Annotated in this window: 102 protein-coding genes and 2 tRNA genes (1 of these 104 only partly in view); 68 read left to right on the top strand and 36 right to left on the bottom strand. The window is 64.5% G+C overall.

All coding sequences use genetic code 11. From position 1 onward, the window contains the following. Positions 1–17 precede the first annotated feature (17 nt). Both WIT60_RS07910 and WIT60_RS07905 read left to right on the top strand, forming a co-directional pair. On the top strand, positions 18–482 hold the full coding sequence (locus WIT60_RS07910; RefSeq protein WP_339583390.1) for an ExbD/TolR family protein: 465 nt from the start codon (positions 18–20) through the stop codon (positions 480–482). 106 nt (positions 483–588) lie between these two features. Further along, positions 589–1794 (top strand): CaiB/BaiF CoA transferase family protein, encoded by a 1206-nt coding sequence (locus tag WIT60_RS07905; RefSeq protein ID WP_339583389.1) that lies wholly within the window; start codon positions 589–591, stop codon positions 1792–1794. A 14-nt stretch (positions 1795–1808) separates the two neighbouring features. Here the strand turns inward: WIT60_RS07905 and thpR are convergent, their stop codons facing one another. Beyond that, the gene (thpR, locus tag WIT60_RS07900) at positions 1809–2309 is read right to left on the bottom strand and encodes an RNA 2',3'-cyclic phosphodiesterase (protein ID WP_339583388.1); all 501 of its coding nucleotides are present in this window, start codon (positions 2307–2309) and stop codon (positions 1809–1811) included. Positions 2310–2347: 38 nt separating this feature from the next. Here thpR and WIT60_RS07895 point away from each other — a divergent pair, with 38 nt between their 5' ends. Next, entirely contained in the window at positions 2348–4267 is a 1920-nt protein-coding gene (locus tag WIT60_RS07895) for an MFS transporter (protein ID WP_445207671.1), read from the top strand. Positions 4268–4324: 57 nt separating this feature from the next. Next, complete coding sequence (locus WIT60_RS07890) at positions 4325–5005, top strand: CAAX prenyl protease-related protein (protein WP_339583386.1); 681 nt, start codon at positions 4325–4327, stop codon at positions 5003–5005. A 65-nt stretch (positions 5006–5070) separates the two neighbouring features. On the opposite strand, the gene tgt is transcribed toward WIT60_RS07890, so the two are convergent. The 3 genes from tgt to queA are packed head-to-tail and all read right to left on the bottom strand — an operon-like array spanning position 5071 to position 9647. Next, positions 5071–6210: a tRNA guanosine(34) transglycosylase Tgt gene (gene tgt / locus WIT60_RS07885; protein ID WP_339583385.1), complete on the bottom strand. Its 1140-nt coding sequence runs from the start codon at positions 6208–6210 to the stop codon at positions 5071–5073. A 33-nt stretch (positions 6211–6243) separates the two neighbouring features. Further along, positions 6244–8589, bottom strand: a complete 2346-nt coding sequence (locus WIT60_RS07880) for an ATP-binding response regulator (RefSeq protein ID WP_339583384.1) — start codon at positions 8587–8589, stop codon at positions 6244–6246. Next, entirely contained in the window at positions 8586–9647 is a 1062-nt protein-coding gene (queA, locus tag WIT60_RS07875) for a tRNA preQ1(34) S-adenosylmethionine ribosyltransferase-isomerase QueA (protein WP_339583383.1), read from the bottom strand. The genes WIT60_RS07880 and queA overlap by 4 nt, the downstream gene beginning before the upstream one ends. A gap of 271 nt (positions 9648–9918) precedes the next feature. Here queA and recG point away from each other — a divergent pair, with 271 nt between their 5' ends. Together recG and WIT60_RS07865 are read left to right on the top strand one after the other, a co-directional pair. Continuing rightward, entirely contained in the window at positions 9919–11970 is a 2052-nt protein-coding gene (recG, locus tag WIT60_RS07870; RefSeq protein WP_445207674.1) for an ATP-dependent DNA helicase RecG, read from the top strand. A gap of 88 nt (positions 11971–12058) precedes the next feature. Continuing rightward, entirely contained in the window at positions 12059–12982 is a 924-nt protein-coding gene (locus WIT60_RS07865; protein ID WP_339583381.1) for a LysR substrate-binding domain-containing protein, read from the top strand. A 31-nt stretch (positions 12983–13013) separates the two neighbouring features. On the opposite strand, the gene WIT60_RS07860 is transcribed toward WIT60_RS07865, so the two are convergent. Both WIT60_RS07860 and WIT60_RS07855 read right to left on the bottom strand, forming a co-directional pair. Continuing rightward, complete coding sequence (locus WIT60_RS07860) at positions 13014–13829, bottom strand: BPSS1780 family membrane protein (protein ID WP_339583380.1); 816 nt, start codon at positions 13827–13829, stop codon at positions 13014–13016. Next, positions 13826–14797 (bottom strand): homoserine kinase, encoded by a 972-nt coding sequence (locus tag WIT60_RS07855; protein ID WP_339583379.1) that lies wholly within the window; start codon positions 14795–14797, stop codon positions 13826–13828. Before WIT60_RS07855 ends, WIT60_RS07860 begins: the two co-directional genes overlap by 4 nt. A 248-nt stretch (positions 14798–15045) precedes the next feature. Between WIT60_RS07855 and WIT60_RS07850 the strand changes: the two genes are divergently transcribed. The 12 genes from WIT60_RS07850 (at position 15046) to WIT60_RS07795 (ending at position 31713) form a co-directional block, all read left to right on the top strand. Further along, positions 15046–15666, top strand: coding sequence for a porin family protein (locus tag WIT60_RS07850; protein ID WP_339583378.1), 621 nt, complete (start codon positions 15046–15048; stop codon positions 15664–15666). Between the two features lie 33 nt (positions 15667–15699). After that, positions 15700–18552, top strand: coding sequence for a DNA polymerase I (gene polA / locus WIT60_RS07845; RefSeq protein ID WP_339583377.1), 2853 nt, complete (start codon positions 15700–15702; stop codon positions 18550–18552). Between the two features lie 100 nt (positions 18553–18652). Then, entirely contained in the window at positions 18653–20725 is a 2073-nt protein-coding gene (gene ppk1 / locus WIT60_RS07840; protein WP_339583376.1) for a polyphosphate kinase 1, read from the top strand. A gap of 63 nt (positions 20726–20788) precedes the next feature. Then, positions 20789–21310 (top strand): SixA phosphatase family protein, encoded by a 522-nt coding sequence (locus tag WIT60_RS07835; RefSeq protein WP_339583375.1) that lies wholly within the window; start codon positions 20789–20791, stop codon positions 21308–21310. Positions 21311–21352: 42 nt separating this feature from the next. Continuing rightward, positions 21353–21880, top strand: a complete 528-nt coding sequence (locus WIT60_RS07830) for a YbgC/FadM family acyl-CoA thioesterase (RefSeq protein ID WP_339583374.1) — start codon at positions 21353–21355, stop codon at positions 21878–21880. Positions 21881–21883: 3 nt separating this feature from the next. Further along, the gene (gene tolQ, locus WIT60_RS07825) at positions 21884–22606 is read left to right on the top strand and encodes a protein TolQ (RefSeq protein WP_339583373.1); all 723 of its coding nucleotides are present in this window, start codon (positions 21884–21886) and stop codon (positions 22604–22606) included. Positions 22607–22608: 2 nt separating this feature from the next. Continuing rightward, entirely contained in the window at positions 22609–23049 is a 441-nt protein-coding gene (locus WIT60_RS07820) for a biopolymer transporter ExbD (protein WP_339583372.1), read from the top strand. A gap of 3 nt (positions 23050–23052) precedes the next feature. Continuing rightward, on the top strand, positions 23053–23955 hold the full coding sequence (locus tag WIT60_RS07815; protein WP_339583371.1) for an energy transducer TonB: 903 nt from the start codon (positions 23053–23055) through the stop codon (positions 23953–23955). A gap of 119 nt (positions 23956–24074) precedes the next feature. After that, the gene (locus WIT60_RS07810; protein ID WP_339583370.1) at positions 24075–26645 is read left to right on the top strand and encodes a GspE/PulE family protein; all 2571 of its coding nucleotides are present in this window, start codon (positions 24075–24077) and stop codon (positions 26643–26645) included. Between the two features lie 190 nt (positions 26646–26835). Then, the gene (locus WIT60_RS07805; protein WP_339583369.1) at positions 26836–28758 is read left to right on the top strand and encodes a PrkA family serine protein kinase; all 1923 of its coding nucleotides are present in this window, start codon (positions 26836–26838) and stop codon (positions 28756–28758) included. A gap of 115 nt (positions 28759–28873) precedes the next feature. Then, positions 28874–30172, top strand: coding sequence for a YeaH/YhbH family protein (locus WIT60_RS07800; protein WP_339583368.1), 1299 nt, complete (start codon positions 28874–28876; stop codon positions 30170–30172). Then, positions 30169–31713 carry a SpoVR family protein gene (locus WIT60_RS07795; RefSeq protein WP_339583367.1) on the top strand — a complete coding sequence of 515 codons (1545 nt, stop codon included), beginning with the start codon at positions 30169–30171 and terminating at the stop codon, positions 31711–31713. The genes WIT60_RS07800 and WIT60_RS07795 overlap by 4 nt, the downstream gene beginning before the upstream one ends. Position 31714: 1 nt before the next feature. Here the strand turns inward: WIT60_RS07795 and WIT60_RS07790 are convergent, their stop codons facing one another. Then, a complete protein-coding gene (locus WIT60_RS07790) occupies positions 31715–33754 on the bottom strand; it encodes a DUF1631 family protein (protein WP_339583366.1) in 2040 nt (679 codons plus the stop codon). Positions 33755–34012: 258 nt separating this feature from the next. On the opposite strand from WIT60_RS07790, the gene flhB reads away from it, so the two are divergent. The 6 genes from flhB (at position 34013) to WIT60_RS07760 (ending at position 42230) form a co-directional block, all read left to right on the top strand. Beyond that, complete coding sequence (gene flhB, locus WIT60_RS07785) at positions 34013–35197, top strand: flagellar biosynthesis protein FlhB (protein WP_339583365.1); 1185 nt, start codon at positions 34013–34015, stop codon at positions 35195–35197. 5 nt (positions 35198–35202) lie between these two features. Next, complete coding sequence (gene flhA / locus WIT60_RS07780) at positions 35203–37299, top strand: flagellar biosynthesis protein FlhA (RefSeq protein WP_339583442.1); 2097 nt, start codon at positions 35203–35205, stop codon at positions 37297–37299. Continuing rightward, positions 37296–39014, top strand: coding sequence for a flagellar biosynthesis GTPase FlhF (gene flhF / locus WIT60_RS07775; protein WP_339583364.1), 1719 nt, complete (start codon positions 37296–37298; stop codon positions 39012–39014). Before flhA ends, flhF begins: the two co-directional genes overlap by 4 nt. 47 nt (positions 39015–39061) lie before the next feature. Then, entirely contained in the window at positions 39062–39904 is an 843-nt protein-coding gene (locus WIT60_RS07770) for a P-loop NTPase family protein (RefSeq protein ID WP_339583363.1), read from the top strand. 5 nt (positions 39905–39909) lie between these two features. Beyond that, positions 39910–40635, top strand: coding sequence for an RNA polymerase sigma factor FliA (locus tag WIT60_RS07765; RefSeq protein WP_339583362.1), 726 nt, complete (start codon positions 39910–39912; stop codon positions 40633–40635). A gap of 164 nt (positions 40636–40799) precedes the next feature. Next, positions 40800–42230, top strand: coding sequence for a methyl-accepting chemotaxis protein (locus WIT60_RS07760; RefSeq protein WP_339583361.1), 1431 nt, complete (start codon positions 40800–40802; stop codon positions 42228–42230). A gap of 123 nt (positions 42231–42353) precedes the next feature. Here WIT60_RS07760 and argF read toward each other — a convergent pair whose 3' ends face one another. Beyond that, the gene (gene argF / locus WIT60_RS07755; RefSeq protein ID WP_339583360.1) at positions 42354–43286 is read right to left on the bottom strand and encodes an ornithine carbamoyltransferase; all 933 of its coding nucleotides are present in this window, start codon (positions 43284–43286) and stop codon (positions 42354–42356) included. 2 nt (positions 43287–43288) lie between these two features. Next, entirely contained in the window at positions 43289–44488 is a 1200-nt protein-coding gene (locus WIT60_RS07750; RefSeq protein WP_339583359.1) for an aspartate aminotransferase family protein, read from the bottom strand. Positions 44489–44825: 337 nt separating this feature from the next. On the opposite strand from WIT60_RS07750, the gene WIT60_RS07745 reads away from it, so the two are divergent. After that, positions 44826–45197, top strand: coding sequence for a DUF3579 domain-containing protein (locus WIT60_RS07745; RefSeq protein WP_339583358.1), 372 nt, complete (start codon positions 44826–44828; stop codon positions 45195–45197). A gap of 49 nt (positions 45198–45246) precedes the next feature. Here the strand turns inward: WIT60_RS07745 and WIT60_RS07740 are convergent, their stop codons facing one another. Then, on the bottom strand, positions 45247–47010 hold the full coding sequence (locus WIT60_RS07740) for a methyl-accepting chemotaxis protein (protein ID WP_339583357.1): 1764 nt from the start codon (positions 47008–47010) through the stop codon (positions 45247–45249). 281 nt (positions 47011–47291) lie between these two features. After that, positions 47292–47585 (bottom strand): 30S ribosomal protein S20, encoded by a 294-nt coding sequence (gene rpsT, locus WIT60_RS07735; RefSeq protein ID WP_339583356.1) that lies wholly within the window; start codon positions 47583–47585, stop codon positions 47292–47294. Between the two features lie 188 nt (positions 47586–47773). Between rpsT and murJ the strand changes: the two genes are divergently transcribed. Next, positions 47774–49336: a murein biosynthesis integral membrane protein MurJ gene (gene murJ / locus WIT60_RS07730; protein WP_339583355.1), complete on the top strand. Its 1563-nt coding sequence runs from the start codon at positions 47774–47776 to the stop codon at positions 49334–49336. A gap of 70 nt (positions 49337–49406) precedes the next feature. On the opposite strand, the gene radA is transcribed toward murJ, so the two are convergent. The 3 genes from radA to alr form a co-directional block, all read right to left on the bottom strand. After that, the gene (gene radA / locus WIT60_RS07725) at positions 49407–50780 is read right to left on the bottom strand and encodes a DNA repair protein RadA (protein WP_339583354.1); all 1374 of its coding nucleotides are present in this window, start codon (positions 50778–50780) and stop codon (positions 49407–49409) included. Positions 50781–50805: 25 nt separating this feature from the next. Further along, on the bottom strand, positions 50806–51306 hold the full coding sequence (locus WIT60_RS07720) for an acyl-CoA thioesterase (protein ID WP_339583353.1): 501 nt from the start codon (positions 51304–51306) through the stop codon (positions 50806–50808). 122 nt (positions 51307–51428) lie between these two features. Beyond that, positions 51429–52538, bottom strand: a complete 1110-nt coding sequence (gene alr, locus WIT60_RS07715; protein ID WP_339583352.1) for an alanine racemase — start codon at positions 52536–52538, stop codon at positions 51429–51431. A 200-nt stretch (positions 52539–52738) separates the two neighbouring features. Between alr and lplT the strand changes: the two genes are divergently transcribed. Together lplT and WIT60_RS07705 are read left to right on the top strand one after the other, a co-directional pair. Next, entirely contained in the window at positions 52739–54028 is a 1290-nt protein-coding gene (gene lplT / locus WIT60_RS07710; protein ID WP_339583351.1) for a lysophospholipid transporter LplT, read from the top strand. A gap of 95 nt (positions 54029–54123) precedes the next feature. Next, on the top strand, positions 54124–54564 hold the full coding sequence (locus WIT60_RS07705; RefSeq protein ID WP_339583350.1) for a hypothetical protein: 441 nt from the start codon (positions 54124–54126) through the stop codon (positions 54562–54564). Positions 54565–54599: 35 nt separating this feature from the next. Here WIT60_RS07705 and WIT60_RS07700 read toward each other — a convergent pair whose 3' ends face one another. Then, positions 54600–56162 (bottom strand): helicase HerA-like domain-containing protein, encoded by a 1563-nt coding sequence (locus WIT60_RS07700; protein ID WP_339583349.1) that lies wholly within the window; start codon positions 56160–56162, stop codon positions 54600–54602. Between the two features lie 208 nt (positions 56163–56370). Between WIT60_RS07700 and WIT60_RS07695 the strand changes: the two genes are divergently transcribed. The 14 genes from WIT60_RS07695 (at position 56371) to WIT60_RS07630 (ending at position 67964) form a co-directional block, all read left to right on the top strand. Continuing rightward, on the top strand, positions 56371–57093 hold the full coding sequence (locus tag WIT60_RS07695; protein ID WP_339583348.1) for a YebC/PmpR family DNA-binding transcriptional regulator: 723 nt from the start codon (positions 56371–56373) through the stop codon (positions 57091–57093). A gap of 25 nt (positions 57094–57118) precedes the next feature. Next, positions 57119–58405 carry a phosphoribosylamine--glycine ligase gene (gene purD, locus WIT60_RS07690; protein ID WP_339583347.1) on the top strand — a complete coding sequence of 429 codons (1287 nt, stop codon included), beginning with the start codon at positions 57119–57121 and terminating at the stop codon, positions 58403–58405. A gap of 55 nt (positions 58406–58460) precedes the next feature. Continuing rightward, on the top strand, positions 58461–59369 hold the full coding sequence (hemF, locus tag WIT60_RS07685) for an oxygen-dependent coproporphyrinogen oxidase (protein ID WP_339583441.1): 909 nt from the start codon (positions 58461–58463) through the stop codon (positions 59367–59369). A gap of 4 nt (positions 59370–59373) precedes the next feature. Then, entirely contained in the window at positions 59374–60066 is a 693-nt protein-coding gene (gene nadD, locus WIT60_RS07680; RefSeq protein ID WP_339583346.1) for a nicotinate (nicotinamide) nucleotide adenylyltransferase, read from the top strand. Beyond that, the gene (gene rsfS, locus WIT60_RS07675; RefSeq protein WP_339583345.1) at positions 60053–60898 is read left to right on the top strand and encodes a ribosome silencing factor; all 846 of its coding nucleotides are present in this window, start codon (positions 60053–60055) and stop codon (positions 60896–60898) included. The genes nadD and rsfS overlap by 14 nt, the downstream gene beginning before the upstream one ends. Next, a complete protein-coding gene (gene rlmH / locus WIT60_RS07670; protein ID WP_320364003.1) occupies positions 60898–61365 on the top strand; it encodes a 23S rRNA (pseudouridine(1915)-N(3))-methyltransferase RlmH in 468 nt (155 codons plus the stop codon). The genes rsfS and rlmH overlap by 1 nt, the downstream gene beginning before the upstream one ends. A gap of 1 nt (position 61366) precedes the next feature. Continuing rightward, positions 61367–61990 (top strand): Maf family protein, encoded by a 624-nt coding sequence (locus WIT60_RS07665; RefSeq protein ID WP_339583440.1) that lies wholly within the window; start codon positions 61367–61369, stop codon positions 61988–61990. A 28-nt stretch (positions 61991–62018) separates the two neighbouring features. Beyond that, complete coding sequence (locus WIT60_RS07660; protein ID WP_339583344.1) at positions 62019–62723, top strand: NAD(P)H-binding protein; 705 nt, start codon at positions 62019–62021, stop codon at positions 62721–62723. Positions 62724–62733: 10 nt separating this feature from the next. After that, positions 62734–64236, top strand: a complete 1503-nt coding sequence (rng, locus tag WIT60_RS07655) for a ribonuclease G (RefSeq protein ID WP_339583343.1) — start codon at positions 62734–62736, stop codon at positions 64234–64236. A 65-nt stretch (positions 64237–64301) separates the two neighbouring features. After that, positions 64302–65621 (top strand): Tol-Pal system beta propeller repeat protein TolB, encoded by a 1320-nt coding sequence (tolB, locus tag WIT60_RS07650; protein WP_445207670.1) that lies wholly within the window; start codon positions 64302–64304, stop codon positions 65619–65621. A 59-nt stretch (positions 65622–65680) separates the two neighbouring features. Continuing rightward, positions 65681–66223, top strand: a complete 543-nt coding sequence (gene pal, locus WIT60_RS07645) for a peptidoglycan-associated lipoprotein Pal (protein WP_339583342.1) — start codon at positions 65681–65683, stop codon at positions 66221–66223. A gap of 17 nt (positions 66224–66240) precedes the next feature. Then, positions 66241–67023: a tol-pal system protein YbgF gene (gene ybgF, locus WIT60_RS07640; RefSeq protein ID WP_339583341.1), complete on the top strand. Its 783-nt coding sequence runs from the start codon at positions 66241–66243 to the stop codon at positions 67021–67023. A gap of 19 nt (positions 67024–67042) precedes the next feature. Next, positions 67043–67852, top strand: a complete 810-nt coding sequence (locus WIT60_RS07635) for a tRNA threonylcarbamoyladenosine dehydratase (protein WP_339583438.1) — start codon at positions 67043–67045, stop codon at positions 67850–67852. Between the two features lie 36 nt (positions 67853–67888). Next, positions 67889–67964, top strand: a tRNA-Lys gene (locus WIT60_RS07630). A gap of 492 nt (positions 67965–68456) precedes the next feature. Here WIT60_RS07630 and WIT60_RS07625 read toward each other — a convergent pair. The 9 genes from WIT60_RS07625 to WIT60_RS07585 form a co-directional block, all read right to left on the bottom strand. After that, the gene (locus WIT60_RS07625) at positions 68457–69092 is read right to left on the bottom strand and encodes a hypothetical protein (RefSeq protein WP_339583340.1); all 636 of its coding nucleotides are present in this window, start codon (positions 69090–69092) and stop codon (positions 68457–68459) included. A 13-nt stretch (positions 69093–69105) separates the two neighbouring features. Further along, positions 69106–69363 carry a hypothetical protein gene (locus tag WIT60_RS07620; protein ID WP_339583339.1) on the bottom strand — a complete coding sequence of 86 codons (258 nt, stop codon included), beginning with the start codon at positions 69361–69363 and terminating at the stop codon, positions 69106–69108. A gap of 244 nt (positions 69364–69607) precedes the next feature. Then, a complete protein-coding gene (locus tag WIT60_RS07615) occupies positions 69608–71575 on the bottom strand; it encodes an AAA family ATPase (RefSeq protein WP_339583338.1) in 1968 nt (655 codons plus the stop codon). Continuing rightward, a complete protein-coding gene (locus WIT60_RS07610; RefSeq protein ID WP_339583337.1) occupies positions 71569–71790 on the bottom strand; it encodes a hypothetical protein in 222 nt (73 codons plus the stop codon). The genes WIT60_RS07615 and WIT60_RS07610 overlap by 7 nt, the downstream gene beginning before the upstream one ends. Positions 71791–71930: 140 nt before the next feature. Beyond that, positions 71931–72242, bottom strand: a complete 312-nt coding sequence (locus WIT60_RS07605; protein WP_339583336.1) for a hypothetical protein — start codon at positions 72240–72242, stop codon at positions 71931–71933. Next, complete coding sequence (locus tag WIT60_RS07600; RefSeq protein ID WP_339583335.1) at positions 72239–72445, bottom strand: helix-turn-helix domain-containing protein; 207 nt, start codon at positions 72443–72445, stop codon at positions 72239–72241. Before WIT60_RS07600 ends, WIT60_RS07605 begins: the two co-directional genes overlap by 4 nt. A 383-nt stretch (positions 72446–72828) precedes the next feature. Further along, entirely contained in the window at positions 72829–73467 is a 639-nt protein-coding gene (locus tag WIT60_RS07595; RefSeq protein WP_339583334.1) for a hypothetical protein, read from the bottom strand. Further along, on the bottom strand, positions 73464–74828 hold the full coding sequence (locus WIT60_RS07590; RefSeq protein ID WP_339583333.1) for a tyrosine-type recombinase/integrase: 1365 nt from the start codon (positions 74826–74828) through the stop codon (positions 73464–73466). The genes WIT60_RS07595 and WIT60_RS07590 overlap by 4 nt, the downstream gene beginning before the upstream one ends. 301 nt (positions 74829–75129) lie before the next feature. Then, entirely contained in the window at positions 75130–75366 is a 237-nt protein-coding gene (locus WIT60_RS07585) for a cysteine-rich CWC family protein (protein ID WP_339583332.1), read from the bottom strand. A 172-nt stretch (positions 75367–75538) separates the two neighbouring features. Between WIT60_RS07585 and WIT60_RS07580 the strand changes: the two genes are divergently transcribed. The 5 genes from WIT60_RS07580 (at position 75539) to WIT60_RS07560 (ending at position 80632) form a co-directional block, all read left to right on the top strand. Further along, positions 75539–77257: a leucine-rich repeat domain-containing protein gene (locus WIT60_RS07580; protein WP_339583331.1), complete on the top strand. Its 1719-nt coding sequence runs from the start codon at positions 75539–75541 to the stop codon at positions 77255–77257. A gap of 9 nt (positions 77258–77266) precedes the next feature. After that, entirely contained in the window at positions 77267–78931 is a 1665-nt protein-coding gene (locus tag WIT60_RS07575) for an exonuclease (protein ID WP_339583330.1), read from the top strand. Between the two features lie 205 nt (positions 78932–79136). Then, positions 79137–79212: transfer RNA gene (locus tag WIT60_RS07570), tRNA-Lys, on the top strand. Between the two features lie 127 nt (positions 79213–79339). After that, positions 79340–80161 (top strand): nitroreductase family protein, encoded by an 822-nt coding sequence (locus WIT60_RS07565; protein ID WP_339583329.1) that lies wholly within the window; start codon positions 79340–79342, stop codon positions 80159–80161. A 102-nt stretch (positions 80162–80263) separates the two neighbouring features. Continuing rightward, positions 80264–80632 (top strand): HU family DNA-binding protein, encoded by a 369-nt coding sequence (locus WIT60_RS07560; RefSeq protein ID WP_339583328.1) that lies wholly within the window; start codon positions 80264–80266, stop codon positions 80630–80632. Between the two features lie 99 nt (positions 80633–80731). On the opposite strand, the gene WIT60_RS07555 is transcribed toward WIT60_RS07560, so the two are convergent. Together WIT60_RS07555 and WIT60_RS07550 are read right to left on the bottom strand one after the other, a co-directional pair. Next, complete coding sequence (locus WIT60_RS07555; RefSeq protein WP_339583327.1) at positions 80732–81190, bottom strand: cyanophycin metabolism-associated DUF1854 family protein; 459 nt, start codon at positions 81188–81190, stop codon at positions 80732–80734. 4 nt (positions 81191–81194) lie between these two features. Further along, positions 81195–83480, bottom strand: coding sequence for a cyanophycin metabolism-associated ABC transporter (locus tag WIT60_RS07550; RefSeq protein ID WP_339583326.1), 2286 nt, complete (start codon positions 83478–83480; stop codon positions 81195–81197). Between the two features lie 146 nt (positions 83481–83626). Between WIT60_RS07550 and WIT60_RS07545 the strand changes: the two genes are divergently transcribed. Together WIT60_RS07545 and cphA are read left to right on the top strand one after the other, a co-directional pair. Further along, on the top strand, positions 83627–85846 hold the full coding sequence (locus WIT60_RS07545) for a cyanophycin synthetase (RefSeq protein ID WP_339583325.1): 2220 nt from the start codon (positions 83627–83629) through the stop codon (positions 85844–85846). A 42-nt stretch (positions 85847–85888) separates the two neighbouring features. Then, positions 85889–88474 carry a cyanophycin synthetase gene (cphA, locus tag WIT60_RS07540; RefSeq protein ID WP_339583324.1) on the top strand — a complete coding sequence of 862 codons (2586 nt, stop codon included), beginning with the start codon at positions 85889–85891 and terminating at the stop codon, positions 88472–88474. A gap of 63 nt (positions 88475–88537) precedes the next feature. On the opposite strand, the gene WIT60_RS07535 is transcribed toward cphA, so the two are convergent. Both WIT60_RS07535 and WIT60_RS07530 read right to left on the bottom strand, forming a co-directional pair. Continuing rightward, the gene (locus WIT60_RS07535; RefSeq protein ID WP_339583323.1) at positions 88538–89341 is read right to left on the bottom strand and encodes a general secretion pathway protein GspB; all 804 of its coding nucleotides are present in this window, start codon (positions 89339–89341) and stop codon (positions 88538–88540) included. Next, complete coding sequence (locus WIT60_RS07530) at positions 89325–91010, bottom strand: ExeA family protein (protein ID WP_339583322.1); 1686 nt, start codon at positions 91008–91010, stop codon at positions 89325–89327. The genes WIT60_RS07535 and WIT60_RS07530 overlap by 17 nt, the downstream gene beginning before the upstream one ends. Positions 91011–91151: 141 nt before the next feature. Between WIT60_RS07530 and WIT60_RS07525 the strand changes: the two genes are divergently transcribed. The 3 genes from WIT60_RS07525 to WIT60_RS07515 are packed head-to-tail and all read left to right on the top strand — an operon-like array spanning position 91152 to position 94169. Continuing rightward, positions 91152–91688, top strand: a complete 537-nt coding sequence (locus tag WIT60_RS07525) for a hypothetical protein (protein WP_339583321.1) — start codon at positions 91152–91154, stop codon at positions 91686–91688. 22 nt (positions 91689–91710) lie between these two features. Then, the gene (locus WIT60_RS07520) at positions 91711–92412 is read left to right on the top strand and encodes an RNA ligase family protein (protein ID WP_339583320.1); all 702 of its coding nucleotides are present in this window, start codon (positions 91711–91713) and stop codon (positions 92410–92412) included. 2 nt (positions 92413–92414) lie between these two features. Beyond that, entirely contained in the window at positions 92415–94169 is a 1755-nt protein-coding gene (locus WIT60_RS07515) for a cation:proton antiporter domain-containing protein (protein ID WP_339583319.1), read from the top strand. Between the two features lie 30 nt (positions 94170–94199). Here the strand turns inward: WIT60_RS07515 and WIT60_RS07510 are convergent, their stop codons facing one another. Beyond that, the gene (locus WIT60_RS07510; RefSeq protein WP_445207673.1) at positions 94200–95351 is read right to left on the bottom strand and encodes a M20 aminoacylase family protein; all 1152 of its coding nucleotides are present in this window, start codon (positions 95349–95351) and stop codon (positions 94200–94202) included. 240 nt (positions 95352–95591) lie between these two features. Here WIT60_RS07510 and WIT60_RS07505 point away from each other — a divergent pair, with 240 nt between their 5' ends. The 13 genes from WIT60_RS07505 to hisF all read left to right on the top strand — a co-directional run bounded on the left by WIT60_RS07505 (position 95592) and on the right by hisF (position 106921). Further along, complete coding sequence (locus WIT60_RS07505) at positions 95592–95900, top strand: polyhydroxyalkanoic acid system family protein (protein ID WP_339583317.1); 309 nt, start codon at positions 95592–95594, stop codon at positions 95898–95900. A gap of 61 nt (positions 95901–95961) precedes the next feature. After that, a complete protein-coding gene (locus WIT60_RS07500; RefSeq protein ID WP_339583316.1) occupies positions 95962–96879 on the top strand; it encodes an ABC transporter ATP-binding protein in 918 nt (305 codons plus the stop codon). Next, positions 96876–97649 carry an ABC transporter permease gene (locus WIT60_RS07495; protein ID WP_339583315.1) on the top strand — a complete coding sequence of 258 codons (774 nt, stop codon included), beginning with the start codon at positions 96876–96878 and terminating at the stop codon, positions 97647–97649. The genes WIT60_RS07500 and WIT60_RS07495 overlap by 4 nt, the downstream gene beginning before the upstream one ends. Positions 97650–97680: 31 nt before the next feature. Next, a complete protein-coding gene (locus WIT60_RS07490) occupies positions 97681–97926 on the top strand; it encodes a BolA family protein (protein WP_339583314.1) in 246 nt (81 codons plus the stop codon). 84 nt (positions 97927–98010) lie between these two features. Beyond that, positions 98011–99315: a UDP-N-acetylglucosamine 1-carboxyvinyltransferase gene (gene murA / locus WIT60_RS07485; RefSeq protein WP_339583313.1), complete on the top strand. Its 1305-nt coding sequence runs from the start codon at positions 98011–98013 to the stop codon at positions 99313–99315. A gap of 2 nt (positions 99316–99317) precedes the next feature. Beyond that, the gene (hisG, locus tag WIT60_RS07480; RefSeq protein WP_320364088.1) at positions 99318–99971 is read left to right on the top strand and encodes an ATP phosphoribosyltransferase; all 654 of its coding nucleotides are present in this window, start codon (positions 99318–99320) and stop codon (positions 99969–99971) included. Between the two features lie 109 nt (positions 99972–100080). Continuing rightward, positions 100081–101406 carry a histidinol dehydrogenase gene (gene hisD, locus WIT60_RS07475; protein WP_339583312.1) on the top strand — a complete coding sequence of 442 codons (1326 nt, stop codon included), beginning with the start codon at positions 100081–100083 and terminating at the stop codon, positions 101404–101406. Between the two features lie 193 nt (positions 101407–101599). Continuing rightward, positions 101600–102823, top strand: a complete 1224-nt coding sequence (locus tag WIT60_RS07470) for a diguanylate cyclase (protein WP_339583311.1) — start codon at positions 101600–101602, stop codon at positions 102821–102823. A gap of 65 nt (positions 102824–102888) precedes the next feature. Then, positions 102889–104001 carry a histidinol-phosphate transaminase gene (gene hisC / locus WIT60_RS07465; RefSeq protein WP_339583310.1) on the top strand — a complete coding sequence of 371 codons (1113 nt, stop codon included), beginning with the start codon at positions 102889–102891 and terminating at the stop codon, positions 103999–104001. After that, positions 103998–104624 carry an imidazoleglycerol-phosphate dehydratase HisB gene (gene hisB, locus WIT60_RS07460; protein WP_339583309.1) on the top strand — a complete coding sequence of 209 codons (627 nt, stop codon included), beginning with the start codon at positions 103998–104000 and terminating at the stop codon, positions 104622–104624. Before hisC ends, hisB begins: the two co-directional genes overlap by 4 nt. 34 nt (positions 104625–104658) lie before the next feature. Beyond that, a complete protein-coding gene (gene hisH / locus WIT60_RS07455) occupies positions 104659–105345 on the top strand; it encodes an imidazole glycerol phosphate synthase subunit HisH (RefSeq protein WP_339583308.1) in 687 nt (228 codons plus the stop codon). Between the two features lie 48 nt (positions 105346–105393). Next, positions 105394–106140, top strand: coding sequence for a 1-(5-phosphoribosyl)-5-[(5-phosphoribosylamino)methylideneamino]imidazole-4-carboxamide isomerase (gene hisA / locus WIT60_RS07450; RefSeq protein WP_339583307.1), 747 nt, complete (start codon positions 105394–105396; stop codon positions 106138–106140). 1 nt (position 106141) lies between these two features. Next, the gene (gene hisF, locus WIT60_RS07445; protein WP_290727480.1) at positions 106142–106921 is read left to right on the top strand and encodes an imidazole glycerol phosphate synthase subunit HisF; all 780 of its coding nucleotides are present in this window, start codon (positions 106142–106144) and stop codon (positions 106919–106921) included. A 135-nt stretch (positions 106922–107056) separates the two neighbouring features. Here the strand turns inward: hisF and WIT60_RS07440 are convergent, their stop codons facing one another. After that, positions 107057–107836, bottom strand: coding sequence for a Nif3-like dinuclear metal center hexameric protein (locus WIT60_RS07440; RefSeq protein WP_339583306.1), 780 nt, complete (start codon positions 107834–107836; stop codon positions 107057–107059). Here WIT60_RS07440 and WIT60_RS07435 point away from each other — a divergent pair. Next, positions 107835–109016 (top strand): S1C family serine protease, encoded by a 1182-nt coding sequence (locus WIT60_RS07435; protein WP_339583305.1) that lies wholly within the window; start codon positions 107835–107837, stop codon positions 109014–109016. The genes WIT60_RS07440 and WIT60_RS07435 overlap by 2 nt on opposite strands. Positions 109017–109267: 251 nt before the next feature. After that, the gene (locus tag WIT60_RS07430; RefSeq protein ID WP_339583304.1) at positions 109268–110062 is read left to right on the top strand and encodes a THxN family PEP-CTERM protein; all 795 of its coding nucleotides are present in this window, start codon (positions 109268–109270) and stop codon (positions 110060–110062) included. Positions 110063–110173: 111 nt separating this feature from the next. On the opposite strand, the gene tatC is transcribed toward WIT60_RS07430, so the two are convergent. Genes tatC through hisI form a run of 5 tightly spaced genes read right to left on the bottom strand, consistent with a single transcriptional unit; the run spans position 110174 to position 112528 of the window. Continuing rightward, positions 110174–110965 (bottom strand): twin-arginine translocase subunit TatC, encoded by a 792-nt coding sequence (tatC, locus tag WIT60_RS07425; RefSeq protein WP_339583303.1) that lies wholly within the window; start codon positions 110963–110965, stop codon positions 110174–110176. A 6-nt stretch (positions 110966–110971) separates the two neighbouring features. Next, positions 110972–111448: a Sec-independent protein translocase protein TatB gene (gene tatB, locus WIT60_RS07420; RefSeq protein ID WP_339583302.1), complete on the bottom strand. Its 477-nt coding sequence runs from the start codon at positions 111446–111448 to the stop codon at positions 110972–110974. Positions 111449–111486: 38 nt separating this feature from the next. Continuing rightward, positions 111487–111717, bottom strand: a complete 231-nt coding sequence (tatA, locus tag WIT60_RS07415; RefSeq protein WP_339583301.1) for a Sec-independent protein translocase subunit TatA — start codon at positions 111715–111717, stop codon at positions 111487–111489. A gap of 44 nt (positions 111718–111761) precedes the next feature. Continuing rightward, positions 111762–112142: a phosphoribosyl-ATP diphosphatase gene (locus WIT60_RS07410; protein WP_339583300.1), complete on the bottom strand. Its 381-nt coding sequence runs from the start codon at positions 112140–112142 to the stop codon at positions 111762–111764. Beyond that, the gene (hisI, locus tag WIT60_RS07405; RefSeq protein WP_339583299.1) at positions 112139–112528 is read right to left on the bottom strand and encodes a phosphoribosyl-AMP cyclohydrolase; all 390 of its coding nucleotides are present in this window, start codon (positions 112526–112528) and stop codon (positions 112139–112141) included. The genes WIT60_RS07410 and hisI overlap by 4 nt, the downstream gene beginning before the upstream one ends. A 141-nt stretch (positions 112529–112669) precedes the next feature. Here hisI and pdxA point away from each other — a divergent pair, with 141 nt between their 5' ends. After that, positions 112670–113674, top strand: coding sequence for a 4-hydroxythreonine-4-phosphate dehydrogenase PdxA (gene pdxA / locus WIT60_RS07400; protein ID WP_339583437.1), 1005 nt, complete (start codon positions 112670–112672; stop codon positions 113672–113674). A gap of 51 nt (positions 113675–113725) precedes the next feature. Here pdxA and WIT60_RS07395 read toward each other — a convergent pair whose 3' ends face one another. Beyond that, a protein-coding gene (locus WIT60_RS07395; RefSeq protein WP_339583298.1) for a DUF1631 family protein crosses the window boundary here: on the bottom strand, positions 113726–115343 show its 3' portion. Its footprint extends 809 nt past the window's final position; 1618 of the gene's 2427 nt are visible here — the last part of the coding sequence; the start codon falls outside the window, past its right edge; the stop codon is at positions 113726–113728.

Genomic DNA, 115343 nt, shown 5'->3' with positions numbered 1-115343 from the left:
TTTCAAAGGATTGAGCCATGGCCTTTGCCAGTTTTGACAGCAAGAGCAACAGCGCGCCCGTGTCCGAGATCAACATGGTGCCGCTCATCGACGTGATGTTGGTGTTGCTGGTGATCTTCATCGTGACCGCGCCGCTGTTGAGCCATTCGGTGAAGCTGGACCTGCCCAAGGCCAGTGCGCAGGTGATGTCTGCCAAGGCCGAGAAGATCGACTTGTCGATCGATGCCAACGGCGTGCGTTACTGGAATGGCGCAGCACTCAGCCGTGAAGAGGCTGCCGCCCGGTTCGTGACCGAGGGGCAGAAGGAGACACAGCCTGAGATCCATCTGCGCGCCGACAAGACGGTGCCGTATGGTGCGGTAGCCGAGACCCTGGCCGATGCTTCCAAGGCTGGGTTGAGCAAGATTGGTTTCGTGACGGATCCTGCGCCAGTGCAAGCGCCGGTGCCGACGGCTGCGGTTGAGCTCAAGTCGAAGCCTTGAGTGATGCCTTGTGATGATGGGGCCCCTGCGTGGGGCCCTTGTTGTATCTGGATGGCAGGGGCCTGGGTTTAACATCGTCGCCATGAGCACGCCTGTTTCCCCCTCCATGTCGACTGAGGCACCGCCTCAGATTCCGCCTCAGGCCTTGGCTGGACTGAAGGTCATTGAACTGGGCCAGTTGATTGCGGGTCCATTTGCCGGCAAGACCCTGGCCGACTTTGGTGCCGAGGTCATCAAGGTGGAGCCACCTGCTGCGGAGGGCGGGGCCGGAGGCGATCCGCTGCGACAGTGGCGCATGCTGCACAACGGCACCAGCGTGTGGTGGCAGGTGCAAAGCCGCAACAAGCAAAGCGTGGTGCTGGACCTGCGTACCGAGGCTGGTCGAGACACGGTGCGCCGCCTCATTGACGAGGCCGACGTGCTCATCGAGAACTTCAAACCTGGCACGCTGGAGAAGTGGGGCATGGGCTACGAGGTGCTCAGCCGGAGCAATCCGGGGCTGATCATGTTGCGCGTCAGCGGTTATGGGCAAACGGGTCCTTACCGCGACCGTCCTGGCTTTGCCGTGGTGGCCGAGGCCATGGGCGGCATGCGCTACCTCAATGGAGAGCCCGGTCGCCCGCCCGTCCGTGCGGGGGTGAGCCTGGGCGATACGCTGGCCGCCTTGCATGGCGTCATCGGTGTCTTGCTGGCCTTGCAGGCCCGCCAGCGCAGCGCCAGCCGTGATGCGCCCAAGGGCCTGGGCCAGGTGGTGGACGTCGCTTTGTACGAGTCGGTGTTCAACTGCATGGAAAGCCTGCTGCCCGAGTACAGCGCCTTCGGAGCCGTGCGTCAACCTGCCGGTTCGGCGCTGCCCGGCATTGCGCCCAGCAATGCCTATCCTTGTGCCGACGGCATGGTGGTGATCGGTGGCAACGGAGACTCGATCTTCAAGCGACTGATGATCGCCATCGGACGTGATGACCTGGCCACCGATCCGCAACTGGCCAGCAACCCAGGTCGGGTGGCGCGCGTGACCGAGATCGATGCCGCCATTGGCGCATGGACGGGCACGCGTCAGGTGGCGCAGGTGCTGGAGGTGCTCAACGCCGCCAGCGTGCCGGTGGGGCGCATCTACACGGCGGCCGACATCGCCGCCGATCCCCATTACCAGGCGCGGGAGATGATCGTGCCGGTGACCACACCCGATGGACTCACGGTGCAGGTGCCGGGCATCGTGCCCAAGCTGTCGCGCACACCGGGCGCCATCACGCGCCGGGCGCCCACCTTGGGTGAAGACACCGAGGCCGTGCTGTCGCGCCTGCAGCCGTAGTGTGAGCGCACCGGTCAGCCGTAGTGCTGCAGCAGGTGGTAGCCCCGTGAGGAGTGAACCAGGGCGTAGTGGCGTGTGGTCCAGCGCAGCGCTGGCAAGGCGTGCGGCTGCAGTCCCCGTGCCCGACGCGCCAACGTGACATGCGGCTGATACGGCCGTGACTCGACCGACAGATCACACTGCCTCAGCGCATCGGCCAGTTGTCGATGCATGGCCAGCAGGGCAGGCGGTGTGACCGTCGGGCAGAGCACGGCCACGTCGTTGGGCCACACGTCGAGGTGGTCCAGGCACAGGCTCACCGTCGCCTCGGGTGTTGGCAAGGCATGCTTGAGCTCGGTCAGCGCAGACTGGGGCACGGCCCCCATGAAATGCAGCGTCAGGTGCAGATCGTCAGGGCGGGTGAGGCGGGCCGTGGCGGGCCAGGTCTGCGCCTGCTGCCAGGCCAGCAAGGCGGTGCGGGTGTCGTCATCCGGCCACAGGGCCAGGAAGAGGCGCGGGGTGGGATCAGGGGGCATGACGCTTGCCTTTACAGTGCGCGAAACGAACACAGAGGATGGACATGGTGAAGGACGTGCCAACAGCCCACGAGGGACAGTTTGCCCTGTTGAAGCAGGGGCGGTTCGCACCCTTCTTTTTCACCCAGTTTCTGGGGGCTGCCAACGACAACCTCTTCAAGTTTGCCCTGACGGTGCTCGTGACCTACCAGTTGCAGGTCAGCTGGTTGCCGGCGCAAATGGCCGGCCTGGTCATCGGGGCCCTGTTCATCCTGCCTTTCGTGCTGTTGTCGGCCACGGCCGGCCAGTGGGCCGACAAGTACGACAAGGCGCGCATCATGCGGGCGGTCAAATTGCTGGAGATCGGCATCATGGCCCTGGCCGGACTGGGCTTCTGGTTCCAGCTGGTGCCGCTGCTGCTGGCCTGTGTGCTGCTGATGGGCCTGCACTCGACCTTTTTCGGGCCGGTGAAGTACGCCTACCTTCCGCAGCACCTCAGCGAGCGCGAACTCACTGGGGGTAATGGCCTGGTCGAGATGGGCACGTTTGTCGCCATTTTGCTGGGCAATGTGGGTGGCGGCCTGTTGATGAGCATCCCCCAGACCGGGGCGCACTGGGTCGCGGTGGCCTGTCTGGGCGTGGCCGTGCTGGGCTGGCTGACCTCGGCGCGGATCCCGGTCTCGCCCGCATCCGATCCGGGCTTGAAGCTGAACTGGAATCCCTTCAGCGAGACCTGGCGTAATCTGCAACTGGCACGTCAGTACCCCAGCGTGTTCCGCTCGCTGCTGGGCATCTCGTGGATGTGGTTCTTCGGCGCGGTGTTTCTGGCGCAGTTCCCCTCGTTCGCGCGGGATGTGCTGGGCGGCAATGAGCAGGTGGCATCGTTGCTGCTGGTGGTGTTCTCGGTCGGCATCGCGGTGGGCTCGCTGCTGTGCGAAACCTTCTCGCACCGCCATGTCGAGATTGGTCTGGTACCCATCGGAGCGTTGGGCATGACGGTCTTTGCGTTCGATCTGTACCTGGCGTCACAGGCGGTGGTCCCCCCTGCTGCAGGTGTCTTGCTGACGGTGGGCGAGTTTGTGGCCCAGCCCGCGCACTGGCGCGTCATGGCCGACCTGGCCCTGCTGGCCTTCAGTGCCGGCCTTTACAGCGTGCCGATGTATGCGCTGATCCAGCTGCGCGCCCAGCCCAGCCACCGCGCGCGCATCATCGCCGCCAACAACATCCTCAACGCGCTGTTCATGATCGTGAGCAGCCTGATGGCCGGGGCGATGCTGGGCGCTGGCTTCAGCATCCCGCAGGTGTTCGGCGCCACCGCCTTGCTCAACATCCTGGTGGTGGGCTATGTGTTCTGGCTGATGCCCGAGTACATCGTGCGCCTGGTGATGCTGGTGGTGACGCGGGTGGTGTACCGCCTCAAGGTGCGCGGTGACGAGCACCTGCCCACCGAGGGCGCGGCCATCCTGGTATGCAACCACGTCAGCTTTGTCGATGCCGTGATCTTGGGCGTCTGCAGTCCGCGTCCGATGGTCTTCCTGATGGACCACCGCATCTTCAAGACGCCGGGCATCGGCTGGTTCTTCCGCGCCGTCAAGGCCATCCCGATCGCACCGCAGAAGGAAGACCCGCAGGCCTATGAGCAGGCGTTCGATCGCGCCCGTGAGGTCCTGCGCAATGGCGATCTGCTGTGCCTCTTCCCGGAGGGAGCCATCACCAAGGATGGGCGCATGCAGCCTTTCAAGGCCGGCATCATGAAGATCCTTGCCTCGGACCCGGTGCCGGTGATCCCGGCGGCTTTGCATAACCTCTGGGGGTCAAGCTTCTCGCGCATCGATGGGGCCGCGATGGCACGTCCTTTGCGCCGGGGGCTGTTCAACCGCATTGGCCTGGTGGTGGGCGAGCCCTTGTCACCCGAGGCGGTCACGCCCGAAGCCCTCCAAGTGAGGGTGCAAGCCCTGCTGGATGAGCCCAGTCCTTGAACGAGGTCAGGGTGGGGGTGGCAGAATCCCGGCACTCCGATTGCTCCTGTGGACTTGATGAAATCCTTGCTCTCACCCGCGGCCTGGGCGCGCGTCATCCCTTTCGCCCTGTTCATGGCCCTGCTGGCCTTGCGGGCGAACTGGCCGGTCGCGGAGGGCAGTTGGCTCGATCCGCGCTGGCTCTATGGCGTGTCGGTGTTGGTGGTGGGGGGCAGCCTGGCGTACTTCTGGCGGCGCTACGGCGAGCTGGGCCGGGGTTCCGGCTTGTCGCTTTGGCACGCCTTGCTGTCGGTCGGCGTGGGCGTGGGCGTCTTCATGTTGTGGGTGTGGCTCACGGAGCCCTGGATGTTGCTGGGTGAGCCCAGCGCCAGCTTCCGTCCGGTGGACGACAACGGCGAGTTGTTGTGGGGCCTGGTGATTGTGCGCTGGGTTGGCGCGGCCATGCTGGTGCCCGTGATGGAGGAACTGTTCTGGCGTTCCTACCTGATGCGCTGGGTCGACAAGCCGGACTTCGAGTCGATGGATCCGCGCGCGGTGACGTGGCGGGCCATGCTGTTGTCGTCGCTCGTGTTCATGCTCGCGCACAACCAGTGGCTGGCGGCTCTGGTGGCAGGCTTGATCTATGCGGGGCTATACCGCTACACCCGCACCCTGTGGGCCCCCATTCTGGCGCATGCCGTGACCAATGGGGTGCTGGGTGCCTGGGTGGTGGTGTTCGGGAACTGGCAGTTCTGGTGATGCCGTGCGGGTGAGCCGGCCACGCGGCTGAACCCGGGCGGCTCACCCCTGCTGTGGCGCGTGGCTCAGACGCCGCGAGCGCGGTCGGCTGCGAACTGCTGCTGGAAGGCGGCAAAGCGACCGGCGTCCAGCGCATCGCGCACTTCCTGCATCAGGTTCAGGTAGTAGTGCAGGTTGTGGATGGTGGTCAGCATCGGGCCCAGCATCTCGCCGCAGCGGTCGAGGTGATGCAGGTAGGCGCGGCTGAAGTTCTGGCAGGTGTAGCAGCTGCAGGTCTCGTCCACCGGGCGCTCGTCTGCCTTGTTGCGGCTGTTGCGCAGTCGCAGGTCGCCGAAGCGGGTGAACAGGTGGCCGTTGCGCGCATTGCGGGTGGGCATCACGCAGTCGAACATGTCCACGCCGGTGGCCACGCCAGCCACCAGATCCTCGGGTGTGCCCACGCCCATCAGGTAGCGCGGCTTGTTCGCGGGCAGCTTGGGACTGATGTGGTTCATCACCCGCAGCATCTCGTCCTTGGGCTCGCCCACGCTGACGCCCCCGATGGCATAGCCCGGCAGGTTCATGTCGGCCAGCGCGGCCAGCGACTCTTCGCGCAGGTGCTCGAACATGCCGCCTTGCACGATCCCGAACAGGGCATTGGGGTTCTCCAGCCGATCGAACTCGGCCTGGCAACGCTTGGCCCAACGCAGGCTCAGCTCCATCGAGGCGCGGGCTTCCTTCTCGGTGGTGATGTGGCCCAGCGACTTGTCACCCTTCCAGTACGGCGTGCACTCGTCGAACTGCATGACGATGTCCGAGTTCAGGATGGTCTGGATCTGCATGCTGATCTCGGGCGTGAGGAAGAGCTTGTCGCCGTTGACCGGCGAGGCAAAGCGCACGCCCTCTTCGCTGATCTTGCGCATCTCACCCAGAGACCAGACCTGGAATCCGCCCGAGTCGGTGAGGATGGGCTTGTTCCAGGACTCAAATTTGTGCAGGCCACCGAACTGCTTCATGATGTCCAGCCCCGGGCGCATCCACAGGTGGAAGGTGTTGCCCAGGATGATCTGCGCGCCCATTTCTTCGAGTGAGCGGGGCATCACGCCTTTGACCGTGCCGTAGGTGCCCACCGGCATGAAGATGGGGGTTTGGACAACGCCGTGGTTCAGGGTGAGGCGGCCGCGGCGGGCTTCGCCTTCGGTCTTGAGCAGTTCAAAGTTCAGCATGGGATGGGTCTCAAGGGGGCGTGCGAGGGGCACTCAGGCTTTGACAAGCGCCGGACGACGGGCGTGCAGGTGCTCCAGCAGGCGCTCGCTGCGGAAAGGTTTGGCCAGCACAGCCAGGCCGGACTCGTCGAAGCGGGCCAGTTCGGCCGGGTTGGTGTCGCCGGAAATGATGAGGGTCTGCAAGGGCTTGGTCGGCTCGTCCTGCGCGCGCAGTTGCAGGCTCACGTGCTGAGCCAGCTGAAGTCCGTCGATGCCGGGCAGTCGGTAGTCGGTGATCAGGGTGTCGGGCAGTTGCTCGGGGTCGACATGGGTCAGCAGGTGAGGCAGTTCGTCGAGCAGGGCTTCGCCATCAGACCAGGTGCGTACATGGGCCCCCCAGCTATGGAGCATCTCGCCCAGGGCGCGTCGCAGCAGCACATCGTCTTCCACCAGCCAGATCACCCGGTCGGACAGGGGGTGAGCTTCGGCTTCCTTGACCGGCGCCTGGGCCTTGGGAGCGAGGTTGAGAGGCAGCTCCATGGCAAAGCAGGAGCCCTTGCCCGGAACCGAGCGCAGGGTGATCTGCTCACCCAGGATGGACGCAGTGCGGCGCACGATGGCCAGCCCAAGGCCGATGCCCCGGGTGCGGTCGCGGGCCGCGTTGCCCACCTGATAGAACTCGTCGAAGATGCGCTCTTGCTGTTCAGGGGCGATGCCGATGCCGGTGTCCCACACCTCGATGCGCAGTCGGTGCTTGCCGCGGCGTCGCGCGGCGACCAGCACGCCGCCACGTTCGGTGTAGCGGATGGCGTTGGCGACCAGGTTGCGCAAGACGCTGTGCAGCAGCATGGGGTCTGTCAGCACCATCAACTGCTTGCCGTCGCTGCGCTTGGGCAAGCGGAAGCGCAAGTCCAGCCCCTTGGCGGCTGCGGCGCTTTCCTCGTGCACCTTCACAGCCTGGAAGACATCGCTCATGCTCACCGACTGGAACTCGGGTTTCACCGCGCCTGCATCCAGACGTGAAATGTCCAGCAGGCCCACCAACAGCGACTCCATGGACGTCACCGCTTCGTCGAGCATGTTGGTCAATTCCTTGACCTCGGGCTCGGTGGCCTGCTTGCGCAGCAAGCTCACCAACAGGCCGATGGCGGCAGTGGGCTGGCGCAGGTCGTGGCTTGCGGCGGCCAGGAAGCGGGTCTTCGATTGGTTGGCGACTTCCAGCGCACGGGTCCGGTCGGCCACGCGCTCTTCCAGCGTGATGTTCATGCGCTCGGCCAGGTTCATGGCCTCGATGAACTTGCTCATCAAGGTCAGCGCGAAGCCCAGGAAGATGATGGGGGCAAAGTAGGGGGTCCAGTAGAGGTCGGTGACGTCGAGGTAGGGCGTCAGGAACAGGTAGTCGTGGGCCATGCTGACCAGGGTGCCCAATGGGCCCAGCGTCATGGCCGAGGCTTCCATCCAGTGGCGGGTCCAGGCTGTCTGAATGATTTTGTAGACCACCAGCACGCCGCCGGCCATCATCAGCGGGTAAGCGATGAGGCGGAGCACGTCCAGATACGGGGTGCCCATGGCAAACAGGCCCATCAGTGGCACGCCGAAGCCCACCATGCGCAGCGGGTTGATCAGACTCTTGATGCGGGTGTTGGAATAAGCCAGTCCGAACATGACCTGAAAGTAGGTCGTCACGGAGTGGGTGGCGAAGAACAGCCAGTCCACCACGGGCGTGGGCCAGCTGATGGTTTCGATGAAGTACAGGCCATTGCGACCGCACATGATCAGCATCATCCAGCCGAAGTAGGCAAAGATGACGTCACGAGGGCGCGAGCGCCATGCAAAGAGCACGAAAAGCGCCATGCCGGCCACACTCATGTTGAGCATCTGCGGCAATTCAACCGTCAGCAACACGGTGCGGTCGAAGTCGTCGCGCATCTCACTGAGGATGCCCACCTCCATCGGGGCAATGCCCGGCTTGCGGAAGGGGTTCATGCGCACATCGATGGCGATGTCGTTGTGCCCATCGCGCAGCACGTTGACCGGCAACTCCGTCAGGTAGGGCAGCGGGGCCATGCTGGTGATCTGGTCACCTTGCATGTGGCGCGTGGACAAGGGGTGCCCATTGACGGTGATGCGGTGGTTGCCCGGTAGACGGTCAATGCGCAGGGCCCAGGGCTCTTGCGGTTTGGCGGGCAGGATCAGCTGGGCGCGGTAACAGTACACGGCAGGTGGGTGGATGCCGAGTTGCCGCCAGTCATCGGGCAAGGTCACGCCACGGCCGAGGCGCTGTTCCGCGCAGGTGCCGGGCGCCAACGTGGCCGTGTCGATGACCAGTTTGGGCGCGGCCATCACCGTACCTGCCAGCCACAGCAGGCACCAGCAGGCCAGGCGCAGCAGCGTGTTCATGGTGCGCGACGATCGATCAGCATGGCATCGCCATAGCTGAAGAAACGGTAGCCCTGCGCGATCGCATGCTGGTAGAGCGCACGGATGTGTTCGTAGCCGGCCAGGGCGCTCACCAGCATCATCAAGGTGCTCTTGGGCAGGTGGAAGTTGGTGATCAACAGGTCCACCACCTTGAACTGGAAGCCCGGTGTGATGAAGATGTCGGTGTCGCGGCTGCCGGCTTGCAGTATCTGGCCGGCGGGGGCGTGCAGCGCGGCCGACTCCAGCGCGCGCAGCGTGGTGGTGCCCACCGAGATGACGCGCCCGCCCGCCGCCTTGGTGGCTTCGATGGCGGCCACGGTACTGGCCGGTACCTCGAACCATTCGCTGTGCATCTTGTGCTCGGCCAGGTTGTCGGTGCGCACGGGCTGGAAGGTGCCGGCGCCCACGTGCAGTGTCACCTCGGCGGTGCACACGCCGCGCTCGCGCAGAGCGGCCAGCAAGGCGTCGTCAAAGTGCAGGGCCGCGGTGGGGGCGGCCACGGCGCCGGGGGCCTTGGCGAACACTGTCTGGTAGCGGCGCACGTCGTCGGCATCGTCGGCGTGGGTGATGTAGGGCGGCAGGGGCACATGGCCATGCTGCTCCAGCAACTCGAACGGGTCGCCCGAGAGCTTCAGGTGGAACAGCCCACCGTCGGGGCCCCCCCGGCCCAGCACCTCGGCGTCGAACGCATCCGCAAAACGCACGACGCTGCCCGGCTTGGGCGACTTGCTGGCGCGCATGTGGGCCAGCACCTCGTGGTTGGGCAGCACGCGCTCGACCAGGGCCTCGACCGCACCGCCGGACTGCTTGGCGCCGTAAAGGCGCGCCTTGATGACGCGCGTGTTGTTGAACACCAGCAGATCCCCCGGCTGCAGCAGCGAGGGCAGGTCGCGGAATACGCGGTCCACGGGCGTGGGGCCCCGGCCATCGAGCAGGCGCGAGGCGCTGCGCTCGGCAGCGGGGTGTTGGGCGATCAGTTCGGGCGGCAGCTCGAAGTCGAAATCGCTGAGGGTGTAGCCGGAAGCAGAAGCGGTCATGCCATTGAGGGACGGACGGGTCCCGTGCCAAGGAAACCCGCTATTGTCCTTCATCTGCCCAGCTCTGGGGTGACTCGGCAGGGCGCAGGCCCGCTCAGACGCGGGGGCGCGCGGGCAGTTGCCCGGGCACAATGGCGATTGCTCTCATCCATTCAACGAATTCAGCGTGGCGCACGAGGCAGCAGCCCCCTCTCCGACATCTTCTGCACGTGGCAAGGCGCGCACGGGCCAGCCTGCGGCCGCCGACAAGCGTTCGCCGCCGCAGAAAGCGATGGAGCGCCTGGGTCTGAAGCGCGACATCGACCTGGCCCTGCACCTGCCGCTGCGCTATGAGGACGAGACCCGCCTGACCCTGCTGCGCGACGCCCGCGACGGCCAGACCGTGCAAGTGGAAGGCGTGGTGCGTGACAACCGGATCGAAGCCCGCGGGCGGCGCCAACTCATCGTGCGCCTGCACGATGGCTCGGGCGAGGTGCTGCTGCGCTTCCTGAACTTCTACGGCTCGCAGCAAAAGAGCTGGGGCGCGGGCGTGCGTTTGCGCGTGCGGGGCGAGTTGCGCAGCGGCTTTTTCGGTCGTGAGATGGTGCACCCGCAGGTGCGCATCGTGCAAGAAGGCGCCCCCTTGGCCCAGGCGCTCACCCCCGTTTACCCCACCGCTGCGGGCCTGCCGCAAGCCTACCTGCGCAAGGCGGTGGCAGCGGGTCTGGCGCGGGCACCCTTGGATGAGCTGATCCCGCCGTCCCTGTTGCCGCCACGACTGCCCAGCCTGCGCGAGTCGCTGCACTTCCTGCACCACCCCAGCCCGGACACCTCGCTGGCCGCGTTGGAGGACCATAGTCACCCGGCCTGGCAGCGCCTCAAATTTGAGGAACTTCTAGCGCAACAGGTCTCGCAGATGCAGGCGCGCGCCGAGCGTGCGCACCTGAAGGCGCCTGTGTTGAAAGCCCACGCCCAAGGGCTGCCCGGGCGCCTGCTGGCGGTGCTGCCTTTCCAGCTGACGGGCGCGCAGCAGCGCGTCTGCGCCGAGATCGCGGCCGACCTGGCTCGCCCGGTGCCGATGCACCGCTTGCTGCAAGGCGATGTGGGCTCCGGCAAGACCGTTGTGGCCGCGTTGGCTGCCGCGGTGGCCATGGACGCCGGCTGGCAATGCGCTCTGATGGCGCCCACCGAGATCCTGGCCGAGCAGCACTTTCGCAAGCTGGTCGACTGGCTGGAGCCCCTGGGCATCAAGGTAGCGTGGCTCACGGGCAGCCTCAAGGCCAAGGTCAAGCGTGAGCAACTGGCTGCTGTCGCGTCGGGCGAGGCGCAGCTCGTGGTCGGCACGCACGCGGTCATCCAGGACCAAGTCGAGTTTGCGAAACTGGGGCTGGCCCTGATCGACGAGCAGCACCGTTTCGGCGTCGCCCAGCGCCTGCAGTTGCGCAGCAAGCTGCAAAGCCGTGAGCTGGAGCCGCACCTGCTGATGATGAGCGCCACGCCCATCCCCCGCACGCTGGCGATGACCTACCTGGCCGATCTGGAGGTCAGCACCATCGACGAGCTGCCGCCGGGGCGCACCCCCATCGTCACCCGCGTCTTCGCCGACGGCCGCCGCGAAGAGGTGATTGAGCGCATCCGCGACGAGGTTGCCAAAGGCAGTCAGGTGTACTGGGTCTGCCCCCTGATCGACGAAACCGAAGACAGCGATCAGGCGGCAGACGAGGTGGCCGGGCGCGACAGCGCCAAGCGCCCACCGCTGGACCTGAGCAACGTCACCCAGACCCATCAGGACCTGAGTGAAGCCTTGCCAGGCTTCGGGGTGGGGCTGCTGCATGGTCGCCTGCCGGTGGCCCAGAAGGCCGAGGTGATGGCAAAGTTCTCGTCGGGCGAGTTGTCGGTGCTGGTGGCCACCACCGTGATCGAAGTCGGGGTGGACGTACCCAACGCCAGCCTGATGGTGATCGAGCACGCCGAGCGTTTCGGCTTGAGTCAGCTGCACCAGTTGCGCGGCCGGGTCGGGCGTGGCGCCGTCGCCAGCGTGTGCGTGCTGCTGTACGCCTCACCGCTGTCCGACTCGGGCAAGCAGCGCCTCAAGGCCATGGCCGAAACCACCGATGGCTTCGAGATCGCGCGCCGCGATCTGGAGATCCGCGGTCCGGGCGAGTTCATGGGGGCGCGCCAGTCCGGCGCCGCCATGCTGCGCTTTGCCGACTTGCACGAAGATGAGGCTCTGGTGGCACGGGCGCGGCAGGTGGCCGAGGTCTTGCTGCGCGACCATCCGGGGGCGGCCCAGCGCCATGTCGGGCGTTGGCTGGGGCACAAGTCCGAGTACCTGAAGGCTTGATCTTGGTGGACGATCCCGTCCGTGTGCTGGCGAGAACCGTGATGACCTGTGGTGCGGGGCGTGCGGGATGCCGCACAATGTGCGCACCATGACCCTGACCGAACTCCGCTACATCGTTGCCGTCGCCCGCGAGCGCCATTTCGGGCGCGCTGCCGAAGCATGCTTTGTTTCCCAGCCCACTCTGTCGGTGGCGGTGAAGAAGCTGGAAGACGAGCTCGACGTCAAGCTGTTCGAGCGTGGCAGCGCCGAGATCACAGTCACGCCCTTGGGCGAGGAGATCGTGCGCCAGGCCCAGGCCGTGCTGGAGCAGGCGCAGGCCATCAAGGAAATCGCCAAGCGCGGCAAGGACCCGCTGGCCGGCCCGCTGCGCCTGGGCGTCATCTACACCATCGGGCCCTACCTGTTGCCCGAACTGGTGCGTTCGGCCATCAGCCGGGTGCCGCAGATGCCTTTGATGCTGCAGGAGAACTTCACCGCCAAGTTGCTGGAAATGCTGCGCGCGGGCGAGCTGGACTGCGCCATCCTCGCCGAGCCTTTCCCGGACACCAACCTGGCTGTCGCGCCGCTGTACGACGAGCCTTTCCTCGTGGCCGTGCCGCGCAGCCATCCGCTGGCGCAGCGTGAATCCATCGAGGCCGAAGAGCTCAAGCGCGAGACCATGCTCCTGCTCGGGGCCGGCCACTGCTTCCGCGACCATGTGCTGGAGGTCTGCCCCGAATTCGCCCGCTTTTCCAGCGCCACCGAAGGCATCCGCAAAAGCTTCGAGGGCTCGTCGCTCGAAACCATCAAGCACATGGTGGCCGCGGGCATGGGGGTGACCGTGGTGCCGCGTCTGTCGGTGCCGGTCGAGCCGCATCCGCATGTGGTGTTCGTGCCCTTTGAGGGCGAGCCGCCCACGCGTCGCGTGGTGTTGGCATGGCGCCGCAGCTTCACCCGCTACGAGGCGATTGCCGCCCTGCGCAACGCCATCTATGCCTGTGAGTTGGAGGGCGTGACGCGCCTGACGGATTGATCAGGCATTCACGCGAGCCGGTGGTGACGCGTCAGGCGTCGGTGTGCGGCTCGGCATCAAGAGGGGGCGTGTCCGTGTCTACCGATGACTCGAAGCAGTCCACCACGGTGAAGTACAGCGAGGCGTAGAACGCGGAGGCCACCCACAGCCCGGCCGAAATGGCCAGGATGTTGCCCAGCATGGGGACGGGCAGTTGGCTGAGCAGGAAACGGTCGAGGAGGCCGAGGGCCAGCACCACCGCAAACCATCCCAGGCCATAGACGGCGAAGGCGCCCAGATTGCGCCAGCAGGCCACGATGCTGAAAAACAGCGCCTTGCTCACGGGCAGGCGTGCCCACAGGATCAGCGCGGGCGCATGCCAGAACAGCAGTGAGACCGGCAGTGTCAGCAGCACACGCCACAGGATGTCCTGTTGCACCAATGGGTTGTTCACCAGTTCGGCCGCGGTTTCTGCGGTTTCGAACACGGCGGCCACCTCATCGGCGCCCGGACCCAGCCATTGCGCCAGTTGCATGATCAGCAAGGTGGCCATGACATAGCCCCCGGCCAATTGAGCCAGGATGCGGCGCGGGCTGTGCGCGCCCTTGAAGGCTTCGAACAAAATGCCCGGCGTGAAACGCTCACCTTGCAGCACCTTGCGTGTGGCCAGCATGAAGCCCAGCCACATCAGCGGCATGCAGCCCACCACCAGCAAGGGGCCGACCACTGGCAGGCCGATCAGCAACAGGGCGAAGGACAAGCACAGGCCCAGCAGTCCGACGAAGTGGAAGGGCTGACGGCGGCTGACCAGCAATCCTTGCCTGAGCCAGACATAGCCCTGTGCGGGCTTGACGATGCGGAGCTTCATGCGGACGGGGCCTGGCGCGTGTAAGACCAGGGCTGTTGGCGACGCAGGGTGAGCACACGCTCGAAATGCGTCGGGTCGTGCGGCTTGAGCATGGCCGCATCGCGTGGCAGGTAGAAGTCCCACAGACGCGAGGTCCAGAAACGCAGGGCGGCGGCGCGCAGCATGGCGGGCAGCAGACTCAGCTCGGCGTCGGTCAGGTGGCGTTCGGCGTCATAGGCGGCCACGAAAGCCTGCGCCCGTGCCGGATCCAGCGCGCCCGTGGCCAGGTCAATGCACCAGTCGTTCAGGCACACGGCAATGTCGAAGGCGAAGGTGTCGCAGCCGGCAAAGTAGAAGTCGAAAAAGCCCGACAGCGTGGGGCCGTCGAACATCACGTTGTCCCGGAACAGGTCGGCGTGGATGGGGCCTTGGGGCAGCGACCGGTAGGCCTCGGTGGTGGCCAGGTCCTGCTGGAAGGCCAACTCGGACTCGATCAGCGCCGCTTGCTCGGCATTCAGGTGGGGACGGACCACGGGGATGGTTTCCGTCCACCATGCCAAGCCGCGCAGGTTGGGCTGCTGCCGCGGATAGTCGGTGCCGGCCTGGTGCATGCGCGCCAGCATCGCGCCCACCTGCGCGCAGTCAGCGACCTGCGGATCGAGCTGGTTGCGACCCTTCAGGCGCGTCACCACGGCGGCCGGCTTGCCCTTGAGCGTGTGCAAGATCTCGCCTTGGGCATTGGCCTGCGGCGCGGGCACCGGGATGCCGTGTTCGGCAAGGTGGCGCATCAGGTTCAGGTAGAAGGGGAGTTGCTCGAAGCTCAGGCGTTCGAACAGGGTCAGCACGTACTCGCCCTGATCCGTACTGACGAAGTAATTGGTGTTCTCGATGCCGGAGGGTGTGCCACGCATGGACTGCAAGGTGCCCAGACCCAGGTTGGACAGCAGGCCAGCTGCTTCCGGTGGGGAGACTTCGGTGAAAACGGCCATGAGATGGAAGGAGCAAAAAAGGGGTGAAGTCGCGCCTGGGGCACACGTTTAGGGGAAAGCCCGGGCCGCAGGGGGGCACCTGAGAGCCAAGTTGGCCCGAAACCCCCCGGGCTGCAGGGGTGTCGGAAGCCGTGATTGTAGAAGTCTGCGCATCTCGATCTGGCAGACTTTTCAACATTGTGAAGACATCCCCGCGCTTGAGCGTGAGGGCTGTCCATCCAACCTTCCTGAGGAACCGGTCCCGCATCATGAGCACCATCGCATCGCGCAAGATCTCCCGCACTCTGTCCACCCTCGCTGTGGCCGCCTTGTCGGTGTTTGGCAGTTCGGCCATGGCAGACACGGAGTTGCAGCCTCAGTCACGTCCTTGGGGCATCTATGCCGGTGGCAACCTGGGGGTGGGTGCGGCTCAGTGGGATTGCGATGTCTCCTGCGACCGCGCACGTCTGAGTGGCAAGGTCTTTGGCGGCAAGCGCCTGACGCCGGGTCTCGCGGCTGAGTTGAATTACATGATCTTCGGTGGCATGAACCGTGCCAACGGCACCGCCCAATCCATGGCCACCAACATCGCCACGGAACGCCGCAGCACGCGCGTCCTGACGGCCGGCATCAACTGGGAGGTGGAGTTGCTCGAAGGCTTCACCAACCAGATCCGTGTGGGTTGGGCCCTCAAGCGTGTGGAGAACGAGCAGGTCCTGGTGGGCGGCGCTGAGCGCACGGTGCGCGACTACCGTCAGGCTCCGTATGTGGGCGTGGGTCTGGCCATGAACATCAGCCGCAACATTCGACTGCTGCAGAGTTTCGACTACATCATCGACGGCCAGGAAAGTCTCTACCTGTTCTCGGTGGGTGCTTCCGCCGAATTCTGACCCAGCCAGTCTGAAGGCCCCACAATCCGGGGCATGAACACCCCGGATATGCCTTCCTCTTCTGTCGACGCCGCTGACGCTGCCCGTCCGACCCTGCTGCTGGTCGACGGCTCCAGCTACCTGTACCGCGCTTTCCACGCCATGCCCGACCTGCGCGGGCCGCAAGGGGAGCCCACGGGTGCGATGCACGGCATGGTCAACATGCTGCGTCGCCTGCGCGACGAAGTGCCCTGTGAGCACGCTGCGTGCGTGTTCGACGCCAAGGGCCCGACCTTCCGCGACGAGTGGTACCCCGAGTACAAGGGCCACCGTCCGCCCATGCCCGACGACCTGCGGGCGCAGATCGAGCCCATCCACGAAGTGGTGCGTCTGCTGGGCTGGCCCATCCTGGAAGTCCCTGGCATCGAGGCGGACGACGCCATTGGCACGCTCGCCAAGGTGGGCGCCGAGGCCGGTCACCGTGTGGTGGTCTCCACGGGCGACAAGGACATGGCCCAGTTGGTGACCGAGCATGTCACGCTGGTCAACACCATGACCAACGAGAAGCTCGATGGCGAGGGCGTGCTGGCCAAGTTTGGCGTGCCGCCGCACCTCATCATCGATTACCTTACCCTCATCGGTGACACCGTGGACAACGTGCCTGGTGTGGAAAAGGTGGGGCCGAAGACCGCGGTGAAATGGATCACCGAGCATGGCTCGCTCGATGGCGTGATGGCTGCGGCGGGTTCGATCAAGGGCGTGGCGGGGGAGAACCTGCGCAAGGCGCTGGACTGGCTGCCCCAGGGGCGTCGCCTCATCACCATCAAGACCGATTGTGACCTGAGTGCCCATGTGCCGCAGTGGCCCGAGCTGGAGGCGCTGGCTTTGCGCGAGCCCGACAACACCGCCTTGCTCGATTTCTTCACCCGCTTCGGCTTCCGGACTGAAGCGGCCAAGCTGCGTGGCGGCGCGGCCCCGGCGCCTGCTTCGGCACCGTCGGCCAGGCCCAAGGCCAATTCGAGTCCCACCGGCGACTTGTTCGACCTGGGGGAATCGACCGATGCCGACGTCACCGCGGAGGTCGCCCCGGTCGCGGTCACCGCCACCCAGTACGACACTGTGCTCGACTGGCCCAGTTTCGACCGATGGCTGGCTCGCCTGCAGGCGGCCGATCTGGTGGCCTTCGACACCGAAACCGACTCCCTGGACGCCATGCAGGCGCGCATCGTGGGCCTGTCTTTCAGCGACCGGGTGGGCGAGGCCTGCTACATCCCGCTGCGCCACGAAGGCGTGGATGTGCCGACTCAGCTGCCTTTGGACGAGGTGCTGGCTCGCCTCAAGCCCTGGCTGGAAGACGCCAGCCAGCTCAAGCTGGGGCAGCACATCAAGTACGACACCCACGTGCTGGCCAACCACGGCATCACGGTGCGCGGCTACGCCCACGACACCATGCTGGAGAGCTATGTGCTCGAGGCGCACCGCAAGCACAACCTGGCCGACCTGGCGCAGCGCCATGTGCACCGCAGTGGCCTGAACTATGAAGACGTGGCCGGCAAGGGCGCGCAGCAGATCCCGTTTGCGCAGGTGGCGGTGGACAAGGCGGCGCAGTATTCGTGTGAAGACAGCGACCTGACGCTGCACGTGCACCAGACGCTTTGGCCCCGCCTGCAGGCCGAACCGGCCTTGCGTGACATCTACGAACGCTTCGAGCTGCCCACCTCGCGGGTGCTGCAGCGCATCGAGCGCAATGGCGTGCTGATCGACAAGGCCTTGCTGCAGCAGCAAAGCCATGAGCTGGGCCAGCGCATCATGGAGCTGGAAAAAGAGGCGCACGCGCTGGCCGGTCAACCCTTCAACCTGGGCTCGCCCAAGCAGATTGGCGAGATCCTGTTCAACCAGCTCAAGCTGCCCGTCATCAAGAAGACCGCCACCGGTGCGCCGTCCACCAACGAAGAGGTGCTGGAAAAGCTCGCCGAGGACTACCCGCTGCCTGCCCGCATCCTCGAATACCGTGGCATGGCCAAGCTCAAGTCCACGTACACGGACAAGCTGCCCTTGATGATCAACCCGGCCACCGGCCGTGTGCACACCAACTACGCGCAGGCCGTGGCGGTGACCGGGCGTTTGTCCAGCAACGAGCCGAACCTGCAGAACATCCCCGTGCGCACAGCCGAGGGCCGCCGCATCCGCGAGGCCTTCATCGCGCCGCCGGGTCACGTCATCGTCAGTGCAGACTATTCGCAAATCGAGCTGCGCATCATGGCGCACATCTCGCAAGACGAGAACCTGCTGCGCGCCTTCGCCGAAGGTCTGGACGTGCACCGTGCCACCGCCAGCGAGATTTTCGGCGTGAGCCCGGACGAGGTCAGCAGCGAGCAGCGCCGCTATGCCAAGGTCATCAACTTTGGCCTGATTTATGGCATGAGCGCCTTTGGCTTGGCGTCGAACCTGGGCATCGAGCGCAGCGCGGCGACCGCCTACATCGACCGCTATTTCATGCGCTACCCCGGCGTGAAGCGCTACATGGACGAGACCCGTGCCCAGGCCAAGGCCCAGGGCTATGTCGAGACCGTGTTCGGTCGCCGCCTGTGGCTGCCCGAGATCAACAGCCCCAATGGCCCGAGCCGTGCCGGTGCCGAGCGCGCGGCCATCAACGCACCCATGCAGGGCACGGCAGCCGACCTGATCAAGCTGTCGATGGTGGCCGTGCAGGATGCGCTGGACGCCCAGGGCAAGCAGACCCTGATGATCATGCAGGTGCACGACGAACTGGTGTTCCAGGTGCCCGAGGCCGAGCGCGACTGGGTCAAGACCGAGGTGCCACGCCTCATGGCCTCGGTGGCCGACCTGCGCGTGCCTCTGCTCGCCGAGGTGGGGGAAGGCCCTAACTGGGAAGCGGCGCACTGACACAAATCTGTCATCAAAATCAGTGCATGCTTGTTCTAGACTGAAAGCGCCCGCGCCATTCCTGTATCAGGAGTGGCGCGGTGTCTCTTGGTGAGGGTGAGTGCAGAGAGGTCGGTGTCAGGTGTCAGAGAACACACGTTTGAAGTTGTTGAGTCGAGAGCAAGCCATCCTGGCGTTCAACCGTCGGGTTCTGGCGCAAGCCCAGCGCAGCGATGTGCCCCTGCTGGAGCGCCTGCGCTACATCTGCATCGTCTCGTCCAACCTCGACGAGTTCTTTGAGGTGCGCTACGCCGACGTGCTGGAAGCCTCGCGCGCGGGGGCCGGCGACATCGACCGGCAGTACATCGCCGAGGTGGTCAAACAGTCTCATGCCCTGGTGGACGAGCAGTACCAGATCTTCAATGAGGAGGTCGGGCCGGCCCTGCGTCAGGCCGGCATCCTCATCCTCAACCACGCCGACCGCAATGCCGAGCAGCGTGAGTGGGTGACGGGTTTCTTTCGCAAGCAGGTGCAGCCGCTGCTGGTGCCGATCGGGCTGGACCCGTCGCACCCGTTCCCGCAGGTGGCCAACAAAACGCTGAACTTCATCGTGCGCCTGGGCGGTCGCGATGCCTTCGGGCGCGACAACGACATCGCCATCGTACGCATCCCGCGCGTGCTGCCGCGTGTCATCAAGCTGCCCGCGCACCTGGTGGAGCCGGGCACACAGGGTTTCGTGCTGCTGTCCAGCGTGATCCGGGCGCACCTCGACGAGCTGTTCCCCGGTCGCGAAATCCAGGCCTTCTCGCAGTTCCGTCTCACGCGGGACTCCGATCTCGACGTGGACGAGGACGATGTCACCGACCTGCGCCTGGCCTTGCGCTCGAAGATGAGCACGCGTCAGTTCGGGCAGGCGATTCGCCTGGAGGTGGTGCGCAGCTGTCATGAAGACCTGTCGGACTTCTTGCTGGAGCAGTTCGGGCTGAACCGGCAGGCCTTGTTTCAGGTCAATGGCCCCGTCAACCTGGTGCGCCTGACGCAGCTGATCGATCAGGCCGATGGGGACGAGCTGCGCTTTCCCAATTACCAGCCCGGCTGGCCGGACAGCCTGCCACGCGGTGGCAGCATGTTCGAGCATCTGCGTCACCACGATTGTCTGTTGCACCATCCATTTGAATCGTTCGATGCGGTGGTGCAGTTCCTGCGCGAGGCGGTGTACGACCCGGACGTGCTGGCGATCAAGCAGACCATCTACCGCACCGGCAACGAATCGGTGCTGATGGAGCTGCTGCTGGAGGCGGTGCGCCGTGGCAAGGAAGTGCTGGCCGTGGTGGAGCTCAAGGCCCGTTTTGACGAAGAGGCCAATATCAACTGGGCCGAGCGTCTGGAGGCGCTGGGTGCACAGGTGGTGTACGGCATCGTGGGCCTCAAAACCCACGGCAAGATGATGCTGGTGACACGCCGCGAGGGTGGACGTCTGCGTCGCTACGCCCACCTGTCCACCGGCAACTACAACCCCAAGACCGCGCGGCTGTACACCGACGTGGGCTACCTGACCAGCCAGCCGGATCTGACAGCCGATGTGGACCGTGTGTTCCAGCAGCTGTCGAGCCTGACGCAGATGCGCTCCAGTCGCCAGCTCTTGCTGGCGCCGTCGAGCATGCACAGCCAGATGCTGCGTTGCATCGAGCGCGTGGCCGAGTCGGCCCGTGCGGGTGGACCTGCGCGCATCGTGGTCAAGGTGAACTCGCTGACCGACGAGCCGCTGGTGCGTGCCCTGATCGCGGCGGGACAGGCGGGCGCCCGGATCGACCTGATCGTGCGGGGCGCCTGCATCCTGCCGCCTGGCTTGCCAGGCCAGACGGAGAACATCCGGGTGCGCTCGGTGGTGGGTCGCATGCTCGAGCACACGCGGGTGCTGTACTTCCGCTGGGGCGAGGCCGAGCACGACGAGGTGCTCTACCTGTCGAGCGCCGACTGGATGAACCGCAACATGACGCGGCGCATCGAGGTGGCCTGGCCGGTGCGCGACCCGGCGCTGCGCCAGCGCGTGATCGACGAGTGTCTGGTGCCCTATCTGCTCGATGGCAAGGACGCCTGGATCCAGTTCAGCGACGGCCATTACGAGCGCGTGCCACAGACCGGTCACAGCGCCCAGCAGGCCTTGATGGCCTTGCACGGCGCTGTCATCTGATCGACGCAGGCGGGCGGCATGATGGTCGCCCAGGCTGCACACCATGAAGCCGAAGGAGGGACCATGGATCTGATCTTGTGGCGACACGCGCAGGCCGAAGACCTGCCTTTGGACGATGAGCAGGTGTTGGCCCAGCGCGCCGCGGGTGCCCCCATCGAGGTGCACATCGACTTTCAGGCCGACCTGGCGCGGCGCTTGACCAGCAAGGGCGAGCGTCAGGCCGAGCGCATGGCCGTGTGGCTCAATCAGCGTCTGCCCGAATCGACGCGGGTGCTGGTGAGCCCGGCGCAGCGCACGCAGCAGACGGCGCAGGCCCTGGGACGACCGTTCAAGACCGTGGCCACCATCGACCCGCAGGCTTCGGTGGACGACCTGCTGGCCGCAGCCCGCTGGCCTCATGCCAAGGAGGCGGTGTTGATCGTGGGGCACCAGCCCACGCTGGGCATGCTGGCCGCCCGGCTGCTGACCGGCCACGACCTGGCCTGGTCGGTCAAGAAGGGGGGCGTGTGGTGGCTGCGCTCGCGCGAGCGCCATGGCGAAACCCAGGTGACCTTGCACGCGGTGCAGGCGCCGGACTTCCTGTGAGGCGTCGGTCGGGTTTGGGCTGAGGCGCGATAATGCGCGTCTATGAGCGTTTCTCCTGTCTCGTCTGTGCCCCCCGTGGTGCCTGCTGAAGTGTCCGCGGAGCCGAGCCGCTACCATCACTGCCACCCGGTGCGCGTGTACTGGGAGGACACCGATGCCGGGGGCATCGTGTTTTACGGCAACTACCTCAAGTTCATGGAGCGGGCGCGCACCGAGTGGCTCTCGACCCTGGGCTTCGGGCAAGAAAGCATGCGACGCGCGGGCGAGGGCATGTTCATCGTGGCCGAAACGCAGCTGCGCTACCTCAAGCCTGCCCGCCTGGACGATCGGCTGTCGGTGACCGTGGCCGTGACCGAGGTCGGACGTGCCAGCGTGACCTTCGCGCAAGAGGTCTGGCGTGGCGACTCCCTCTTGACCCAAGGCATGGCGCGCATTGGCTGGGTGCAGCCGGTGGCGTCCCGTGGGGCCCCGACCGATGACCCGGCCAGCGAAGACAGCTTCCGCCCTGGCCGCATTCCCGCACGCATCCTCGCGATCCTGCCCACCCCGATTTCTGCTTCCAAAGGTTGATTCATGAACCAAGACATGTCCATCTTGACCCTCGTGCTGGAAGCCAGCATGGTGGTGCAGATCGTGATGTTGCTGCTCTTGCTGGTGTCCGTCGCAAGCTGGAGCGTGATCTTCAGCAAGGTGAGCAGCCTCAAGCGCGTGCGCCAGGACAACGACGAGTTCGACCGCGAATTCTGGGCCGGACGCACCTTGCAGGAGCTCTACCAGGATGCGACCCGTGACCAGCAAGGCCCCCGTTCCCCGCAGGAGCGCATTTTTGCCTCGGGCATGCGCGAGTTCATGAAGCTGCGCGAGCGCCGGGTGGCCGATGTCGGCACGCTGCTCGACGGTGCACGCCGCGCCATGCGGGCCAGCTTCCAGCGTGAGATGGATGCCATCGAGTCCCGCCTCGACTTCTTGGGTTCTGTGGGCTCGGTGTCGCCCTACATTGGCCTGTTTGGCACGGTCTGGGGGATCATGCACGCCTTCACGGGCTTGTCCAACGTGCAGCAGGTGTCGCTGGCCACGGTGGCACCGGGCATTGCCGAAGCCCTGGTGGCCACGGCCATCGGTCTGTTCGCCGCCATCCCGGCGGTGCTGGCCTACAACCGCTTTGCCCGTGACATCGACCGGGTGGCGATCCAGATGGAGTCCTTCATCGAGGAGTTCTCCAACATCCTGGCGCGCAATGCCGCGCCGGTGACACCGGGCGCCGCCGAGGCCAGCCGCAGCACGATGGGACGCTGACCGTGGCCGAACTCAACGCCCGAGGCGGACGCCGCCGTCGCACCCGCAACGAGATGAACATGGTGCCCTTCATCGATGTGATGTTGGTGCTGCTCATCATCTTCATGGTCAGCGCGCCCCTGATGCCCACGGGTGTGGTCGACCTGCCCAGCATGGGCAAGGCCCGTCAGGCGCCCGAAAAGGTGATCGAGGTGGTGGTGCAGGAAGACGAGCGGGTGCGCCTGCGTGTCAACAGCCAGGATGCGGACACCTTGGCGGTGGACGAGTTGGCCGAGCGCGTCAAGGCGCTGCAGGGCGACGCAGAGGGTGGGGCCAGCGCCGTCCCGGTCATCATCAGCGCCCGCAAGGATGTCCGCTATGAAGAGGTCGTGCGCATCATGGACGTGCTGCAGAAGGCCGGCGTGGCACGCGTGGGCCTGTCCGTGCGCACCACCGGAGGTTGAGGGGTGAGCGCACCGTCGCGCATGGTCATTGGCTCGCCAGTCGGGTGGCGTCCGTACGAGTCGGAGCGCTGGCGCGGTCCGGGCTTGTGGCTGGCGCTCGGGGCGCATGGCTTGCTGCTGCTCGGGCTGGCGCTCAGCGTGAACTGGAAGATGAGCGACCCGGCGCCGGTGGAGGCCGAGGTCTGGTCCGAGATTCCCCGCGTGGCAGGGGGCGCGGTGCCGCCGCCTCCACCGCAGCCGGCTGTGCGCGAGCGTCCCCTGGTTCGCCCCGAGCCGGTCAAGGCTGTGGACCCCGAGCCCGAACCCCAGCGACCGCCTGACCTCGTCATTGCCAAGACACCGCCCAAACCCGTGGCCAAACCCCAGCCCAGGAAGGTGGAGCCGCCGGAGCCCAAGCCTGAGCCGGTGAAGAAGTCCGAGCCCAGGCAGGCGGAGCCCAAGAAGCCTGAGCCGAAAAAAGCGGACACGCCCAAGCCGGAGAAGCCCGTCAAGCCAGCGCCGGTGACCGATCCGAAAAGCCGTAGTCTGAGTGCCGCCGAACTGGAGGCGCAACGCCAGGCCAATCTGCAGCGCATGATGTCGTCGCTGGGGGGGGGCGCAGCCGGCCCCGGCGCGGCGGCCCGTTCAAGCGGCCCCTCGGCGGGCTATGCGGGACGCATCATTGCGCGCATCAAGCCCAACATCGTCTTCACCGAAACCATCCAGGGCAACCCGCAGGCTGTGGTGGAGGTGCGTTGTGCCCCCGACGGGCGCATCATTTCGCGCCGGCTGGTGACGTCATCCGGGGTGACGCCCTGGGATGATGCGGTGTTGCGCGCACTCGACCGCACCGAGGTTTTGCCGGCTGATGTGGATGGCCGGGTGCCATCCCTGATGCAATTGAGCTTCAAACCGCGCGATTTCTGAGTGTGAACCCGCAGGAAGATGCCCCGGTTGCACGATTTGCCGTGTTTTTTTTATAGCATGACGTGGGCCTGTGCATCAGGCTGAGTTGCGGTAACCGCCTGACTGCTGACTGGATTGACATGCCTGATTCCGACCTGAGCTTTTCTCCGACGCAGACGCCCCCTGAGGACGAACTGAGCCTGGCGCCGCTGGAGTTGGCGGGCGAAGAAGGAGATGAAGCCAGCGGGCCGGACAACGGTGTGTTCCGCTGGCCGATGCCGCCTTTCTCGGTGTACCCGGCGGCGATGCCGCAAACCGAGTCGGAGCCCTGCGAGATCGAGGGGCTCAATGGGCGGGTCATGAAGGGCCGGCTGAGCTTCTTCGTGCCACAGGAGGGGGTGGCCCACGTCCAGGTGCCACCTGCGCGCACCACGATGCCCCTGCGCTTCGGCCAGTTTCGCAGCCTGCGCCTGACACGGCCGGTGATGCCGACGGTGACCAAGGCGGCAGAGGGGGGGATGGACCCTCTTGATGCATGCCAGGTGACGCCATACCGGGTGGCGATCCAAGGCGGTGCACACCTGGAAGGTGTGACGGTAGGGCATACCGAGACCGGCTACGGGGTGTTTTTGTTCCCGCCGGATGGCGTGGAAGGCGCGGTCACTCGTCTCTTCGTGCCCCGTGATGTGCTGGCCGATGCCGACTTTGGCCTCCCGCGTGGACCGGGTTTCATCGACACCGAGGTGCTGACCGAAGAGCAGATGGCCCGCGAGGTGCAAGAGCAGGCGATCTTGCGCAAGGAAAAGCTGAGCGAGGTCTTGCAGTCGCAATTGGTGGTCACGCGGGAGCAGCTGCTTGCGGCGATCGACAAGCAGAGCAGCATGCCCATGGTGCGCATCGGCGAGGCGCTGATCGCCATGGGGCTGATCAACGACGATCAGTTGGACAGCGCGCTGGAGCGTCAACGGCAGGACCGTTCGGTGCCGCTGGGTGAATTGCTGGTGCAGATGGGGCTGGTCACCTACGAGCAACTCCTGCTGGCGCTGGCGCGCAAGATGGGCTACCCCCTGGTGGACCTGAGCAAATTCCCGATCGACCCCGGGGCGCTGACCAAGCTGGCCTACAACGTGGCCAATCGTCTGAAGGTCGTCCCCCTGATGCTCAGCAATGGGGCATTGATCGTGGCCATCGATGACCCGAGCAAGCGGCTGGTGTTGTCCGAGATCGAGTTCATCGCCCAGTGCAAGGTGGTGCCGGTGCTGGCCCAGGCCACGCAGTTGGACACCATGATCAAGGAGTCGTATCACCGACTCGGCGCCGATGTCTGGGACCTCCCGTTCACGCCGCCCACCGACTCCGGTGCGATCGAGTTGGACAAGATGAGTTCGGGCAAGCTCATCGAGGATCTGGAGAAAGAGGGCAGCGAGCGCACCCAGCAGGATGAGGACCGCCCCATCGAGCAAAGCGACAACTCGCTGGTGCGTTTGATCAACACCATGATCATCGAAGCCTACAGCCAGGGCGTCTCTGACATCCACATCGAGAGCTACCCAGGCCGCGAGAAGATCAAGATCCGCTTCCGCAAGGATGGGGTGCTGATTCCCTATCTGGAGTTGCCGCACAACTACCGCTCGGCCATGATCGCGCGCGTCAAGATCATGTGTGATCTGGACATTTCCGAGCGGCGGCGTCCCCAGGATGGCAAGATCAATTTCGCCCGCTTCGTGCCGCAGTACCGCATCGAGTTGCGGGTGGCCACGGTGCCCACCAACAACGGGCTGGAAGACGTGGTGATGCGGATCCTGAGTTCGGCGCGGCCTTTGCCCCTTGACCAGATCGGCTTGAGCCCGCACAACCTGGGGCGCCTCACGGAGGCGATGGAGCGTCCTTACGGCATGATCCTGTGCGTGGGGCCCACCGGTTCGGGCAAGACGACCACGCTGCACTCGGCGCTGAGTTTCATCAACGTGCCCGAGCGCAAGATCTGGACGGCCGAGGACCCGGTGGAAATCACCCAGCCGGGCCTGCGTCAGGTGCAGGTCAATCCCAAGATCGACTGGACGTTTGCCAAGGCCTTGCGTGCCTTCTTGCGTGCCGATCCCGACGTGATCATGGTGGGCGAAATGCGCGATGTGGAGACGGCCGGCATGGCGGTGGAAGCCTCGCTGACGGGGCACCTGGTGCTGTCGACCCTGCACACCAACAGCGCCCCTGAAACCGTGACCCGCTTGCTCGACATGGGCATGGACCCGTTCAACTTTGCCGATTCGCTGCTGGTGGTGTTGGCGCAGCGTCTGGTGCGACGCCTGTGCACGCACTGCCGCGTGGCCGAACCGGCCAGCGAGACCTATCTGGACGAACTGGCGCGCGACTACCTCCATGCCTTTGGCAAGGACAGCACCGTGATGACGCTGGAGCAGGTGAGGGCGGACTGGCAGGAGCGCTTTGCCGAGTCGGGGGTGGTTCAGACGTACCACAGCCCTGGCTGTGAGCACTGCAACCAGACGGGCTATCACGGGCGCGCGGGCATCCACGAGTTGATGAGCATCAGTCGGGAGTTGCGTCGCCTGATCCAGACCGGGGCGCGGGCCGAGGAACTTCAGCGGCAGGCCATGATCGAAGGGATGCGGACCCTGCGCCAGGATGGCATTGAAAAGGTGCTTGCCGGCATCACCAGTCTGGAAGAGGTGCGCGCGACCAGCAATGTCTGAGATGTTGTGCACTTTGCCGCACACGGATTTTGAAAAAGGTGCAAGATAGTCAGCAAGTAGTGAGTGGCAAGCCCTGAGGTTTGCGTGATCTTTGGTGTTGAGGCGATGCCTGACATGGCGCGCCGGGTCATCATGGTGGTCCGTCCCGTCTGCAGGCATCGATGGCGTGAGTCGATGTTCGGAGGTCTGCATGGACGTGATCAGTCACTTCGCCGCTCGTTACGAGCGCACCCGCGAGGAAGAGTATTCGCTGGAGGAATACCTCGACCTGTGCAAACGAGATCCGATGGCTTACGCCACGGCGGCCGAGCGCATGCTCAAGGCCATTGGCGAACCCCAGATGCTCGACACGCGGCATGACCCGCGTTTGTCGCGGATCTTCGCCAACAAGGTCATCAAGCTCTATCCGGCTTTCGAAGAGTTCTACGGCATGGAGGAGGCCATCGAGCAGGTGGTGTCCTACTTCCGGCACGCCGCACAGGGCCTGGAGGAAAAGAAACAGATCCTCTACCTGCTGGGCCCGGTAGGGGGGGGCAAGTCGTCGATCGCCGAGCGCCTGAAGCAGTTGGCCGAGCATGTGCCTTTCTTTGCCTTGAAGGGCTCGCCGGTGAACGAGTCGCCGCTGGGGCTGTTCGACCCGGTGGAAGACGGGCCGATCCTGGAGCAGGAGTACGGCATCCCGAGGCGCTACCTGCAACGGGTATTGAGCCCCTGGGCCGTCAAGCGCCTGGAGGAGTTCGGTGGCGACATCCGTCAGTTCCGCGTGGTCAAGCGCTACCCCAGCATCCTCAAGCAGGTGGGCATTGCCAAGACCGAACCCGGTGATGAGAACAACCAGGACATCTCGTCGCTGGTGGGCAAGGTGGACATCCGCAAGCTCGAGACCTACGCACAAGACGACCCGGATGCCTACAGCTACTCCGGTGGGCTGTGCCTGGCCAACCAGGGCCTGCTGGAGTTCGTCGAGATGTTCAAGGCGCCCATCAAGGTGCTGCACCCGCTGCTGACGGCCACGCAAGAAGGCAACTTCAAGGGCACGGAAGGCTTTGGCGCTATCCCGTTTGACGGGGTGGTGCTGGCGCACTCGAACGAGAGCGAGTGGAAGGCGTTTCGCAACAACAAGAACAACGAGGCCTTTCTCGATCGCATCTACATCGTGAAGGTGCCGTACTGTCTGCGCGCCAGCGAGGAGGTCAAGATCTACGAGAAGCTGTTGCGCGGCTCGTCGCTGGCCCATGCACCCTGTGCGCCGGGCACCTTGCACATGTTGTCGAAGTTCGCTGTGCTGACCCGCTTGAAGGAGCCGGAGAACAGCAGCATCTTCAGCAAGATGCTGGTGTATGACGGCGAGAGCCTGAAGGACACCGATCCGAAGGCCAAGTCGATTCAGGAGTACCGCGACTACGCCGGGGTCGATGAGGGCATGAGCGGCATCTCGACGCGCTTTGCCTTCAAGATCCTCTCCAAGGTGTTCAATTTCGACTCTGCCGAGGTGGCGGCCAATCCGGTGCATCTGATGTATGTGCTGGAGCAGCAGATCGAGCGCGAGCAGTTCCCGGCCGAGACAGAGCAGAAGTACATCGGCTACATCAAGGAGATGCTGGCGCCGCGCTATGCGGAGTTCATCGGCAAGGAGATCCAGACGGCCTACCTGGAGAGCTATTCCGAGTACGGCCAGAACATCTTCGACCGCTATGTGACCTACGCGGACTACTGGATCCAGGATCAGGAGTACCGCGACACGGACACGGGCGAAATCTTCGATCGCGGCTCGCTCAATGCCGAGCTGGAGAAGATCGAGAAGCCCGCGGGCATTGCCAACCCGAAGGACTTCCGCAACGAGATCGTCAACTTCGTGCTGCGTGCGCGGGCCAACAACGGCGGCAAGAACCCGTTGTGGACCAGCTACGAGAAGCTGCGTACCGTGATCGAGAAGAAAATGTTCAGCAACACCGAAGAGTTGTTGCCGGTCATCAGCTTCAACGCCAAGGCCAGTGCCGATGAGTTGAAGAAGCACGAGGACTTCGTCAACCGCATGGTGCAGAAGGGCTACACGCCCAAGCAGGTGCGCCTGCTGTGCGAGTGGTATCTGCGCGTCCGGAAATCGTCATGATCTTGATGGACCACCCCCGAGCGCCGGCCGGCGCTCCCCCTCCAGGGGGCGCCACTGACGGCCCGGCGAAGCCGGCTCCGTGGTGGCAGCTTGGTTAAAACGGCGGACTGCCCACATGACACGTCAACACATCATCGACAGGCGGCTGGCGGGCAAGAACAAGTCGGTCGGCAACCGTGAGCGCTTCCTGCGTCGCTACAAGACGCAGGTGCGTGAGGCGGTGCGGCGTGCCATCAATGGGCGCAGCATTCGCGACATGGAAAAGAGCGAGGACATCAGCATCCCGAAGCGTGACCTGTCCGAGCCGGTGTTTGGTCATGGTGAGGGGGGCAACCGTGAGGTCGTGCACCCCGGCAACCGCGAGTATGTGCGCGGCGACCGCATCGAGAAGCCGCAGGGTGGACAGGGGCAGGGCCGTGGGCAAGGCGATGCGAGCGACAGCGGGGAGGGCGAGGACGATTTCGTTTTCACTCTGAGCAAGGAAGAGTTCATGCAAGTCTTCTTCGAGGACTTGGCCCTGCCCAACCTGGTGCGGACCGCGCTGGCCGAGGTGCCGGAGTGGAAGAGCCAGCGGGCCGGCTATTCGAGCGAGGGCACGCCCAACAACCTGCACGTGGTGCGCTCGATGCGCGGCGCGCTGGGACGGCGGATCGCGCTGGGCGCTTCGTCGCGGCGAGAGCTGCATGACCTGGAGGCAGAACTCGCCACCTTGCGCGCCACGGCGCCGCGCGATGCCACTTTGGCGCACGCTTACGAGGCCGAGATCGCCCAGCTGGAAGCCCGGATCGCCCACCTGAAAGGCCGTATTCAGGCCATTCCCTATCTGGACCCCATCGACCTGCGCTACCGCAGCCGCATCAAGGTGCCAGTGCCCACGACCCAGGCGGTGATGTTCTGTGTGATGGACGTGTCGGGCTCGATGGACGAGCAGCGCAAGGAGCTGTCCAAGCGCTTCTTCATCCTGCTCTACCTCTTCCTGACGCGGCATTACGAGAAGATCGACCTGGTCTTCATCCGCCACCACACCCAGGCTCAGGAAGTGAGCGAGCAGGATTTCTTCCACGCGACCGAGACCGGGGGCACTGTGGTGTCGAGCGCGCTGGTGCTGCTGGACCAGATCATCGAGGCCCGCTACCCCAGCAGCGAGTGGAACATCTATGTGGCTCAGGCCAGCGATGGCGACAACTGGCACCACGACTCCAGCCGTTGCAGTGAACTCCTGGCCCAGAAGATCCTGCCCAAGGTGCGCTACTTCGCCTATGTGCAGGTGGCGCAGACCGAACAAAACCTCTGGGATGAGTACCTGGCCCTCAGTGAGACGCACCCTCACTTTGCGATGCGCAAGGTGCTCGAGGCCTCCGAGATTTATCCCGTTTTCCGGGAGCTGTTCAAGAAGGAAGGGGTGGCCGCATGAGTCTGTCGACATTGTCCAAGCCCCTGCCCGGCGTGGCCGACTGGTCGTTCGAACTGATCGAGGATTACCACGAGGTCATCCGGGCCACGGCCGAGCGTTTCCACCTCGATACCTACCCGAATCAGCTGGAGATCATCACCGCTGAGCAGATGATGGACGCCTACGCCAGCGTGGGCATGCCGGTGAACTACCGGCACTGGTCGTACGGCAAGGAGTTCATCGCCACCGAGAAGAACTACCGGCGTGGCTTCATGGGCCTGGCCTATGAGATCGTCATCAACTCGAATCCCTGCATCAGCTACCTGATGGAGGAGAACACGATGGCGATGCAGGCGCTCGTCATCGCGCACGCGGCCTACGGGCACAACAGCTTTTTCAAGGGCAACTATCTGTTCCGCATGTGGACGGATGCGGGCTCGATCATCGACTACCTGGTCTATGCCAAGAACTATGTGGCGCAGTGCGAAGAGCGTCATGGTGTCGATGCGGTCGAGGCCCTGCTGGACTCGTGTCATGCCCTGATGAACCACGGGGTGGACCGCTACCGGCGGCCGGGCAAGCTGTCTCTGGACAAGGAGCTGGCCCGCCGCGAAGAGCGTGAGGCCTATCTGCAGCAGCAGGTCAACGACCTGTGGCGGACCTTGCCGCGTCGTGCCGACAAGGCTGAAGAGGAAGCGGTCAAACGCTTCCCGGCCGAGCCACAGGAGAACCTGCTGTACTTCATCGAGAAGCACGCACCGCTGCTGGAGCCCTGGCAGCGCGAGATCGTGCGCATCGTGCGCAAGGTCGCGCAGTACTTTTACCCGCAGCGCCAGACCCAGGTGATGAACGAGGGCTGGGCCACGTTCTGGCACTACACCTTGCTCAACACCATGTACGACGACGGCTGGCTCAGCGACGGGGTCATGATGGAGTGGCTGCAGTCGCACACCAACGTGGTCTACCAGCCTCCGGTGGGACACCGGGCGTACAGCGGACTCAATCCCTATGCGCTGGGCTTTGCGATGTACACGGATTTGAAGCGCATCTGCGAGCAGCCGACGCCGGAGGACCGTGCCTGGTTTCCGGACTTTGCGGGATCGGCCGAGGGGCAGCCGAAAGAGGTCCACGCCTGGCTCAAGACCCTGGACTACGCCATGCGCAACTTCAAGGACGAGAGCTTCATCGGCCAGTTCCTGAGTCCGAAGGTGATGCGCGATTTTCGCTTGTTTGCCATCCGTGATGAGGAGGCTGCGAGTGAATACGAGGTCAGTGCCATCCACGATGACAGTGGTTATCGTGCCTTGCGAGAGGCGTTGTCACGTCAGTATGACCTCGGTTCGCGCGAGCCCAACATCCAGGTCTGGAGCGTGAACCTGCGCGGCGATCGTGCGCTCACCCTGCGGCATGCCCGGCACAATGACCGGCCCTTGGGTGAGGGCACTCGTGAGGTGCTCAAGCATGTGGCCCGCCTGTGGGGCTTTCCGGTGCACCTGCACAGCCTCAACCCGGCAGGCGATGTGCGTCAGCAGTGGACCGTGGCGCCGGCCGACGCAGCCTGACTCAGTCGCCGAGATCGCCCATCAGGCTGTCGGCGGCGCGCTGCACCAGGCTGCGCTGCTGCACCTCGGTCACCAAGCCCTGCTCGCGCAGGTTGCACAGCACCTGGCGAGGCAGGGTGTGTATGTCGTCGGTCTGACGACCGGTGAACATGAAAAAGCGCTGGTTGCGACTCACCCAGATCAGACGCGAGTTGACCCACTCTCCCTGGATCGACAGTTTGAACCAGGTGCCCGGATGCAGGCCTTCCACCCAGGCCTCAGCGGCCTCAGGCCCGGATGGGGTGTCCTCGGCCGCCGACAGGCCCATGGGCACCGTGGGCAAGGCACCGACATGCACTTTGGGCTCGGGGTCGGGGTTGAGCTGCTCCCACACCGAGTCAATGTGCTCCGAGCGCATCTGCGAGACGATTTCGTGCGGTGTCAGTTCGCGCGGGGGCTCGCTCGGCGTGGCGGGCGCTGGCGGGCTGCGTAGGTAACGTGCGTGAACAACCATCAGCTGTTCCATCAGGTCGCCACGCAGCTTGGGGGGCCAGTTGATGAGGGCCATGCCCTTGCGCAGCCGCTCGGTGAGCGAGGGCAGCATCGCACGCAGGCGGTCGCGCTCGTCCAGTGTCGTCGGACGCTGCAAGCTGGTCACCAACTCTTCCACGACGTTGATCAGGCCATGGCTTTCTTGCTCGTCCATGTCTCCCTGGGTCATCACGTGGACCATGACGTCGACCCAGGGCCCCCGCAGGAAGTCACTGACGACGATCGGGACCGTGTGCCCTTCCAGATGCTGCTCCACTTGCTGGTGGAGCAGGCCTTTGAGGGTTTCCAGATGGTCGGCCTCTTCCAGGGCTTTGAGCGTGGCTTCGCGGCTGGCCAGCAACTCCGCGCTCTGCGCGTCGATCGCTTCCTGGATGGCCTGACGTGCCTGCACGAAGTCGTCAGCCTGGGGGCTGGTGTTGCTCACCAACTGGTCAATGATGGGGCGGATCCGTTCGATGAAGGCGTGCTGCTCAGCCGCCTCATCATGTCGGAACCCACCCACATAGGACACCAGATCGTTGATGAGCTGCCAACTCGGGTGCTGCAGGTTTTCCACCAGCTGTGGCTCTTGCAGGGCCAGACGGATCATGCTGGTCTGCAGGTCCTGCACCACCGGCTGCACGGCGGGGACGGAGCCGCTTTCCTTGACCATGCGTTCCAGCAACTGACTCAGACTCTGGATGGCGTGCGGGTCGTCAACCTGGGCGCCGAGTTGGTTGAGCGGCAGTTGTTGCAGTGCGCGGTCGAGTGCGGCCGTCACCACAGACGGACTCATCTGCAGGGCCGCGGGCAGCCGTTGCAGCAGGGCATCCAGTGCCCCAGGGCGGTTCACGTCCAGTGCCGCGGCCGCCGGTGCGTGCGGGTTGATCACGGCCTTGTACTCAACCGGGATCACACCTTCCTGATGCAGTTGCAGGTTGGCATCGCCATAAAAGCGATGCAGCAGGCGGGCCAGCTCCTTGCCGGCCACGCGCAGCAGCAGCTGTCGCTCGGCGCCAGGCAGCTGCAGCACGGACACCGCGTCACTCAAGGCACGGGCGAAAGCGGCCGGACTGAATGGGTTGGCCTCGGCGTGGATGTCGGGATCGCCACGCAAGGCGGCCGTGTAGGACTGAAACTCGCGCAGCGACCACTCGGTGACCAAGTCAATGAGCTGGACCGTGCGTGCCACCTCGATCGTGGTCTCTGCGGCGGACTCGTCCACAAGACTGAGTTCGTCGAGTTTGAGTCCGGGTGACTTGCGCGCTTCCGAGTGAGTCTGCCGGGACTGCCGCGCCATGGCGATCTCGGATTGAAAACGGTGCGTCAGGGCCTCATGGAAGCGCAACTGGTGCTGCTGCAGGAGGCTGGCAAGCCCGAAGATCAACTGCCGATCCTGCGCCACGGCCAAGTCTCCCTTGGGCGCACGCAAGGCTTCGAGTGTGCGGCGGATCACGCTGTTGGCCAGTTCGGGCAGCAGCCCGATCAGGCGCTCGCAATGGGCTTGGAACTGGGGGGTCTCGGAGGTCATCGACGCGGCAGGATGGGGTTGGCGGGCCTGAGCCTGATTCGGACGGTTGGGGCAGTGTGACGGATTGGGGGCGCCGTCAACTGCCAATGAAGCCTCATTTTGCAGGCAATTGTCACATTTGTGATGTGTCCGGGTGGGCACGTGGTCACCCAACGGGTGTCGGGTGCGGGGAAAAGGGGGTGGGCGGCCCTGCTTATCTCGCTCAAGTTTGGGCGGGGCTGACCAACAATCCTGTCCCAGCAGGAGTGTTTTCTCACCATGTCCGACGACAGCGCACAAGACAAGCAGTTACCCGCCACCGCGCGGAAGCTGCAGAAAGCCAAGGAAGAAGGCCAGGTGGTCCGCTCGAAGGACCTGGGCCACTTTCTGGTCGTGCTCGTCGCCACCGGCGTGCTGATGGGGCTCACGCCGGTGTGGATGAACCACATGCAGAAGCTCTTGAATGCCGGCCTGCGCTTTGACGCGCGCACCGTGGCCGCACCCGAGATGATGGTTCAGCGCCTGAGTGCGTGGGCCTTGGAGGGGTTGATCGTGGTGATTCCCTTTGCGATCGGCATCGCGTTCGCTTCGGTGGCGGCCAGCGTCTTGGCGGGTGGCTGGGTGATGTCCTTCAAGGTGCTGCAACCCAAGTTCAGCACACTCAATCCCATCAGCGGCATTGGCCGGGTGTTCTCCAAGCAGCAGCTCATCGACGCTCTCAAGGCCAGCTTGCTGGGGCTGATCCTCGGTGTGGCGGGAGTCATGTTCCTGTACAAAGCTTGGCCCCGCATGGTCGACCTGCTGGCGATGCCGCTGCCGGCGGCCATCGCGACCTTGGGGTCCACTCTGGCCGAGGTGATGGGTTCGATGTTGCTGGTGATCGCGGCTTTCGCCTTGCTGGACTGGCCGTTGCAGAAGTTCTTGTTTGCCCAGCGCATGCGCATGAGCCATCAGGACGTCAAGGAAGAATTCAAGCAGCAGGAAGGCAACCAGGAGGTCAAGGGCCGCATCAAGCAGCTGATGCGCGAGCAGGCTCGCAAGCGCATGCTGGCCGCTGTGCCCACGGCCGATCTGGTCGTGATGAACCCGACCCACTACGCTGTGGCGCTAAAGTACGACGAGGCCAGCATGGGCGCGCCGCGTGTGGTGGCCAAGGGCCTGGACCTGGTCGCGCTCAAGATCCGTGACATCGCCACCGAGCACCGTGTCCCTGTGCTCGAAGCGCCGCCACTGGCCCGTGCGCTGTATGCCAACACCGAGCTGGAGCAGGAAGTGCCGGTGGCCCTGTACACCGCCGTCGCCCAGGTGATGGCCTATGTGTTCCAGCTGCGTCAGGCCCTGACCGGCCAGGCCCCGATGCCGGGCAACCTGCCCGATCTGGAGGTGCCGCGCGAGCTCGATCCCCAGCAGTCCGACAAGGCGAAGGCCCGCGCCGCCGCCATGCAAGCAGAGGCTGAAGCATGAACCCGATGTTGCTCAAACTCCAGGCCCTGACGGGCGGTGATCCCAAGCGCTTCCAGGCCATGGCCGCCCCCATCGTGGTGGTGGCCGTGCTGGCGCTGATGGTGCTGCCGCTGCCGCCCTTCCTGCTGGATTTGTTCTTCACCTTCAACATCGCCACCGCCCTGATGGTGATGATGGTGGCTGCCACCATGCTGCGGCCGCTGGACTTTGCGGCCTTCCCGGCCGTGCTGCTGCTGACCACCTTGCTGCGCCTGGCACTGAACGTGGCCTCGACCCGGGTCGTGCTGATGGAAGGCCACACCGGCACCGGCGCTGCGGGCGCAGTGATCGAGTCCTTCGGTCACTTCCTGATCGGTGGCAACTTTGCGGTCGGCCTGATCGTGTTCGCCATCCTCGTCGTGATCAACTTCGTCGTGATCACCAAGGGTGCCGAGCGGATCGCCGAAGTCGGCGCACGGTTTGCCCTGGACGCGATGCCCGGCAAGCAAATGGCCATTGACGCCGACATGAATGCCGGCCTCATCGACGAGCCCGAGGCCAAGCGCCGTCGCCGTGAAGTGCAGGAAGAGGCCGAGTTCCATGGCTCCATGGACGGTGCCTCCAAGTTCGTGCGTGGCGACGCCATCGCCGGCATCCTGATCCTGTTCATCAACATCATTGGTGGCTTCATCATCGGCGTCGTGCAGCACGGTCTGTCGGCTTCTGAGGCCGCCAGCTCCTACATCCTGCTGGCCGTGGGTGATGCCCTGGTCGCACAGATCCCGGCCCTGCTGATCTCGGTGGCCGCCGCCATGGTGGTGTCCCGCGTGGGCAAGGAGCAGGACGTTGGCACCCAGATCATGGGTCAGATGCTGGCCAATCCCAAGGTGCTGGGTGTGGCCGCCGGCATCATCTTCCTGCTGGGCGTGATCCCGGGCATGCCATCCATCGTCTTTTTGCCGGTGGCCAGCCTGTTGGGTTACGGCGCCTGGCGCAACCACCAGAAGCAGGAGGCAGAGCGCCTGGCGCCCAAGCCGGTCGAAAAGCCCGCGGCCGCGGTCGCCCCCGGTGGCGAGGCCACCTGGGAAGACCTGCAGCCCGTCGACACCCTGGGCCTGGAAGTCGGCTATCGCCTGATCCAGCTGGTTGACAAGGACCGTGGCGGCGACCTGCTCAACCGGATCAAGGGCGTTCGCCGCAAGTTCGCGCAGGAAGTCGGATTTTTGCCACCGTCCGTCCACATCAAGGACAACCTGGAACTGCGCCCCAGCTTCTACCGCATCACCCTGCGCGGGGCTGTCGTGGGCGAGGGCGAGGTCTTCCCCAACATGCTGATGGCGATCAATCCGGGGCATGTGACGAACCCCATTCAGGGGGCGGCGGCCACCGATCCGGCCTTCGGGTTGCCGGCGGTGTGGGTGGAGGAGCGGCAAAGGGATGCCGCACAAATGGCGGGTTACACGGTCGTTGATCCATCGACCGTCGTGGCCACACATCTCTCACACTTGATGCAACTGCACGCCGCCAAGCTGCTGGGCCGGGTTGAGACCCAACAGCTGGTGGAGCATGTGACAAAACTGGCTCCCAAACTCATCGAAGACGTGGTTCCCAAAATGGTCGGCATCCCCATCCTGCAAAAGGTCCTCCAGCTCCTGCTGGAAGAGGGTGTGCACATCCGCGACATGCGCTCCATCATCGAAACCCTGGCCGAAAGCGCCTCGGCCGGTGGTCAGGTGGCGCAGGATCCGGCCGAGTTGGCCCGCCGCATTCGCATTGGCCTGGCTCCTGCCATCGTGCAGCAGATCTATGGCCCGGTGAAGGAGCTGGACGTCATCGCCATCGAGCCCGACCTCGAACGCCTGCTGACCCAGGCCCTGACCTCGCCCAACGGTCCCATGCTGGATCCGGGCGTGGCCGACCACCTCACGCGCCAGGCGGCCGATGCCACCCAGCGCCAGGAAAACATGGGTCAACCGGCCTGCCTGCTCGTGCCAGACGCCATCCGCCCCTCGGTGGCCCGTCTGCTCAAGCGTGCGGCCCCGCGTCTGAAGGTGCTGGGCCACAGCGAGATCCCTGAGACCCATTCGATTCGCATCGGTACCCTGATCGGAGGCCACGCATGAACGTCAAGCGCTTCATTGGACGCAACAGCCGCGAGGCCATGCAAAAGGTCAAGGCGGCATTCGGCGACGACGCCGTGGTCCTCTCCACCAAGCCCGCGGCCGAAGGCGGCATCGAGATCCTGGCGATGGCCGGCGAGAGCATCCCTGCGATCGACAGCTACGTCAAGGACACCCCCGCCCCCCGTGCGCCCGCCAGCACGGCGCCGGTCGGTGCTCGCAAGGCGGCCGATGCCCCTGCCGCCGCACCCGCCCGCTCGGCCATGGCCAACCTGGCCAGCTCCGTGCAGGACGACGTCAAGCAACTGGCCATGAGCACCTTGTCCTTCCAGGACTACGTGCGCGAGCGCATGCTCAAGCGTCGCCAGGCTGCCCTGCAGTCGCGCGCCGAGCCCGTGGCAGCAGCCAACGCCGAAGAACAACTCAGCCAGCGCTTTGCCGCCCCCAAAGCTGCCCCGATTCCCGAAGCGGCCGCAGCCATCGACCTGGGCGCCGATCTGGTTCACCGCCCCGTGGCCGCTCAGGCCCATGACGAACACCTGGCCGAAGACTGGGCGGCCTACCAGGCCGAAGCCGCGGCCGTGGCCAGCGCCCCGCGCGCGGCCGCACCCGTTCGCGCCGCCCGCGCCACCGCAACGCCTGCCGCGCACGCCGACCTGACGATGGCTCAGATGGTGCCTGCTTCAGCCGTCCGTGCCGAAGCTGCGCGACCCAGTGCCGTCGAAGTGGCCACCGCCGAAGCCCTCAAGGCAGCGCAGGACGCCAACGCCTTCATGATGAGCGAGCTGCGTGCCATGCGCGCCATGATGAAAGAGCGCTTCGACACCATGGCCTTCGTCGAAAAGCTCGGCCGTACGCCGGCCCAGGCCGCCCTGGCGCAAAAGCTGCTCGATGGCGGTTTCTCGGCCGTGCTGATCCGCAAGATGCTCGACGCCATGCCCGCCGAAGTCATCGACGGCACCCACGACGAAGTGCAGTGGGCCACCCAGGTGCTGCAACGCAACCTCAACACGGCCGACCGTGAACGCGCCATCGAAGACCAAGGCGGTGTGTTCGCCCTGATCGGCTCCACCGGTGTGGGCAAAACCACGACAACTGCCAAGCTGGCCGCCACCTTCGCGGCCAAGCACGGTGCTTCCAACCTGGGTCTGATCACCCTGGATGCCTACCGCGTCGGCGCCCATGAACAGCTGCGTGCCTACGGCCGCATCCTGGGCGTGCCCGTGCACATGGCCCACGACCGCGCCGCGCTGGAAGACCTGCTGGAGCTGCTGTCCGGCAAGAAGATGATCCTCATCGACACCGCCGGCATGGCCCAGCGCGATGGCCGCACCAAGGAACTGCTCGACCTGCTGGCCCACCCCAGCATCAAGAAGCTGCTGGTCATCAACACCGCGGCCCAGGGCGACGCCATCGAAGACGTGATGCACGCCTACCAGGCCGATGCCTGTGCCGGCGTCATCCTCTCCAAGCTCGACGAGGCCGTCAAGCTCGGCCCGGCCCTGGACGCCCTGATTCGTCACAAGCTCAAGGTGGTCGGCGTGGCCAACGGCCAGCGCGTGCCCGAAGACTGGCACCGCCTGTCCTCGCAGGCCCTGGTGCACCGCGCCCTGCGCGCCAGCCTGAACCCGGCCTACCGCCTCGACCCCACCGAGGTCAGCCTCGTGTTCTCTGCCCCCAGCCACACGGAAACCCAGGCCGCCGCCCGCGCCATGTGAAGCCTCGTGGCTCCCTGAACGCAAGCCAACGTTCTCAGACAGCGCCGATGACACGCCACGCCCGTTCCCAGGCCGGCTCTGCCGGCACCCGCGCCCACCATCCTGTTGACCAGGCCCAGGGCTTGCGGCAAATGTTCGTCTCACGCGTACTGCGCTTCATTCCGGTGGTGGCCAATGGCCGATCCGGCTGTGGCGGGCTGGTGCTGGAGCGCCTGTGTGCCGCCTACGCCGGCTTTGGCCTTCACACCCTCGTGGTCGATGCCAGCGAACAGGCACGCGCGCCCAGCGAGCTGGTGGCCTTTGATCTGGCCGAGGGCATCGAGCCCCTGTCCGACCAGATCAGCTACATGGCCGCCAGGGGCTTGCCTCTGCGCCATGTGGATGCCCGTGGCTCCTGCGCCAGCCTGCTGCCGGCCCTGGCCGATGCCTCGCCCCGCAGCGATGTGGTCTTGGTACACGCCTCGGCCAGCGAGATCGTGCGCCTGTTCGGCCAACCCGCTCGCGGCATGGCATTGCGCCCCCTGATTTTCACCAATGACATGGCCGAGGGCCTCACGGATGCCTATGCGGCCGTCAAGATCCTCAGCCAGCGCGGCGGCTGGATGAGCTACGACCTGTTGCTGTGCGCCCCCGTCGAGAGTGCCCAGGCCGAGCCTGTCGCTCAGCGCCTGGCCCGTTGCGCCGATGACTTTCTGGGGGTGGCCCAGCGCAGCGCACATCAGCTCGACCCCCAGCAAGCGGCCACCGCCGATCCCGATCCCCACTTCATGGAAATGGCTGCCGCGTTGCTCCACGGTGCCTTGCCCTTGAGCTTGGGCGATAGCGCCTTCGAACACCTCACCTCACCAGGGTCGGCCTTGCCGGCTCGCGTTGCCTCGGCCCATAATTGATGTACATGGAACCCAGCACGTACACCGCCAAAGGGCGTCTCGACGTCAATGGCATGTTGCGCCAGTACAGTCCGCTGGTGCGCCGCTTGGCGCATCAGATGATGGCCAAATTGCCTGCCAACGTCGAGGTCGACGACCTGATCCAGGTGGGCATGATCGGTCTGGCCGACGCGCTCAGCCGCTTCGATCCTGCGCAAGGGGTGCAGATCGAAACCTTTGCCACCCAGCGCATCCGGGGCGCCATGCTCGATGAGTTGCGAGGGGCGGACTGGCTCAGCCGAGGCTCCCGCAAGCAGCAGCGCGACATCGAAGGCGCCGTTCATCGTCTGGAGCAGCGCCTGGGGCGTGCGCCGCACGAAAGCGAGATCGCTGCCGAGATGGGTTTGAGCCTGCCCGATTACCAGGACATGCTCGGCAAGGTGCGTGGCACCCAACTCATCTATCTGGAAGACATGAGTGGCGACGAGGGTGATCAGGATTACCTGGATCGCCATGTCGCCGACAGTGGCAGCGACCCGCTCAGCCTCCTGCAGGACGATCGCATGCGGCATGCCCTGGTGGAAGCGATCAAGAAGTTGCCCGAACGTGAGCAACTTGTCATGAGCCTCTATTACGAAGAGGACATGAACCTCAAGGAAATCGCGGCTGTGCTGGGGGTGACCGAATCCCGCGTCTGCCAACTGCACAGTCAATCCATCGCCCGTCTGCGTGTCAAGTTGCGAGAGTGGTGAGGGGGCCCGGAGCGCTGCGCGTGGTCTGGTGATGTGTTGGCTTTGAAATGATTCAAATCAAGGGCATCGCGTTCGCTCCCCTGATTTTCCGTGGCAGCGTGCTTTTTTGCGCACCCTTTCCGGGGTTGTCCCGATAAGATGCGCCCACGAAAAAGGACATCTTCATGCGCGCTGACTCCTCTCCCGGTTACCTGTTCCACCGTCATGACATTGTGGTGCTGTGGGGCATCGCCGCTGTTTTTCTGGGCACCCTGGCTTACGGCTGGATCTACAACAACCTGACCCTCGGATTGTTGTTGGGCTTGCTGTTCATGGGCCTGTCCCTGGGGGTTGCGGCCATGTCCAAAGGCGGCTTGCTCAGCCGCGTGGGGCTGCCTGTCCTGGGCATGACCATGGTCGGCCTGATGATCCACGTCGCGCGCGGACACAGTGAGGCGCACTTTGCCGTGTTTGCTTTCCTGGCTTGCTTGGTGGTTTATCGCAGCAGCGCGGCCATCATCGCCGGGGCGGTTGCCATCGCCGTTCACCACATCACGTTCAACCAGTTTCAGACCTGGGGTTGGGGCCCGATGTGCTTCACCGAACCCAGTTTCATGCGGGTCATCGAGCATGCGCTCTACGTGGTCGTGGAGTCGATCGTGCTGGTCTTGCTGGCCCTGCGTGCCCGGTCGGACTTTGCCACGGCCGAAGAATTGATGCGCATCGTCGAACAGATCCAAGGCGACGATGGCACGGTCAATTTGCAGGTGTCTCACCTGTCAGCGCGGGGGCGCGTGAGCCGCAAGCTGCTCGATGCCCTTCAGCACATTGAAACAGCGATCCAGCAGGTGAACCGCTCGGCCGACGCCATCCGACAGGCCAGTGCCGACATCGCGCACGGCAACCAGTCTCTGAGCAGCCGTACCGAAGATGCGGCTGCCAGCATCGCGCAAACCGCCGCGTCGGTCGAGGAAATTGCCTCCACCATCCGCGCCAGCGTGGACAACGCACACCAGGCCAACCGCCTGGCAGGGCAGGCCTCCGATGTGGCGTCACGCGGTGGTGACGCTGTGCACCGCGTGGTGGACACCATGGCCGGCATCCAGCAGTCCAGCCGCAAGATCACCGACATCATCGGCGTCATCGACGGCATCGCCTTCCAGACCAACATCCTGGCGCTCAATGCCGCGGTCGAGGCCGCACGGGCCGGCGAACAGGGCCGTGGTTTTGCCGTGGTGGCCAGCGAAGTGCGTAACCTGGCTCAGCGCAGTGCCGAAGCGGCCAAGGAAATCAAGCAACTCATCACCCGCAGTGTCGAGCAGGTGGACAGCGGTAGCAGTCTGGTTGGCAGCACCGGTGAAATCATCGGTGAGGTCGTCGAACAGGTGCGTCGCGTCAGTGCCCTGGTCAGCGAAATCACCGTCTCCAGTTCCGAGCAGAACGATGGGGTTGGCCAGATCAACCTGGCCATCACCCGGCTGGATCAGACCACACAGCAAAATGCCTCCATGGTGGAGCAGACGGCTGCTGCGGCAGAGCGACTGCGCCAGCAATCCGATGAGCTCGTTGCCGCCATGGCGGTGTTCCGGGTGTCTGCCCAGAGTGCGCATCGCTGACATCGCCATGATCCAGGCGCGACATTCTGCGCGCCCATGACAAAGGGACTCCTCGGAGTCCCTTTGGTTTGTGCGCTGGCGCTGAGCCTGTCCCCATGAAGCGCTGCCCCATGGGGAGGGGCATCAGCCGATGCGTCCCAGCAGCAGGTACTCCATGAGCGCCTTCTGCACGTGCATGCGGTTTTCGGCCTCATCCCACACCACCGACTGCGGGCCATCGATCACCTCGGCTTCGACTTCCTCGCCACGGTGGGCGGGCAGACAGTGCATGAACAGGGCATTGGGTTTGGCCACGGCCATCATCTCGCGGTCCACGCACCAGTCGGCAAAAGCCTTCATGCGCGCCTCGTTCTCGGCCTCGTAGCCCATGGATGTCCACACATCGGTGGTCACCAGATCGGCGCCACGGCAGGCGTCCATCGGGTCCTTGAACACCTTGTAGCAGTCGGTGGACTGGATGCCGGCCACGGCCGGGTCGATCTCGTAGCCGCTGGGCGTGCTCACGTGCACCGTGAAGCCCAGAATTTCTGCGGCCTGCAGCCAGGTGTTGGCCATGTTGTTGCCATCACCCACCCACGCCACCACCTTGCCTTCGATCGAGCCACGGTGCTCGATGTAGGTGAAGATGTCAGCCAGGATCTGGCAGGGGTGGTACTCGTTGGTCAGGCCGTTGATGACCGGCACGCGCGAGTTGGCGGCAAACTTCACCAGCTTGGCCTGCTCGTAGGTGCGGATCATCACCAGGTCCACCATGCGCGAAATCACCTTGGCGCTGTCCTCGATGGGCTCGCTGCGGCCCAGCTGGCTGCCATCGGTGGTCAGGTGCACCACCGAGCCGCCCATCTGGTACATGCCCGCCTCGAAACTCACGCGCGTGCGAGTGGACGCTTTTTCGAAGATCATCGCCAGCGTGCGGTCGGCCAGCGGGTTGTACTTCTCGTAGTTCTTGAACCGCTTCTTGATGATCGCGGCGCGGTCAAACAGGTAGGCGTACTCCTGCGCACGCAGGTCCTTGAACTGCAGGTAATGCTTGATCAGACTCAATCCGGGCTTCATGGTCAGGCCACGCTTTCAGACAGGAATTGATGCACGATGGGAGCCAGGATGGCGACCAGGTCGTCGGCTTGTTCGGTCGTGAAGATCAGGGGCGGCAGCAGTCGCACCACGGTGTCGGCGGTCACACTCAGCAGCAGGCCAGCCTCCATCGCGCGCGTCAGGATCACACCGCAGGGGCGGTCCAGCTCGATGCCGATCATCAGGCCTTGGCCACGGATCTCCTTCAGACCCTTCTCGCTGCCCAGGTCGCGTCGCAGCGCCGCCATCAGGTGCTTGCCCACATGGTCGGCCTGCGCCAGCAACTGCTCCTCTTCCATCGCCTCGATGGTGGTGACGCCCGCCCGCATCGCCAGCGGGTTGCCACCGAAGGTGGTGCCGTGGTTGCCCGCTTGCAGCACATTGGCCGCCTTGGGGCCGCACACCACCGCGCCAATCGGCACGCCCGAACCCAGGCCCTTGGCCAAAGGCATCACGTCCGGCTGGATGCCCGCCCACTGGTGGGCGAACCACTTGCCGGTGCGCCCCATGCCGCACTGCACCTCGTCGAGCATCAGCAAGATGCCCTTGTCGTCACAGATGCGGCGAGCAGCTTGCAGGTAGTCCACACGCGCCGGGGTGATGCCACCTTCACCCTGGATGGTTTCCATGAAGATGGCGGTCACGTTGGGGTGGCTGGCCACGGCAGCTTCCAGCGCCGCAATGTCGTTGAAGGGCACGCGCACAAAACCTTCCACCAGCGGCTCGAAGCCGGCGTGGATTTTGGTGTTGCCGGTGGCCGACAGCGTGGCAATCGAGCGGCCATGGAAGGCGCGTTCGCACACGATCACTTCGGCACGGTGAATGCCCTTGTCATGGCCGAACTTGCGCGCGATCTTCAGCGCGGCCTCGTTGGCCTCCAGGCCCGAGTTGCAGAAGAAGGCATTGGTCAGCCCCGAGCGCTCCACCAGCAGGCGCGCCAGCTCTTCCTGCAGCGGCACCTGATAGTAGTTGCAGCTGTGGATCATCTTGGTGACCTGATCCTGCAAGGCCGCGACCAGCTTCGGGTGCTTGTGACCCAAGGTGTTGACGGCGATGCCCGACAGGCCATCCAGATAGCGTCGGCCCTCGGTGTCCCAGACGTAGGCGCCTTCGCCATGCGACAAGGCAATGGGCAGGCGGCCGTAAGTGGGCATCACATGGGGCATCGACACGGGGGCGTTCATGGCTCAGGTCTCACATCAGGAAAGAAAAATGGCGCAGCAGGCACTGCGCCAAGGGACATTCTATGTAAAAGGCGACCGTTTGCGCGCGCGCGCCAGCGCGTGAGCCCCACTCGCCGGGTGCGGATTCTGCGCAGTGGGCTTGCGGTGGGGGCTCGGCTCCACGACAATCACGTCCTGTCATGGACGGAAACACTGGTTTCGGACGTGTCCTGTGACAAGGTGCTGCGCCGGGTTACCCGCCAGGGGGCTCACCTTGTAGGTCGTGACTGCCAGACACAATCTGGGGGTCGCTTTTTTCTGTCAATTCACCCATTGAGCAGCCGTCGGAAGCGCCACCGTGTCGACGTACCCCCCTTCCTCCCCCCCCAAGAAACCGCGTGAATTCTTCATTCAGGGCATCACCCAGAACGGCCGCCCATTCCGTCCCAGCGACTGGGCCGAGCGTCTGGCCGGTGTGATGTCAGGCTTTCGCCCCGGCGGTGCCGCGCAAGGCCCCGGCGCACACATTGGCTACTCCCCGTACTGCGTGCCCACCAGCTTGGGCAACATCAAGTGCGTCGTTGTCAACGAGGCTTTGCGTTCACTGGAGCCCATGGCCTGGGACTTCGTGATGAACTTTGCCAAGGACAACGGCCTGCAAGTGGTCGAGGGTTGCCTGCTCAACCCCGAAACCGGCGCCAGACAGCCACCTGACAAAAAGCCCGCCTAGTGCGGGCTTTTTTGACGGCCGCACCAGGCGGCTCAGGGTTTGGGGATGCTCAGAATGAGGTCCAGTCGTCGTCCGATGCCGCCTGGGTGTGGGTCGGGTTGGCTCGGTTGGGAGCAGGCGTCGCAGGGGACTTGGCGGCGGTGGGCGGCGTGGAGCGCGCGGCAGCCTTGACCGGCGGTTTGATCGCGGGAGCAGCCGCTGGCTTGGGGGGCGTCACGGCGCGCACCGGGGCGACCGAAGATGAAACCGACGGTTGTCCTCCGGCCACCTTGAACGATGCAACCGTTTGCACAAGGTCTTGCGCCTGGCTGCGCAGACTGCTCGCAGCGGCTGCCATCTGCTCCACCATCGCCGCATTCTGTTGCGTGGTCTGATCCAGTTGCATGACCGCTTCGCCCACCTGAGACACGCCGGCACTTTGTTCGCTCGATGCCGCACTGATCTCGGCCACGATGTCGGAGACGCGGCGGATGCTGGTGACGATCTCGTTCATGGTGGCGCCGGCGCGGTCGACCTGTCCGGTCCCTTGTTCCACCCGGGAAACACTGTCCGTGATCAGGGTCTTGATTTCCTTGGCAGCCTCGGAGCTGCGTTGTGCCAGGTTGCGCACTTCACCCGCGACCACGGCAAAACCACGTCCTTGCTCGCCAGCGCGAGCGGCTTCGACGGCTGCGTTCAAGGCCAGGATGTTGGTCTGGAAGGCAATACCGTCGATCACGTTGATGATCTCGGCGATCTGACGGGAGCTTTCGCTGATGCCCTTCATGGTCTCGACGACCTGCCCCACCACCTCCCCGCCCTGGATGGCCACGCTGGACGCATTGTTGGCCAACTGGTTGGCCTGGCGGGCGTTGTCGGCATTTTGTTGCACGGTGGAGCTCAGTTGCTCCATTGAGGCGGCTGTTTCCTCCAGGGCGCTGGCCTGACTTTCGGTGCGGGAGCTCAGGTCCTGGTTGCCCTGTGCGATCTCGGACGAGGCGGTGGACACGGACTCGGCGCCCTGGCGCACACGCATCACCACATCGCTGAGGGATGCCTGCATGGCAATCAACTCTTGCAGCAGTTCGGCAATCTCGTCCTTCCCGAGCACCTGAATGCGGTGGGTCAGGTCACCCGTGGCCACGGCGTGGGCCGCCGCCTTCGCCTCCTTGAGGGAGTTGCGGATGCCTTGCTGCAACAGCCACCCGAGCAAGGCTGCGGCAGACAGGCCCAGCACGATCGAGCCAATGGACAGCGCACGTTGCAGTGCGTAGAAGGCCGTGGCGGCTTGATACTCTTCGTTGGCAATCCGATTCTGCAGTTCCATCAGAGCATTGATGGCCTTCTGAAAGGCTGGGGCTTGAGGGCTGATGCGTCCTTCGTACATGCCGCTGCCGGTGGACAGGTCGCGCGCGGCCAGGATCTTGGCCGTGGGCAAAATGGCCTCTGCGGTGTAGGCGAGCCCCAGCTTTTCCATCTCGGCCGCCAACTTGGCTTCCTCGGGTGTCATCTTGGTGGCCTTGTAGGCCTTCCAGATTGACATGATCTGCTCCTGGTTGGCCTGGATCTCGTTTTGACGCTTGTCCAGGTGCGCTTGATCGCCCTCCCGGCCGAGGGTGAGCATCATGTCCATCACCAGGATGCGGTTACGGTTGGCCAGGTAGTTGATGTCACCCAACTGCTTGAGGGGGACGGCACGGTCTTCGTAGATCGAGCGCATCCGATCGTTCGTCTGGCTCATGCCGTACAGCCCCAACAGGCCGACGAAGACGAGCAAGGTGGCCAGCACACTCAGCATCAGCAGGATGCGGGTGGAGATTTTGAGTTGGTTCATGGAGATCCGAGCAGGTTGATGCGAACAACGTAAGGGGCTGATCGACAGCATCGGTAGAGCGAACAACTGCGTAGCGATGACGGTGACAGATCCACAGGACGCATCAGTTTCCGTGATCCTGAATCGAGGCGTCAATCCGTCATGTGCAATTTGCCCGGCAAGCGGCAACTATTCGGCACAAAGCAAAACGCCCGATGCATGCATCGGGCGTTGCGTGCTGACGTGAGTCAGCAAGTTCAGTGGTGTACGCCAGCCGAGAGGCTGACGTTGTGCTCACCGAATCAGGCGGCCATGGCCTTGACCTTGGCAGACAGACGGCTCTTGTAACGAGCGGCCTTGTTCTTGTGGAAGATGCGCTTGTCGGCGATCGAGTCGATCACGCTTTGGGCGTTCTTGAAGGCTTCGGAAGCCTTGGCCTTGTCGCCGGTGGCCACAGCCTTCAGCACGCTCTTGACGGCGGTGCGGAACTTGGAACGCAGCGAGGTGTTGGCGGCGTTCAGCTTGACGTCTTGGCGAGCGCGCTTGCGGCCCGAGGCGATGCGAACGGTCTTCTTGGCTTTGGATGCAGATGCCATGATATGCAGGCCCTGTAGATGCCTGGCCGTTGCGCTGCGCACAAACCGTCAAGTTTGCAAGCCCGCTTCACGCCAATTCGCACCCCACGAGGGCAAAGTTGGTTGGAAAGCCAAACATCATAACAGAGTCCGTGTGATCCGTCCAATCTCGGGGGCGGGCAAGGCAGGCACCTTTCTATAATGCGGCGATGAGTCTGCTCAAATCCGCATCCATCGTTTCCCTGCTGACCCTGGCGTCACGCATCACAGGTCTGGTTCGGGAGTTGCTCATCGCGGCGGCCTTCGGAGCCAGCGCCACCACCGACGCCTTCAACGTGGCGTTCCGCATCCCCAATCTGCTGCGCCGCCTGTTTGCCGAAGGCGCGTTTTCGCAGGCCTTCGTGCCCATCCTGGCCGAAACGCGGACTCAGAAGGGTGACGAGGCCACGCATGACTTGGTCAATGCCGTGGGCACGGTGCTGTTCGGCGCCTTGTTGATCACCTGTGTGCTGGGTGTGGTGGGCGCGCCGGTGCTGGTCTGGGTCATGGCTTCGGGTCTGCAGGAAAGCGGCGGCTTCGATGCCGCTGTGGTCATGACGCGCTGGATGTTTCCCTACATCGGCTTCATGTCGCTGGTGGCCTTGAGCGCCGGCATCCTCAACACCTGGAGCCGCTTTGCGGTGCCGGCGGCCACGCCGGTGCTGCTCAACCTGTCCACCATCGGGGCTGCCGTCTTCGTTGCGCCGCTGTTCGAGCGCCACGGCATCGAGCCGGTGTACGCGCTGGCGGTGGGGGTGATGCTGGGTGGCCTGCTGCAACTGGGGGTGCAGGTGCCCGCCTTGTTGAAGATTGGCATGGTGCCCCGGATCGGCCTGACCCCGGGGGCGTGGCGACGCGCCTGGTCGCATCCGGGCGTCAAGCGCGTGCTGCGCCAGATGGCGCCGGCCATCCTGGGTGTGTCGGTGGCACAGATCTCGTTGCTGATCAACACCCAGATCGCCTCGCATTTGGGGGCGGGCTCGGTGTCCTGGCTCACCTATGCTGACCGCTTGATGGAGTTCCCCACGGCCATGCTGGGGGTAGCCCTGGGTGTGGTGCTGCTGCCCCAGCTGTCGCGCGCACAGGCGGCGGGCGACGCCGCTCGTTTCTCGGACATGTTGGACTGGGGGCTGCGTCTGGTGGTTTTGCTGGCCCTGCCGGCGGCCGTGGGCTTGCTGCTGTTTGCCGAGCCGCTGGTGGCGGTGCTCTACCACTATGGACGATTCACCCCGCATGACGTGCAGCAGACCGTGCTGGCGCTGTCTTGCTACGGCGTGGGTCTGCTGGGCCTGATCGGTGTGAAGGTGCTGGCGCCCGGTTTCTACGCCACGCAAGACATCAAGACACCGGTGCGCATCGGCATCATCGTGCTGGTGATCACGCAGTGTTTCAACGCGGTGTTCGTGCCTTTCCTGAGTCATGCCGGGCTGGCCTTGTCGATCGGCCTGGGTTCGCTGGTCAACGCCACGTGGTTGCTGATCGGGCTGCGTCGTTCGGGGCGCTACCAGCCCTCGCCGGGCTGGTGGCTGTTTGCGCTGCGGGTGGGCGTGGCCTCGGCCATTTTGGGCGTGGGGCTGTGGCTGGGCGTGCAGCACATTGATTGGGTGGGCTTGCGCGCGCAGCCCATGGTGCGCATCGGCGCGCTGGCCGCCTGTCTGGTGGGCGCCGCGGTGGTGTACTTTGGTGCGCTGGCGCTGTCTGGTTTGAACCTGCGCAAGGCTATACGTCGCTGAACCGACAGGCTGCCACCCCAGGGCGAGGGGGCAGGATTGCCCGGCCCGGCCAGCCCGATAGGGCTGACGCTCACATCAGCGAGCGCACCAGGCTGATGGCCTCTTCCACACGTTCCACCGGGTGAATGGTCAGGCCTTCAATGGGCTTCTTGGGTGCATTGGCCTTGGGCACTACTGCGATGCTGAAACCCAGCTTGGCTGCCTCCTTCAGGCGTTCCTGACCGCGCGGGGCAGGGCGCACCTCACCCGCCAGGCCCACTTCGCCAAACGCGAGGAAGCCTTTGGGCAGTGGCTTGCCGCGCAGGCTGCTCTGGATGGCCAGCAACACGGCCAGGTCGGCGGCCGGTTCGCTGATGCGCACGCCGCCCACCGCGTTGACGAACACATCCTGGTCTGAGCAGGCCATGCCAGCGTGGCGGTGCAGCACGGCCAGCAGCATCGCCAGGCGATCGCGCTCAAGGCCGACGCTCAGGCGGCGCGGGCTGGGGCCGCCCGCGTCGACCAGGGCTTGAATTTCGACCAGCAGCGGCCGTGTGCCTTCCAGCGTCACCAACACGCACGAGCCAGGCACCGGCTCACTGTGCGTGGACAGGAAGATGGCGCTGGGGTTGGTCACACCCTTGAGCCCCTTGTCCGTCATCGCGAACACGCCAATCTCGTTGACCGCGCCAAAGCGGTTCTTGATGGCGCGGATCAGGCGGAAGCTGCTGTGCGTGTCGCCTTCGAAGTACAGCACCGTGTCCACGATGTGCTCCAGCACGCGCGGGCCGGCAATCGCGCCTTCCTTGGTCACGTGGCCCACCAGCACGGTGGCGCAACCGCTGGCCTTGGCCACGCGGGTCAGGTGGGCAGCGCATTCGCGCACCTGCGCCACCGAGCCTGGCGCCGAGGTGAGCTGATCCGAGTAAATGGTTTGGATCGAGTCGATCACGCAGAAGGACGGCTTTTCGGCGTCCATCGTCGCGATGATGTTTTCCAACTGGATCTCGGCCTGCACCCGCACCTGTGAGCCGTCCAGGCCCAGCCGGTGCGCCCGCAGCGCCACCTGGGCACCGCTTTCTTCGCCGGTCACATACAGCACGGGCATCTGGCGTGACAGGGCATCGAGCGCCTGCAGCAGCAAGGTGGATTTGCCGATGCCGGGATCGCCCCCGATCAGCACCACGCCGCCCGAGACGATGCCACCGCCCAACACCCGGTCCAGCTCCTCCAGTCCGGTCGGCGTGCGGGCGACATCGGCGGCCTCGATCTGCGCCAGCGTGGTGACCGGCTGCGCCGCGTTCAGGCCGCGCGAGAGCGCCTGCATCCGGTTCTTGCTGGCGGCGGGCTCTGCGCGTGTCTCTTCGAGGGTGTTCCAGGCGTTGCACTGGGGGCATTTGCCCAGCCACTTGGGGCTGACGCCCCCGCACTCGCTGCAGGTGTAGACGGTTTTCTCTTTGGCCATGCCCCTATTGTCAGGGACGTAGATCTCAGGCCGCGGGTGTCTCGCCCGATTGAATGGCCTTGAAACGCTGCTCCAGCTCCTGGCGCAGTTGGCGACGCAACTTGGCGGCCTTGAAGCGACGCTCTTCTTCCGGTGTGGACGGGGTCAGCGGGGTAACGGGCGTGGGTTTGGCGTGCTCGTCGACCGCCACCATGGTGAAGAAGCAGCTGTTGGCGTGGCGCACGACCTGGGTGCGGATGTTCTCGGCGATCACCTTGATGCCAATCTCCATCGACGAGGTGCCGGTGTAGTTCACCGAGGCCAGGAAGGTCACCAGCTCACCCACGTGGATGGGCTGACGGAAGGTCACCTGGTCCACCGACAGCGTGACCACGTACGAGCCGGCATAGCGGCTGGCGCAGGCATAAGCCACCTGGTCGAGCAGCTTGAGGATGGTGCCGCCATGCACGTTGCCAGAGAAGTTGGCCATGTCGGGCGTCATGAGCACGGTCATGCGCAATTGGTGGCGTTGGTGTTCGATGTCCATGTGGGGTTCCGATTCGGTCTGCGCGTCAACAGGGCTGCGGTGCCGAAAGAGGTGAAGCAAGAAGGGTGCGAGGCTGTTCGCAGTGTGCCAAATCGGCACAAAAGCTGCGCCATCGCCGCCGATCACCCCTGATGGGGTTGGAGGACTTCCACTGGCACTCGGGGTGACAGGGCGCACATCAACTCGTAGCCGATCGTGCCGCAATGCTGCGCCACCTCATCGATCGACAAAAGGCTGTGGTGGGGGCCACGGCCCCACAAGGTGACTTCGGTGCCCAGGTGGGCCTGTGGCACCAGGCTCAGGTCCACGGCCAGCATGTCCATCGAGACGCGGCCAATCAGCGGCACACGCACGCCGTCCACCAGCACAGGTGTCCCCGTCGGGGCGTGTCGAGGGTAGCCGTCCGCGTAACCGCAGGCCACCACGCCGATGCGCATCTCGCGGTCGGCGGTGAAAGTGCTGCCGTAGCCCACCGTGTCACCGGCTTGCAGGTGCTGAATCCCGATGAGCTTGCTGTGCAAGGTCATCGCCGGCTGCAGATTCCAGTGGGTGGCATCGTGCTCAGGGTAGTCGGGGGACGCGCCATAGAGCATCACGCCGGGGCGGATCCAGTCCCCTCGGATGGCCGGGTCGTGTGCGTGGCGCAATGTTGCGGCGCTGTTGCACAAACTGCGTTCGCCACTGAGGTCGGCGGTGTGGGTGAGGAACACCTCGGCCTGCTGCGAGATGCCCTTGGGGCTGTCGGCGTCCGAAAAGTGGGTGATGAAGGACACCTCGTCGACCTGGGGCAGGGCGCTCAGGCGCAGCCAGGCGTTGCGAAAGGCCTGCGGCGTGAAGCCCAGTCTGTTCATGCCGGTGTTCATCTTCAGGAACACGCGGTGAGGCCATTCGCTCTTGTGCTGAGCCAGCCAGTTGATCTGCTCTTCACAGTGCACCACGTGCCACAGGTTCAGGCGCGAACACCATTCCAGATCCCGCGCGTCGAACACGCCTTCGATCAACAAGATGGGACCGCGCCAGTCGAGGTCGCGCAGGCGCTGGGCCTCGGCGATGTCGAGCAAGGCAAAGCCATCGGCACTGCGCAGTCCTTCGAACACGCGCTGCAGGCCATGCCCATAAGCATGAGCTTTGACCACGGCCCACACACGGGCATCCGGGGCACAGTCACGCGCTCGCTGCAGGTTGTGTTGAAGGGCATCGAGGTGGATCAGAGCTTGGAGCGGGCGCGGCATGGGCATGATTTTGCCACCCTGACGCCTGCGCATCCCCGCTCCCCTCTGTTCATGCGTCAGCTTGTCGGGCTCAGGGCGTGCAGAATAGGAGGCCGTGCTATAACCGGCGGCCGTTGATGTGACCAAGGCTTTGCAATGCCGGGACATGTTCGCCGGTCTGGCATGCAACCCACGGAAATGATCTCTCACGACGCTCGCGCATGAAAAAAGGCTTTTACACCATCATGGCGGCGCAGTTCTTCAGCTCGCTGGCCGACAATGCGCTCTTCGTCGCTGCGGTTGAACTGCTCAGAACCGACGGCTCGCCAGAGTGGCAGCGTGCGGCGTTGGTGCCGATGTTTGCGCTCTTTTACGTGGTGTTGGCGCCATTTGTCGGGGCGTTCGCTGATGCGTGGCCCAAAGGCAAGGTCATGTTCATCTCCAACGCCATCAAGGTGGTGGGGTGTCTGATGATGCTCTTCGGCTCCCATCCCTTGCTTGCCTATGCGGTGGTGGGCCTGGGCGCGGCGGCTTACTCGCCGGCCAAGTACGGCATCCTCACCGAACTCCTGCCACCGTCTCAGCTGGTGAAGGCCAATGGCTGGATCGAAGGGCTGACCATCACCTCCATCATTCTGGGCGTGGTCCTCGGCGGTCAGTTGATGGGGCATGCGATCGCGCCCTGGTTGCTGTCCGTCGACCTGCCGATGGTGGACACGGGCATCACCACACCCGCCGAGGCGGCCATTGCCACGCTGATCATCTTCTACGTCATCGCCTCGCTGTTCAACCTGCGCATCCCGCGCACCGACACCCCCTTGCAGCCCTATGCGGCCAATCCGGTGTTCCTGGTGCGTGATTTCGCGTCGTGCAACTCGCGGCTGTGGCGTGACAAGCTGGGTCAGATCTCGCTGGCCACCACCACGCTGTTCTGGGGCGTGTCGGGCAACCTGCGCTACATCGTGCTGGCGTGGGCCGCCGTTGCCCTGGGTTACGACACCACGAAAGCTTCGGCGCTGGTGGGGGTCGTCGCCATTGGCACGGCCGTGGGAGCCGTCGTTGCGTCGGTCAAGATGCGGCTGGATCAGGCCACCTTGGTGATCCCCTTGGGCGTGGCCATGGGCGTGCTGGTCATCGGCATGAATTTCCTGCGTGACATCACCCCCACCGTGCCTTTCATGATTGTGCTGGGGGCTCTGGGTGGCTTCCTGGTGGTGCCCATGAACGCGCTGCTGCAGCATCGCGGCCACAACCTCATGGGTTCGGGTCGCTCGATTGCGGTGCAAAACTTCAATGAGCAAGCCTGCATCCTCTTGTTGGGCTTGATGTATGCCGGCTTGACCCATTCGGGTCTGTCGGCCTATGGGGCGATCACGGCCTTTGGTCTGTTCGTGGCCAGCGTGATGCTGTTGATTGGCCTGTGGCACCGCAGCAATGTCCGCAGGCACCCCGACGAGGTGGCGCGCCTGCTGGAGATCGCGCGCAGCGACGGTCACCACCACCATCACTGAGTCGCCCTCGGACACAAGCCCTTACATCGCTTTACATGCGGTGTGTCTGCGTGCTGTGGATGCGGTGCGTTGAAGTCTCAAAGGAGAGAAACTTCATGCGTACCTCAATGCAAACATGGTTGTCCCGTCTGGTCGTGATCACTGGGCTCGGGTTGGGGGCGATGTCAGCCCAGGCTGGCGGCGGGGTGTACTGGGCCGTCAATGTCGATGCCCCCGTGCAGGGCGTTGGCCGCGTGAGCACGGCGGTCTCCAACACCCGCGGCGGCGTTCACTCCCATCCTGGCGTGGTGGTCTACGCGCCGCCGCCGGTGGTGGTGCACCATCCTCGCCCCCCTGTGGTCTGGGTGCCGGGGCACGGCTACGGACCTGTGCCGGTGGTGTACGCCCCGCCCACGCGCATGTACCGGGAAGATCGGGCGCGTTGGGGTCGTGATCATCGCGGGCATCACCATCACCACCATCATGAACATCGGCACGGTGGCCGAGATGACCGCGGTGGCCGAGACGACGATCGCCACGGTTGGCGTCGCGATTGAGCGGTGGGGCTCAGTGGGGCTGTGCGCTGCAGGCGTCAGCGCCTGCGGCTGCCACCCAGCAGCGAGCCCAACACGCCGCGGATGATTTCCCGGCCCACGGTCGAGCCAATGGTGCGCGCGGCCGACTTGGCCACCGTTTCCAGTACCGAGTCCTTGCGGCCGCTGCCTTGCAGCAGGTCACCCAGCCATCCGCCGCCTGATTCGGCAGGCGCGCTGCGGTCGGTGCCCGACGGCGCCGAGCGGGGCGAACGCACAGCCTCTTGAGCCTCGTCACGCAGGCTGCGCTCATCACTGTCCTGCGGGGCGGCGGGGGCGGCCTGGCCGGCGGCGCGGCCCTTGAGTTTTTCGTGGGCCGATTCCCGGTCCACCACCTGCTCGTACACGCCCGCCACCAGCGACTGGCTGATCAGGGCCTGGCGCTGCGCCGGGGTGATGGGGCCGATCTGGCTGCCCGGTGGCACTACAAACACACGCTGGGTCACGCCGGGGCGCCCCTTTTCGTCCAGCAGGCTCACCAGCGCTTCGCCGACGGCCAGCTCGGTGATGGCCGTGGCGATGTCCAGGCCCGGGTTGGCACGCATCGTGTCGGCTGCCGATTTGACGGCTTTCTGGTCGCGCGGGGTGAAGGCGCGCAGCGCGTGCTGCACGCGGTTGCCCAACTGCCCCAGCACGGTGTCGGGGATGTCCAGCGGGTTCTGGGTCACGAAGTACACGCCCACGCCTTTGGAGCGCACCAGACGCACGACCAGCTCGATGCGCTCAATCAGGGCGGCCGGGGCATCCTTGAACAGCAGGTGGGCCTCGTCGAAGAAGAACACCAGCTTGGGCTTGTCGAGGTCACCCACCTCGGGCAGGGTCTCGAACAGCTCGGACAGCATCCACAGCAGGAAGGTGGCGTACAGGCGGGGCGAGTGCATCAGCTTGTCGGCCGCGAGGATGTTGACCACGCCCTTGCCGTCGACCGTCTGCATGAAGTCGCTGATGTTGAGCATGGGCTCGCCGAAGAAGCGGTCGCCGCCTTGCTCTTCAATTTGCAGCAGGCCGCGCTGGATGGCGCCGATGCTCGCCGGGCTGATGTTGCCGTAGCTGGTGGTGAACTGGCTGGCGTTGTCGCCCACGTGCTGCAGCATGGCGCGCAGGTCTTTGAGGTCGAGCAGCAGCAGGCCGTTGTCATCGGCCACCTTGAAGACCAGTTGCAGCACGCCGGCCTGGGTGTCGTTCAGGTTGAGCATGCGGCCCAGCAGCAGCGGTCCCATGTCCGAGATGGTGGCGCGCACCGGGTGGCCTTGCTCACCAAAGACGTCCCACAGCGTGGTGGGGCAGGATTGGGGTGCAGGTGGTTCGATACCGCGCTCGGTCAGGATGGCGGCCAGCTTGGGCGAGACGCTGCCGGTTTGCGAGATGCCGGTCAGGTCGCCCTTGATGTCAGCCAGGAAGACGGGGACGCCCAGGTTGGACAGGCCCTCGGCCAGCGCCTGCAAGGTGATGGTCTTGCCGGTGCCGGTGGCGCCCGTGATCAGGCCGTGTCGGTTGGCCAGGGCGGGCAGCAGGTGGCATTCGGTGTCGCCGTGACGGGCAATCAGGATCGGGTCGGCCATGGTGCAGGGGCTCCACAACGGTCAAAAGGGTCGGACTTCGGTCAATCCGGCGGGCTGCGTGGGCGACTTGATCCGCGTCAAGCGCGCCGACGGGTAAAATCACAGTATCGCCCAGCTTGTGCTGCGGCCCTTTTCATGCGCGCGCCGGTGTTTCGCCGGGGCGCGTTCTGTTGTTCACATCGCACATTCTCATCCGGAGCAAGACGCCATGGCCGGTCATTCCAAGTGGGCCAACATCCAACACCGCAAAGGTCGCCAAGACGAGAAGCGCGGCCGGGTGTGGACCCGCATCACCCGTGAAATCATTGTGGCGGCCCGTGCCGGTGGCGGCGACATCGCCATGAACCCGCGCCTGCGCCTGGCCATCGAAAAGGCCAAAGCGGCCAACATGCCGGCCGATAACATCAAGCGCAACGTGGACAAGGCCACGGGCAACCTCGACGGGGTCACCTACGAGGAAATCCGCTATGAGGGCTACGGCATTGGCGGCGCGGCCATCATCGTCGACTGCATGACCGACAACCGTGTGCGCACGGTGGCCGAGGTGCGCCATGCGTTCAGCAAGCACGGTGGCAACCTGGGCACCGAAGGCTCGGTGGCCTTCCAGTTCAAGCACGTGGGTCAGTTCCTGTTTGCACCGGGCGTGAGCGAAGACAAGGTCATGGAAGTGGCCCTGGAAGCGGGTGCCGAGGACGTGCTCACCCACGAAGATGGCTCCATCGAGGTGCTGAGTGGCCCGGGCGATTTTGAAACGGTCAAAAATGCCCTGGAGGGCGCCGGTCTGAACGCGGAGATGGCCGAGGTGACCATGCGTGCGGACACCCCCGTCGAACTGTCGGGTGACGATGCCGTGCGCATGCAGAAGCTGCTGGATGTGCTGGAAGACCTGGACGATGTCCAGGAGGTCTATCACAACGCCGAATTGAATTGAGTGAATTGAGAGAACAGGTCCCGGTATGAACATCCTCGTCATTGGCTCTGGTGGCCGCGAACACGCCCTGGCCTGGAAGCTGGCTCAGTCTCCCAAGGCTTCCAAGGTGTACGTGGCCCCCGGCAACGGCGGCACGGCGCGCGATTCGCGCCTGGTCAATGTGCCCATCACCGATGTGAAGGCCCTGGCCGACTTCGCCCAGGCCAACAAGGTCACGTTGACCGTGGTGGGTCCCGAAGCGCCCCTGGCTGCCGGTGTCGTGGACGAGTTCCGTGCCCGCGGCCTGCGCATCTTCGGCCCCACGCAAAAGGCCGCTCAGCTGGAAAGCTCCAAGGCTTTTGCGAAGGACTTCATGAAGCGCCATGGCATCCCCACGGCCTTCTACGAGACCTTCACCGACACCGAAGCGGCCCATGCCTATGTGGACAAGCACGGCGCGCCCATCGTCATCAAGGCCGACGGCCTGGCGGCGGGCAAGGGCGTGGTCGTGGCCATGACGCTGGAAGAGGCGCACCAGGCGGTCGACTGGATGCTGCTCGACAACAAGCTGGGCGTGCAGCACAACGCGGGCGGCGCGCGCGTGGTGATCGAAGAGTTCCTGGCCGGTGAAGAGGCCAGCTTCATCGTCATGTCCGACGGCAAGAATGTGTCGGTGCTGGCCACCAGCCAGGACCACAAGCGCCTGCTCGATGGCGACGAAGGCCCCAACACCGGCGGCATGGGCGCGTACTCGCCGGCCCAGGTGGTCACGCCCAATGTGTATGCCAAGGCCATGCAGGAAATCATCCAGCCGACGCTGGCGGGCATGGCCAAGGATGGCATCCCCTTCACCGGCTTCCTGTATGCCGGCCTGATGATCGACGCACACGGCAACCCCAAGACCTTGGAGTTCAACTGCCGCATGGGCGACCCGGAAACGCAGCCCATCATGATGCGCCTCAAGAGCGATTTGATCGACGTGTTCCTGCACGCCACCGACGGCACGCTGGACCAGGTCGAGCTGGAGTGGGACCGCCGCGTGGCCTTGGGCGTGGTGCTGGCTGCCGCCGACTACCCGCTCAACCCACGCAAGGGCGATGTCATCACCGGCTTGCCGGCCGATGCCGACGACGCCATGGTGTTCCACGCCGGTACCACCATGGGCGAAGATGGCCAGATCCGCACCAGCGGTGGCCGCGTCCTGTGCGTGACGGCCTTGGGCGACTCGGTCAAGCTGGCGCAGCAGCGCGCCTACGACTACCTGCGCGGCATCCAGTTCGACGGCATGCAATTCCGCACCGACATCGGCTGGCGCGCCATCAAGGCTCGCTGACCCCTTGCTGGACCACGCTGACCTGACGCCCACCCCGACGCCCATGAGCACGCCCATGAACACCGACGCCGTTCGCACCTACCTGCTCGGTCTGCAGGACCGCATCGTGGCGGCCTTCGAGGCCGAAGACGGCACGCCCTTCCTGCGCGATGCCTGGACGCGTGCCCCCGGTGAGCGTCTGCAAGGCGACGGCTGTTCGCGCCTGGTCGAAGAAGGCAAGGTGCTCGAGCGTGGTGGCTGCAACTTCTCGCACGTGAAGGGGCCGCAACTGCCGCCTTCGGCCACGCAGCATCGGCCTGAACTGGCCGGCTGCCCGTTCGAGGCGATGGGCGTGTCCCTGGTGTTCCACCCCCGCAACCCTTATGCCCCCACCGTGCACATGAACGTGCGCATGCTGGCGGCCCACAAGCCCGATGGCAGCGTGGTGGCGTGGTTTGGCGGCGGCATGGACCTCACCCCCAGCTATGGCTTTGCCGAAGACGCCGTGCACTTCCATCAGGTGTGCCAGGACGCGCTCGCCCCGTTTGGCGACGACAAGTACCCGCGCTTCAAGGCCTGGTGCGATGAGTACTTCTTTCTCAAGCACCGCAGCGAAGCCCGCGGCATCGGTGGCATCTTCTTTGACGACTTTTCCGAGTTGGGGTTCGATGGCGGCTTTGCCATGATCCGCTCGGTGGGCGATGCCTTCACCGAAGCTTACCTGCCTATCCTGCAGCGCCGCCGCGATACGCCCTATGGCGAGCGCGAGCGCGATTTCCAGGCCTACCGTCGCGGCCGCTATGTCGAGTTCAACCTCGTCTGGGACCGTGGCACCCTGTTTGGCCTGCAATCGGGCGGCCGCACCGAAAGCATCCTGATGTCAATGCCGCCCATCGTGAAGTGGCGCTACGACTGGCACCCCGAGCCGGGCACGCCCGAGGCTGCGCTGTACACCGATTTCCTGCCTGCGCGGGACTGGGTCTGAGCCCTTGACGAACGCCGCACGTGTGACCGAGCCAGATGCCCCTGTCGATGCCCGCCCTGTGGTGCGTCGCATCGGGCTGATGGGGGGAAGCTTCGACCCCGTGCACGTGGCGCACGTCGCGCTGGCCGAGACCGCGCTGGCGCACCTGCAGCTCGACGAGGTGCGCTGGATCCCCGTGGGGCAGGCGTGGCAAAAACAACGTACCTTGGTCGCAGGTGAGCACCGCATCGCCATGGTGCAGGCAGCCATCGCCCACGAGCCCCGCTTCGTGGTCGACCCGATCGAGGTGCAGCGCGCTGGACCCTCCTACACGCTGGACACGGTGCGGGCGCTGCAGCAGGCACACGGCACCGACGATGGCGTCGAATGGTTCCTGATCCTGGGTCAGGACCAATACGCCAACCTGAGCACCTGGCGCGACTGGCCCGAACTCCTGGCCCGCGTCACCGTGGCCGTGGCCTGTCGGGGCGATGAGCCGCCTCGGCCCTCGGCGGAACTGGCAGCCCATCCCCACCGGGTGGTGACCCTGCCTCTGTCGCCGCAGCACGTTTCATCTACCGAAATCCGGGCCCGTCTGGGCCGCGGAGACGATCCTTTCTCTCTCGTGCCCGCTCTGGTGTCCCTGCCAGTGGCGCGCTATATTGCCAACCATCAACTCTATGCCTCCGGGCGCACCCCACTGAATGGACATCCGTAAACTGCAACGCGCCATCGTCGATGGCCTGGAAGATGTCAAAGCCCAAGACATCGCCGTGTTCAACACCGAACACCTGTCGCCGCTCTTCGAGCGCGTGATCATCGCGACGGGCTCTTCCAACCGTCAGACCAAGTCGCTGGCCACCAGCGTGCGCACGTCGGTCAAGGATGCCGGTTTCCCGGTGCCCCGCGTCGAAGGCGAAGAAAACGGCGAATGGATCATCGTCGACTGCGGCGCGGCCGTGGTGCACATCATGCAGCCCGCCATCCGCCAGTACTACCAGCTCGAAGAGATCTGGGGTGAGAAGCCCGTGGCGATCAAGACCAAGGCCAAGGCCGGTCTGGTGAAGGCGTCCGAGCCTGAAGACGAGGCACCGGCCAAGCCCAAGAAGGCCGCTGGCAAGACCACGGCTGCGCGCAAGGCGGCCACCACGGCCCCGGCCGCCAAGAAGGTGGCAGCGAAGAAGGCCGTGGCGAAGACAGCTGCTGCCAAGCCCGTGGCCGCGAAGAAGGTCGCAGCCAAGAAGGCCGCAACCAAGACCAGCACCAAGACCACAAGCAAAGTCGCCGTGAGCAAGACCGCGGCCGCCAAGCCGGTCGCCGCCAAGAAGGTGGCGGTGAAGAAGGTGGCCGCCAAGAAGGCCGCAACCAAGACCGCCGCCACGGTGAAGAAGCTGGTCATCAACGCCCCTGAGAAGAAGCCCGCCGCCAAGAAGGCGCCGGCTCGCAAGGTGGCGGTCAAGAAAGTGGCTGCCAAGAAGGTTGCCGCCAAGCCGGTGGCCGTGAAGAAGGTGGCCGCCAAGAAGGCGCCGGCTAAGAAGACGGCCCGCTGATGAAGCTGACGGTGGTCACCATTGGCCACCGCCTGCCTGACTGGGCGAACGAAGCGTGCGAGGACTACCTCAAGCGCTTCCCGCCCGACTGGAAGGTGGAGGTCAAGGCCCTCAAGGCCGAACCCCGCGAAGGCAAGCCCGTTGCAGCCATCATGCAGGCCGAAGCGGCCCGCATGGAAGCGGCCATCGACCGGGGCGTGCGCCGCGTCATCCTCGATGAGCGTGGCTCGCGTCTGACCAGCGTACAGCTGGCCGAGCGTACCGAAGCCTGGCTGCACGATGGCCGCGATGTCGCCCTCATCATCGGCGGGGCCGACGGCATCGACCCGGCCTTCAAGCAAACCGCCGACGAGGCCATTCGTCTGTCGGACATGACCTTGCCGCATGCACTGGCCCGTGTGCTGCTGCTCGAGCAGCTCTACCGCGCCTGGTCCTTGCGCAACAACCATCCTTATCACCGTGCCTGAGATGCCCGATCACGCCACACCTCCCTGGCTGTATCTGGCCTCGCAAAGCCCGCGTCGCCGCCAGCTGCTCGATCAGCTGGGGGTGAGCCATCGCCTGCTCCTGCCCGACGCGCACGAAGACGCCGAAGCGCTCGAAGCCGAGCGTGCTGGCGAGTCGCCCGAGGACTATGTGCAGCGCGTGACCTTCGCCAAGTGGGAGGCCGCGCGCGAGCGCCGGGTGCGTCGCCAGGCCGAGGTGGGTCACGACTGGGTCGATGCGCCCATCCTGTGTGCCGACACCACAGTGGCCCTGGGCGACCAGATCCTGGCCAAGCCGGTGGACGACGCCGATGCGGCGCGCATGCTGGGCCTGCTGTCAGGACGTACCCACCGCGTGTTGACAGCCGTGGTGGTGCATGGCCAGCTGCGTCTGAGCACCTCGCACGTGACCTGGCGCACGCTGGAGGCCGACGAGATCCGCCGCTATGTGGCCAGCGGTGAGCCCATGGGCAAGGCCGGTGCCTATGCCATCCAGGGCCGCTCCGGCGCGTGGACGCAGCACATCGATGGCAGCTACAGTGGCATCATGGGGTTGCCCTTGTTCGAGACGGCCGAGTTGCTCAAGCCGCTGGGCTGGTCCTTCTAGTTGTCCCCATCAGGGGTACGTTGTCGTCATGTCTGCATCTGCTCCTGCACCACATTCAGCTTCTGCACCGCGGCGGGTTTTGCTGGCTGGCGCCACGGGTTTGGTCGGCCGGGAGTTGCTGCGTCAACTGATGGCCGATCCGACCGTGGGCGAGGTGAGGGCGCTCACGCGACGTCCCATGTCGCGTGGCGAGCTGTTGGGCCGTTCGGGTCACCGTCCTGGGGACGAGCGACTCCAGGTGTGTGAAGTGGATTTCGATCGCCTGGATCGCCATGTGGCGCTGTTCGAAGTCGACTGGGTGTGCTGCGCCATGGGCACCACCATTCGCAAGGCCGGTTCTCAGGCCGCTTTCCGCCAGGTGGACTTTGACTACCCGCTTCACATGGCCCAACTGGCCCGCGCGCAAGGGGCGCATCAGTTGATGCTGGTGAGCGCCCTGGGCGCCGATGCGGACTCTCGCGTGTTCTACAACCGCGTCAAAGGCGAGTTGGAAGACGCCTTGGCCGAGCTGGATTACCGCAGCGTGTGCGTGGCGAGGCCGTCTTTGCTCGCCGGTGAGCGAGGTGAGTTTCGCCTGGCCGAGCGTCTGGGCTTGGCGCTGGGCTGGCTGATGCCCGATCACTACAAACCCGTACATGCCGCACAGGTCGCGGCCGGTTTGCTGTCTGCGGCGCGCGACGAGCGACCGGGCTGGCACGTGCTGAGCAACGTTCACCTGCGTGGCATGCGGTAAATTGCCGCTCATGCCCCATTCACAAGACATCCTCATCAACTGGACCCCCCAGGAGACCCGCGTTGCGATCATCGAGAGCGGGGCCGTGCAGGAGTTGCACGTCGAGCGCACGCTGGAGCGCGGCCTCGTGGGCAACATCTACGCAGGCAAGGTGGTGCGGGTGCTGCCCGGCATGCAGTCGGCCTTCATCGACATTGGCCTGGAGCGTGCTGCCTTCCTGCACGTGGCGGACCTGCATCGTGAAGACGGCGCTGCCCGTTCGCATCCTCGGTCTTCCGAGGTGCAGGTGCCCATCGAAAAGCGCGTGCACGAGGGCCAGACCCTGATGGTTCAGGTCATCAAGGATCCGATCGGCAGCAAGGGGGCGCGCCTGTCCACCCAGATCAGCGTGGCCGGTCGTTTGCTGGTGTTCCTGCCGCAGGACGACCACCTGGGCATCTCGCAGAAAATCGGCTCGCCCGAGTTGCGTGACCAGTTGCGTGAACGCATGCTGCGCCTGTTGGGTGAGGCCGATAGCCGCGAAGGCCGCACCCGCTCGGGCGGCTTCATCCTGCGCACCAATGCCGAAGATGCCAGCGACGACGAGTTGGCTGTGGACATTGCCTATCTGCGCAAGACCTGGGCGACCATCCGCGAGAACGGCCTGAAGGCGCCTGCTGGCACCTTGCTGTACCAGGAGCTGAACCTGGCCCAGCGTGTGCTGCGCGATCTGGTCAACGAGCAGGTGCAGAGCATCCGCATCGACTCACTGATCCAGTTTGATGCGCTCAAAACCTTTGGCGCAGAGTTCACCCCGACGTCGGTTGAAAAGCTGCAGCACTACAAAGGCGAGCGCCCCATCTTCGATCTGTACAACATCGACACGGAGATCGAGCGCGCCCTGGCGCGCCGGGTGGAGCTCAAATCGGGCGGTTACCTCATCATCGATCAGACCGAGGCGCTGACCACGGTCGACGTCAACACGGGTGGCTATGTGGGCGCCCGCAACTTTGACGAAACCATCTTCAAGACCAACTTGGAGGCGGCGCAGGCCATTGCGCGCCAGCTGCGCTTGCGCAACCTGGGCGGCATCATCATCGTCGACTTCATCGACATGCTGCGTGAAGACCACCGTGAGAACGTGCTGGCCGAGTTTCGCAAGCAACTGGCCCGCGATCGAACCAAGCTGACCGTGAGCGGTTTCTCACCGCTGGGCCTGGTCGAGATGACGCGCAAGCGCACCCGTGAGTCGCTGGCGCACATGCTGTGCGAACCCTGTCCGACCTGCGAGGGGCGTGGCCAAGTCAAGACCGCACGCACGGTCTGCTACAACATCCTGCGCGAGATCCTGCGCGAGGCCCGTCAGTTCAGCCCCAAGGAGTTCCGTGTGGTGGCGAGCGCAGCCGTGGTCGAGATGCTGCTGGATGAGGAAAGTCAGCATCTGGCGGGGCTGAGCGACTTCATCGGCAAGCCTGTTTCGCTGCAGACCGAGCCTTCCATGTCCCCCGAGCAGTACGACATTGTGTTGCTGTGAGGGAACTTGGTGCCGTCCCGCGGCACAATGTCGGTCTGTTCTCATTTCTGTCAGGTAACGGACCCATGACGCATTCCCCCTCGCGCCGCGCTGCCGCCCAGCGCATGTTGGGTGGTCTGGCGCTGCTCGGTGGCGGCGCCCTGTGGCCTTGGCAAGCGGCTCAGGCCCAGTTCCGTGTCGAGATCGCTGGCGTTGGCGCCACCCAGATCCCCATTGCCATTGGCGCTTTTCGCGATGAAGGGCGCATCCCGCAACCCATCTCGCGCATCATCAAGGCCGATCTGGAGCGCAGCGGGTTGTTTCGCATCCTCGATGCGACGGCCGACCGGCTCGATGACACCAGTCGCCCGCCGCTGCCCGATTGGCGCAGCAAGGGGGCGGATGCCTTGTTGACGGGCTCGGCCACGCCGCTGGCCGATGGTCGATTTGACGTTCGCTACCAACTGTGGGACGTGCTCAAAGGGCAGGGCAGCGGCATCGTCAGCCTGGTGGTGATGGCGGGGGATCTGCGGCAGGCGGCCCATCGCATTGCCGACGACATCTACCAGCGCCTCACGGGAGATCCCGGGGTGTTCTCCACCCGCATTGCATATGTGAGCAAGGCCGGCGCACGCCATACTTTGGTGGTGGCCGATGCCGATGGGGAAGGGGCTCAGGCCCCCTTGACGATTTCTCAGCCCATCATTTCGCCCGCCTGGTCGCCCGATGGTCAGCGCCTGGCCTATGTCTCCTTCGAGGGAGGCAAGCCTGTGGTCGTTGTGCAGGAAGTGAGTACTGGACGGCGCCGGGTGGTGGCGGGCTTCAAGGGCTCGAACAGCGCGCCTGCTTGGTCGCCCGATGGCCGACAGCTGGCCGTGACCCTCAGCCGCGATGGCGGCTCGCAGCTCTACCTGATCGGTGCAGACGGTCAGGGCCTGCAACGCGTGACGCAGAGCAGCGCCATCGATACCGAGGCCGCATGGTCTCCCGATGGTCGCGCCCTGTATTTCGTCAGCGACCGAGGTGGCGCCCCCCAGATTTACACCGTGCCTGCCTCAGGTGGCCAACCGCGGCGGGTCACGTTCACAGGTGGCTACAACATCAGCCCGGCCATCAGCCCTGACGGTCGTCACATGGCCTACATCAGCCAGGTGGATGCCGGCTATCGCCTCCACCTGATGGAGTTGGCCTCGGGCAAGGTCACACCGCTGACCGACACCCGAGACGATGAAAGCCCGAGCTTTGCCCCCAACAGCAAGCTCATCATTTACGCCACCCGTGCCCAGGGGCGCGACGTGCTGATGACCACTTCCCTTGACGGCCGCATCAAGGCGCGTCTGGCCACCTCTCAGGCCGACGTGCGCGAACCGGTGTGGGGACCTTTCCTGCACCCTGCGCGTCGTTGAGGCAGGTCTTTTTCTCTCCCTTTGTTGCCCTGACCACTTTTCTCACCAGGAGAACCACCATGAACTTTTCTCGCACCCTGTTCGCCTCGGCCTTGAGCGCCGCTGTGCTGACCCTGACTGCTTGCGGTTCGTCCGTCAAGCTCGATGACTCGGCTTCCTCGGGCGCCGCTCCGATCACCAACGCCAGCTCGGGCGCCGATGCCAATGCGGCTTCGTCCAACAAGGTGGCCTCGGTGGTGGTGCCGGATCAGGCTGCTGCCGCAGACGCATCGGGCCTGCCCCGCGTCATCTACTTTGACTTCGACAGCTTCGTCGTCAAGTCCGAGTTCACCGGTGCCATCGACGGCCACGCCAAGCGCCTCAACGCCGCCAAGGGCACCAAGGTCGTCATCGAAGGTCACACCGACGAACGTGGTGGCCGCGAGTACAACCTCGCGCTGGGCCAGAAGCGTGCCGAAGCCGTGCAGAAGTCGTTGGTGCTGCTGGGCGTTTCGGCGGAGCAAATTGAGGCGGTCAGCTTCGGTGAAGAGCGTCCCGCTGCACAAGGTTCGGGTGAGTCCGCCTGGTCGCAGAACCGCCGCGCTGAGATCAAAGACCGCTGATACCCGAAGGACGCGCCATGCCTGCTGTTCAGCCTTTGCTGGGGCGTTTGCGCCCCTGGGTGTTCGTGATGACCGCGGCCCTCGGCTCGATCAGTGCCCATGCGGCACTGTTTGGGGATGACGAGGCCCGTCGCGCCATCCTGGAGCTTCGCCAGTTGCGCACCCAGGACCGTGAGGCCCATGCGGCTTTGTCGGCTCAGGTGGACCAGCTTCGGCGCAGCCTGCTGGAGATGAATGCTCAGGTCGAACAGCTGCGCGCCGATCTCGCGCGTCAGCGAGGGCAGGAAGAGGTGTTGCTGCGTGATGTGGCCGAGTTGCAGCGCCGCTTGAAGGATGCGCAGGCCGCTCAGGAAGAGCGCCTGCGCCAGCTGGAGCCGCAGACCGTGGCCGTGGACGGCAAGACCTTCAAGGTGACGCCTGACGAAAAGCGCGTCTTCGAAGAGGCCTTGGCACACCTGCGTGCGGCCGATTTCGCAGCGGGGGCGGCAGGCTTGAACAAGTTGCTGCAGACCTACCCTCAAACCGGCTACCGCGAATCGGCGTGGTACTGGCTGGGCAATGCCCACTATGGCCTGCGTGCGTACAAGCCAGCCATCCAGGCTTTCAAGCAACTGGCCGATCAGGCGCCCGACCATGCGCGGGCTCCCGAAGCCTTGCTCTCGATGGGCAACTGCCATCTGGAGCTCAAGGACAACGCCAGCGCCCGCAAGGTGCTGGAACAGTTGGTCAAGCAATATCCTCAGACCGAGGCGGCTCAGGCAGCCCGCGATCGGCTGCTGACGATGCCCAAGGGCAAGTGACGTCTTGGATGTGAGCGACGTGACCGTGCTGATCCCGGATGCCGAATTGCTGGCCAAAGCCAGCGCCCCCGATCCCGAACGTCGCTTTGGTGGCTTGCGCCGCCTGCACGGTGTTCGTGCATATGAGTCATTGCGCGCCGCCCGTGTGGCGGTGGTGGGTGTTGGGGGCGTCGGATCTTGGACGGCTGAGGCCTTGGCGCGCAGCGGGGTGGCCCGGCTCGTGCTGATCGACCTCGACAACATCGCCGAGTCCAACATCAACCGCCAGGTCCATGCGCTGGAGAGCACCCTCGGTCAAGCCAAGGTGCTGGCGCTCAAGGCGCGCATCGCTCAGATTCATCCAGAGTGTGAGGTCCAGGCGATCGAAGAGTTTGTGGATGAGGCCAATGTGGGGGACCTGCTGGATGCGCAGGCCCTCGATGGCGTCATCGACTGCTGCGATCAGGTGCGTGCCAAGGCAGCCCTCGCGGCTTGGAGCGTGACCCATGGCAAGCCGATGGTGAGTGTGGGGGCGGCCGGCGGCAAGACCCGTCCGCAACTGGTGGAAGTGGCCGATCTGTCCGAAGTCACGCACGACCCCCTGTTGGCCTCGCTGCGGCAACGTTGGCGGCAGCGTCATGGGGGCGCGCGTCGAGGCAAGATGGGGTTGCGCTGCGTCTTCTCTCGTGAAGCCGTGCTGCCGCCGCAAGACAGTTGTGACGTGGGGCAGGGGGGCGATGGTTCGCTCAACTGCGCGGGCTATGGCTCCAGTGTGACTGTCACGGCGACCTTCGGCATGGTGGCCGCAGCACAGTTGATCGAGCAACTGTTGTTGCGCGACCGCAAGTAAGGTGCAAAAAACACGCTATACTTGCAGGCTCTGCGGGGGTCGGTAGCTCAGTCGGTAGAGCAGCGGACTTTTAATCCGTTGGTCGAGGGTTCGAGTCCCTCCCGACCCACCAATGAAATCAATGACTTAGCCTCGGATGCCCTCCGGGGCTTTGTTGTTTTTGTGCACGATGTAAGGGCGGATGTAAGTCAATTTCCGGAATACATCGGCAACACCAGCAATGAAAAAAGCCCCACGGCGGGGGCTTTGGTTGGTTCGTGTGGCGTTCACTCCATGTCGGGCAGGTAGGGCAGCAGCACCACGGCAGCACGGACACGAACCCGCAGCGGCGCATGGTCTGAGTTCACCAGCCCCAGCAGCCACACCAGCGGGTCAGCGGTCACGGGTAGGCCATCTATCAGGGTTGGCTTGTTGCGGCTCCCTGGGGGCCTTCCAGCGCCTTTGCGGGGGCCTCCTGAGTTTGGGCGGGCTCCACCACTTCGGCCTTTTACGCCTCCCATTTGCTGATTCCTTTGAAAAGGGGGCTTTTTTCCGCGAATGGGAGGGAGCGCGGTTTCCTTGGTCGAAAGGTTGCCGACTTTTGTCCCACCTTCCCCCTCATGCCTTAGTGCGTGAGCCCGTCAGGCTCGGCAGGCAATGCGCCCACGAACATCGCCAGCGGTTGGTAAGCGTCGCGGATGTTGGCAGCCATCGCGGAAAGCTCGCCGGTTACATCGCTAGAACTGATTGCCTCCAGTCGCATCGCCTCGGCGCGCTCTGCGGCGTGCTCACACAGTTCAGCGACAAGGCGGGCCTGCTTCGTCGCCTTGAGTGTCTGCGCTGTGAAGTCGCCCACCACTGCCAGCGGCTCGGCTCGATGTGATGCGAAGGCGGCCATGTTTGCGGCTCGTCGCGCCCACAGGATGAACTGAAACAGGCGGCTATCTGCACCAGCAATGATGCGTTGCCGGGCTTCCTCGTTGTGTCGATGGTGGCGGTTTGCGACGCGCAGCAGTCCCATGCGCGCAAGGTCGCGCTGCTCGGTCAGGCGCTTGAGCTCAGCGGCAAGTGCGTCAGCCTCGGCGCTGAGCTTGCGCTCGGTCGCTTCCAGGCTGGCAATTTCGGCACGGGCTTGGGTGTTCGTCGTCTGCCAGGCTTCGATAAGGGCGGCGCGCTCGTCCAAGCTCTTGCGCTCGGCTTCCTCCATCAGAGCGGCAAAGGCGGGCAGGCGGCGCAGGGTTTCAAGGCTCAAGGTTTGCATGATGTTGGTTCCTTCAGTTGTTGGTCAGTGCTTTGCGTGAGATGAATGCTTTGCTGCCATCACGCAGCCGAATAAGCACACCGTTGTGGGCTGGGTGCATCTCCATGCCTGCGGCCTTCATGAGGCGGTCGGCTTCATCCATTCGCTCGGCACGTGTCGGCAAATCCAGGGCAATGCGCATCACGTCGATGGCGCGGTGTATGTCTTTAAGGGTCATCGTGTTCTTTCGGTTGGTTGGTTGGTTGGGTTGGTGGCTGCCTGGGTCTTTCATGGCCCCTGCGCCACGCCCCATGCACGCGGCAAAGGGCTGCAAGCCATCTCCACAAAGGCCACACCATCAGCGCAGCGGATGCGCACCAGGGCTACGACTTGCTCAAGCGCGAACAGGCCAGCAGCAAGCCCAATCCACCCCACCGAAAAAACCGCCGAACTTCGCCCCCTTCTAAAGGGGGGGCGGTGAATTTCGGTTACGGAATCAACCGAAAACGGCTGTTTCGGTGAATTTCGGTTATCGGTCATGCCAGCCATAACCACCCCTCATTGCAGCCCAGCACCCCACGCGCCACCAGTCCGGTGATTGCCTCTCTGGTACGTGTGGCTCGGCGGTCGGTCGGGCATGTCAGCTTTGCAGCGCCAGCAGATACAGCGGCTTCAAGCTCAATGCACGGGCGCAGCATCGGCGCTCCGGGCTTGCCAGTTACCCCGTCTTTGAACATCGGGCGCAGGGCGTCCAGAATCACACGCTGATTGCCACCCTGGGGCAGCTTCACGGCGCGCACGTCCTCTAGTGCGGTGTCACGCACCACCACGCACGATGTGATGGCCTCGCCGGTTTCCTCTGTCCCCAGCGTTTCGACTTGCAGCTTGAACTGGCAAGCCTCGCCATCAATGCCGTCTTTGGACTTCGCTACCTTCCATTCGCGGCGGTCGCCCTCGCGTGAAACCTCGATAGCGGCATCCATCGCAGCAAACAAGGAACTGTGACCACGCAGGCCAGCTGCGGCGTTCTTTCCTGTGTGATGAACCAGCACCACCAGCCCCCCGGTCAGGGCTTGCAAGGTCTTTGCAGCCTCCAGAATCTCGCCCATGTCCTTTGAGCTGTTCTCGTCGGCAGTCGGTGCGGCACGATTCAGGGTGTCCAGCACCACCACAGCGCCTGCAGGAACCACGGCGGCAAGGTCTGCCACGTCAAGCGGTGCGGTCAGCTTGAACGGTTGCAGCATCATGCGCAGGCCAGGGGGTAGGGGGCGGCCTCGGTTCACCTCCCATGCTCGGGCGCGCAGCTTGAAACCGGCTTCCCCCTCCAGCGCGGCATAGACCACGGGCGCGGCTTCCACGCGGCAATCAAACCAGCGGCAGCCCTCGGCAATTGCGGCGGCCAGGTCAAAGGCCAGAAACGATTTGCCGGATGCGCTCGGGCCATACAGCGCAGCAAGCCCCACGGCAGGCAGCACACCACGCACGCGCCAGGCCAGCGGGGGCAGGTCGCGCAGCTCATCGGCCCCTAGCAGCTTGTAACGCGGCTCGGGCTTGGGCGGCTCTTGGGCAGCCTCCAGCAGGCAGGCCAGCACATCGCACCCGTCGCGCTGGGCTAGGTCGTTCGCGTCGAAGTTCTGCGCCTCTCCCTGGGGCATGGTCGCCACGGCGGCCCCCACCTCGGCGGCGATGCGCAGGGCTTCGGACTCCTTGCCCGCATCAGGCACCAGCACCAGCCGGGCGGATGCGTCACGCTGGCGCAGGTCAGCAGCCACGCGGGCCACGTTGCCCCAGCCAAAGGCCACCACGGCAGCGGCCCCGGTCGCTTGCCAGCAGGCCCACGCAGCCCCGATGCCCTCGCACACATACACCGGGCCACCGGGCACAGTCTCGCCCACGGTGAACGATGCCCCGGCCATCGGCGCACCGGGCAGGTTCAGCTTTTTCCCGGCACCGGGCGGCGGAATCAGTTGCAGGCTTTGCAGCGTGCCATCAGCGGCCAGGGCAGGCACCACCAAAGCACCGGCCATGCTCTGCCCGGCAATGCGCAGGGCATCACCAGCAGGAACCACGCGCAGGCCATCCAGGGGCACACCGGCTGCGCCTTTGGCGTCGATGTACCCATGCGCAGCGGTTGCGGTTTGGCAGCGGCTCCACACCTCGGCAGGGCTCATCCCTGGGGCAGGCTTGCGCGTCGGCTCTGCGGCCTTCCTGGGGGCTTGCATGGCCCTTTGTGGTGTCCTCGGCTCGCTCATGCGCCATCCATGTTCAGCGGCCACGCGGTACAGCGTGCCAGCCCCCAAGCCCTTGCCGGGTTTGAAACTGCGCCATGTGTCGCGGGCGTCGCGTTCGTTGTAGTTGCCAGCCCCGGCGCTCCAGTTGTTGAAGGCGTCGAAGTCCAGCCCGGCAGCTTGTGCAGCCATGCCAGCGCGCACCCATTCATCACGGGGCAGGTCGGGCGGAATGGCGTGCAGTGCGTCGATTGCCTTTGCGGTGTCCGTCAGCACGCAGCACCTCCATTCATGGCGAGTGCTTGGGCGGTGTACTTCCCGTCCAGGCGATACAGCGCAATGATTCGCTCGGGGTAGTGCTCGGTCGGGCTTGGCACCTCGATGGTTTCAACCGGCCAGCCCAAAGCGCGCAGCGTGAAAATCACGGCACCGAGTCGCCAGGATTGCGTTTTGTCTTGAAACTCGGGATGGTCAATCAGGCGGCCATCCATCAGCAGCCCTAGTGCCACGTCGGCCAGGGTTCCACTCTTGGGCCATGTGGGGCAGAATGGCGCGGGCGGCAGAAACGAAAGTTGTTCACCGTGAGCCCCTGGTACTTTGGTCGGTGCGGGGGCTTTTCCTTTTGGGGTCCTCATGGGCGGCCCCCCTCTGACTTCGGCAGGTTCGCAATGCCAAGCTCAAGCACGGCGACGATTGCCACAGCAAAGCCAGCGGCGGCGCTGTCAGCGTCTTGCAGCTTGGACAGTTCGCGCAGCTTGTCATGCACGGCGCGCAGGGCCTCAGCCTGGGGGCGGTCACGCAGCGCCAGCAGCTCATCCAGAAGGGCAGCACCCATTGCAGCCCCGGTGCGCTCGTAGAGCTGTTTGCGCTTGTCGCCAGTGGCGCACCCACGCAGGGCGGCACACATGGCGGAAACGTAATGGGCGTAGGTGGCGGCGCTCATGCTGGCACCCCCAGCACGCGGCGAATTTCAGCCACCGGCCACGCAAGGCGGCCATTGATGCGGATGGGGCGCAGCGGCCCATTTTCCAGACATGCCCATGTGCGCAGGGTTTGCGGTTGACGGTTCAGATAGTGGGCAGCTTCAGTGGTGCACAGTGCTGTGCGGGTCACTTGCTCCAGCGGGGGGAATTGATGTTGCATCATGGCGCTTCCAAAAAAAAAGCCCGCTGGGCGAACCATGCGGGCACAAAAAAACCCGCCGAGCTTGTGGCAGGGCGGGCGGGGGGGGGGAGCCACGGGTTAGCCGGGCTCGGAAACAAAAAAACCCGCTCGGATGACTCCGGGCGGGCTTGCGGGTGAGATTCACGCGAACATAAAAAAACCCGCTAATGCGGGTTCGTGGTGCTTTCAGTCAGCGGCCGTTGAATTTGGTTTGGGCACGGCTGCGCCAACGCCTTAATTTAAGCACAGCAATCGGCTGGGTGTCAACACTTTTGTATTTAGCGTCGTCGGTACGATATGAAGCCCCAGCGGGCCACCACGGGGGCGGCGGCTTTTGGTAGGTGTTGCCCTCTTGCCTGAGCCTGTCAGGCGGTCAAGGTGTTCTGTCGTATGGACGCCTCTTTGAGAAGATAGGCGGCCGTCCAGTCGCTCACATTGCCGTCCACCACTGCGGCAGCGGGCGGGCGAATCAATACGGCTTCGCTTTCACTCCGGTTGTTGGTGAATAGGGCAATGTCCGATTTGGCAACATCGGCACGCAGCACCAGGGGGCGGCCACCGGCTTGTGCAAAGCGCACGGCAAACCAGCAGGCGGTGCTTCTATCGGTAGTCCACGAATAGCCCTTTTTGGCCTCCGCTATCGTCAGCCAGGATGACCCACGCCATAGGGTTACAACGTCTGGCAGTTCTGCTGGCATCGGAAACGCGGCATAGCGGAACATATGCCCCAGCGTGCGGCGGCTTTCTGCGGCAGCAATCACATGGCGGTGGTCATGCTCCCAAACGCTTGCGAAATACTCCCGGAAAGCATCAGGCTTGACCTTGGCGCGCCACATCGCCACAGCTACAGCGCCACGCTTGGAATTGTTCAGAGCCACACTCAGCGAAATGGCTGCTTCTACGTCACCATCAAACGCTGCTTCAACGTGCTCCCACTCATACGGTGCGCAGATTTCAGACAGTTGCATTAGGGCGCGTGCCTTGTATAAACCTTCGGCGCTCATGCCGCACCCCCCGCCACCACGCGCAGCTTGCCCGGCTCGGCCTGGGCGTCGAACTGCACCCAGGCCTGTTCCAGAATCCATGCCTCGATTCGCTCATGGTGCAGGCGCAGCAGGTCAAGCGGGCGCACGGTGTAATGCTTCTCGGCGGTCGCGGATGGCTTGTGCCCTTGGATTTGCGCCACCACGCCAGCGGGGCACTCCAGCCATTCAGTCAGGCTCTTGAACGAACGGCGCAGGCCGTGCAGGGTTAGCCCGTCGATGCCTGCCACCTTGCAGGCTTTTTCGTGTGGCTTGTGCGGCTTGCTGATTGGCTTGGGCGCCTTCTCGGGTGATGTGCCGATTGGCTTGGTGTCCTTAATGGGGGTTGTGCTGGCGCGGGCAAACACCCATTCGCTGCGGCGGGGCAGGGCGGCCAGCAGCTGCGACACGTAAGGCGTCAGCGGAATGACCCGCTCGCCTTCCACCTTGTCGCGGATGGTCAGGCCCTTCCATTGGGTGTTCAAGTCCTCCCAGCGCATTTCCAGCACTTCGCCAGGACGGGCACCCGTCAGCAGCAGCGTTTGCAGATAGGCGGCCACGGTCGGGTTGCCGATGCTGCGCACGGCGGCGAACCATGCGGGTAATTGTTCGCGCAGCAAGGCATCTTGCTTGACGCCAGCCTTTCCGAGTACCTCGCGGGCTTTCTTGGTCTTGGCAGGGTTCGTGCTGGGCAGGACGGGCGCATATTCCGGCTGTTCAGCGCACCAGCCTAGAAACGCTTTCAGCAGTCGCCACGCCAGCCGGGCAGGGGTTGGGCGGGTCTGCGCCTCACGGGCGGCCCATGCCTCGATGACTGGCGCGGTCATGTCACGCAGCGCCAGCGCCAGCAGGGGGTGCAATGGCCCGGCAATGGTCACGCCACGGCCACGGGTGCCACGCTTGGCAGTCTCACCCCCAGCTTGGGATAGCTTCACATGGTCGGCATAGTGGCGGTCGCCCCAAAACGGGCGGCGTGCCTCTAGGTATAGCTTCCAGACCTCCCCCACGGTCAGGGCTTGGGCGGCAGCGGCGGCTTGCTTCTCCGCATGTGCGGCCAGGGCTTCACGCTTGAGGTCGCGCGGGTCTTTGCCCTCGTCAATCAGGCGTTGCAGTTCGCGTGCCTTTGCTTGCGCGTCTGAGATGCTCCAGGCGGTCGGGCTTCCGATGGTCAGGCGAATGTCTTTGCCTTGGTAGACAGACTGGAACACATAGGACGGTTTCCCGGCTGGCGTCGTCCTCAGACCCAGCCCCGGCGCAGTTGCATCCCATAGGAAAGCCTGTTTCTTGTCGGGCGGGCACTTGAACCCGGCAACGCGTCCAGCAGTGAATGCAACCTTTGCCATGTAGACTCCTCGCCAGTCTTACATCGGGTTGGATGTAAGGGCGGATGTAAGACCATTTACCCAAAACTGGCGAACACGAATCAACGGTTGGTATGTTCAAACATACAGTTATTTTGCTCTAACCTGTTGATTTGTGTAGAGTCTATCAACGGTGTTCAATGTTGGCAAATCTATGGTGGAACGGACTTTTAATCCGTTGGTCGAGGGTTCGAGTCCCTCCCGACCCACCAAAGATCATGCACTCGCAGCCGTGCATCGCTGTTCAAAGCCACCCTTGAGGTGGCTTTTTGCGTTTCGGAGCTCAGTCTTTGGGAGGTGTGATGTTGACGCAGTTCGCACAAATGCAGGCCACGCCTCGCTGCGCTTGCGGCACGCGCGCCAGCAGCGCCGCGCTGAACGTGGCTTCCTGGCACCAGCAGGGTGTGTCAGCGGCGCATCCTGCAGCCTGTGCGCAGGCATTTGCCTGGCCGCACAAGGGGCACAGGCTCTGGCATGGGGGTGTTGACGTGGCGTCGGCGTGAGGGAGCGGCTTGAGCATGCGTCAAGGGTAGGCGATTTCATGGGCTTTCAGCCCGCGGGGAGCGTGCAGATGTGCGCAAACCCCCATGAGGCATGGCCGGTTCACGTGGGCAACAGCGCGTAAACTCACACGCATGCAGACGGACGAATGCTTGTCCGCAAGCGCCGCTGTCGCCCCTGTTTGAGTTGTGATGATTGACAACGAAGAAGCCCGCTCACTGATCAGTCGACCGTCTGCTGCGCTGGCCGCTGCAGATGGTGCTGCGCGTGGCATCCTGATGCGCATGACATCGGGCGTCTTGGCCGTCGCGCGGGCGCAGCAGGCTCTGAGCGAGCAGCCCACCCGGCAGATTGGCGCCTACCAGCTGCGTGAGGCTGACCACCGCCAGGTGCTGATGTGGGCGCAGGCCTTGGCCTTGTCCCCCGAAGAGGTCCTGACCAGGTTGGCCGAGGCGAGGATTGACAATGCGCATGGTGAGGCCATCGCCTTTGCCCTCGACAACGGTGCCCTGAGCAGCCTGGTGTGGGATTTCGATGCCTTGCCTTTGACCCATTTCGAATGGGTGGACGGCTTGCAGATTCGTCGCCTGGGATTCAAGCAGGCAGGGGCCCCGACGCCGCGCACACTCACCATTCGCCTGCCGAAGCTGGAGTTTCTGTGGTGCACCCGTGTGGGCTTGACCGATCTGCAATTGCAGACCACCCCTGCGCTGACCCGCCTGTTTTGTGCCTACAACGAGCTCACCACCCTGGATGTGCGTGCCGCCAAGGGGCTGACGACCTTGGCGTGTGACAACAACCAGTTGCGTGTGCTGCACCTGAGGGGCGTGTCGGCGCTGACCACGCTGTGGTGTCAGGAAAACCAGCTCTCTGAACTGGACCTCACCGAGGTGTCGCCATTGCAGTTGCTGGTCTGTGATTACAACCGCTTGAGTGCCCTGCAGTTACCCGAGGCATCGGCCCTGACCGAGCTGTGGTGCCGGGGCAACCAGCTCACGCGTCTGCCGCTGTCGGCCATGCCTGGGCTGCGCGTGCTCAATTGCAATCACAACCACCTGCGCGAGTTGGACTTGGCTGCCACGCCGCGCCTGACCGAGCTCTGGTGTCGTCACAACCTTCTCACCAGCCTCGACCTCGCTGCGGTGCCAGGGTTGCTGACCTTGGCTTGCGATCACAACCAATTGGGACGAATTGATCTGGCCGCGGTGCCGCAACTGACCATGCTCAGTTGCAACCACAACGATCTGACGCAGTTGGATCTCGCTGCGGTGTCGAATCTGCGCGAGTTGTGGTGCCGCGAGAATCAGTTGACGGCGCTCAGCTTGGCGGCTGTCCCACAGTTGAGCCTGCTCGATTGCAGCAGCAACCGCTTGAGTGTCCTGACTGCCGCGGCGGTGCCTGCGCTGACCAAGTTGTGGTGTGCCGACAATCAGCTCACGCAACTGGATGTCTCGGCTTTGACTGCGCTGAGTCTGCTGGTGTGTGACAACAACCAGCTGACCGAGTTGAGGCTGGGGCGGCTGCCCGAACTCAAGGAGTTGTGGTGCCGTCACAATCAGCTCACGCAGTTGGATTTATCCCGTGTGCCCCAGCTTTCCGCACTGGCCTGCGACCACAACGCCATGCGCGCGCTGGACCTGTCCGCGGTGCCTGAATTGACCTTGCTGGGTTGCGCCCATAACCAGTTGCGTCAACTGGCTCTGGGCGGCGTACCCCGCCTGTCCAAGTTGTGGTGCCGAGGCAATCAGCTGATGGCCTTGAACCTGCCGTCCGTGCCTCAGTTGAGCTTGCTGGACTGTGGCGGCAATCGCCTGACCTTGTTGGACATCCGCACCTTGTCGCAATTGAGCGTGTTCGCGGCCGATCCCACTGTGGGACTGCTGGGCACACCACCCGGCCGCCGTCGCTGAAGGCATTGCATGGACGATCGAGACTGGGTGCTCATTGATGTCGAGACGGCGGGGCTGAGCTCCCCGGTGGTGGTGGAGGTGGCGGCTCAGCGCATGCGAGGCTGGGCGCCACAGGGGCCTGCCTGGCGGCGGCTGATCAACCACGGTCCGGACATGAATCAGGACAGCTCGCGCATTCATGGCATCAGTCGCGCCGTCATCGAGCGCGATGGCGAGGCGCCCTCTCAGGTCTACGCCGAGTTGGCGCATTACGTGTCCGGCTTGCCCCTGGTGGCTTTTGACCTGGGCCAGGTCCTGCACCGGGCCTTGCAGCCAGAGTGGGTTCGACTCAACTTGCCCCCGGTGGGGGGGGAGGGCTTTTGTGCCTTGCGCCTGGCCCAGCGACTGCTGGACCCTGTGCCGGTGGTCAGTGGCAAGTTGCAAACCTTGAGGCAGTACTACCGGCTACCTGAGCGCACGCCGGCATCGGCGCTGGGGGAGCTCGAAACCACGGTCGACTTGCTCAGCACGGTGCTCCAGCCCCTGGCGCTGCGCCGTGGCCTTCACGACTGGCAGGCTGTGTGTGAACATGCGCAGGCCACCTGGTATCCCTCTCGTCTGGCGTTTGGGGAGTTCAAGGGCCGTCACTTTCGTGAGGCGCTGACCGACCCCGCGCTGCGCGCGTGGTTGGAGTGGCTGGCCGGGTCTGGCAGCCCGCGCTCGGCCAACATGGGGCGTTGGTACCTCGCGCAATTGGCCGAGCCAGCCCCTGAGATGGACGATGCCATCGCGCAGATGGAGGCGCTGGCGACACGGGGGGCGCAAGGTGAGCCCACGGTTGCGGCTGCGCCGGTTCAGGCGGGTGCGTTGGTGTTCGTCAAGCCTGAAGTGGAAGAGCTCAAGGCCTTGATCGCATCGGCGCGTGTCCGACTGGCCGATCTGGAGGCGCGTTACACCCAGGAGCGCCACGACGTCGAGGTGACGCAGGCGCGCCTGTTCGGTTTGTTGCGGCCGCACTACCAGCAACGTGATCGTCTGCGTCTGTTGGTGAGTTACCGACGCCAGTACCTCGATGCGCTGATGTACGACGGGGAGGATGCTGCCGAAGCCGTGGCCCAGCAATGCCAGGAAGCGTGGCAACAGTCGGATGCCGAGTACGAGCAGGTGGCCTTTGAGGCGGCCGAGCAAAAGGCCTTGCCCGAGGACGAAGCCCGTGAACTCAAGAGCCTGTGGCGCAAGCTGGTGCGCCTGTTCCATCCGGACCGTTTTGCCCACGACGCTGCCAAGCTCGCCATCTTTCAGCAGCTGACCAGCGAAATCAATCGGGCGCGCGACAGTGGCGATGTCCAGCGCTTGCGCGAAATTGCACAAGACCCCAATGCTTTCCTGTTGAAGCAGGGGTGGGGACACCTCGATTTCACGGATTCGATCGAAGCGGCCAGCTTGCGCAAGCTGTTCGAAACCCTGCAGTTGCAGATCGTGTTGGTGTTGGACGCCCTCAACGAACTGCGGCGAGACACCCGCTACGAACTCCACAGGCTCAGTCAGGAGCGTGTGGGCTATCTGGAGGATGTGGCGCGCGCGCATGCCGAGGCGCTGGACGAGGAGATCGCCTCCCTGGCGGAGGAGTCGGGCGCTTTGAGCGAAGAGATCGAGATGCTGACCGGACGCCCGGCGCCGGGTGCGTTGTTGTAAGCACGCGTCTCGTTCAGAAAGGGGTGATTTTGTGTGTATACTCTCGTTCTTCGTTGAGCAGGCGCCGGAACCGATCTTCAGATCACACCGAGCAAGTCAGCGAAAATTTTGAAAAAGACTTGAATCTTCGCAAAGTTTGTGTATATAATTCAAGTCTTCGCTAGATAACCAGTTCTAGCGATCTTCGAAAGAAGATAACAGGTGCGGGCTCTTAGCTCAGTTGGTAGAGCAGCGGACTCTTAATCCGTTGGTCGAGTGTTCGAGTCACTCAGGGCCCACCAAATTTTCAAAAGGTCTGAATCGCAAGGTTCAGACCTTTTTGTTTTGCGCGCTCGGGTTTTGCGGTCCGCTCAGCGTGTGCGCCAGGCTTGCGGTAGTGTTGATGCTTTGCATTTCCTGGCTTTCATGATGTCTGTTTCTTCTCTGTTGAGTGCGCGCTACGGTCAGCAGGCCCCCGCTGTGCCCGAGGCCTGGTCTCCCTTGCTGGATCAGTTGTTGACCCACCGCTCGGTGCGTCATCACCTGCCTGATCCGGTCAGCGATGCGCAGTTGACGGCCATCGTGGCCGCGGCCCAGTCGGCGGCGTCTTCGTCCAATTTGCAACCTTGGAGCGTGATCGCTGTGCGCGATCCAGTCTCACGTGCGCGGCTGGCCGAACTGGCGGGCGATCAGGCGCATGTGGCACAGGCACCATTGGTGCTGGTCTGGCTGGCTGATCTGGCTCGACTGGAGGCGGTGGCGCAAGCGGAAGGGCTTACCCACGATGCGCTCGACTATCTGGAAATGGGGTTGGTGGGCGTGATCGACGCGGCTTTGGCTGCCCAGAACGCGATGGCCGCGGCCGAGTCATTGGGCTTGTCGGGCTGCTACATCGGTGGCATGCGCAACCATCCGGAGTCGGTGGCCGAGTTGTTGGGCCTGCCGCCGCGGGTCTTTGCCGTGTTCGGCATGACTTTGGGTCAGGAAGATCCGGCGCAGTCGGCTTCGGTCAAACCGCGCCTGCCACAAGCAGCCGTGTTGCACCACGAGCGCTACCGCCCGGTGGCTGAGCAACAGGCTGCGATCGCGTCGTACAACGAGTCGATGGCCGCGTTCTATGCCCAGCAGCAGATGAAGGTGCGTGGCACCTGGACGGTGCATTCAGGCAAGCGGGTGGCCACGCCAGAGGCCTTGACGGGCCGAGATCGGCTTCAGGCGGCGCTGCAGGCACTGGGATTTCCCTTGAAATAGGCGTGTTTGCGACGCATCTGCGTCAACACCTGTGTTCATCGGGCTTTGCGCAAGGCACAATTGGGTTGCCCGAGATTTGCGGGTGCTTTCAGAACATCATTCATGAACAAGACTGATCTCATCCAGCGCCTTGCTGACCAGCACCAACTGTCCAAGGCCGAGGCTGGCCGCATCCTCGACACGCTGCTCGACACCGTGGTGACGGCCGTCAAGAAGGGCGACGCCGTGACCATCCCCGGTTTCGGTTCGTTCAAGCAACATGCCCGCGCAGCCCGCAATGGCGTGAACCCCAGCACCGGCGACAAGATCAAGATCCCCGCCGCCAAGCTGCCCAAGTTCACCCCTGGCGCCACGTTCAAGGCCGCGGTCGATCCGAAGGCCGCTGCACGCAAGGCTGGCAAGGCGCCTGCTGCCCCCGCCAAGAAGGCTGCCAAGCCTGCCGCGAAGAAGGCTGCTGCCAAGAAGAAGTGATCGCTGCGTGGGGCCCGCCTGGGCTCCGCAGCGTCAAAGACCGGTGTCGCCCGCCAGGGCTGCACCGGTTTTCTTTTGGGCATGCGGGCTGTGCCGACGTCAGAGGAAGCGTTCCAGCAGCTTGCGCGAGTGCTTGTCCAGGCGGGTGCGGTCGGCAATGCCGAAGTTCAGCCCCTGCGCACTGTGGATCAGCAGGCGGCCATCGCCCAGTCGACGGATGTCGTCTTCCGACTTCAGCACGAAGCTGGTGCGACCACGGTCGGTGTCCACCGTCCAGGTGCTGGGGGTAGAGAAGCTCGATACCTCGAGCAGGGCGGTGACCTGTGGGGTGAGTTCGCGTACCGCCAGTTCGCCCTCCAGCAGCTGACGCCACGCCGCGGGCAGGTCGCTCAGGCGGTCGATCCAGGCGACCTCGTGGCTGTCGGTGTTCATCAGCGAAACGCCTTCGTCGGGGGCACTCAAGGGGTAGGCGCGCACGGGCACGATGCCCACATGGGTGCTGCCATCGTCCAGCGTCAGGGTCAACTGGCCCAGGTCGTTGCGGGTGAGGTCGCGCATCGTGTCAGTCCTTGTTGGCGGCATCGGCGGGGGCATCGTCGATCAGGGCGTCTTGTTCGGCCTTGCGGGCCTGGGCCTGGTACAGACGCCAGTACGCGCCTTCGCGGGCCATCAGTTCGTCGTGTGGGCCCACCTCCACGATGCGGCCCTTGTCCATCACGACCAGGCGGTCGGCCTTGCGCAGGGTGGACAGGCGGTGCGCAATGGCGATGGTGGTACGGCCCTTGACCAGGTTGTCCAGCGCCTTCTGGATTTCCTTTTCGGTTTCGGTGTCCACGGCTGAGGTGGCTTCGTCCATGATCAGGATGCGCGGGTTGATCAGCAGCGCGCGGGCGATGCTGATGCGCTGGCGCTCGCCGCCGGACAGGCCCTGGCCGCGTTCACCGACCAGCGAGTCGTAGCCCTGCGGCAGGCGCAGGATGAACTCGTGAGCGTGGGCGGCGCGGGCGGCGGCGATGATCTCTTCGCGGCTGGCGTCGGGTTTGCCGTAGGCGATGTTCTCGGCGATGGTGCCAAAGAACAGGAAGGGCTCTTGCAGCACCAGGCCGATGTGGCGGCGGAAATCGGCCACGGCGATGCGGCGCACGTCCACGCCATCGACGCGGATGCCACCGTCACTGACGTCGTAGAAGCGGCAGATCAGGTTGACCAGGGTGCTCTTGCCCGAGCCGCTGTGGCCGACCAGGCCGATCATCTCGCCGGGCTGGATGTCCAGGCTCACGTCGCGGATGACGGCGCGGCTGCCGTAGCGGAAGCCGATGCGGTCCAGTTCCAGCCGGCCTTGCAGCGCGGGCAGCTTGACCGGGTTGACCGGGTCGGGCACGTTGGAGACGTGGTCGAGGATGTCAAAGATGCGCTTGGCGCCCGCGGCGGCCTTTTGCGTGACCGAGACGATGCGGCTCATCGAGTCCAGGCGGCCGTAGAAGCGGCCGATGTAGGCGATGAAGGCGGTGAGCACGCCGACCGTGATGTCCTGCTCGTGCACCAGCCAGATGCCGAAGGCCCACACCACCAGCAGCCCGATTTCGGTCAGCAGCGAGACGGTGGGGGTGAACAGCGACCAGGTCTTGTTGAGCTTGTCGTTGGCCTGCAGGTTGTACTGGTTGGCGGCGCGGAAGCGGTCGGCTTCACGCTGCTCCTGGGCAAAGGCCTTGACCACGCGGATGCCGGGGATGGTGTCGGCCAGCACGTTGGTGACTTCGCCCCAGACGCGGTCGATTTTTTCAAAGCCGGTGCGCAGGCGGTCGCGCACCAGGTGGATCAGCCAGGCAATGAAGGGCAGGGGCACCAGGGTGACCAGGGCCAGCCAGGGGTTGATCGACACCAGGATGGCCGCCGTCATGGCGATCATCAGCACGTCGGTGGCGAAATCGAGGGCATGTAGCGACAGAAAGACGTTGATGCGGTCGGTTTCGGAGCCGATGCGGGCCATCAGGTCACCGGTGCGCTTGCTGCCGAAGTAGTCGAGGGACAGGCGCAGCAGGTGCTCGAAGGTGGCGGTGCGCAGGTCAGCGCCGATGCGCTCGGACACCAGGGCGAGCACATAGGTGCGGGCCCAGCCCAGCAACCAGGCGGCCAGTGCCGAGGCCAGCAGGCCGCCCAGCAGAAGCATCACATGGCCGGTGTCGATGGCCTGCCCGTTCTGGAACGGGATCAGGATCTCGTCCATCAGCGGCATGGTGAGGTAGGGCGGCACCAGGGTGGCGGCGGTGCCGGCCAGGGTCAGCAGGAAGCCGGCGAGCAGCATGCCCTGGTAAGGGCGGGCAAAGCGCCACAGGCGCAGCAGCACCCAGGTGGAGGGCGGGGTTTGCTTGTCGCGATGGCAGACCGCGCATTCGTCGCTGTCGGGGGGCAGGGGGGCGTGGCAGACCGGGCATTCGGCGCGGTCTTCGTCGTCCGGTTGCAGGCCGGTGGCGCGAATCATTTGCTGCCGCTCAAACTGGTCCAGCAGGGTTTGCAGGGGGGCTTGCTGCGCCAGGGTGAGGTGCCAGGTGGCGAGCTGGCGCGTGGCGGTGTGCAGGCTCAAGGTCGCCACACCGGCGTGATCGTGTTGCGAAAGCGACAAATCCGGACCCAGAGGCCAGGATTGCCAGGGTGCTTGTGCATCTTGTCGCGCGTGCAGATGATGATCGGTGAGAACGATCGCACCTTCGGCAAAATGAAGTTGTGCGTTCAGGTCAACCGACAGCCGGGCGAGAACGTTCTCTCCGGATGCCAGCGGCGGGTGTACGCTGGCGAGGTCCTGATGGGGCGCATGCCCCGAGGTGGCAAGGGAATGACGAGAGTGCATGGTGAGAGCCGGACCGAGAAGCGCTGCTTGGGGCAAATCTGCCTGCGGCGTGGCGGCATTCTGACCGAAGCCGCGTCTCCCATGTTGACTTTCGTGACCCCCTAACGCACCGTGGATTGAACTGGATGCAGTCAGACAGGCTGGACATGAGCAAGAAGAACGACATCACGTTGCTGCGGGTCAATTACCTGCGCGGCCCCAATATCTGGACCTACCGCCAGGTGCTGGAGGTCTGGTTGGACCTGGGCGAGCTGGAAGACTGGCCTTCGCACAAGCTCCCGGGCTTCAACGCGCGCCTGACAGCGATGCTGCCGGCCCTGGTCGAGCACCACTGCGGCGTCGGCGAGCGCGGTGGTTTCCTCCAGCGGCTGGAAGAGGGCACCTGGGCTGGGCACATCCTGGAACACGTGATCATCGAGTTGCTGAACCTGTCGGGGATGCCCACGGGTTTCGGTCAGACCCGCAGCACCTCGCAGCGTGGGGTGTACCGCATGGTGTTCCGCGCCCGCGACGAGCAGGTGGCTCGCCTGGCGCTGGCCGAGGGCCATGCCCTGCTGATGGCCGCGATCAACGATGAACCTTTCGATGTGTCGGCCGCCGTTGAGCGCCTGCGCAACCAGATCGACGACTGCTACCTGGGCCCCAGCACAGCGGCCATCGTGGGCGCAGCCACCGACCGGGGCATCCCGCACATCCGCCTGAACGACGGTAATCTGGTCCAACTGGGCTACGGGCGTGCGCAGCGCCGCATCTGGACGGCCGAAACCGACCGCACCAGCGCGATCGCCGAGGCGATTGCCGGCGACAAGGACCTGACCAAGACCTTGCTGAAGTCCTGCGGGGTGCCCGTGCCCGAGGGCGAGGTGGTGGACAGCCCCGAGGCGGCCTGGGAGGCCGCGCAAGACATCGGCCTGCCGGTGGTGGTCAAGCCGCTGGACGGCAACCATGGCCGGGGGGTCTCGCTGGAGCTGACCGAGCGTGCCGACATCGAGGCGGCGTTCAAGATTGCCGAGGCCGAGGGCAGCGAGGTGATCGTCGAGCGTTATGTGCGTGGCGACGAGCACCGCCTGCTCATCGTGGGCGGCAAGATGGTGGCCGCCGCCAAGGGCGAGAGCCTGTGGATCACCGGCAACGGCCGCGACACGGTGGCCCGCCTGATCGAAGACCAGCTCAACAGCGACCCGCGTCGTGGCGATGCCGAGGAATTCCCGCTGGAGACCATCGTGCTGGAGCGCGAGCCTGCGATGCGCTTGCTGCTGGAGCGCCAGGGCCTGAACGCCGAGGCCATCCCGAAGGCCGGGCAAAAGGTGCTGGTGCAGCGCAATGGCAACGTGGCCATCGACTGCACCGATGACGTCCATCCCGACATCGCCTACTTGGCCTCGCTGGCTGCGCGCGTGGTGGGTCTGGACATTGCCGGCATCGACCTGGTGGTGGAAGACATTGCCAAGCCCTTGGCGCCGCAACGCGGTGCGGTCGTCGAGGTCAACGCCGGTCCGGGTCTGCTGATGCACCTCAAGCCCGCCGAAGGTTTGCCGCGCCCCGTAGGGCAGGCCATCGTCGACAACCTGTTTGACGAGGACGAGACGGGGCGTGTGCCCATCATCGGCGTCGCGGGCTCGCAGGGCGTGACCCACATTGCCCGCCTGACCGCCTGGTTCCTGCACCTGAGCGGCAAGGTGGTGGGCCTGGCGTGCAGCGAAGGTCTGTTCCTGGGCTCGCGTTGCGTCGAGGCGGGTAACCGCGCCAGCTTCGCGGCGGCCGAGCGTCTGCTCATGAACCGCGATGTCAATGCCATCGTGGTGGAAAACGGCCCGGTGTCCATCCTCGACGATGGGCTGGCTTACGACCGCTGCCAGGTGGGTCTGGTGACCGATCTGCGTGGCGCCGAAGCCCCGGTGGACCCGGCCCTGGCCGTGCACGACATCCATGAGCCGGAACAGATGTTCAAGGTGCTGCGCACGCAGGTGGACGTGGTCTTGCCGGGCGGCGTGGCCGTGTTGCATGCCGCAGATGCGCGTCTGGTCGAGATGGCCGACCTGTGCGATGGCGAGGTCATTTTCTACGACGTCGATCAGCACAGCCCCGTGATGGTGGCGCACCGCGCCAAGGGCGGGCGCACCGTGTCCGTGGCCGACAACCATGTGCTGCTGACCCACAACGGCCACGCGCCGGTGCGCTGCATCGACCTGGACAGCGCGTCGGCGCGCCGGGTCATGGGTGGCTTGACCAAGCACCCGCTGCCGGGTGCCGGCGTGCAGGCCCTGCTGGCCGCCGTGGCCGTGGCCTGGGCCCTGGACATTTCGCCGGAGTTGATGGCTGCCGGCATGGAAACTTTCGACCCGACCGCGCAGGCCGTGCGCTGAGCCCGGCCCGATCTCACGACGCGAACACCAAGAGACAAAGAGATGGACGTTTCTCGCATCCGGGCCCTGCGTGGCCCCAATCTCTGGAGCCGCCAGACGGCCATCGAGGCCGTGGTGGCCTGTGAGCCGGCCGAGCGCACGCTCGAGACGCTGCCGGGCTTTGAAGAGCGCCTGCGCAAGCTGTTTCCGTCCCTCGGGGCCTTGCGCCCTGCGGGCCGACCCGACCACATCTCGCTGGCCCATGTGCTGGAGGCTGCCACGCTGGCGCTGCAGGCGCAGGCCGGCTGCCTGGTCTCCTTCAGCCGCACGGCACCCACCCTGGAAGAGGGCATTTATCAGGTGGTGGTGGAGTACAGCGAAGAGCCTGTGGGCAAACTGGCACTCAAGCATGCCCAGGCCCTGATCGCGGCGGCGCAGCAGGACACTGCGTTTGACCTGCAGGCGGCACTGGCCGAGCTGCGCGATCTGGACGAAGACGTGCGCCTGGGCCCCAGCACCGGGGCCATCGTGGCCGCCGCCGCCGCTCGGGGCATTCCCTGGCGTCGTCTGACACAAGGCAGCCTGGTGCAGTTTGGCTGGGGTGCCAAGCAGCGCCGCATCTGGGCCGCCGAGGTGGATTCGACCAGTGCCGTCTCTGAATCCATTGCCCAGGACAAGGACCTCACCAAGCGCCTGCTGGCCGCCGCCGGGGTGCCGGTGCCCATCGGTCGCCCCGTTCGCGATGTGGGCGATGCCTGGGCCGTGGCCCTGGAAATCGGGCTGCCTGTGGTGGTCAAGCCGCAGGACGGCAACCAGGGCAAGGGCGTGACGGTCAACATCGTCACCCGCGACCATCTGGAAATTGCCTACAAGGCCGCGGCCGAGATCGGCACTGTCATGGTCGAGAAGTACCTGCCCGGTCACGACTTCCGCCTGCTGGTGGTCGGTGACAAGCTGGTGGCGGCGGCTCGCCGCGAGCCCGCTCACGTCATCGGTGACGGCATCCACACGGTGCGCGAACTGATCGACGAGGTCAACAAGGATCCGCGTCGCGGCGATGGCCATGCCACCGCCCTGACCAAGATGCGCCTGGACGAGATTGCCGTGGCACGTCTGGGCATCCAGGGGCTGACCCCGGACTCGATTCCTGAAGAGGGCCGTCGCGTCATCTTGCGCAACAACGCCAACCTGTCGACCGGTGGCACGGCGACCGATGTGACCGACACGGTGCACCCCGCTGTGGCCGCCCGGGCCGTGGCGGCTGCCCAGACCATCGGTCTGGACATCTGTGGTGTGGACGTGCTGGCCGAGGGCATGCACAAGCCGCTGGAAGAGCAAAACGGCGGCATCGTCGAAGTCAACGCCGCGCCGGGTCTGCGCATGCACCTGTCGCCCTCGTTCGGCAAGGGCCGCAATGTGGGCGAGGCCATGGTGGCCCACTTGTTCAAGCCGGGCGAAGATGGCCGCATTCCCGTGGTCGCCGTGACGGGGACCAATGGCAAGACCACCACGGCGCGTCTCACTGCGCACCTGTTGGCCACCAGCGGTCTGCGCGTGGGCATGACGAACACCGATGGCGTCTATGTCAACGGTCGCCAGATCGACAGCGGCGACTGTTCCGGTCCCAAGAGCGCCCGCAGCGTGCTCATGCACCCGGACGTGGACGCGGCCGTGTTCGAAACCGCGCGTGGCGGCATCTTGCGTGAAGGCCTGGGTTACGACCGCTGCCAGACTGCCGTGGTCACCAACATCGGTGCGGGCGACCACCTTGGCCTGAACTACATCACCACCGTTGAAGATCTGGCGGTGCTCAAGCGTGTCATCGTCATGAACGTGGCCGAAGATGGCTACGCCGTGCTCAACGCAGGCGATCCCATCGTGGTGGCCATGGCCGCCAAGTGCCCGGGCGGGGTCATCTACTTCTCGGCCGAGCCTCACAACCCCGTGCTGACCGCGCACCGTGCCCAGGGCAAGCGCAGCATCTGCATCGACGGCGATGCGATCGTCGTGGCCGAAGGCAGCTGGCGCGAACTGCTGCCGCTGCGTGACATCCCCATCACCCGCAACGGCACCATCGGTTTCCAGATCGAGAACGTGATGGCCGCTGTGGGCGCGGCTTGGAGCAGCGGGCTGGACTGGGACTTGATCCGCCGTGGCCTGGCCAGCTTCGTCAACGACGCCGACAACGCGCCGGGCCGTTTCAACGTGATGGACTTCAAGGGCGCCACCGTGATTGCCGACTATGGCCACAACCCGGATGCCATGCGCGCTCTGGTCTCGGCTGTGAACGCCTTGCCGGCCCAGCGCCGCTCGGTGGTCATCAGCGGGGCCGGTGACCGCCGCGACGAGGACATCCGCGAGCAGACGGTCATCCTGGGGCAGGCCTTTGACGAGGTCATCCTGTTTCAGGATGCCTGCCAGCGCGGTCGTGCTGATGGCGAGGTCTTGAAGCTGCTGCGCGAAGGCCTGGCGGACGCACCGCGCGTGAAGCACGTCGAAGAGATCCGGGGCGAGTTCCTGGCCATCGACACGGCACTGAACCGCTTGCAGCCCGGTGATCTGTGCCTGGTGCTGGTGGACCAGGTCGAAGAGGCCCTGGCCCATCTGGCACGCCGCTGTGACGCGGCGGCAGGTGGTGCGGGCGACTGAGCCGTTCCAGGCTCAGTCAATGGCGAGGGCTGGGGGGGCCGTATGGCACGCTGCCCAGCCGTTTCAGTACGACACGGCGTAGCGCGTGCCTCGGTAGCGGAACACCGCCGACTTCAGGCGGATTTCTTCCAGCACCAGGCCAGCGACCGGCTGGTCTCCTTCGTGGAACACCCGGTTGTTGATCAGCAGCATGCGGCTGGCGGGCTGGTCGGAATACATGGCGCCCGACACCGTCAGGGCGGGCAGGCTGCGTCGCACGTCTTCAGGTAACTCGGCCAGGTTTGGCACCTGGGTGCTCGTCGTCGCGGCCGGATCCACATGGATCGGTGCGCGTGTTGACGGCTTGGCAGGCGTCGCTGCGGGGGCGGGCGAGACCGTCTGGGGCGGCGTCACCACCGGCGAGCGCATCTCAGTTTGGGGAGTTGGCGCCGCTGCTTGCGCCCTGGCGGGCGATGGCGTCACCGGGACGGCGCTCACGGAGGGCGTGTTGAGGGGCGTTGGCGCGGCCGCCAGCGAGGGCGTCGGTGCCTGTGTCGGGATGGGCGCGGTGGGCGTGACCGGGGTTGTCACCGTGGGTGGGAGCGGCGTCGGCGCCGTCTGGGGTGCCTGCGCCAGCACGGGCCGGGGATCCGACTGCACGGGCTCAGACGCCGGTGCGGCTGTCGCCACCGGCCGCGTCCACCACCAGGCCGAGCCCAGCGCGGTCAGTACCAACACGGCGCCCAGGCCCATCACCCAAGCCGGTGGGCGTCCTCTCAGAGGGGGCAGGTCGGCCTCCAGGTTCGCCGTGGGCGTGTGCAAGCCGGGCACCCGCCCTTGTTCGCGTTCGGCATCGGCCTTTTTCAGGGCATCAAGGATGTAGGACATGAGCTGGCTGGCTGGCAGAAGGGGAAGGCGGTGATGATTCGGCCGGCGTGTGGAGGCGTGGCTCCGGCACGCCCGTGGCCCGGTTGAGTTGCATCAGCGTTGTGGCGCCCACGACCCCGTCGGGCGCCAGGCCCTGGGTCAACTGGAAGGCCTGCACGCGGGCTTCCAGGGCGGCATCGAAGGTCGTGACGGCATCGGCCGGCAGGGTGTGGCCATCGAGTCGGGCCAACTGGGCGGCCAGCCAGCCGACCGTGGCGCTGCGCTGGCCCTGCAGCAACTTGGCTCGGTAACCCGGCGGGGTGCGCCACAGCGTCACGAAGTCGCCGCGCCACACGGTGGCGAGCGTGCCCAGAGGCATGGCCACGGTTTGAGCGCCGTGCTGCAGATAGGCGTAGCGTGTATCCAGGCCGGTCAACAGCGCATGGCCGCGTTGTCCGCTGGCTTGCAAGCGCAGCACGACCGGTCGTTCCAGTTGTCGAACCTGCGGCAGACCGCCGCTGTGCAGATGGCACATCAGGCCTTGGCGCCAGGCGTTCGCACAGACATCGCCACCCACCGCTGGCACCTGCCACAGCGTCATCAGCTGTCGCAGCGCTTCGTTCTCGTCGGTCAGCGCGCCTTGCATCAACGCGTCCGCACTGATCACGTCGGCGCGCATGGAGGGCGCCGTGTCTTGTTTTGTGCTGGCACCGGAGCTGACGGCCGAGGTGACCTTGGCGCCCTGAGTCGTGGCTGCCAGCGAAGCTGCTGCTGGACGCTGGGCCCGTGCCTCCCCCGACTGATGCTGCAACCACAGGGCGACACCCATGCCCGTCATCCCTGCCAAGGCCAGGCCGGCCAGCGCCACTTGGGTGCGTCGGCCGGGTGTGGCACGTGTCGGCGAGGGGCTGGCTGCGGCCTTCGCCCGCTGACGCGCCAGGCGCGGAAACACCTCGCTGGCGGCCTTGTCCACAATCGCCACTGTCACCTGGGCCTGGTTTTCTGCGTAGGCACCCAACAGTGCCCGATCGCACAGCAGGTTGATGCGGCGCGGCACGCCCCGCGTCCAGCGGTGGATGCGCAGCATGGCCTCCTTGTCGAACAGGCGTTCGCGCACGAGCCCGGCCACCTTCAGACGGTGCTGGATGTACTGGGCCGTCTCTGGTGCCGACAGCGCATCCAGGTGGTAACGGGCAATCACCCGCTGCGCCAGTTGCTCCATGTCCGGGCGTTCGAGCATGTCGCGCAGCTCGGGCTGGCCGATCAGGATGATCTGCAACAGCTTGCGCTCGTTCGTCTCCAGGTTCGTCAACAGGCGCAGTTGCTCAAGCACCTCCAGCGACAGGTTCTGCGCCTCATCGATGATGAGCACGTTGCTGTGCCCTTCAGCGTGACTGCGCAGCAAGTGACCGTTGAGCCGGTCGATGTTGGCCTTCACCCCGCCGACCTGCGCGACGCCGTGGCTGTCAGGCAGGTGGAATTCCTCGCAGATGGTCTGCAGCAACTCCGGCACGGTCAGCTTCGGGTTGAAGATGTAGGCCACATGGCAGCGTGGTGGCACCTGCTCCAGAAAGCAGCGACACACCGTCGTCTTGCCGGCACCGATTTCCCCGGTCAGCAGCACGAAGCCGCCGCCCCCTTCCACGCCATACAGCAGGTGCGCCAGGGCCTCGCGGTGGCGGTCGCTCATGAACAGATAGCGGGGATCGGGGGCGATCGAAAAGGGTGGCTGTGCCAGGCCAAAAAATGACGTGTACATCCGCACAGGATAACGGGGTCTGTGCGGCGATCACGCCCCATCCGGGTGCACAATTGGTGGATGATGCCGCCCTTGACCATCCCCGCAGCGACCTTGAATCCTGTGACCTATGTGGTGGACACCAACGTCCTCCTGGTGGCCAACGGTCAGCATCCGGATGTCAGTCCCGCTTGCGTCATGACCTGTCGGGAGTGGCTCACACGTCTCATGGCTGAAGGTCGGGTGGCCTTGGACGATGCCTATGCCATCGTCAACGAATACCAGCACAAGACCCACGCCAGCGATGGTCAGGGGGTGGGTGATGCCTTCGTGCGTTGGGTGTTGCACCACCATGACGATGCGGCCCGCTGCGATCTGATCCACCTCGACCCCCATGTCCAGCGAGGTTTTCTCAGCTTTCCGGTCGATGTCGACCTGAACCACTTCGACGATTCCGACCGCAAGTTCGTGGCTGTGGCGCATGCCCACCCTGAGCGCCCGCCCATCTTGCAGGCGGCCGACTCCAAGTGGCTGGACTGGGCACCCCACCTGGGCGAGCACTGCGTGCAGATCCGCTTTCTGTGCTGTGAAGACGTGCAGGAGTTCCATGTCCACAAGTTCGGCCACTGACCCCCTTTCAGCGATTCACTTCATGTCGCACACCCACGATTTCTTTCGCTTCCCGCACACCCCTCACATCGCCTGGCTGGCCAGCGGCACGCCGCGTGATGACAAGGTCCTGACACCCGAAGAGGCTCAGGCCTTGCTGCAGCACCCGGTGGTGGTCGAGGAAAAGCTAGACGGCGCCAACATGGGCATCTCGTTTTCGAGTGAAGCGGTGTTGCACGTTCAAAACCGTGGCCAGTACCTCAACAAGCCCTACGGTGGACAGTTTTCCCGTCTCGACGAGTGGCTGGCCATCCGCGAGGGTGAGCTGTTCGATGCCCTGGGCGATCGCCTGATCCTGTTTGGAGAATGGTGTGCAGCCCAGCACTCGCTGGACTATGAGACCTTGCCCGACTGGTTCCTGGCGTTCGATGTGTACGACCGTGACGAGCAGCGTTTCTGGAGCACCCGCCGTCGGCATGAGCTGGCTCAGAAGCTGGGCTTGCGCGAGGTGCCGCGTGTCAGCGCGGGCGCAACCAGCCTTCCGGTGTTGACCGAGTGGGTGAACACCCATCGCAGTCACTACCGGCTGGGTTCTCTGGAAGGCGTGGTCATCCGACACGAAGACGAGGACTGGTTGCTGGGGCGTGCCAAGCTGGTCCGGCCGGATTTCGTACAGAGCATCGAGGAGCACTGGCGCAGTCGCGCCATCCAGTGGAACCGCGTGGCCTGGACGGATGAGGGCTGAGCATGGCCGAGCAACACGCTATGCCATTTTTGCGTGAGACCCTGCTGTTTCTCACGCTGGCCGGTGTCCTCATTCCCTTGTTGCAGCGGCTCAAGGTCAATCAGGTGCTGGGCTTTCTGGGCGTCGGCTTGATCGTCGGGCCGTATGGCTTGGGGCTGTGGGTCGATACCTGGCCCTGGCTCGCGCAGTTCACCTTCCCCCAGCGTGCAGGGGTGACTGTGCTTGCCGAAATGGGCGTGCTCTTCCTCATGTTCATGATCGGGCTGGAGCTGTCTGCCGAGCGGCTGTGGGCCATGCGACGCTGGGTGTTCGGGGCAGGTGCCTTGCAGGTACTCGCCTCCTCCGCCGTGATCTGCGCGCTGGCGATGGCCTTCGGTAACTCCTGGCAGTCCTCCTTGGTGCTGGGCATGGTGCTGTCGCTGTCGTCCACGGCCGTGATCGTGCAACTGCTCTCCCAGCGTGAGGCCCTCGCGACCCCCATGGGGCAGTCGATTTTCGCGGTGCTGATGTTCCAGGATTTGGCGGTCGTGCCCGTACTCATCCTCATCGATTTGCTCGGTCGCGGAAGCAGTCCTGACATGTGGTCGGTCACGGGGATGACCTTGCTCAAGTCTGTGGTTGCCGTCGTGCTCATCTTCGTGGTGGGGCGCAAGGTCATCCGCCCGCTGTTCCGTAACTTCGCGCGTCAGCGTCAGGCCGATGTTTTCATGGCGCTGACGCTGCTGGCCACCCTCAGCATCGCCGGCCTTACCGCGGCAGCGGGTCTGTCGATGGCGCTGGGGGCGCTGTTGGCCGGCTTGCTGCTGGCCGAAACCGAATACCGTCATGAGGTCGAGGTCACGATCGAGCCCTTCAAGGGCCTGCTGATGGGCCTGTTCTTCATGACGGTGGGCATGGGCATTGACGCCCGCGAGATCCTGGCCAACCCACTGTGGGTCCCGCTGTCGGTCATGGGGCTCATCCTGATCAAGGCCACGGTCGTCACCGCCATCTTTCGCGTTGGTGGGCTCAGTTGGGGGCGTTCTGTCGAGTCGGGGTTGTTGCTGGGGCAGGGCGGTGAGTTTGCGTTCATCGTGGTCGGTGTGGCTGCAGCCAGCCAACTTCTGTCTCCCCAGATGGCGCAGTTCGTCTTGCTGGTGGTCGGTCTCACCCTGTTCGTCACCCCGATGGTGGCGCAATGGGGGCAGTGGCTGGGTGCCCGCCTGGATGCCCAGCATCCGCCGGCGAGTCCACTCAGCATGCTGGAGACCGTGCCGTCACTCGGCACCGGGCAGGTGGTCGTGGCCGGATACGGTCGCGTGGGCCAGTTGATCGGTGAGTTGCTGATGGACCAGGGCGTCTCTTTTGTCGCTGTCGAGCAAGATGCCAACCTGGTCGCGCAACTGCGCAACAAGGGCAAGCCTGTGTTCTATGGCAACGCCGCCCGTCCTGAATTCCTGCACCGTCTGCACGTCGGGCAGGCGGCCGCGGTGGTCGTGACCATGGATCAGCCGGCGGCGGCACTGGCCACCGTGCGGGCAGTGCGGGGTGAGTATCCACAGTTGCAGATCTTCGCTCGCTCACGGGACACCAAGCACGCGCGTGATCTGTTGGCCGCAGGGGCCAACATGGTGATCCCGGAAACGGTTGAGGCTGGGTTGCAGCTGTCCGCCTTCGTGCTGGAAGCCTTGGGTGTGCCAGAGAGCACCGTGGGCCATGTGCTGGATCGCGAGCGCACCCGCCGTGTGGCCGACCTCAACAGTGGGGCCGTGTTCTGACGGCGGCTGTCCCTGAAATGACTTCTCCGCTCAGGGCTGGCTCAGCCAGCGCTGCGCCAGCTTCACCCACAAGGTGCCGCCCAGCGGAATCAACTCGTCATTGAAATCGTAGCTGGGGTTGTGGAGCGTGCACGGCCCCAGGCCGTGGCCGCCCTCGCGGTGCGTGCCATCGCCGTTGCCGATCACAAAATACGCGCCGGGCTTGTGCTGCAGGAAAAAGCTGAAGTCTTCCGCGCCCATCGTGGCTTCGAACTCCTGCACCCGCTCTGCGCCCACCACCTCGGTCATCACCTGGCGTGCAAATGCCGTCTCGGCGCTGTGGTTGATGGTAGGCGGGTAGTTGCGTTGAAACTCGAACTCGGCGGTAGCACCGAAGGCTGCGCTCAATTGGTGGCTCAGTTCCCGCATCCGCAATTCGATCAAGTCCAGCGTCTCGTCGGTGAAGGTGCGCACCGTGCCTTGCAGCGTCACAGAGTCAGGCACCACGTTGGTGGCTTCGCCCGCTTGGATCATCGTCACCGAGATCACGCCCGTTTCGATGGGACGCATATTGCGTGTCACGATGGTCTGGAAGGCTTGCACCAGTTGGCATGCGACCGGCACCGGGTCGATCCCCAGGTGGGGCATGGCGCCATGGCATCCCTTGCCTCGGATGGTGATGTGGAACTCGTTGCTCGACGCAAAGCAGGGGCCATCCTTGATGGCGAAGGTGCCGGCTGGCATGCCAGGCCAGTTGTGCATGCCGAAAATCGCATCCATCGGGAAGCGTTCGAACAGACCGTCCTGGATCATTTCACGGGCACCGCCGCCGCCCTCTTCGGCTGGCTGGAACACCAGAATCACCCGGCCATCGAAGTCTCGGGTGGCGGCGAGGTGCTGCGCGGCCGACAACAGCATCGCCGTGTGTCCATCGTGGCCGCAGGCGTGCATCCGGCCGTGATGGCGGCTCGCGTGGGCGAACTGGTTGTGCTCCGTCATGGGCAAGGCGTCGATGTCGGCCCGCAAGCCAATGGCGCGTCTGCCAGGCCGCCCCTCGATCACCCCGACCACCCCAGTCTTGCCCAGCCCGCGGTGCACCTCAACGCCCCAGGCTGAAAGTGTGCGTGCAATGACATCGGACGTGCGCTCCTCTTGGAAGCACAACTCTGGGTGGGCGTGCAGGTCGCGGCGCAGCACGCGCATGGCCTCGCTTTGCGCCAGCAATTCAGGCAACACAAGTGAAGGTGGGACGACTGGGAGCTGGGACATCGGGATCTCACCGCAAAAATGGCGTCGGGTCCATCTTACCTGTCCGGAAAGCCCCCTCATCAAGGGGGAAGATTGTCCGTCAGCAGATCAACTCTTGAGGCTGGGGCTTGACGTGTGGAGTGAGCTATTTATAGTTCGCGCCTTTGACACCCTTACTTACTTTTGAGGACGCTCATGAGCGACGTGCAGTTTCAGCAAGCCCACAACCTCGGTCTGCCCAAGGCCCGCGAACTGGCCCAGCGTTGGGCGGATGGCGCCGCAGCCAAGATGGGCCTGACCTGCAAGCATCAGGAAGGTGCCGAGCAGGACGTCATTTCGTTTGAGCGCTCGGGCGTCAACGGCACCATGACCGTCACCGCCAACAGCTTCGATGTGAACATCAAGCTGGGCCTGATGATGAAGGCCTTCAAGCCCATGATCGAGGCCGAGATCGCCAAGAACGTCAGCCGCATGGTGGAAAAGGCTTCGGGTTCCCAGGCCTGAGTCTGGAATTGAGAGGGGCCCCGAGCACGCTCAGCCGTGCCGGCCTAGAATCGCCCCCTCCATGAGCGCCGTATCCTTTCAGCACGTATCCAAGACCTTCAGCTCCGGCGGGCGCACCGTGCGCGCCTTGCAGGACGTCAGTTTTGACATCCATGAAGGCGAGTTTTTCGGCCTGCTGGGTCCCAACGGGGCTGGCAAGACCACCCTCATCAGCATCCTGGCGGGGCTGAGCCGTGCTTCAGCCGGTCGTGTCACCGTCCAGGGGCACGATGTCGTCAGCGACTATGCCGATGCACGCCGCGCCCTGGGCGTCGTGCCGCAAGAGCTAGTGTTCGACCCATTCTTTTCAGTTCGTGAAACGCTGCGCAACCAAAGTGCCTACTTCGGCCTGCGACGCAACGACGACTGGATCGACGAGTTGCTGTCCCATCTGGGTCTGAGTGACAAGGCCGACGCCAACATGCGTCAGCTGTCGGGCGGGATGAAGCGCCGCGTGCTGGTGGCCCAGGCCCTGGTGCACCGCCCACCCGTCATCGTGCTGGATGAGCCTACCGCAGGGGTCGACGTGGAACTGCGTCAAACCTTGTGGCACTTCATCGCCCGCCTCAACAAGGAAGGGCACACGGTGCTGCTGACCACCCATTACCTGGAAGAGGCCGAGGCCCTGTGCCACCGCATCGGCATGCTCAAGAAGGGCGAGCTGGTGGCGTTGGATCGCACCTCGTCCCTGCTGGCCGGCACGGCCTCCACCATGCTGCGCTTCAAGACCGACGCGACCTTGCCGCCTGATCTGGCGGCGCAGGCCCGCATCACCGGCCGCATCGTGCAGTTGCCGGCCCGGGATGCCGCCGAGGTCGAAGTCCTGCTGGCGCGCCTGCGCGAGGCGGGATGCGCGATCGAAGACCTGGAGCTGGGTCGTGCGGACCTCGAGGACGTCTTCCTGGCCATCATGCAAGGCCAACAAGGAGCACACGCATGAACTGGCGCCAGTCGTTCGAGGGCGTTCGCCCCCTGTTCATCAAGGAAGTGATGCGGTTCTGGAAGGTGGCCTTTCAGACCGTGGGCGCGCCCGTGCTCACCGGCATGCTCTACCTGCTCATCTTTGGTCACGTGCTGGAAGACCGCGTCGAGGTGTTCCCAGGGGTGGGCTACACCAGCTTCCTCATCCCCGGTCTGGTGATGATGAGCTTGCTGCAAAACGCCTTTGCCAACGCCTCGTCCTCGCTCATCCAGAGCAAGATCACCGGCAACCTCGTGTTCGTGTTGCTGACCCCCTTGTCGCACCGCGCCTGGTTCCTCGCCTATGTGGGCGCCTCGCTGGTGCGGGGGCTGGTCGTCGGATTGGGCGTCTTCGCGGTCACGGCCTGGTTCTCCTGGCCAGGCATGTCCGAGCCGTGGTGGACGCTGACCTTCGCCGTGCTGGGCGGCACCTTGTTGGGCTCGCTCGGCCTGATCGCAGGCCTGTGGGCCGAAAAGTTTGACCAACTGGCCGCGTTCCAGAACTTCATCATCATGCCCATGACCTTCCTGTCGGGCGTGTTCTACTCGGTGCACTCGCTGCCGCCGTTCTGGCACAGCGTCTCCCACCTCAACCCTTTTTTCTACCTCATTGACGGTTTCCGCCGGGGCTTCTTTGGCGTCAGCGACGTCAGCCCCTGGTTGAGCCTGTCGGTCGTGGGCACGACCACGACCCTGGTCGCCGTGCTGGCCCTGCGCCTGCTCAAGACTGGCTACAAAATCCGTCACTGACCTCTGTCACCGATCGCCCGAAAGACGTCCCATGGCCAACCCCACCCCCGACGAAGTCCAGCAGTACATTGCCGATGGTCTGCCCTGCACCCACCTGGCTGTGGAAGGCGATGGACAGCATTTCTTCGCCACCATCGTGTCCGCCGAGTTCGAAGGCAAGACCCGCATCGCGCGCCATCAGCGCGTTTACCAGGCCCTCGGCGATAGAATGCGGGCACAGATCCATGCGTTGTCGATGAAGACCCTGACGCCGGCCGAGTGGGCCGCCCAGAACTGATCCGACAGCACACGGTTTTTTCACGGTCACCTCTCATTTCGGCGCGACCCTCACGGCTGTGGGGCATCGCGCCCTCTGTGTTTCATGGACAAACTCCTGATCCGTGGCGGTCGTCGCCTCCAAGGCGAAGTGACGATCTCCGGCGCCAAGAACGCCGCCTTGCCCGACCTTTGCGCCACCCTGTTGAGCGCCGAGCCGGTGACCCTGGCCAATGTGCCGCAACTGCAGGACGTGTCTACCACGTTCAAGCTGCTGGCCAACATGGGTGTGGTCGCCCGTCGTCATGACGACAATCCTGATCTCGTCACGCTCGACGCCGGTGGGGTGACCAACCCCGAGGCGCCGTATGAGCTGGTCAAGACCATGCGCGCCTCCATCCTGGTGTTGGGTCCCCTGCTGGCCCGTTTCGGTCGTGCCCGCGTGTCGCTGCCCGGTGGCTGCGCCATCGGCTCGCGCCCCGTCGATCAGCACATCAAGGGCCTGCAGGCCATGGGCGCGCACATCACTGTGGCGCATGGCTACATCGAAGCCAGCACGCCTGTGGATGCGCAAGGCCGTCCGACCCGCCTGAAAGGCGCCAGCATCACCACCGACATGGTGACGGTGACCGGCACCGAGAACTTCCTGATGGCCGCCGCGCTGGCAGAGGGTGAAACCATCCTCGAAAACGCTGCGCAAGAGCCGGAAATCTCCGACCTGGTCGATTTGTTGGTGGCCATGGGCGCCCAGATCGAAGGCCGTGGCACCAGCCGCATCCGCATCCAAGGTGTTGAGCGTCTGCACGGCCTCACGCCTGCACAGGCCCATCAGATCATTCCCGATCGCATCGAGGCCGGCACTTTCCTGTGCGCCGTCGGCGCTACCGGCGGTGATGTCACCCTGCGTCGCGCCAAGGCCGAGCACCTGGGGGCCGTCATCGACAAGCTGCGTGAAGCCGGTGTCGGCATCGAAGCCGGTGACGACTGGATCCGCGTCACCGCCAACAGCCGCCCGAAGGCCGTGGGCTTCCGCACCCGTGAGTACCCCGCCTTCCCGACCGACATGCAAGCCCAGTTCATGGCGCTCGACTGCGTGGCCGAGGGCAGCGCGATCATCCACGAGACCATCTTCGAAAACCGCTTCATGCACGTCAACGAGTTGATCCGCTTGGGCGCCAACATCACGGTGGACGGCCGCAGTGCAGTCGTGACCGGCGTGCCCCAGTTGTCGGGTGCCACCGTCATGGCCACTGACCTGCGTGCCTCGGCCAGCCTCGTCATCGCTGGCCTGGTGGCCGAAGGCGAGACCCTGGTCGACCGCATTTACCACCTTGACCGCGGTTACGACCGCATGGAAGCCAAGCTCCGCGCGATTGGCGCCGACATCGAGCGTGTCAAGGGAGCCGCCTGATCATGATCACCCTCGCACTCTCCAAAGGCCGCATCTTCGAAGAAACCTTGCCTCTGCTGGCTGCTGCCGGCATCGAGGTGACCGAAGATCCGGAAAAGACCCGCAAGCTCATCCTCAACACCAACCGCCCTGACGTGCGCGTGGTGTTGGTGCGGGCCACCGACGTGCCCACCTATGTGGCCTACGGCGGTGCCGACATCGGCGTGGCCGGCAAGGACATCCTCATCGAGCACGCCGGCAGCGCCGGTGGCAACGATGGTCTGTACCAGCCGCTCGACCTCAACATCGCCAAGTGCCACATGAGCGTGGCCGTGCGCGCTGACTTCGACTACGCAGCGGCCGTCAAGCAAGGCTCGCGCATCCGCGTGGCCACCAAGTACACCACCATCGCCCGCGAGCACTTCGCCAACAAGGGCGTGCACGTGGACCTGATCAAGCTGTACGGCTCGATGGAGTTGGCGCCCCTGACCGGCTTGGCCGATGCCATCGTCGATCTGGTGTCCACAGGCAACACCCTCAAGGCCAACAAGCTGGTCGAGGTTGAGCACATCATGGACATCAGCTCGCGCCTCGTGGTCAACCAGGCTGCGCTCAAGCTCAAGCGTGACGCCATCCGTTCGCTGATCCAGGCGTTCGAATCGGCCATCCCGGCCTGAACGCGCGGCCCGCACCTGCCCGAGCGCGTCGCCTGCGCTATGACGCCGATCGAGAGAACCCATCGCCTTGGCGTCGCCTCTGCCCCTGATTTCTGAGATCCTTGGCACCATGACAGTCCAGATTCGCCACCTCGCCACCTCACAGCCCGACTTCGAAGCCGCCTTCCAGCAAGTGCTGCATTGGTCGGCCGAGACCGACACGGCCATCGAAGACCGCGTGGCTGCCATCCTGGCCGATGTGCGTGCCCGCGGCGATGCCGCCGTGCTGGAGTACACCGCCCGCTTTGACACGCTCGATGTGGCAAGCATGGCCGACCTCGAACTGGGTCAAGCCGAGCTGAAGGCCGCTTTCGACAGCCTGCCCACCGAGCAGCGCACCGCCCTGGAAGCCGCTGCCGCTCGCGTGCGCAGCTACCACGAGCGCCAGAAGCAGGCCTGCGGTCTGAGCTGGTCCTACCGTGATGAAGACGGCACCCTGCTCGGTCAGAAGGTCACGCCGCTCGATCGCGTGGGCATCTACGTGCCTGGTGGCAAGGCCGCCTACCCCTCGTCCGTGCTGATGAACGCCATTCCTGCCCACGTGGCCGGCGTGGCTGAGATCATCATGGTCGTGCCCACACCCCGCGGTGAAAAGAACCCGTTGGTGCTCGCCGCCGCCTATGTGGCCGGCGTCAGCCGCGCCTTCACCATCGGTGGCGCGCAGGCCGTGGCCGCGCTCGCCTACGGCACTGCGACCGTGCCGAAGGTCGACAAGATCACCGGCCCGGGCAATGCCTACGTCGCCAGCGCCAAAAAGCATGTGTTCGGTCAGGTCGGCATCGACATGATCGCCGGCCCCAGCGAGATCCTCGTACTGGCCGACGGCACCACGCCGCCCGACTGGGTGGCCATGGACCTGTTCAGCCAGGCCGAGCACGACGAGCTGGCGCAAAGCATCCTGCTGTGCCCAGACGCCGGCTACATTGTCAAGGTTCAGGCCGAAATCGACCGCCTGCTGCCGACCATGCCGCGCGCCGACATCATCCGCGCGTCGCTGGAAGGGCGGGGTGCCTTGATCCTCACGCGCAGCATGGAAGAGGCCTGCGAGATCAGCAACCGCATCGCCCCCGAACACCTGGAAGTCAGCAGCAACGACCCGCACACCTGGGAGCCCTTGCTGCGCCATGCTGGCGCCATCTTCCTGGGCGCCTACACCTCCGAGTCGCTGGGTGACTACTGTGCTGGCCCTAACCACGTGCTGCCCACCTCCGGGACCGCGCGTTTCAGCTCGCCGCTGGGGGTCTATGACTTCCAGAAGCGCAGCAGCCTGATCGAGGTCAGCGAAGCCGGTGCCCAGGTGCTGGGCAAGACGGCGGCCGTGCTGGCCTATGGCGAAGGCCTGCAGGCACACGCCCAGGCGGCCGAATTCCGTCTGCGCCGCTCGACCGCTGACTGAACCGATACTACCCCCCCGGTACTCGGGGGCTGGTCAGCCTGAGGACATGGCGTTAGCATCCGTAACATGTGGCGATCGTTCTGACATTTGTATGGAAGAACACAAGGCGCCGTGCCGCTGAAGTGGGTTTTGCGGGGTGCCGCTGTGCTGATCTCGACTGGTTTTTCATGTGGCTGTGGCGTCGGTGGTTGGCATGACCGCTGAGGCTGTGACCATCGGGACCTGGGGTGTCCTGCTCATTGTGTTGGCGATGGTGCTGGCCTTCCTCATGAGCTTGCGTGCTCATCCCGAGGATCGTCGAGGGCCGCGTGCCGGTTTGGCCAATTTGCTGCTGTCATCCGAGCCCTTGCAGCGCGCGCGCATCTGGCGTTTTCTGTTCATGGCCAGCAACCATGCGTTTGGCCTGCTCGCCTTGAATTACGGCGCGCAGCGTGGGGTGCTCCATGCCCCGTCAGCCCATCTGCTTACTGCAGTGGCGGCGCTGGCCATCGGTGGCATCTACCTCGTGCTGCGTACAGGCTGGAACCGGCGCTTCGCCGATCCGGCGCTGACCGAAGCCCAGATGTGGGTGGGCATCGTCTTGCTGGGCTGGGGCTACCTGATCGGTGGGCCGGGTCGGCCCGTGGCCCTGATCCTGCTCTTCGTCATCCTGATGTTCGCCTTGCTCACGGTCACTTTCCGGCAGATGACGCGCGCGAGTGCACTGGCGGTGCTGGTGTTTGGCGCAGCTTCGCTGGGGGTGGTCGGTCGGGAGGGGGCGCTGCCGCTCACCGTCGATTTGCAGGTGCTGTATTTCTGCGTTCTGCTGATCATCCTGAGCTGTGCCTGTGTGCTGGTGCGGCAACTCTCCCTGCTGCGTGAGCGAGCGGCGCACGCCCGGCACGACTTGGCCGAGGCCATGGCCAAGCTCCACGGTCAGGTCATCCGGGACGAGTTGACCGGGCTGTTCAACCGGCGCCACATGCACAAGCTCCTGCGCATTGAGCAGAGCCGGGCCGACCGCTCCGGTTTCCCCTGGTGTGTGGCCATGATCGACCTGGACCTGTTCAAGCACGTGAATGACGAACACGGCCATGCGGTGGGCGACGAGGTGCTGCGCTCGACCGCCCAGGTGCTCAGTGGCGGGCTGCGCGGGGCCGACCAGGTGGCCCGCTGGGGAGGGGAAGAGTTTCTCGTGATGTTCCCGGACACCGACAGCGATGATGCCTGCCAGGTGCTCGAACGCATCGGCCAGGCCCTGTCGCGCACCCAGGTCAGCCCGACCGTGCCGGATCTTCGAGTCACGTTCTCGGCCGGGGTGACGCGCCACCTGGCCGACGAACCCCTGGCGCACACCATCGACCGGGCCGACCACGCCCTCTACCGCGCCAAAGCCGGGGGGCGCAACCGCACGGAGTGTCTGTCCGGTCCGACGTGACGGCCTGGATGACACCCTCGTGAGATAATCGATCGGGCTAACTGCGCTGCTTCAGCCTTGGCCTCATGAGCACTTCCGATACCCTGTTGAACACCTTCCGCGCCGATGTGCGCGCCATGCACGCTTACCACGTGCAGGATGCCGCCGGCTACATCAAGCTCGATGCGATGGAGAACCCCTTCACCCTGCCGCCCGCGCTGCAGGATGAACTGGGCCAGCGTCTGGGCCAGGTGGCCCTGAACCGCTACCCGGGCGCGCGCCAGCAAGACCTTCACGCCGCCTTGCGCCGCCATGCGCACGTGCCTGCAGATTGCGGCCTGGTGCTCGGCAATGGCTCGGACGAACTGATCTCGCTGCTGTCGGTGGCCTGCGCACAACCTGGCGCCGTGGCCTTGGCACCGTTGCCCGGTTTCGTCATGTACGAAGCCTTCGCCAAGCAAAACGGTCTGCGCTTTGTTGGCGTGCCGCTGACGGCCGATTTCGAGCTCGACACGCCTGCCATGCTGGCCGCGATCCGCGAACATCGCCCGGTCCTGACCTACATCGCCTACCCGAACAACCCCACCGCCAACCTGTGGGACGACGATGCGATTGAGCAGATCGTGCAGGCCGTGGGCGCCAATGGTGTCGGCCTGGTGATCATCGACGAGGCCTATCAACCCTTCGCCAGCAAGAGCTATCTGGATCGTTTGACGCGTCATCCGCATGTGCTGTTGATGCGCACGCTCTCCAAGTTCGGCTTGGCCGGTGTTCGCCTGGGGTACATGATGGGACGTGCCGACTTGATCGAGCAGGTCGAGAAGGTGCGCCCGCCCTACAACATCAGTGTGCTCAACACCGAAGCCGCGCTGTTTGCGCTGGAGCACGCCGACGAGTTCGCTCGTCAGGCCGAGGTCATCAAGGCCGAGCGTGAGCGCCTGCTGGCCTTCCTGGCCACCTTGCCCGGTGCCCACGCCTATCCCAGCCAGGCCAACATGATCCTGGTGCGCGTCAACGACGCCGCGGCCACCTTTGCGGCCCTCAAGTCACGAGGGATACTGATCAAGAATGTCTCAGGTTTGCACCAATTGCTGGCAAACTGCGTCCGATTGACCGTGGGCTTGCCCTCCGAAAATGACGCCTTGATGGCAGCATTGGCCGAGATCCTGCGTGAACCCCTGAATTGTCCTGCTGCATGAATGCTTCCCAACAGGTGTCGGCCCCTGACTGCGCCGACCGCGTGGCCGAGGTCACCCGCAACACCGCCGAAACCCAGATCACCGTGCGCGTCAACCTCGACGGCACCGGTGCGGCCAAGCTGCACACCGGCATCGGGTTCTTCGACCACATGCTCGATCAGATTGCACGCCACGGTCTGATCGATCTGGACATCCACGCAGTGGGCGACCTGCACATCGACGGCCACCACACCGTGGAAGACGTCGGCATCACCCTGGGCCAGGCTTTTGCCAAGGCCGTGGGCGACAAGAAGGGCATCCGCCGCTACGGCCACGCCTACGTGCCGCTTGACGAAGCGCTGTCGCGTGTCGTCATCGACTTCTCGGGCCGCCCCGGTCTGCACATCGACATCCCCTTCACCTCGGGCAGCATCGGTGGTTTCGACACGCAGTTGACCTACGAGTTCTTTCAGGGCTTCGTCAACCACGCGGGTGTCACCCTGCACATCGACAACCTCAAGGGCGTCAATGCGCACCATCAGTGCGAAACCGTGTTCAAGGCCTTTGCCCGTGCCCTGCGCGGCGCGCTGGAACGCGATCCCCGCATGGCCGGTGTGATCCCATCGACCAAGGGCTCCCTGTGAGCTTCGCCCCTCTGTTGCCATCTTTTTGACTCTCATGAGCCAGACCTCGACAGTGGCCGTCATCGACTACGGCATGGGCAATCTGCGGTCGGTATCGCAGGCAGTGGAGCACGCCGCCAAGGACCTGAACCTGAACGTGGTGGTCACCAACGACCCGGCCGTGGTCCGCGCTGCCCAGCGCGTCGTGCTGCCGGGGCAGGGGGCCATGCGTGACTGCATGGCCGAACTGCGCGGCGCCCATGGCGGCGACCTGCTCGGTGCGGTGCTGGACGCGGCCGCGAACAAGCCCCTGATGGGCGTGTGCGTGGGCATGCAGATGCTGCTCGATCATTCCGAAGAGCAGGACACCCCTGGCCTCGGGCTCATCCCCGGCAAGGTGATCCGCTTCCGCCTGGATGGCCTCACCCAGCCTGACGGCAGCCGCTACAAGGTGCCGCAGATGGGCTGGAACACCGTGCACCAGACCCGCCACGAAGGCGTCTGGGGCGGCCAGCCGCACCCGGTGTGGGCGGGCATCCCTGACAACAGCTACTTCTATTTCGTTCACAGCTACCATGCGGTTGTGGACGATCCCCGCCACAGTGCGGGTGAAACCGAGTACGGCGTCCGCTTTACCTGTGCCGTTGCCAGGGATAATATTTTCGCGACGCAGTTCCACCCTGAAAAGAGTGCGGAGCATGGCTTGGCCCTGTATCGCAATTTCCTGCTCTGGCAACCCTGATCCTGGGCCCGGGCTTTTCAACGATTTCCTCACTGACGCACCACAGCCATGCTGCTGATCCCTGCGATTGACCTGAAAGACGGCAAGTGTGTTCGCCTCAAGCAAGGCGACATGAACGATTCCACCACCTTCGGCGAAGACCCGGCTGCCATGGCCCGTCGCTGGCTGGATGCGGGCGCCCGTCGCCTGCATCTGGTGGACCTCAACGGCGCCTTTGCCGGTCAACCCGTCAACCAGGCCGCCATCAAGGCCATCCTCAAGGAAGTCGGCGACGAGATCCCCGTGCAACTGGGCGGCGGCATCCGTGACCTCGACACCATCGAGCGTTACCTCGACGGTGGCCTGAGCTACGTCATCATCGGCACCGCTGCGGTCAAGAACCCCGGTTTCCTGCGCGATGCCTGCACGGCTTTTGGTGGTCACATCATCGTGGGCCTGGACGCCAAGGACGGCAAGGTGGCCACCGACGGTTGGAGCAAGCTCTCCGGTCACGAGGTCGTCGACCTGGCCAAGAAGTTCGAAGACTATGGCGTCGAAGGCGTCATCTACACCGACATCGGCCGTGACGGCATGCTGTCGGGCGTCAACATCGAAGCCACCGTCAAACTGGCGCAGGCGCTGAGCATCCCTGTGATTGCCTCGGGCGGTCTGTCCAACCTGCAAGACATCGAGCGCCTGTGCGCCGTCGAGTCCGAAGGCGTCGAAGGGGTGATCTGCGGTCGCGCCATCTACACCGGCGACCTCGACTTCGCTGCCGGGCAAAAGCGCGCCGACGAACTCAACGGCGGCGTCTGACGTGCTGGCCAAACGCATCATCCCCTGCCTGGACGTGACCGGTGGTCGCGTCGTCAAGGGCGTCAACTTCGTCGAACTGCGTGACGCGGGTGATCCGGTTGAGATCGCGGCGCGCTACAACGACCAGGGCGCCGACGAGCTCACCTTCCTGGACATCACCGCGACCAGCGATGGCCGCGATGTGATCCTGCACATCATTGAGGCCGTGGCTTCGCAGGTCTTCATCCCTCTGACGGTGGGTGGGGGCGTGCGCACCGTGGAAGATGTACGCCGCCTGCTCAACGCCGGGGCCGACAAGGTCAGCTTCAACTCGGCCGCTTTGGCCAACCCACCTGTCATCCGCGAAGCCTCCGAGCGTTATGGCTCGCAGTGCATCGTCGTGGCCATCGACGCCAAGAAGCGCCAGGGTGAAGACCTCGCTGCACGTGGACCGGGCTGGGACGTGTACAGCCATGGTGGCCGCAAGAACGTGGGGCTGGATGCTGTCGCCTGGGCCAAACAGATGGCCGAACATGGCGCGGGCGAGATCCTGCTGACCAGCATGGACCGTGACGGCACCAAGTCTGGTTTCGATCTGGAGCTGACGCGTGCCGTGAGCGATGCCGTGGGCGTGCCCGTGATCGCCTCAGGTGGCGTGGGCAATCTCGATCACTTGGCCGATGGCGTGCAGCAGGGTGGGGCGGATGCCGTGCTGGCTGCCAGCATCTTCCACTACGGCGAGTACACCGTGGCGCAGGCCAAGGCCTTGATGGCGCAGCGCGGTATCCCGGTGCGGCTCTGATCTCACGGCAGGCTCGGAAGCCCTGCCTCTGCCACCCTCCAAAAGGCTGCGTTCACCGCGGCCTTTTTTCTTGGTGACGGTGACGTGCCGCCGCGGCAGGCGGGGCTGACCGCCCGTTGCCGTGCTGTGTCCCAGTCACGCCGGGTTGTCGATCTCGATGAAGGTGTGCTGCACGCCGAGCTGTTCTGCCAGGTGTTGGCCCAGCGCCTGCACCCCATAACGCTCGCTGGCGTGGTGGCCGCAGGCCAGGAAGGCCACGCCGGTTTCACGCGCATAGTGCGCTTGCGGTTCGGAAATTTCACCGGTGAGGAACACATCTGCCCCAGCCGCAATCGCTGCTTCGAAGTAGCTTTGCGCGCCACCACTGCACCAGGCCACGCGTCGCAGTGCGCGTCCATCGCCCGGCAGCCCCACAGGCTCGCGCGCCATCACCGCACGAACGCGCGCCTGCAAAGCGTTCAAGCTCAAGCCCGTTGGTGCTGGCCCAATGAAGCCCAGGTCCTGCTCGCCAAAGCGTGCGTCGGCCTGCAGCCCCAGCTTGTCGCCCCACTGCGCGTTGTTGCCCAGACTGGCATGGGCGTCCAACGGCAGGTGGTAGGCCAACAGGTTGATGTCATGGGTCAGCAGGCGCTGCAAGCGCTGCTTCATCCAGCCGGTCACACGGCCATCTTGTCCCTTCCAGAACAGGCCGTGGTGCACCAGGATGGCATCGGCCTCTGCCTCTATGGCAGCCTCGATCAGCGCCAGGCTGGCGGTCACCCCGGTCACCACCTTGCGAATGACCTGCTTGCCCTCCACCTGCAGACCGTTCGGCCCATAATCCCGAAAGCGATCCGCTTCCAGCAACTGTTGGAGGTGTGAATGCAGGGTGTCTCTATCGATCACGGCAGGCCCTTTCTGGCTTGTGATGTTCATGCGCAAAACCTGGTTGATTTTCTCGCAGACGGTGACGGTTGCCGTCGGTGTGCTCTTTGTGGTGGCCACGTTCCGGCCCCAATGGCTGTCGGCCTGGACCTTGCGTCAAGGTTTGCCTTCACCCACGGTCGTCGTGGCATCGGTACCCGCTTCAGGTGCCTCCGCCGCCGAGCGTCAGTCTCTCACCAGTTTTCGCGATGCCGCGCGCAAGGCTGCGCCCACCGTGGTGAGTGTGAGCGCCAGCAACACCGCCGCACGCCAGGGGCGCCGCAGCGACCCGTGGTTCCGGTATTTCTTTGGTGACCAGGAGTCGCAACCGCAGTCGGGTGTCGGCTCGGGCGTGATCGTGTCGCCTGAGGGCTATGTGCTCACCAACAACCACGTGGTCGACCGCATGGACGACATTCAGATCATGCTCACCGATGGCCGCAAGGCTTCGGCCAAGGTCATCGGTACCGATCCGGATACCGATCTGGCCGTGCTCAAGGTGGAGCTTGATCGCTTGCCCGCCATCACGTTTGGCAGCTCTGACAGCCTGCAGGTGGGGGATGCCGTGCTCGCGATCGGTAACCCCTTTGGCGTGGGGCAGACGGTCACGTCCGGGATTGTCAGCGCCCTGGGGCGCAACCAACTGGGCATCAACACTTTCGAGAACTTCATCCAGACGGATGCCGCCATCAACCCCGGCAATTCCGGTGGGGCCCTCGTCGACATCGATGGCAACCTCGTGGGCATCAACAGCGCCATCTATTCACGCTCTGGCGGCAGCATGGGCATTGGCTTTGCAATCCCTGTCTCCACGGCTCGCCAGGTCATGGAAAGCCTGATTCGTGACGGACAGGTCACTCGCGGTTGGATCGGTGTTGAGCCACGCGACCTGACGCCCGAGATCGCCGAGACCTTTAATCTGCCGCTGAAAGAGGGGGTGCTCATCACCGGCGTGCTGCACAACGGACCAGCGGCACTCGGCGGCGTTCGTCCTGGTGACGTGGTGGTGGAAGTGGCTGGGCAAAAAGTGGCGAACACCGCGCAACTGCTCAACGCTGTGGCGGCGCTCAAGCCAGGCGAGCCCGCCCAATTGCGCCTGTTGCGTGGAAGCCAAGGGGTGACCGCCACGGTCACGGTGGCCAAGCGGCCACGCATGGCCATGCCCGCGCAGCAGGACGACAGTGAGGAGTGACCTCAGCCTGGCGTCTGTGATTTCCATCTGGTGCAATGGGCGAGGTAACAAACTGTTGGAATATTTGACATCGGCGTTAGTCACTTTGCAGTGTCGGTTTGAGAAGTCTTTTTGAATCAACCACTTGCATGCATGCCTGACCTTGGGCACGCTTTATGCGGGAGTGTGTGTGCGGGGCGAGTCATTGACCCATGCACGGGGCGCATCGCCCAACGATGCGCGGGTTCACACACTTTCAGATGAGGTTGAACATGAAGCACTTGAAAACAACCCTGATCGCCGCTGCCGCCTTGATGATGGGCGCGCAAGCCAGCGCGGCGATGGTGGAGACCTGGGAGGTCGACATCGCCGGCACCTGGACCGCGCAGGGGCCGGCGGGCGTCATCAGGGATGAGGCCGATACGCGCCTGCGGTGGGGAACGTCGACCGGGTCTGGGCAAAGTTCTCTGGTCATCACAAACCCAGCGCCGAACCTCAGTGTGGACACCTACGTGGGCGCTGGTGTGCCTCCTGCCGCCAACATTGTTCAGACTTTGACCCTGACTCACAACAACAACCCGATCCAGGGGACGTCGTTGCAAACTGCGCAACTGACCGTGTCGCTGTCCTTGACGCCCCTGGTTCCTGTCGCGCCGGGCTTCCCGTTGCCCACCATCGACTACGCCATCCAGTTTCTGGAAACGTCCAACGACAACAGTTGTGAGGTGGCCACCAGTCCGATCCCCTGTAACGACATCTTCGTGCTCACCAGTGGCTTGCTCAACGAAGGGTTCGACTATGACGGGTACTTCTACTACGTCAATGCCTTCCCCATCGGCGGCACGGGGCAACTCCAAACGCTGGATGCCAGCGTCTGTGCCGCTGCGGGGGCCGCAGCCAACTGCCTGGGTTTCACCACCGTGGAAGGTCAGAGCAACAACCTGATCTTTGGTCTGGCCATTTCCACCGAGCCCTTGTCCGTGCCGGAGCCTGCCGGTTTGGCATTGGTGGGCTTGGCCCTGGCTGGGGCCGGATGGGCTCGCCGTCGCCCGCAGGCTCAGGCGTAAAGTGGGATTCGTCGGCGCGCACTGCCGGCATGATCCACAGAGAACAAAGGCCCGCATCTGCGGGCCTTGTCTATGTCAGCTCCTCGCATCCGATACGGATGCGGGTCGCCTTCAATTCGCGGTGGAGGAGGCGTCACTGTCAGGTGCTTTGGTGTGCTTGACGAACAGTTGTGCTGCCCAGATGCCCACCTCGTACAGCAGGCACATCGGGATGGCCAGAGCCAGTTGAGACACCACGTCTGGCGGGGTCACCACGGCGGCAATCACGAAAGCGATCACGATGAAGTAGCTGCGAAAGTCCTTGAGCTTCTGAATCGACACGATGCCCATGCGGGTCAGGATCACCAACACCACGGGCACTTCGAAGGCTGCACCAAAGGCCAGGAACATGTTGAGCACGAAGCTCAGGTAAGCCTCGATGTCTGGTGCAGCGGTGATGCTCTTGGGCGCGAAGCTCTGGATGAAGGTGAACACCTTGCCAAAAACGAAGAAGTAGCAAAACGCCACACCGATGAAGAACAGCAAGGTGCTCGACACGATCAACGGCAGCACCAGCTTCTTTTCATGTGTGTAGAGGCCGGGCGCGACAAAGGCCCAGATCTGGTACAGCACCACCGGCAACGCCAGCATGAAAGCGGCCAGCATGGTCACCTTCACCGGCACCATGAAGGGCGAGATCGGGTTGGTGGCAATCAGCGTGGCACCTTTGGGCAGATGCTCCACCAATGGCATCGCGAGGAGGTCATACAGACCTGATGGCGATGGGTAGATGGCCAGAACCGCGAACGCCACCGCGATGGCGATCACGGCGCGAATGAGCCGATCGCGCAGCTCGATCAGATGGGAGACAAAGGGCTGCTCGGAGCCATCCAGCTCGTCTGGATTGGGTTTGGGATCGCTCACGGGGTGTCAGTGTTGTCGTGGCTTGGAGGCCACCGAAGGGCGAAAACGTGCCACACGCGCAGCGCCGGACTGCACATGACGCCGAATGCCATGTTGCTGCTTGTACCAAAGCGGCATCGCGCCCCGCTTCAGGCGCCAGTTCTTGCGCACCGGCTTGCCACTGCTGTAGTAGGGCTGCTCGTCATAAAAGCTGGCGGCAGTGAGCTGGTCCTGCTCGCTCAGGGCATCGCCTGCCTCTTGCAAACCTGCCGACACGCTCTGGCCAATGTCTCGGGCAGCCTCTTCCAGGCCGGCTTTGGCCTTCTTCAGCTCTTCCAGCTCGATGGAGCGGTTGACCTCGCTCTTGACCTCGGACAGGTAGCGTTGCGCCTTGCCCAGAAGCAGCCCGACCGTGCGGGCGACCTTGGGCAGCTTCTCCGGGCCGATCACGATCAGGGCCACGGCCCCGATCAGAGCCAGTTTGTCGATACCAAAATCAATCATGGATCAGGCCACTCCAGGTAGCCGGCGGGGCGAACCCATCAGGACTTGGTCTTGGTTTCGACGTCGACGGTGTTGGCGTCGTTGCGGGTGGCGTTGGTGACCTTTTGCGGGTCGGTGGACTCGCTGGCGGTGCCGTCACGCATGCCGTCCTTGAAGCCCTTGACCGCGGCGCCCAGGTCGCCGCCGATGTTCTTGAGTTTCTTGGTGCCGAACACCAGAACGACGATGGCCAGCACGATCAACCAGTGCCAGATGCTGAAAGAACCCATGATGTACTCCGTGAAAAAGGGGGGACCCCGAGTAAAAACGCGAATCAGGCGCCTTGCGGGCCTGAGGCTGGCTTGCTGCGCGATGCAAATTCTTCCAGACCCGACAAACCCTCACGGCGTGCCAGTTCTCCCACCACATCTCGCGGGTTCAAACCCAGATGTGCCATGGCCACCATGGAATGAAACCACAGATCGGCAAACTCTCCCACCAGGGCCTTGCGATGGGCCTCGCTGGGTTCGGCGGCCATGTCTTTGCCCGCCATGACCGTTTCGGTGGCTTCTTCTCCGACCTTCTTGAGCACCGTGTCGGTACCCTTGTGGAACAGTCGGGCCACATAGCTTTGGTCCGGGTCAGCGCCTTTGCGTGACTCAATGACGCTGGCCAAGCGGCTCAACACGTCCAAGGTGTCCAGGGAATCGCTCATTTGTAGATGTGTTCGGGATCTTTGAGAACTGGGTCGACAGCAACCCATTTGCCATTCTCATATTTTTGAAAGAAACAACTGTGACGGCCAGTGTGACAGGCAATGCCGGGTTCATGACCCAGTTGTGTGATGCGCAACAGCACCACATCGTTGTCACAATCGATGCGTATGGCGTGCACCTTCTGAATGTGACCTGATTCTTCACCCTTGTGCCACAGGCGCTTACGGGAGCGACTCCAATACACCGCCTCACCCCGTTCGGCCGTCAACGCCAAGGCTTCCCGGTTCATCCAGGCAAACATCAGCACGTCACCGGTGCTGTCCTCCTGGGCAATGACCGGCACCAGACCGTTGTCATCCCAGCGTATCTCATCGAGCCAATTCATGACGGGAGTGTAGCAATCGGCAAGCCAGCGAGGCGTTGATCCCATAGCTGAGGTCACAATATGTTCATGTCAAGACCGCATGAAGGATATTCTTTGGTGACCGCTTCCGCCCCCACAACCACCGACCTGATGGCTGTCACCATGGGAGATGCCTGCGGCATCGGTCCAGAGATCATTGCCCGATGGTGGCCCGATGGACGTCAGTGGGTGGTCGTCGGATGTCCTCGTGTCATGGCCCGTGCTGTGAGTTGGATGCCCCCTGACAGGCGGCCCACGGTACGGGTGCTCAGCGCGTTGCGTGACGTTCAGGCTTTGGCTGAGAGCGAGCTGGGTGTCTGGGTGCCTCCTGGACTGCCTGACGACCTGTTGGACGCCCCTGTGGGGCGGGTGGACGAGCGCGCAGGCCGGGCCGCTGCGGCCTGCATCCGTGAAGCCGTGCGCCTGGCCCAGGTGGGTGAGGTGGCAGGCATGGTGACGGCGCCGTTGCACAAGGAGGCCTTGGCCATGGCGGGTGAACCCTATCCCGGGCATACCGAGCTCTTGCAGGCCGAAGGCAGTCCTGCTGGCCATCCCCCTGCGCCCGTGCGCATGATGCTGGCCAATGACCAACTCAAGACGGTGCTGGTCACCATCCATGTGTCCTTGCGTCAGGCCATTGAGCAGGTCACATTCGACAGCGTGCTGGAGACCTTGCGCATCACGCATCGCAGCGCGGCCCTGTGGGGGCAGGCTCGGCCGCGCATTGCCGTGGCGGGGCTCAATCCGCATGCAGGTGAGGGGGGCTTGTTCGGCGATGAGGAGTTACGCATCATCGGGCCCGCCATCGAAGCGGCGCGTCGGGAGGGTATTGAGGCGATCGGGCCGCTGGCGCCCGATACCGTGTTCATGCGTGCCCGACACGCACCGCCTGAGCACCCTGGAGAGTTCGATGTGGTGGTGGCCATGTACCATGATCAGGGGCTGATTCCCGTCAAGTATCTGGGACTTGATCAAGGCGTCAACGTGACATTGGGGTTGCCCTTTGTGCGCACCAGTCCTGATCACGGCACCGCTTTTGATCTGGCCGGTAGTGGCAGGGCGGATCCTTCCAGTCTGGCTGCAGCGGCCAGCATGGCCCGAGCCTTGGTGGCCGGTCGCAAGGCGTGACGCGCCGGCCTTGTCACATGCCTTAAGGCCACATTGGCCGTCAAATCTGCGTCAATGTGCTGTGCTGGCGCTCAAGGCGGCCAGTTGTTTGCGTGCACGCACAGTGGCGCGTTCGATCAATTCGGCTTGCTCGAAAGCCTTGAATCGGCCGGTTTCGCACATCTTGGCCAAAGTGCGACCTGTCAAGGAAATCGTCTGTTTGTGCAGGTGGCCGGTGTTGAAGATGAAGAAGGTCCGACCCTCGCTCACCCAGGTCAGACGCACCTTCTGCCACTTGCCCTGCATGATCATGTGGTACGGCGTCCCCTTCTGAATGTGGTGCACCAATTGCAGGCCAGCTGCGGGCGGAGGCGGGGTGTCGAGATTGATGTCGAGTTCACCCAGCGTCGGGTCCGTCTCGGGTTGCGGGCTTGCCAGGTCCAGGTTGATGTCCAGACTGCCGCTGTCCAGGGCCGTTTCCGGGATGAAGCCCGATTGCTTGATCTCTTCCGCTGTGAACGCCGATGTGCTCATCAGGCTGGTGTCGGACTGCAGGCTGTCCAGCGGCGTGGGCATCGAGTCCCCGGCCGTTTCTTCGCGCGTGGGGATGGCAATGCTCTCAACTTGCTTGAGGCGTTGCTCCAGCAGGCGCTGAGTCAGATCGTGGGTGGGCGCGGCCTTCAAGCAGGCCGCATGGGCCGGCAGCAACTCCGCGAAAAAAGCCTGTTTCGCAGGTTCGGGGTGCTGAATCAGGGCCAGGCCCTCGTTGATGTCCTTCATCAACGACGGCAACTTGAGCAAGAAGGCCTGTCGCAGCTTGGGGTGGCCCTTGGGCTGCACACTCATGGCCAATTCACGGCCGGCGGCCTTCATGCGCTGGGCGAGAGCAGAGTCCGCGCCATCGCGTGTGGCGGCCACGACCTGAACTCGGCTCCAGACCTGCGAGAGGAAGTCGCGCAGGAAGTCTGGCAGTTCCACGTCAAGCAGCTCACGCTGCATGATCTGCATGTAGCGCTGTTGCACCCGCAGATCGGCTTCTTTGGCGCTCAGCAGCGCCGCCACATCGGCGTTATCGGCTGCATCTTGCGCCGTTTCGGCTTCGATGAACGCTTCCAGTTCACGCAACTTGGTCTCGTAGAGATCCATGCGGTCGAAATCGCCATCGACGATGTCATTGACCAGATGGGTGATGCGGGCCAAACAGTCCGCACCGGGCCCCTGCGTGTAGTCTTCGAACGATGCGGACAGGGAGGCGATGCGGTTCACGAAGCGCCGAACCGGGTGCTTGCGTGAGTTGAAGAAATTCATGTCGCCCAGCGCCACACGCAGCACGGGCATCTGCAGACGGGCAATCTGGCGCGCCATCTCTGGCGCCACCTTCGGGTCAGACAAGACCTGATCGAACAAAGCGGCCACGATGTCGATGACCATCTTGTCGAGCGCGGCCCCACCGCTGGCGCGAATCAGCTCATCCCGGTTGGCGCGGATCTGGTTGATGGCCATGAGTGGGCCGGCGAAACCAGGTGTCCGGTTCCCGGCATCCTGCTGATCGCTGCCCAGGCTGAGTCCTGCTGCAGCCATGGCTTCCTGGCCAATTTCGCCAGCCTGACGGCTGATCTGTCGCAGCAGGTTCTGGAAATCCACGTTCAGCGGGGCGCCGCCGGCCACGCTGTTTGAAACGACCTCGTCG

The sequence above is a fragment of the Aquabacterium sp. G14 genome, from assembly GCF_037482285.1.
Classification (GTDB): domain Bacteria; phylum Pseudomonadota; class Gammaproteobacteria; order Burkholderiales; family Burkholderiaceae_C; genus Aquabacterium.
This window is presented reverse-complemented; position numbering and strand designations above follow the sequence as displayed.

Bases quoted from the DNA above. Each gene is read 5' to 3' on its own strand.
- WIT60_RS07910 (WP_339583390.1), top strand. From the start codon at position 18: ATGGCCTTTGCCAGTTTTGACAGCAAGAGCAACAGCGCGCCCGTGTCC.
- WIT60_RS07905 (WP_339583389.1), top strand. From the start codon at position 589: ATGTCGACTGAGGCACCGCCTCAGATTCCGCCTCAGGCCTTGGCTGGA.
- thpR (WP_339583388.1), bottom strand. From the start codon at position 2,309: ATGCCCCCTGATCCCACCCCGCGCCTCTTCCTGGCCCTGTGGCCGGAT.
- WIT60_RS07895 (WP_445207671.1), top strand. From the start codon at position 2,348: ATGGACATGGTGAAGGACGTGCCAACAGCCCACGAGGGACAGTTTGCC.
- WIT60_RS07890 (WP_339583386.1), top strand. From the start codon at position 4,325: ATGAAATCCTTGCTCTCACCCGCGGCCTGGGCGCGCGTCATCCCTTTC.
- tgt (WP_339583385.1), bottom strand. From the start codon at position 6,210: ATGCTGAACTTTGAACTGCTCAAGACCGAAGGCGAAGCCCGCCGCGGC.
- WIT60_RS07880 (WP_339583384.1), bottom strand. From the start codon at position 8,589: ATGAACACGCTGCTGCGCCTGGCCTGCTGGTGCCTGCTGTGGCTGGCA.
- queA (WP_339583383.1), bottom strand. From the start codon at position 9,647: ATGACCGCTTCTGCTTCCGGCTACACCCTCAGCGATTTCGACTTCGAG.
- recG (WP_445207674.1), top strand. From the start codon at position 9,919: ATGGAGCGCCTGGGTCTGAAGCGCGACATCGACCTGGCCCTGCACCTG.
- WIT60_RS07865 (WP_339583381.1), top strand. From the start codon at position 12,059: ATGACCCTGACCGAACTCCGCTACATCGTTGCCGTCGCCCGCGAGCGC.
- WIT60_RS07860 (WP_339583380.1), bottom strand. From the start codon at position 13,829: ATGAAGCTCCGCATCGTCAAGCCCGCACAGGGCTATGTCTGGCTCAGG.
- WIT60_RS07855 (WP_339583379.1), bottom strand. From the start codon at position 14,797: ATGGCCGTTTTCACCGAAGTCTCCCCACCGGAAGCAGCTGGCCTGCTG.
- WIT60_RS07850 (WP_339583378.1), top strand. From the start codon at position 15,046: ATGAGCACCATCGCATCGCGCAAGATCTCCCGCACTCTGTCCACCCTC.
- polA (WP_339583377.1), top strand. From the start codon at position 15,700: ATGAACACCCCGGATATGCCTTCCTCTTCTGTCGACGCCGCTGACGCT.
- WIT60_RS07835 (WP_339583375.1), top strand. From the start codon at position 20,789: ATGGATCTGATCTTGTGGCGACACGCGCAGGCCGAAGACCTGCCTTTG.
- WIT60_RS07830 (WP_339583374.1), top strand. From the start codon at position 21,353: ATGAGCGTTTCTCCTGTCTCGTCTGTGCCCCCCGTGGTGCCTGCTGAA.
- tolQ (WP_339583373.1), top strand. From the start codon at position 21,884: ATGAACCAAGACATGTCCATCTTGACCCTCGTGCTGGAAGCCAGCATG.
- WIT60_RS07810 (WP_339583370.1), top strand. From the start codon at position 24,075: ATGCCTGATTCCGACCTGAGCTTTTCTCCGACGCAGACGCCCCCTGAG.
- WIT60_RS07805 (WP_339583369.1), top strand. From the start codon at position 26,836: ATGGACGTGATCAGTCACTTCGCCGCTCGTTACGAGCGCACCCGCGAG.
- WIT60_RS07800 (WP_339583368.1), top strand. From the start codon at position 28,874: ATGACACGTCAACACATCATCGACAGGCGGCTGGCGGGCAAGAACAAG.
- WIT60_RS07795 (WP_339583367.1), top strand. From the start codon at position 30,169: ATGAGTCTGTCGACATTGTCCAAGCCCCTGCCCGGCGTGGCCGACTGG.
- WIT60_RS07790 (WP_339583366.1), bottom strand. From the start codon at position 33,754: ATGACCTCCGAGACCCCCCAGTTCCAAGCCCATTGCGAGCGCCTGATC.
- flhB (WP_339583365.1), top strand. From the start codon at position 34,013: ATGTCCGACGACAGCGCACAAGACAAGCAGTTACCCGCCACCGCGCGG.
- flhA (WP_339583442.1), top strand. From the start codon at position 35,203: ATGTTGCTCAAACTCCAGGCCCTGACGGGCGGTGATCCCAAGCGCTTC.
- flhF (WP_339583364.1), top strand. From the start codon at position 37,296: ATGAACGTCAAGCGCTTCATTGGACGCAACAGCCGCGAGGCCATGCAA.
- WIT60_RS07770 (WP_339583363.1), top strand. From the start codon at position 39,062: ATGACACGCCACGCCCGTTCCCAGGCCGGCTCTGCCGGCACCCGCGCC.
- WIT60_RS07765 (WP_339583362.1), top strand. From the start codon at position 39,910: ATGGAACCCAGCACGTACACCGCCAAAGGGCGTCTCGACGTCAATGGC.
- WIT60_RS07760 (WP_339583361.1), top strand. From the start codon at position 40,800: ATGCGCGCTGACTCCTCTCCCGGTTACCTGTTCCACCGTCATGACATT.
- argF (WP_339583360.1), bottom strand. From the start codon at position 43,286: ATGAAGCCCGGATTGAGTCTGATCAAGCATTACCTGCAGTTCAAGGAC.
- WIT60_RS07750 (WP_339583359.1), bottom strand. From the start codon at position 44,488: ATGAACGCCCCCGTGTCGATGCCCCATGTGATGCCCACTTACGGCCGC.
- WIT60_RS07740 (WP_339583357.1), bottom strand. From the start codon at position 47,010: ATGAACCAACTCAAAATCTCCACCCGCATCCTGCTGATGCTGAGTGTG.
- rpsT (WP_339583356.1), bottom strand. From the start codon at position 47,585: ATGGCATCTGCATCCAAAGCCAAGAAGACCGTTCGCATCGCCTCGGGC.
- murJ (WP_339583355.1), top strand. From the start codon at position 47,774: ATGAGTCTGCTCAAATCCGCATCCATCGTTTCCCTGCTGACCCTGGCG.
- radA (WP_339583354.1), bottom strand. From the start codon at position 50,780: ATGGCCAAAGAGAAAACCGTCTACACCTGCAGCGAGTGCGGGGGCGTC.
- WIT60_RS07720 (WP_339583353.1), bottom strand. From the start codon at position 51,306: ATGGACATCGAACACCAACGCCACCAATTGCGCATGACCGTGCTCATG.
- alr (WP_339583352.1), bottom strand. From the start codon at position 52,538: ATGCCGCGCCCGCTCCAAGCTCTGATCCACCTCGATGCCCTTCAACAC.
- lplT (WP_339583351.1), top strand. From the start codon at position 52,739: ATGAAAAAAGGCTTTTACACCATCATGGCGGCGCAGTTCTTCAGCTCG.
- WIT60_RS07705 (WP_339583350.1), top strand. From the start codon at position 54,124: ATGCGTACCTCAATGCAAACATGGTTGTCCCGTCTGGTCGTGATCACT.
- WIT60_RS07700 (WP_339583349.1), bottom strand. From the start codon at position 56,162: ATGGCCGACCCGATCCTGATTGCCCGTCACGGCGACACCGAATGCCAC.
- WIT60_RS07695 (WP_339583348.1), top strand. From the start codon at position 56,371: ATGGCCGGTCATTCCAAGTGGGCCAACATCCAACACCGCAAAGGTCGC.
- purD (WP_339583347.1), top strand. From the start codon at position 57,119: ATGAACATCCTCGTCATTGGCTCTGGTGGCCGCGAACACGCCCTGGCC.
- hemF (WP_339583441.1), top strand. From the start codon at position 58,461: ATGAACACCGACGCCGTTCGCACCTACCTGCTCGGTCTGCAGGACCGC.
- rsfS (WP_339583345.1), top strand. From the start codon at position 60,053: ATGGACATCCGTAAACTGCAACGCGCCATCGTCGATGGCCTGGAAGAT.
- rlmH (WP_320364003.1), top strand. From the start codon at position 60,898: ATGAAGCTGACGGTGGTCACCATTGGCCACCGCCTGCCTGACTGGGCG.
- WIT60_RS07665 (WP_339583440.1), top strand. From the start codon at position 61,367: ATGCCCGATCACGCCACACCTCCCTGGCTGTATCTGGCCTCGCAAAGC.
- WIT60_RS07660 (WP_339583344.1), top strand. From the start codon at position 62,019: ATGTCTGCATCTGCTCCTGCACCACATTCAGCTTCTGCACCGCGGCGG.
- rng (WP_339583343.1), top strand. From the start codon at position 62,734: ATGCCCCATTCACAAGACATCCTCATCAACTGGACCCCCCAGGAGACC.
- tolB (WP_445207670.1), top strand. From the start codon at position 64,302: ATGACGCATTCCCCCTCGCGCCGCGCTGCCGCCCAGCGCATGTTGGGT.
- pal (WP_339583342.1), top strand. From the start codon at position 65,681: ATGAACTTTTCTCGCACCCTGTTCGCCTCGGCCTTGAGCGCCGCTGTG.
- ybgF (WP_339583341.1), top strand. From the start codon at position 66,241: ATGCCTGCTGTTCAGCCTTTGCTGGGGCGTTTGCGCCCCTGGGTGTTC.
- WIT60_RS07625 (WP_339583340.1), bottom strand. From the start codon at position 69,092: ATGCAAACCTTGAGCCTTGAAACCCTGCGCCGCCTGCCCGCCTTTGCC.
- WIT60_RS07620 (WP_339583339.1), bottom strand. From the start codon at position 69,363: ATGAAAGACCCAGGCAGCCACCAACCCAACCAACCAACCAACCGAAAG.
- WIT60_RS07610 (WP_339583337.1), bottom strand. From the start codon at position 71,790: ATGGATGGCCGCCTGATTGACCATCCCGAGTTTCAAGACAAAACGCAA.
- WIT60_RS07605 (WP_339583336.1), bottom strand. From the start codon at position 72,242: ATGAGCGCCGCCACCTACGCCCATTACGTTTCCGCCATGTGTGCCGCC.
- WIT60_RS07600 (WP_339583335.1), bottom strand. From the start codon at position 72,445: ATGATGCAACATCAATTCCCCCCGCTGGAGCAAGTGACCCGCACAGCA.
- WIT60_RS07595 (WP_339583334.1), bottom strand. From the start codon at position 73,467: ATGAGCGCCGAAGGTTTATACAAGGCACGCGCCCTAATGCAACTGTCT.
- WIT60_RS07590 (WP_339583333.1), bottom strand. From the start codon at position 74,828: ATGGCAAAGGTTGCATTCACTGCTGGACGCGTTGCCGGGTTCAAGTGC.
- WIT60_RS07585 (WP_339583332.1), bottom strand. From the start codon at position 75,366: ATGCTCAAGCCGCTCCCTCACGCCGACGCCACGTCAACACCCCCATGC.
- WIT60_RS07580 (WP_339583331.1), top strand. From the start codon at position 75,539: ATGATTGACAACGAAGAAGCCCGCTCACTGATCAGTCGACCGTCTGCT.
- WIT60_RS07575 (WP_339583330.1), top strand. From the start codon at position 77,267: ATGGACGATCGAGACTGGGTGCTCATTGATGTCGAGACGGCGGGGCTG.
- WIT60_RS07565 (WP_339583329.1), top strand. From the start codon at position 79,340: ATGTCTGTTTCTTCTCTGTTGAGTGCGCGCTACGGTCAGCAGGCCCCC.
- WIT60_RS07560 (WP_339583328.1), top strand. From the start codon at position 80,264: ATGAACAAGACTGATCTCATCCAGCGCCTTGCTGACCAGCACCAACTG.
- WIT60_RS07555 (WP_339583327.1), bottom strand. From the start codon at position 81,190: ATGCGCGACCTCACCCGCAACGACCTGGGCCAGTTGACCCTGACGCTG.
- WIT60_RS07550 (WP_339583326.1), bottom strand. From the start codon at position 83,480: ATGCACTCTCGTCATTCCCTTGCCACCTCGGGGCATGCGCCCCATCAG.
- WIT60_RS07545 (WP_339583325.1), top strand. From the start codon at position 83,627: ATGAGCAAGAAGAACGACATCACGTTGCTGCGGGTCAATTACCTGCGC.
- cphA (WP_339583324.1), top strand. From the start codon at position 85,889: ATGGACGTTTCTCGCATCCGGGCCCTGCGTGGCCCCAATCTCTGGAGC.
- WIT60_RS07535 (WP_339583323.1), bottom strand. From the start codon at position 89,341: ATGTCCTACATCCTTGATGCCCTGAAAAAGGCCGATGCCGAACGCGAA.
- WIT60_RS07530 (WP_339583322.1), bottom strand. From the start codon at position 91,010: ATGAGCGACCGCCACCGCGAGGCCCTGGCGCACCTGCTGTATGGCGTG.
- WIT60_RS07520 (WP_339583320.1), top strand. From the start codon at position 91,711: ATGTCGCACACCCACGATTTCTTTCGCTTCCCGCACACCCCTCACATC.
- WIT60_RS07515 (WP_339583319.1), top strand. From the start codon at position 92,415: ATGGCCGAGCAACACGCTATGCCATTTTTGCGTGAGACCCTGCTGTTT.
- WIT60_RS07510 (WP_445207673.1), bottom strand. From the start codon at position 95,351: ATGCGCGTGCTGCGCCGCGACCTGCACGCCCACCCAGAGTTGTGCTTC.
- WIT60_RS07505 (WP_339583317.1), top strand. From the start codon at position 95,592: ATGAGCGACGTGCAGTTTCAGCAAGCCCACAACCTCGGTCTGCCCAAG.
- WIT60_RS07500 (WP_339583316.1), top strand. From the start codon at position 95,962: ATGAGCGCCGTATCCTTTCAGCACGTATCCAAGACCTTCAGCTCCGGC.
- WIT60_RS07495 (WP_339583315.1), top strand. From the start codon at position 96,876: ATGAACTGGCGCCAGTCGTTCGAGGGCGTTCGCCCCCTGTTCATCAAG.
- WIT60_RS07490 (WP_339583314.1), top strand. From the start codon at position 97,681: ATGGCCAACCCCACCCCCGACGAAGTCCAGCAGTACATTGCCGATGGT.
- murA (WP_339583313.1), top strand. From the start codon at position 98,011: ATGGACAAACTCCTGATCCGTGGCGGTCGTCGCCTCCAAGGCGAAGTG.
- hisG (WP_320364088.1), top strand. From the start codon at position 99,318: ATGATCACCCTCGCACTCTCCAAAGGCCGCATCTTCGAAGAAACCTTG.
- hisD (WP_339583312.1), top strand. From the start codon at position 100,081: ATGACAGTCCAGATTCGCCACCTCGCCACCTCACAGCCCGACTTCGAA.
- WIT60_RS07470 (WP_339583311.1), top strand. From the start codon at position 101,600: ATGACCGCTGAGGCTGTGACCATCGGGACCTGGGGTGTCCTGCTCATT.
- hisC (WP_339583310.1), top strand. From the start codon at position 102,889: ATGAGCACTTCCGATACCCTGTTGAACACCTTCCGCGCCGATGTGCGC.
- hisB (WP_339583309.1), top strand. From the start codon at position 103,998: ATGAATGCTTCCCAACAGGTGTCGGCCCCTGACTGCGCCGACCGCGTG.
- hisH (WP_339583308.1), top strand. From the start codon at position 104,659: ATGAGCCAGACCTCGACAGTGGCCGTCATCGACTACGGCATGGGCAAT.
- hisA (WP_339583307.1), top strand. From the start codon at position 105,394: ATGCTGCTGATCCCTGCGATTGACCTGAAAGACGGCAAGTGTGTTCGC.
- WIT60_RS07435 (WP_339583305.1), top strand. From the start codon at position 107,835: ATGCGCAAAACCTGGTTGATTTTCTCGCAGACGGTGACGGTTGCCGTC.
- WIT60_RS07440 (WP_339583306.1), bottom strand. From the start codon at position 107,836: ATGAACATCACAAGCCAGAAAGGGCCTGCCGTGATCGATAGAGACACC.
- WIT60_RS07430 (WP_339583304.1), top strand. From the start codon at position 109,268: ATGAAGCACTTGAAAACAACCCTGATCGCCGCTGCCGCCTTGATGATG.
- tatB (WP_339583302.1), bottom strand. From the start codon at position 111,448: ATGATTGATTTTGGTATCGACAAACTGGCTCTGATCGGGGCCGTGGCC.
- tatA (WP_339583301.1), bottom strand. From the start codon at position 111,717: ATGGGTTCTTTCAGCATCTGGCACTGGTTGATCGTGCTGGCCATCGTC.
- WIT60_RS07410 (WP_339583300.1), bottom strand. From the start codon at position 112,142: ATGAGCGATTCCCTGGACACCTTGGACGTGTTGAGCCGCTTGGCCAGC.
- hisI (WP_339583299.1), bottom strand. From the start codon at position 112,528: ATGAATTGGCTCGATGAGATACGCTGGGATGACAACGGTCTGGTGCCG.
- pdxA (WP_339583437.1), top strand. From the start codon at position 112,670: ATGGGAGATGCCTGCGGCATCGGTCCAGAGATCATTGCCCGATGGTGG.